We start from the raw sequence: 115,343 nt of genomic DNA on the forward strand, positions 1-115,343 counted from the left end.
GGCACGCCCCCCCCGCCCCGCCCCCGCACCGGCGGGGCGCCCGCCCCGGCCGTGCCCCACCTCCGCCCGCGCCAGCCGGTCCGGGTCCACCCGACCGAGCTGCACCACGTCCAGGTGCGTGCCCATCCGCGCCGTCAGCGCACTCGCGACCTCGTCCACCGGCGCACCGGGGTGCACCCCGACCACCGACACCACCGTCGGCCGCTCGGGCGGCGGGGCCGACGGCGGCGCGGCCGTCCGCAGCCGCTCGGCGACCTGCCCGAGCAGGAACCGCGATGCCTGAGCATCCGACTCCAGCACACCCTCGAGCGCCTCACGCGGCAGCTCGAGCACGGTCGCGTCGCGACGCGCACGCACCGTCGCCGAGCGCGGCTCCCCGGTGAGCAGCGCCAGCTCACCGAGCACCGCTCCCGGCCCGAGCTCGCGGATCCGCCGCCCGCCGACGAACACCTCGAGCCGCCCGCGCCGGACCACGAACGCCGAACCCCCGGGGTCCCCCTCGCGCACGAGGTCCTGCCCGGCCGGCACCTCGACCAGCCGACTGGCGCTCTCCACCCGGCGCCGAGCGGCCTCCGGCAACGCCGCGACCAGCGGCACGTCACCCAGGTCCGTCGAGAGCGCCGACACCGCGGGTGTGACCGCCCACTCCGGCGGCGGGTCCGGGGCGAAGACCTTCGGTGGCCGTTCGTCCTCGACGGCCTCGGCGTCCGGCGCGGACCGGATCCGGCCGAGCGGGATCGCGACCAGCGCCACCACGAGGAACGCGACGATCGACAGCACCCACCCGCTGCGGAACGCCGCGACCGCGGTCTCCGCCGTCGGGTTGCCGAGCACCACCACGAGGATCGCGATGCCGAGCACCCCGCCGAGCTGCCGGGCGCTGGAGTTCACCGCCGAGGCCGTCGCGTACCGACCGCCGGGCACAGCGGCGAGCGACGCGCTCCCGAGCAACGGCAGGGTCGCGCCGACCCCGATGCCGCTGAGCACCTGACCCGGCATCCACGCCGACCAGAACGCCGGCTCGAGGCCGACCCGCTGGTGGTACCAGAGGTACGCCCCGGCCCAGATGATCGCGCCCGGTACGACGAACCATCGGTAGCCGAACCGCTCGGCGAGCGGCCCGAGCCGCGACGCGACGATCGCCGCCACCACCGCCCCGGGCACGAGCGCGAGCCCCGCACGCAGCACGTCGTAGCCCCACACGTACTGCAGCCACAGGATGTTCGTCAGCAGGTAGGCGTAGAAGCCGAAGCCCGCGACCACGGTCGCCGCCGAGCCGATGTCGAACGACCGCAGGCGTAGCAGCGTCGGGTCGACCAGCGGCGACCGGTGCCGGCGAGAGCTCAGCACGAACCCGGCGAACAGCACCACCGCGCCGGCGAGACTGGCGAGCGTCGCGGTGCCCGTCCACCCCCAGTCCGTGCCCTTGACGATGCCGAGGTTGAGCAGTGCGAGCGACGCGGCGAGGGTCGCCGCACCGGCGAGGTCGGGCAGGGTCCGGCGGCCCGGCGCCCGGCTCTCGACGAGCTGGCGGCGAGCGGACCACAGCGCAGCGAGCCCGAACGGCAGGTTGACCAGGAACGCCCAGCGCCAGCCGCCGACCTGGGTCAGCGCACCGCCGATCGGCGGCCCGAGGCCCGCCGCCACGGCCGCGGACGCACCCCACAGGCCGATCGCGTGCGCCCGCCGCTCACCCGGGAAGGCCGCGATCACCAACGCGAGCGACGCAGGCACCAGCGCCGCCGCGCCGAGCGCCTGGACCACGCGGAACACGACGAGCATCTCCACCGTCGGCGCCGCCCCGCAGAGCACCGAGCCCAGCGTGAACACCGCGACCCCGCCGATGAACGAGCGCCGGCGCCCGATCAGGTCGGTGAGCCGCCCGAACACGATGAGGAACGCCGCGAACACGATGTTGTAGGCGTTGAGCACCCACGAGAGCCCACCGATCGACACGGTCGGGAACGACTCGCGGATCGACGGGAAGGCCACGTTGACGACCGTGGCGTCGAGGAACGCCAGGAACGCCCCGAAGCACGCGACGAGGAGCACCCGGCCCGGGGGGATCCGCGCGGACGCGCTGCTCGTCGCCTGACTTCCTTGTCGCGGCACGTCTCGGACCGTAGCCGCCAGCGGGCGAACCCGCGCGGGCAGACGACCGCGTCCAGAACCTGGACGGCGCCCCGCGGGGCTGCGAACCTACCCCCATGCGCCCGCCGGGCACCCCGCGCGAGGATCGGCCGGAGCGGCCGGTCGGCCCGAGGCTGGTCACGCTCGCCGCCGTGGGCGCGGCCCTCGCCGGCGGGGTCATCGTCTGGGCGGCGCTCGATCGAGCCCGCCGCGATGCGCCGCTGGACGACGTGTTCGTCGCCTGGGCAGGTCTGGCGCTCGTGCTGGTGACCGCGGCCGTCGTGTCGGCCGAGGTCGGTCGGCGCGAGGCCGACCACGTCGAGAGCGTGCGCCCGGCCGACTGGCGAGCAGCGAACCGGCGCACGGCGATCGCCGCCGTCGGGGTCGTCGTCGTGGCCCTGCTGCCACTCGTGCGAGACTCGGGCGCCGGAACCCTCCGGGGGCTCGTTCTGACCCTCACCGCCGGAGCCGGCGCGATCCCGGTGGTCCGGGCCTGTTTCGGGCTGACCACCGCGGTCCGGGCGGGGCCCGGGGATGCCGACATCGGCCGACAGGTCGCCGACAGCCTTCTGTTCCGGGAGGTCGCCATGGGCCTGCTGCGCCCGTTGGGCGCGCTCGTCGCTATCGCCACCCTCGCCCTCGCGACCACCAGGCTCGACGTGACCACCGGCCCCCACCCGGCCGCCGGGACGACCGTGCTCCTCTTCGGTCTCACCGGCACCGCGGCGGTCGCCGCCGTCTACAACGGGCCTCGCGCCGCGATCCGCAGCGACGCGCGCCGGCTCCGGGACGTCCTGGCACCGACGGACGGCTCGGACCTCGAGGAGCTCAGGTCCCAGCTCCGCCAACGCGAGGACGTCAACCGGCAGCTGGGCCTCACCGCCACGCTGCTCTCCGACCTCCAGGCCGGTGCGTGGATCACCGGTCCGCTGCTCGCAGCAGCGACGGGGCTGCTGCTGACCACCGGTTGACGCCCGGCCGGGACGGACCGGACCTGACCACCGCGACGACGAACGGGGCACGAGATGAACGACGCGCCGCCGCCCCTCTCCCCACGCGACGACGCCCTGCGCCAGGACCTCAACGCCGAGTACCTCGCGATCGTCAGGGTCGTGAGCGACTTCGACGTCAGGTCGACGACCGTCAAGGGCTGGTCGGTGACCCTGTCCCTCGCGGCGCTCGGGCTCGGGTTCCAGTACGGCCACTACGCGCTCTTCGCGCTCGCGGCCACGACGGCACTCGGCTTCTGGGCGAGCGACGCCCTGCTGAAGAGCTGGCAGCTGCGCTACTACCCGCGGATGCGGGACATCGAGTACGCGGCCTACCACCTCAACCACCGCACCTGCGGGCAGCTGCGGGCAGCTGCGGGACCACTCCGCGCCGCGGCTCGACATGTACTGGTCCTACGACCCGGGCGCCGCGGGGAGCCGGCGGGCGATGGACGCCCGCGCACGCCTGGCCGCCGAGAGCGACCTCGGCGAGCCGGCCGCAGAGCTCGTCGTCCCCGGCGACTGGCGCCTCGGACATCCCCTGGCGGCGCACCCCGGAGGAGATCCACGCGATGCTCCGCCGAGTGTTCTGGATGTCCGGCGTGATCCTGCCGCACGCCCTGGCGGTCGTGCTCGGCGTCGCGCTGTTCGCCGCTGCGCTGTCGGACGCGCCGGGCTTCGCGGAGATGACTCCGTAGGGCCGGGCGTCCCAGGTCGGAGTCGCGGCCGTCCGAGGGCCCCGAGGCTGCCCGGCCCGCAGACCTCGCCTCCGACGCGATCCGGGCGGCCGAGATCGCCGGGGCACGACGCCTGACCGCCTCGTCCGATCGACCAAGGTCGGCATCGAGACCACCGGGCAGACAGCGCGAGCGGGCTCCCGCTGTCGTGGAACATCCGCGCCGACCCCGCCGTTCCCCGAGCAGCGACCGGGGAGGCAAGGTGGCACGACGCGTAGCGGGGCTGCTGCCCTACGACGCCGCGATCGAGGCGCTCGGCTCGGCGGGCACGATGGGACGCTACGACGACGAGATCCCGCTGAGCGCCGTCGTCGGCTCGGTGGCCAGGTCGACGGACTTCGACGATCGCTTCCGCCCGCTCCGCCCGCGCTCCGATCGCTGGCGGCGGGTCCGCGGGATGTTCCGTGACGGTGGCTTCCCGCCGCCGATCGAGGTCGTCCGGCTCGGCGAGGTGTACTTCGTGGTGGACGGGCACCACCGGGTCGCCGCGGCGCGCGAGCTCGGCTGGACCACCCTCCCCGCGCACGTGCGGCGGGTGTGCACGGTCGCGTTCGCGTGCGCGTGCCTGCGAGCCGAGTCCCTGCCCACGAAGGCCGCGGAACGCCGGTTCCTCGAACGGTTCCCCCTGCCGGACGACGTGCTGACCACGCTCGACCTCGACCGGCCCGCCGACTGGGCGCGCGTCGCCGACGCCGCGATGGCCTGGGGCTTCCAGCAGCAGAGCGCCGGAACGGCCTACTGCTGCGCGCACGACCTCGCGGCGGCGTGGTGGCGCACCGAGGTCGCACCACGCGTCGCGCGGCTGCGCGCCGACGGCGTCGGCGCCGGGCTCGGGGACCTCGCTCTCTACGTGCTCGCGCTCGCCGAGCGCGACGGCCTCGGCCTCCTGGACTGGGCGGACGACCCTGTCCTGCACGAGGGGGCGTGCGGCTGCGAACCGTGGCCGGATCACGACGCCCCTGCGTCGTGATCGTTCGCCCGCTCACTGCCGGGCGGCGGACACCCCTGTCCCGTCGGGCCACACCGATCCGACGCGCCAGAGGCATGCGACGCCACGATGGTGGCGGCTGCCACACTCGAGACGAACGGTCGGCGATCGTCCGACACCAACCGCGGCCGGACCTGACGCCGGGGCCGGCCCACTGCCGAGAGGCCGTCCAGTGAACGAGCAGGCCACGCCTCGCCGCGACGTCGAACCCGACCTGACGGGGCGAGTCGCGCTGGTCACGGGCGCAGGGCGCGGGATCGGCCGTGCGATCGCCCTCGGGCTCGCCGCACACGGCGCCGAGGTGGCGCTGGTGGCGCGTGGCAGCGCGGGGATCAGCGCCGTGCGGGATGCCATCGAGGCCGAGGGCGGCCGTGCCCTCGCGATCCCCGCCGACGTCAGCGTGCCTGCCGAGGTCGAACGTGTCGCCGATCGCCTCAGCCCGAAGGAGCCGCACATCCTGGTGAACGCCGCGGGCACCTTCGGCCCGATGGCCCCGCTGGTCGACACCGACCCCGAGGAGTGGATGCAGACCGTCCGAGTGAACGCGTTCGGCGCGTACCTCACCGCGCGACGGTTCGCCCCGGCGATGGTTCGCGCCGGCTGGGGACGGATCCTCAACGTGAGCTCCGCCGCTGCGCTGCACACCCCCGGACCGCTCAACAGCGCGTACGGCACGAGCAAGGTCGCGCTCAACCAGCTCACCCGCCACCTCGCGGCCGAGCTCGACGGCACCGGTGTGACGGCCAACGTCCTCCATCCCGGCGATGTGCAGACGGACATGTTCGAGGCGATCAGCGCGCAGACGACCCGGCTCGGCGACGCTGCCGACGGCAACTACGGGCCGTGGGTCGAGTGGATGCGCAGGACGGGCGGCGACGACCCCGCCAAGGCCGTCGATCTCGTGCTCCGTGTCGTGTCCGACTCACGCGGCACGCCCAACGGAGAGTTCCTCTGGATCGACGACCCCCTCCAACCCGCGGTGCCCTCGTGGGACGTCGCGACCCGCCCGGACCCCACCTGGGTCGAGCACTAGCGCGGCGCCCATCCCCGGACCGCGTCGGCCCCGAGAGGAGCACGCCGACCGGGTCGGTCACTCCGCGGCCCCCGACTCGCTGGCGGGCTGGGGTTCCCGCGCGCGCCCCACCCCGCCCGGCTGTACCGTCACGCCATTCCCGCAACGGCGCGGGCGGCACTCGTGAACGGACACGTGAATGTCGGCACCAGCGCAGCAACCCCCCACCCCCACCACCTGCAACACCGCGGACATGCTCGTCGTGCACAGGGTGTTCCGGCACCTCTACGCCGACGCCCCGGACCTGGTGCGCTCCGTGCCGCCCGGGGACCTCCAGCGGACCGCCGTCGTCGCGGCGCACATCCGGGGCATCACGCTCACCCTGCACAACCACCACCACACCGAGGACCTCCTGCTCTGGGACACCCTCGAGCAGCGTTCCCCGGCGTGCGCGCTGCACGTCTCGCTGATGAGGTCCCAGCACGCCGAGGTCGCGCGACTCATCGACGAGGCGGACGCCGCGCTCCCCGCCTGGGAGGGCCTCGCGGGCGAGCGCGACCGGGACGCCGTGGCCGAGATCGTGGCCGAGATCCGCTCGAAGCTCGAGCAGCACCTCGGCCAGGAGGAGGAGCGCATCCTGCCCGTCGCCGCGACGAGCATGACCCAGGCGGAGTGGGATCGTCTCGGCGAGCACGGTCGCGCGAGCGTGCCCAAGGACCAGCAGCTCATCCAGCTCGGCTGGATCCTCGACGCACTCGGCCCCGAGGACGGCGCGACGTTCGCCCGCGAGGTGCTCCCGGCGCCCGTCCGCGCACTGTGGGCCGTGCTCGGCAAGCGGAAGTTCGCGGCGCACAAGCGGGCCCTCTACGGGCACGCCTGACCCGCCACGAACTCGGCCCGACGCCGGAGCCACCGCCGTACGATCGGAGTAACGGGTCCGTCGTTCGCCCCGGCGTCGTGGACCACCGGTGACCGACGACGCGCACCCGGTGTCGGACGACGAAGGAGCGGGTCGCGATGCCCGGTACCGGAAGGCAGGAGCTCACAGCCGACGTTCGCGAAGGGCTGCCCGGCAGCTTCGTGGAGCTCTCGGCAGGTGTCACGCACTACGAGCTGCGCGGTGATCCCGTCGTCGGTGACGTCGTCCTCGTCCACGGCAACGCCGCGCCGTACGCCACGTGGGACAACACGATCGGGCCGCTGTGCGACGCGGGGTTCCGGGTGCTCCGGTACGACGTGTTCGGCCACGGCTTCTCCGACCGGCCGAAGCTGCGCACCTACGACCGCGACTTCTACAACACCCAGCTCGACGAGCTGCTGCGCAGGCTCGGGATCCCGACCCCGGTCCGGCTGGTCGGGACGTCGCAGGGCGGGAGCATCGCCACGTGCTTCGCGGCCGCGCACCCGGGTGCGGTCAGCAGGCTCGCCCTGCTCGCGCCGTTCTTCGACGAGCTGCCCGGCTCGGACAGCCTGGCCTACCGGCTGGTCACGAAGCCCGTCCTCGGCGAGGTCCTGATGACCCTGATGGGCGGCCGCAACCTCACCGACCTGTCGGACGCGGTCGTGTCCGTCGACGCGGTTCCCGACCTGCGACGTCAGGTCACCGACCAGCTCCGCTACTCGGGCAAGCGGCGGGCCGTCCTGGCCAACCTGCGAGGGGACGCACTCACGGATGCGACCGACTGCTACCGACGCGTCGGTGAGCAGCACCTCCCGATGCTGCTCACCCGCGGGACCGCGGACGCGAAGATCCCGGAGGCGTCGCTCACCCGGCTGCGCGCGCTGCCGCCGGACATCGAGTACCAGGAGATCGAGGGTGGTGCGCACCTGGCCCACTACGAGGTCCCGGACCGGATGAACCCGGTCCTCATCCGGTTCCTGGCGGGCTGACAGCGCGCCGGCGCTCGCCGCCGTTCGCGCCCGCAGCCCTACGAGGGCGCCCGCACCGGCCTCGGCGTGAGCCGGTAGAACCGGCCGACCGCCCGCACGTGACGCCGGGCGAGCCAGTACATCAGCCCGCCGGGGAACGGGTGCTGGCGGAACGTCGCACGGATGACCGCATCCCGCTCCGATCCCGGCGGCAGCAGCTCGGCGGCGAACTGCCGCCGACGCCCGTCCCGGAGCTCGAGCTCACCGCCGCCGGCCGCGTCCATGTTGAGCGTCCAGGCGCAGTGGACGTCCGGGTGCCCGAGGTAGACCTGGTCGCCGACCCGCAGCACCCCGACGAACACCGGGCGCGGCTGCCCGGTGCGGCGTCCGGGGAACACCGCCCGCACCACGTTGCCGAGGCCGACGCGCCGCCAGGTCCACTCGATCACCGGGTCGAGGAGCGCGAGCAGGCGGTAGATCCGCGGCCAGAACCTGCTCCACCGGATCGTCACCCGATTCACGCTAGCCCGGCCTCACCGATCGGCACCCCGGGGCGTCGTCGGCGCGCCTGGGACCTTGTGCTCCCGGTCCAACGTCCCCCATTTCTGTCCGTTCCGGTCCATATAGTTTCGCGCCAAGACAACCCGACAGGGACGGTGCCACGTGAAGTATTTGATGAATGGCGTCGACGGCCAGCTCGGCAGCGTCGCCGCGCAGGAGCTGCTGACCTTGGTGGACCCGGAGGACGTCATCCTCTGCGCACCCTCGCTCGACAAGATCGCCCCGGAGAACCGGGCGTCGTGGACCGACGCGGGCGTCGAGCTCCGCGAGGCGAGCTACGACGACTACGACCAGTGCGTCACGGCGTACAAGGGCGCCGACCGGATGCTGCTGATCTCGACCTGGGCCATCGGCGAGACCCGGCGCATTCAGCACCGCAACGCGATCAACGCGGCCAAGGCGGCCGGCGTCGGGTACATCGCCTACACGTCGTTCAACGGCGCCGAGATCGCCGACGACACACCGCTGATCGCCTCGGACCACCGGGTCACCGAGCAGGACATCCTCGAGTCGGGGCTGGAGTACAACTTCCAGCGCAACATGCTCTACTACGACAACCTGATCTTGATGTTCTACCCGCTCGCCGTGCTGAAGAACAACGCCGAGTGGATGAGCAACATCCACGGCAAGAAGTGCGGGTACGTGCTGCGCGAGGACTGCTCGCGGGTGGCCGCCGCACTGCTCGCCGGCAAGGGCGAGCCGAACACCGCGTACACGATCACCGGGCCCGAGCTGTTCTCCGAGGCCGAGCTGTTCGCCGAGATCGACAAGCAGACCGGCTTCACCGTGACCTACGGCGACTGCAGCACCGAGGAGCTGTACGAGTACTGGATGGGCAAGGGCGTCCCGAAGACGGTCCAGGGCGACTTCTCCGCGTCGATCTTCCCGCCCGGGGTCTGCGCCGACGACATCGTCGGGAACAACGCGAGCCTCGCCAGCGGGCACTTCGAGCGCGTCACCACGGCCGTCGAGGACCTGACCGGCCGCAAGCCGGTCGCGGTGCGCGACGGGCTCAAGAAGTACCTCGACCTCATCCCCCGCAAGGCCTGACGGCCGCAGGTCGGCGCCGGGCTCGACCGGCGCCGACCGCCCCCCGAGACCAGCACGCAAGGAGAGACGCATGGCCACGCCGGCAGAAGTGATGGAGACCTACTACGAGACGTACGGAACCGGCGACTACGCCACCGTGCCGTTCTCGGAGGACGTCGTGTTCGAGTCCGTCCTCGGCAAGGAGGAGGGACGGGAGAATGTCGTCAACCACCTGACCGTCGCCCACGGCGGGGGCGCCGTGAAGGAGAAGCTCATCCCGCAGAACATGGTGTTCGACGGGGACCGGGTTGCCGTCGAGGTCGTGGCGGAGCTCAGCTTCGAGGTGGACATCCCCGACTTCCCGTTCGGCGACGCGAAGGCGGGCGAGACCATCGCGGTGCGCTTCGGCGCGTTCTACGAGATCAAGGACGACGCGATCGCCCGGGTCTCGGTCTACCGCTTCTAGACGGACCAGACAGCGAGACGCTTGCCCGCGGCCGCCGGTCACCCTGGCGTCCGCGGGCGGGCGGGCCGCGCGACCGAACCGATCAGCGCGCGGCGGCTGCCCTCACCGGGCGGAACCCCAGGACGACCAGCCAGAAGGCCATGACCATCTCCTGCACCGCGAGCGGCGCGTACAGGACGCTCGAGATCGTCGAGTTGGGGTCGTGGGTGAACGGCAGCGTCGCGCCGGAGACCAGGAACAGCGGTGCGGCGATCAGGCCCCACAGGGCCAGCCAGGCCGGGATCCGGCCGGAGACGTACAGCAGCCGGTACAGCAGCAGGGCGCCGACGCCGAAGACCGTCTGCCCGATCACGGCCGAGTACTCGTTGACCGCCTGGAGCGCGGTCCCGACAGCCCCCGCGTCTCCGGCCGAGGCGGCGTCCTCGCCGAGCGTGAGCATCGCCAGCACGACGACCACACCGACCAGGAACAGCGTGCCCTCCGCGATCCGGGAGGCCAGGTACCCGGTCGCCATCCCCCGACGCAGCGTCGAGGTCGCGTCGCGGGACAGCACCGGGTAGAGCATCACGGCGACCCCGATCACCGAGCACGCCATGACGGTCACGGCGAGCGCGCTGCCGAGGACCGCACCCCGATCGGCGGCCATCGCCGTCGGCTCGGTCGGCGCCCCGATGGACGCCGCGACCAGTCCCGCGACCGTGGCCACGATGTACAGCAGCCCGACCGCCACCGCGGCGGTCCGCTCCTCCCGGTTCGCCGATCGCCCCTCACTGACGACGACTCGCTGGTCCTGGCTCGTGGACGCACGGCTCTGCATGACTGCTCCCGGTGGACGGCGTTGTCCCACGGCCCCCGGCCGAGCGCACCCGGCCACAGGCCGTTCCGACCAGTCCAGACCGCGCGGTCCGCGAGTTCAAGGGACGTAGGTCGACCGGCCTCGTCCCCGTGCCCTCGCGATGCGTCGCCGGCCCGAGGCACCTGCCCGGCCGAGGCTCGACACCCCGCCGGCGGCGTGGTGGCATGGGTGCGGAGGTGACCGCATGACCGTGCCCACGGTGCCGCCCGGCGCGCGGCGCCTGCCGTTCAGCGTGCTGGCCAAGCCGACGGGCGCGGCGTGCAACCTGGACTGCACGTACTGCTTCTTCCTGTCCAAGGAGCTGCTGTACGACCACGACTCCCAGCGGATGAGCGAGGAGGGCCTGGAGACCTACCTCGCGAACCTGCTCGACTCCTCCCCGGACGGGGTGGTCGAGGTCGCCTGGCAGGGCGGGGAGCCCACGCTGCGCGGGCTGGCGGAGCGCCTGCGCCGGCCCGGCCAGCAGCTGCACCACGCGATCCAGACCAACGGCACCCTGCTGGACGACGACTGGGGCGCGTTCCTGGCCGAGCACCACTTCCTGGTCGGGCTGTCGATGGACGGCCCGGCGCACCTGCACGACGCCTACCGGGTGAACAAGGCCGGCCGCGGCACGCACGACCAGGTGCTGCGCGGGTGGCAGGTCCTGAGCAAGCACGGCGTGGACACGAACATCCTGTGCACGGTGCACCACGCTAACCAGGACCATCCCCTGGAGGTGTACCGCTACTTCCGGGACGTGCTCGGGGCGCGGTACCTGCAGTTCATCCCGATCGTCGAGCGCGTCCCGGCCGACCAGCTCGAGCTCGCCGAGCAGGGGTGGCGGCCGGGTGCGCACGGGCGGCGGACGCTGCTCTACCAGCAGCGCGGCGACGCGGTGACGTCGCGGTCGGTCGACCCGGCCGCGTACGGCGAGTTCCTGGTCGCGATCTTCGACGAGTGGCTCTCGCGCGACGTCGGTGAGGTCTTCGTCCAGGACGTCGACGTGGCCCTGGGCAACCTGTTCGGCCGGTACTCGCTGTGCGTCCACTCCCCGCAGTGCGGCAACGCGCTCGCCGTCGAGCACAACGGGGACGTCTACTCGTGCGACCACTACGTCGAGCCCGACTACAAGATCGGCAACGTCGCCGACGCGCCGATCCAGGCGATGCTCCAGTCCGACGCCCAGCGCGAGTTCGGGCGCTCGAAGCTGACCACCCTGCCGGCCCAGTGCCAGAGCTGCCCTGTGCGGTGGGCCTGTCACGGCGGGTGCCCCAAGGACCGGATCGCGGTCACCGCCGACGGCGAGCCCGGGCTGAACTACCTGTGCGCGGGCTACTACCGCTTCTACACGCACACCCAGCCGACGCTGGAGCGGATCGCCGGGCTCCTGCGCACCGGCCGCACGGCCGCCGACATCATGGGTCCCGACGCGGCTACGCCGAGGTGACCAGACGCTCGAACGCGAGCGCGAAGGCCTCGGCCATGTCGATGCTCGGGTCGTACATCCACTGCGTCTGCAGCCCGTCCATGACCGCGATCGCGACGACCGCCAGCTGCTCGGTGTCCGCGTCGGCCGCGAGCCGTCCGGACCGCTTGAGGTCGTCGAGCCCGTCGGTCCACACCCGGCGCAGCGCCTCGTAGCGCTCGCGGAAGTAGTCGTGCGCGGGGTGGCCCGGCTCGGCGGCCTCGCTGCAGAACCGGGCGTACAGCTGCACCAGGCCGGGCACCTCGGCGTTGTGCCGGATGAACGTCGCCAGCACCTCGCCGTCCAGGTCCGCCCCCGCCGGCCGGAACGTGACCTCGTCCTCCACGTCGCGGCGCCGCAGCACCTCGGTGAACAGGGCGTCCTTGGACCCGAAGTAGCGCAGCAGGCCGTTCGGGCTCAGCCCCACCGCATCGGCGAGCTGCTTGACCGTCGCGCCGCTGTAGCCGCTCTCGGCGATCGTCGTCAGAGCGGTCCGGAGGATCTCCTCCCGCTTGACGATGCCCTTCTGGTACGGCCCGCGCGTCGCCACGGCGCGCCAGTCTAGGCGCGCACGCCCGGCCGGGCCGGGGCGCCGGCCCGGGGCGTCGCCAGGCCCACCGCGCTCGCCGGCCGGTTCACCGCGCAGTCCTCGTGACCGCAGAACGGGTCGGACGGCGAGACGCCGGTGAACGGGCTGCGCCCCATGAGCTTGTCGAAGACCGCGTCGAGGGTGACCTCGTTGTTCGTGTACGCGTTGACGTAGACGTGCGCCATCGGGATGTCGAGCAGGTGGTACGGGTTCGCGGTGCTCACCACCACGAGCGGCATCTCGCCCGCGTACCAGGGGATGTCGTTGCCGAGCCCGAACATCACCTTCCAGTCGACGCGCACCACGGTGGCGTTCGAGACCGTCTCCATGTTCAGCACGATCATCGTCATGTCGTACTTCGAGACGAAGGCGCCGGTGGTCGCGGTGATCTCGCGGATCACCCGGATCACCGTCGGGCTCGGGATGCCGCGCAGCACCTGCTCGGGGTTGAAGTCGAGCTTGCGCTTGCGGAGGGTCACCTCGAAGCCCTCGAGCTCCAGGCGGCGCTTGATGTCCCGCGCGAACGGCGAGCCGTTCTGCGCGTAGTTCTCGATCACGTTGAGGTACACGCGGCGGCGCTTCGCCGGGTTGAGCGGCAGGATGTCGCCGCGGTCCTTGACCAGGGTGACCGCACGGTCGGCGCACTGCACGGCCCATTCGTGGGCTCCCGCGGTGCCGACCGACGCGAGCGCGTCGGCGCCCGGCACCAGCGTGCCGGCGGCCTGCTTCTCCGGCAGGCGCAGCGCGGCCTTGAGGGCGAGGACGCGGGTCACCGCGTCGTCCAGGCGCTCGGCGGACAGCAGCCCGGTGCGGACGCCGTCGAGCACGTAGCCGTAGTCCTCGTCGATGTTCCGGTTGAACAGGATCATGTCGCAGCCGCGCTCGATCGCCAGGGGCAGGGCCTCGCGCCGCGGCATGGTCTGCATGAAGCCCACCATGAGCGTCGAGTCCGTGACGACCAGGCCGTTGAACCCGAGCTTGTCCCGCAGCAGCCCGCTGACCAGGGTCTTCGAGAGCGAGCCGGGCAGCAGCGCGTCGTCGTCGCTGATCGTGGGGTCGACCTGCCGGGCCACGGCCGGCTGGGCGATGTGCCCGACCATCACCGACATCGCGCCGTCGTCGATCAGGCGGCGGTAGACGGCACCGGAGGTGGCCCACCACCGGTCGGCGCTGAGCGTGTTCACCGAGACCAGCAGGTGCTGGTCTCGCTCGTCGACGCCGTCCCCGGGGAAGTGCTTGATCGTGGCGGCCACGCCCTCCTCGCGCGAGGCGAGCAGGTAGCCCTGCGCCATCCGGGTCACCAGGTCCGGGTCGCTGCCGAAGCTGCGCACGTTCGTGATCGGGTTGCGGTGGTTGAGGTCGACGTCGACGATCGGCGCGAACGCCCAGTTGATGCCGACCGCCGCGCCCTCGCGGCAGGAGATCTTCCCGAGCCGGTAGCCGGCCTCGGGGTCGGCCGTGGCGGCCACACCGCCGGGCATCGCGTAGGACGTCCCGTCCGACGCCGCGCCGTTGCCACCGGACTCGAGGTTCGCCGCCAGCAGGAGCGGCACGTCGCTCGCCGCCTGGAGCTTGCGGGCGTTCTTCTGCACCTTCGCGCCCGGCATCGGCCGGAACATCCAGCCGCCGACCTTGAGGTCACCGGTCAGGTGCTTGATGGTCCGCGCGGAGAACGTGAAGGCGCTGACGCAGAAGATCTGGCCGACCTTCTCCTCGAGGGTCATGGCCTCACGCGTGCGACGGACCCAGTCGGCCTGGGTGGGGTCGAGCGAGAAGGGGGCTGCGGTGACGTCGACGGTCATGTCTTTCTTTCATCTCTCCGTTGAGGCGCCGGGCTGTCCCGACGTGAAAAGAGTATGCCATGCACTTTTTGGGCCGGCAAGGGACGGTCGGGCCGGCTCAGGGGCGGCCGGCGATGACCGCGGCGGCGACCACGCCGACAGCGATCACCGCGATGCCGGTCGCCACCGTCGCGACGACGGCGGGCAGCCGCCCGTCGGGCAGCGCGCCCGCGCCGGCGACGAGGCGGCCCGTGGTGCGGCGGGACCGCACGTGCGCCAGGAGCCCGAGCCCCGCCCCGGCGACGACCACGAAGACCGCCAGGACCAGGCCGACCGCGCCGACCAGCGCGGGCAGCACGCGCAACGCGACCAGCCCGCCCACGACGATCGACAGCGCGGTCCGGTTCCAGGCCAGCGCGGTCCGCTCGGGCTGAAGACCCGGGTCGAACCTCATCCGCCGGCCCGGAGCACGACCCCGGCCACGACCAGGACGGCGACCAGCAGCACCCCGACGGCGAGCGGCGGGGCGAGCCTCGGCGAGGGCAGCGGCAGACCGAGTCGCATCGCCCGCTCGACGCGGGCCCAGTGCCGCCACGCCGCGAGGGGAACGAGCAGCCCGAGGCCGGTGAGCACCAGCGACGCCGCGAGGCGCGCGCCCGGGTGCAGCGGGACCTCCAGCGCCGCGAGCGCGACCCCGCCGGCGATCAGTGCGAGCGCGGTGCGGACCCATGCCAGGAACGTGCGCTCGTTCGCCAGCGTCAGCCGCGGGTCCGGTTCCTCGCCGTGGTCGAACACACTGCGCGGGAAGCGCGACGGGGCCGGCTCAGGGGCGGCCACGAACCGGCGGCCCGGCCAGCTCTGCACCTCGGCCACGGTCATCCTCCTCATGTGTCATGGGGTCCGGCGCGCGCCCGGGCACCTGCGGACCCGGGCGCTCGGCACCGGCCCGTTCCACGCCGGACCGGCGCGCACGCCCCGTACCGGTCCCTTCTGCGGTAGGGGGCGTGTGCGGACCGTGCTACGCGGCCGGCTCGGTCCCGGCCGAGCGCTGCAGGATCGCGTCGCGACGAGCGTCGAGCTCGCTCTGCAGGCGGGCCCGGTCACGGGCGTACGGACGGTAGAGCGCCGTCAGGAAGACCCCGTTGACCAGCATCAGGCCGACCGCGAGCCAGAGCATGACCTGCTGGAGCCCGAACGCGTCGGCCAGGAAGCCGCCGAGCAGCGCATACGCGGCGAAGCCGATGGACTCGGCGATCGACACGAAGATCGCGAACGCGGCGCCGCGCAGCTCCGGAGGCACCACGGCCATCACGAGCGGGCGGTTCACCCCCGGGTTCAGGCCCTGGGTCAGGCCCACCAGGCCGAACAGCGCCAGGTACGGCGCGATCGACCCGTAGCTGAACTGCGTGGCGAAGAACGCGACCACGGCGAACAGGATCTGCGCGACCTGCAGGAAGCCGACCCGGCCGTAGTTGATGCTCCACCGGTTCAGGGCGTCACCGGCCCAGCCGCCGACCAGCGTGCCGGCCAGGAAGCCGACGCCGAACGGCGCCATGATCGTCGCGGCCAGCGCGGTGTCGAAGCCGAACTCCTGCACCAGCAGCACGACGCCGAACGCCGCGAGCAGCAGGTGGCTCGAGAGCAGCCGGCTGACCAGCATGATCGCGTAGGACCGGATCCGCAGCAGGCTCGCGGCCTTGGCGAACGTCACGGACTGCTCGGTGGCGTCGCGCTGCTCCTGGGTGAAGGAGCCGAGCTGCGCCTCGGCACTGCCCTCCCCCGGGTCCTGGTAGAAGAGCACGATCAGCAGGCCGAACAGCATGTTCACCGCGCCGAAGATGAAGAAGCCGTACCGCCAGCCGTTCTCGATGTTGGCGAGCTGACCGATCAACGGCGCGAGGACGCTCGCGGCGAGCCCGACGAAGCCGTACAGCATGCCGACCACGCGTCCGCGTGCCTTGTCGGTGAACGAGTCCGAGATCACCGTCGGGACGATCGCGTGCGAGGCAGCGGTGCCCGCGGCCATGATCGTGTAGAGGATCACCAGCTGGACGAAGCTCTGCGAGAAGCCCGCGGCGATGCCCCACAGACCCCAGAAGCCCGTGGCGACGGCGAGCACACCCTTGCGGCCGAACTTGCGCGCCAACGCGACCCAGGTGGGCCCGGCCACGGCACCGACCAGCCGGGCCGACGCCGCGAGGATGCCGAGGGCGCTCGTCGCGAGGCCGAGGGACGCCTGGATGACGGGGAACAGCGTGTTCGCGAGGCTGCCCTCACCGCCGTCGACGACCATCGACCCGCCGACCACGACGAGGTTGCGCTTGGGGTGGGGCACCGACGCCGCGGCGCCGGGAGCCGGTTCTGCGACCGTCGTAGCCATCGGCGCCTCCGCCTGGGCCAGGTCCTCGGTCATGGGTGTACTCCTTCGTACGGATTATCGATCGTGCTGGGGGCTTGAGGGGGCGGGTCAGACCGTCGCGTGCTCGCGGTCGGCCGCCGCCGAGAGCTGCTCGGCGAGAGCCGCGAGCAGCGGGCGTGGCAGCAGGCCGACGGCCACGGCCGCGATCTGCAGGAGGGTGAGCCCCTGCAGGTAGGTCGCGATCGGTCCGCCGGCGAGCATCGGCGCCATCCGACCCAGGACCTGCTGCGCGGCCGGGTCGGCGAGCAGCTCGGCCACCGGCACGTCGAGCACGCGGCCTGCCGGACCGAAGTCGTCGGCCGTGGCGGCCGGCTGCAGCGAGGACTGCAGCTGCGGCCACTGCGCCCGGACCAGCAGGTGCTCGGCACCGAGCGGACCGTCGGCGGGCAGGCCGAGCCGCTCGAACTGGCTCGGCGGCGCGTCGTGCGCCACGAGCTCGTCGCGCAGCGCGGTCGCCAGGGTCAGCTCGAGGTCCTCGTCGTCGAGCGGGCGGAGCTGGCCGGGGTCGGTCTCGAGGTCGAACAGCTGGGACCCGAACATGTACGGGGTGACGAACGAGCGGGCCGGCGTCCGCAGCACCGGCATGCCCTTGGTGAACGGCATCGGCTCGACCAGCTCCGCGGCGCCGAGCTCGCCCGGCGCGAAGAACCCGTTCATCCGGGTCGGCATCAGGGTGTGCTCGAACAGCGGCGAGTTCTGCGGCTGGGCGGAGGCCCGCATGTACACGTAGCGACCGTCGGTGAGGCAGACGTGTCCGCCGAAGATGCCGAACAGCGCGTAGTCGACCGGCGCCTCGTGGTCCTCGGCGAGGACGGGCAGCAGCGAGCAGCCCTGCATGTCGGGCGTGCGGCCCACCCCGAACCAGTCCAGCAGGGTCGGCCCGACGTCGATCGTGCGGACCAGCTGGTCACGGCGCTGCCCGGACGCGTTCACCGCGCCGGGGCTCCAGATGAACAGCGGGGTGTGGATCGTCTCGTCGTACCAGGGCTGGACGTTCTTCCCCCACCAGCCGTGCTCGCCGAGCATGAAGCCGTGGTCGGTGTTGACGATCAGCAGCGTGTCGTCCCACATCTCGTGCTCGTCCATGAAGGCGAGCACCCGGCCCAGTGAGGCGTCGCACATGCTGACCAGCGCGGCGTACTGCGCGCGGGCGTGGTCGACCGCGGCCGGGTCCTCGGTGACCTTGGCGTAGTCCGGCCAGTCGAAGTGCGGACCGTCGTAGTCGGTGGGGTACAGCCGCTGGTACTGCTCGTAGCTGAAGAACGGCTCGTGCGGGTCGAACGTCTCGATCTGGAGGAACCAGCCGTCCTCGCGAACGTTGGTCTCGAGGAACTCGAGGCCCGCGTCGAAGGTGCGGGTCTGCGGGTGGTCGCGCTCGGCCCGCAGGTACCCGCGGTTGACCCAGTCCTGGCGCCAGAGCCGGGGCTTGACCTGTGCGGCCATGCCGAGCGACTCGGGGACCTCGGGGTCGGCGACCTGGCCCTTCCAGGGGTCGCCCTCCTGGCCGCGGAACAGCTCGAAGGTCGTGTAGCGCGTGTGGTAGGTCGCGCCGCCGTCCTCCCAGTAGTGCTGGTGGTCGGTGCTGAGATGGGTGTGCACGCCCGCGGCGCCGAGCATGGCGACCACCGAGTCGTCGAACGGCTCCAGCGGGCCCCAGGACCGGTGCAGGAAGTTGTGCCGCGCGGTGTGCAGCTCACGCCGTGCCGGCATGCACGGCATGCTCCCGCCGTAGGCCGTGTCGAACGTGACGGCCCTGCGGGCGAGGCGCTCGAAGTTCGGGGCATGGATCCCGGTCGCGCCGTAGGTCGGCAGCATGTGCCGGTTCAGGCTGTCGAACATGACCATGATCGCCCGCATGAGCGCTCTCCTCGATTCGTCTCGCCGCCGGGCGGCACTCGCCGCTCCGGGGCCCGCCTCAGCCCCGAAGCGGCGAGTGGGCGTGGTGCGTCTCCGTCGACGCAGGCACTAACCTACCGTGTACTCGGTTAGTTAGCAAGACCCTCCACCCGCCCCCAGGCCACGCCGCGACCCGGCGCGCAGATAGGCTGATCCGCCATGAGCGACCCGGAGCGTCGGACGCGCCCCCACGGCGACGAGCGCCGACGCCGCATCCTCGAGGTCGCGACGCGGCTGTTCTCCGAGCGCGGCTGGAACGCCGTGAGCATCGCCGAGGTCGCCCAGGAGGCGGGCCTGTCCCAGGCCGGGTTGCTCTACCACTTCCCGTCGAAGCGCGACCTGCTGCTCGCGATCCTCCAGGAACGGGAACGGACCGAGGCGGCGATGCCGACCGGGCTGGACTTCTTCACCGGCTTCGCGCGGAACCTGGAGCTCAGCGAGCGCAACCCGGCGATGGTCCAGCTGTTCGCGGTGCTCTCCTCGGAGGCCGTGAACGCCGACCACCCCGCCCACGACTGGTTCGTCACCCGCTACACGGACCTCGTCGCGCTCGCCACCCGCGAGATCGACGCCATGGTCGACCCGGACCGGCTGCCCGACGGTGTCGACTCCCGGATGATCGCGCAGTGGGTCATCGGGCTCGCCGACGGCCTGCGCACCCAGGTGATGCTCAACCCGGGGTCGGTCGACCGGCACCGGTCCGTCGAACGCTTCCTGGACCTCCTGCGGCCGTACCTGCGCGACGCCGGCTGACCCTGCCGCCTCCTCGGCGCCCCGGGGTCCCGCGCGCCCCGCCGATCGCGACCCCGAGCGGCGCTCCCACGCGGCGCGAGCGGCGTAGCGTGAGTCGGAGTCGGCCGCGTGGCTTCGTCCCACGTCCGGAACGACTCCCGCGTGGCCACAGTCCCGGAAGGAGACGGGCATGGGGCTGGTGGCAGGCAAGGTCGCGCTCGTCACGGGCGCCGCCGCTGGGATCGGGCGGGCTTCCGCCGTGGCGTTCGCGCGCGAGGGCGCCCGCGTCGTCGTGGTGGACGACGACGTCGAGGGCGGTGAGAAGACCGTCGCGATGGTCGAGGAGATCGGCGGGACCGCCGTGTTCGTCGAGTGCGACGTCTCGGACGCCGCCGACGTCGAGGCGGCGATGGCGAAGACCATGAGCGCGTTCGGCAGGCTCGACTGCGCGCACAACAACGCGGGCATCGAGGGCCCGATGGCCCTCACGGCCGAGTACGAGGAAGAGGACTGGGACCGGTTGATCGACGTCAACCTCAAGGGCGCGTGGCTGTGCATGAAGCACGAGATCCCGCGCATGCTCTTCCGGGGTGGCGGGGCGATCGTCAACACGGCGTCGTTCGCCGGGATCGTCGGCGTCGAGGGCCTGTCCTCCTACAGCGCGTCGAAGTTCGGCGTCACCGGCATCACGAAGGTCGCGGCCCTCGAGTACGCCTCGATGGGCATCCGCGTGAACGCGGTGTGCCCGGGCCCCATCCAGACCGCGATGATCGACCGGCTCGTCGAGACGCACCCCGACGCGGTCGCCGAGCTGCTCGCGAGCGCCCCGATGGGCCGGCTGGGCCGGCCGGAGGAGATCGCCGAGGCGGCCGTCTGGCTGTGCTCGGACCGCGCCTCGTTCGTCAACGGGCACGCCATGGTGGTCGACGGCGCGTTCACCGCGCGGTAGGTGGCCACCGTGCGACGGACGCTCGTCATCGTCGGATGCCTGGCCGCAGTCGCCGGCGCGGTCGCGTGGGCAGCGCGTTCGAGCCGGTTCGAGCAGGCCCGGGAGGCGATGTCCCGGGGTGCGGCCCCGGGTCGGCTCGGCAGCCGGCTGAACTCGCTCGGCGACCGGCCGATGTACCGGGCGTTCGCCGACGCGCTCGACGCCGGCCCGGGGGACGACGTGCTCGACGTCGCATGCGGCTGGGGCGAGTTCCTGGTCAACCACGCGGCGGACGCGGGTCACGTCGCCGGCATCGACCTGACGCCCGAGAAGGTCGCGCTGGCCCGCGAGCGCCTGGCCGACCGGCTCGAGGCCGGCACGGCCGAGGTCGTCGTCGGGGACGCGGCCACGCTGCCCTGGCCGGACGGTCACTTCACCGCCGTGACCTGCATGGACGCCATCATGTTCTTCCCCGACCAGCCGGCCGCGCTGGCCGAGTTCCACCGGGTCCTTCAGCCCGGCGGCCGGGCGCTGATCAGCTTCGCCGCGGAGCAGCTGCCGGAGGGCGTCGAGTCCCGCACCGCCCGCGGCGTCGCGGGTACCTACACGGCGATCAGCGCGACCGCCGCCCGGCAGATGCTCGAGCAGGCGGGGTTCGACCCGGTGGACGTGACGTGGGTGCCGATCGCCGGCGAGCACCAGCGGATCGGCGGCGTGCTGCGTGCGCTCGGCGGCGACCAGCTGGACGTCGTGATCGGGCGGAAGCCGGCGGCCGCCTGACGGATCCTGCCGGTTCGCCGCGGCCGCCGAGCACCGGGGGCGGGGCCGCCGCCGCGGTCAGCCGACCGCGATCGCGATCGAGCCGACGTGCTGCTTGGCGAGGAACGTCCGCTGGGCGGCCGGGAGCTCCCGCAGCGGGTAGGTCGCGGCCACGACCGGCCGGAACCGGCCTTCGGCGACGTAGCCGAGGACGGCCGGGAGCACGGCGTCCGGCTGGAACGTCGCACCGATCAGGGTGAGGTCCCGCAGGTAGAGATCGCGCACGTCGAGCTCCACGACCGGGCCTGCGATCGCCCCGGAGGCGACGTACCGACCGCCCACCCGTAGACCGGCCAGCACGTCGGCCCAGCGCGGCCCGGCCACCAGGTCGACGACGACGTCGAACGCCGCCGGCTCGACCGCGTCGTCGCGGCCGATCGTCTCCGCCGCGCCGGCGGCCCGCAGCGCCGTGGCCTTCGCCGGGCTGGTCATCGCGGTGACGTGCGCACCCCGCAGCGCGGCGAGCTGGACGGCCGCGAGCCCGACACCGCCGGACGCCCCGGTGACGAGCACGCGCTCGGCGCCGAGGCCGACCCGCTGCAGCATGTTCTCGGCCGTGCTCGACGAGCACCCGAGCGCGCCCCACTCCGCGTCGGTGAGGCCCGTGCCGTCGGGCACGGCGAGCGCGTGCCGGGACGGGACCGCCGTGAACTGGGCGAACCCGCCGTCGAGCTCCGACCCGAGCGTGCGGCAGGCCCACGACCCGAGGTCCGGCGCGGACTGCATCGTCCGCACCACCACGCGCTCCCCGACCCGGGCGTCCGGGACCTCCGCGCCGGTCGCGACGACCTCGCCGAAGCAGTCCGCACCCTGGATCCGCGGGAAGCGCAGATCGCCACCCGACCACCCGCCGTCGCCCAGGTCCCCGTAGCCGGACACGGCACCCGCATCGGTGCCGGACCGCACGCTCGGCGAGTACCAGCCGGTGCGGGTGTTGACGTCGGTGTTGTTCACCGAGGACGCCACCACCCGGACGAGCACGTCGCCGGGGCCTGGGGCGGGGACCGGGAGGTCCTCGTGCCACACCAGACGGTCGAGTCCGCCGTGGCCGGTGAGCTCGTAGCCGTGCATCGTGCGGGGCAGGTCCATCGTCCGACCCTCGCACACCGTGCCGGCACCGCGCTGCCGGAGGGGCCGGTCAACCGGCGAGGGCGACCTCGTCGAACACCACGACCCCACTGGAGTCCGCCCCGCAATACCGCCCGAGCTCGCCGAAGTAGCCGCCATCCGAGTCGCCCCACCCGGGCAGGCTCGTCGCGTCCGTCACAAGACCAGTGCCCTGGATCTTGTCGCCGTCGACGAGTGGCCGGCCGTCCAGCACGACCTGAGATCCGTCATCTGCTGCACCGGCCTGAGACGCGGCCGGCCACACCACCCAGCGAGGCTCGCCGCTTCCGAGCTCGATGTCGACACACCCGTTCGCGTCGATGCGCACTGTTCCGCTGATGCTCTCTCGGTCTCCCGGCACAGCGCTCGCCGAGGGTTGTCTGGGAACCCCGAAACCCGACTCCGACTGAGAGCACCCGGCCAGAGCGCCTGCGGCCAGAGCCAGGGCCTGGCCGATGATCAGGATCCTTGCTGCTTTCACGCTCACATGTCCTCCCGGCTGACTAGGCGGACTCGACCAGGGGCGGGTCACTCGCGTCACCCGCGTCGACCCCGACCGCGAGGCGCCGACGGCCGGAGATCAGAAGGAACGCGCCGAACGCCGCCCCGCACACGCCGAGTCCGGCCCCGCCCATCAGAACGGGATCCAGGTACCACGTGGAGATCCTGGGCTCCGCACCGACCAGAGCCCAGCCGACCGGGGCATCCATCGAGGACGCCGCCGCTCGACCGCGCGCGGCCCTCCTGGCATAGGCTGCGCGGAAGTTCGAGATCCTCTGGGAGTTCCCGAACTCGACCTTCGCGGGCTGGTTGAGCGAGACGACGACGTCACCGTCGATCGCGAAGAGCTCTCCCGACCCGCCATCCTCGACCACGACCCGGTATCCGGTCTGCTCGAGGATGAGGCCGAGCTCCACGTTGTCGTCGTACGCCGCCATCTCCGCCGGCCCACCGGCCGGCTTCCACACGCGGAACGTGCCGATGACCTCGTCGCCGTCCTTCAGGGCCGCGATCCACTCGCCATCAGGCTCTGTCGGCGCGGCCCCGGCCTCGCCTCGACCGAAGCCTTCCGAGAATGCGTGCACGGCGTGAATCACGCCGACGCTCGAAGCCGCCGCGGTCGCGTCGCGTTCACCCACCGCTTCAGAGGTCCTCACCACGCGCTCCGCGCTCACTTCCGCGAGATCGACGAGCGCCTGGCTCTCGTAGTATGCCGCGACGTCCGCGGGAATCGGCGGATCATTCTCGGCAGCCGATGCCGAACCCGATCCGGCAACGACAAGGACCACCGCCGCCGCGCAGCCCGTCAAGACGCGCATCATCGTCGTTTGAATCATCCCTTCGGGCCCTTCAGTCGTGGATCGAGTATCGAGTGTGCGTCCAGGTGTGATTCGATCCGTCGAGCATCCACGAATATGAAGCCCAGGTGTGGTAGCCGTCGGCGGGGTTGATGTATGCGATCCGCGTGCCGTCCGTGTTGTAGCCGTAGATGGTCAGCTGGTGGCCAACGGTCTGGCCATCCCATGCCCACCTCATCAGCAGCACCCGGTTGACGTCGATCTCACTGCGCACGGACGCGAACGACAGCGGACCGGTGACATACCCGATGTTGCTGACCCCAGCCTTGGCGAGTAGGCGCGACACATCCGTCGTGAAGGACCCCGGCTCATTGCCGGCGCAGCTGGACACGCCCTTTCCCCACTTGTACAGCTGGCACTGGCTCGAGTTGGTCGCGCCGACCCACGAGATGACCGTCTTGCTCGAAGCGACCCAGCACCAGTTCGTCTTCTCCTGCACGTACGCAGTCGCGTAGTTGGTGCGATAGGTAGCTTGGGCGACGGTTGTTCCTGCGCCACCGAGCATCAAGGCGATCGATAGCGCCGCACCGAACCGGTACCTGTTCCTTCGCGCGAAGACTCGCACGGGGCCCCCTTTGACGTGATGTCCTGCCCAACGCGAACGAGAGTCTTTCAGCGACCTACGCGGCGAGGAAGGCCTCCCTTCGATAACGGTCACGCACCGCTGTGACACGCGTCACAGTTGAAGCTGATCCAAGACCTTCGGCCCGGGTGGCCGCGGCGCACGCGTCCACCCGTCCGCCCAGGGGGCACGGTCGACGTCGAGATGCGGGCAGGCCGACGTCCCGAGCTCGGAACGACTCCGGCCGCCGCATCGGTGCACGGATCCTGGTCGAGCTCGCGGCCGGCCGCGGCTGAGCGGCGCCTCCGGACACCCGAAGGTCGAGCGTCGAGCGTCGAGCGTCGAGCGTCGAGCGTCGAGCTCAGGCGACCGCGGAAGCCGATCCGGGCTGCCCGGCAGTCAGCCGGCCGGCCACTGCTCGGGCAGCGTGCCGTCGTCGGCAGGCGGGACGACCCCCTGGTAGGGCGTGATCGTGCGCCACGCCGCCGCGTCGGCGTCCCAGTGGAGGACGAGGATCAGCGGACCCGCGGCGTCCAGCGGGTCACCGTCGGGGTAGGGGCCCTCGCCCGTGCAGGTCTCGGGCGCTGAGACGACCTCGAGCGAGTCTCCGGCCGTCACCTCGGAACCCTTGAGCACGTCGACGACGTCGACGGAGTGGACCTCTGCGGCGACGCCGAAGAGCGCGACGGTCCCGGTCGACGCGGCGGGCCCCGTGGTGCGCACCACCAGTCCGGCATCCGCCTCGGCGTCAGCGGGACTCTCGTACATGACCCAGTCGACGCACGTCGCGCCCTGCGTCCCCAGTGCGGCGCAGCCCGCTGTCGCGGCGACGACCAGGGTGACGGGAAGCGCGACGAGCCCCACGACCCGGATCCGTCTCACCATCGGTCTCTTCTCACCATTGGTCGGTTCGCACCGCCGGCACCTGCTCACCCTCCGACCGCGGTGCCCTCAGCATGGGCGTCCCCGGACGCCGGTTCCCACCGCACTCGAGGCTCCCGGCTCTCTCGTGTCGGCAACCGTCGGAACCTTGCACACCGCGAGCTCCGAACCCCCGCCCGGGCACCCGGCCCGCGAGTACGTTGGCAAAGGTCGAAAGGGGCACGCGATGAGACTCGTGCGCGACCAGCAAGCCCCGGCCAGGAGGCGACGGAGCCTCACCCGGCGGGGAACGACACTCTCGGCGATCGGCCTGATGCTCGGGGCCCTCGCGCTCGGCCTCGCGGGCCCGGCCGGCGCCGCACCCGCCCCGCCCGCGGCCGCGGCCACGTCGGCCTTCCCGACCACGACGGCGGACTGCCGGCACGGCGGCTGGGCGGAGTACACCGGCATCGACTTCCGCAACCAGGGCCAGTGCATCTCCTGGGTGCAGCACACGATCGTGCACGAGGACTGCCTGCCCGGCGCGCTCGCCGACTTCGCGGAGACCGGCCCCACGTACGCCGCGCAGCTCGGCATCCCGCTCGGCGAGTTCCTCGCCGCGGTGTGCCACGGTCAGGACTTCCCGGTCAGCAACGCCTGGTACGTCGTGGACGACCCGGCCGGGACGGACCTGCTGAGCCTCGCCTCGGGCAACACGACGGCGTTCGTCACGCAGCCGGACCACATCTACTGGATCCAGGTGCAGGGCGCCTGGTTCAACGGCACGGTGCGCCAGGCCGACGCGAGCTACATCTCCGACGACGGCTGGACGACCTGGGCCGACGGCCCCGCGTTCAACTCGCTGAACCTCGAGACCCAGGTCGACGACCAGTTCGTCGACTGGGGCCCGTACACCGCGACGCACCACTACAGCTACTGGATCATGGGCGACGGCACCCCGATCAACCTGCGCGTCTTCGACGGCGAACCGACCACCGGCACCCCGAACCCCACCTGGTACGAGGACAACGGCGGTCCGGTCGCGGGCCACGCGATGCCGGCGATCGTCTTCGAGTACGCGCTGCCGTAGTCACACCCGAACCACGGAAGGGAACGGAATGTCCACCATCGCGATCATCGGTGCAGGCCCGGGTCTCGGAGCGGCGGTCGCCCGCCGGTTCGGAGCCGAGGGCTTCTCGATCGCGCTGATCTCCCGGGACCAGGCGAAGCTCGACGGCCTCGCGGCGCAGCTCCAGGACGGCGGCGTGACCGCCCGGGGCTTCGCGGCCGACGTGCGCGACCCTGCCTCGCTCGAGGCCGCGCTCGCACGCGCGGCGGACGAGCTCGGCCCGATCACGGCGCTGCAGTACAGCCCGCTGCCGTCGCGTGACTACCTCAAGCCCGTGCTCGACCTCACGCCCGAGCTGGCGCTCGAGGCCCTGCGCTTCTCGGCCCTGGGGCTGATCCACGCGGTGCGGACGGTGCTCCCCGCGATGCGGGCCGCCGGCGACGGCTCGATCATCCTGATCAACGGCGGCACGTCGGTGAAGGCCCGGCACGGCTTCGCGGGCACGTCGGTCGCCTTCCCCGCCGAGAGCGCGTACGGCGAGATGTTGCACGACACCCTCGCCGACGAGGGCGTCCGGGTGGTCCAGCTGGTGATCCCGGGCGGCATCCCCAAGCTCCAGCTCGAGAACGGCATCGATGACGTCGCGCAGCGCATCTGGGAGATCCAGTCAGCGCCCGGCCCGTTCCGCACGATGCTGATCCCCCTGGAGGAGGGGCGCGAGTAGCGCCCGGCTGCCGAGGGACGCGCGGAGGCGGCGCCGAGCCGGGCGCGAGCGGGCCGGCTACCCGGCCTGCTCGACCTGCCGTGGTTCGGGACCGATCCTGACGGCGGCCAGCACCGCGCCGGCCGCCGCCAGGACGGCCGCGAGCACCATCGCGGTGCCGAACCCCGCCGCGAGGGCCACCGGGTCCTCCAGGCCGTCGCCACCCAGCCCGGCCGCCCCGGGCAGCGCCGCGACCACGAGCAGCGAGGCGAGGCGCGCGGTCGCGTTGTTGATCCCGGACGCCACGCCCGAGTGGCGCTCCGACACCGACGCCAGCGCCGTCGACGTCACCGGCGTGACGGTGACGCCGAGCCCGAGCCCGAACACCAGGACGCCCGGGAGGACGCCGCCGGCCGGCGAGCTCTGCGGCGTCAGCCGGGACAGCAGCAGCGTGCCGGCCGCGACCAGTGACGGGCCGACCACCAACGGCAGGCGCGGGCCCCACCGCTCGGAGACCGTGCCCATCGTCGGCGAGAGCACCAGCACGGCGAGCGTGACCGGCACCGTCAGCGCCCCGGCCACGAGCGCCGAGCAGCCGAGCACGACCTGCAGGTAGACGACGAGCAGGAACATCACGCCGCCGAGCGCGCCGTAGACCGCGAACGTGATGAGGTTCGCGGCGGTGAACCGCCGCACCCGGAACAACGCCATCGGCAGCATCGGGCTGGCCGCGCGGTGCTCGCGGACCACGAAGGCGCCGAGCGCGACCACCGCCGCCGCGCCCGCGGCGAGGGCGACCGCGGTCTGCCCGGCGCCCGCCGCGATCACCGCGTAGGTCAGCCCGCCGAGTCCGACGACGGTGAGCAGCGCGCCCGGCACGTCCAGCCCGGACGCCGCGTCGGGATCACGTGACTCCGGCACGTGCCGGGCCGCGACCAGCAGGACCGCGGCTCCGATCGGCACGTTGAGCGCGAACACCCAGCGCCAGGACCCCGCGTCGACCAGCACGCCACCCACGAGGGGCCCGGCCGCCGCACCGACACCGGACAACCCGGCCCACGCCCCGATCGCCCGCGAGCGGTCGCTGCGCCGGAACGAGGACTCGATGATCGCCAGGCTGCCCGGGGTGACCAGCGCCGCCCCGACCCCCTGCAGGAGCCGGGCCGCGACCAGCACCGGCACCGTCGGCGCGAGCGCGCACCCGACCGACGCGAGCGTGAACCACGCGGTCCCGATCATGAACACCCGTCGGCGGCCGAACCGGTCCGCGTAGGCGCCGCCGACCAGGATGAACGACGACAGGGTCAGCAGGTAGCCGGTGAGCACCCACTGCAGGCCGGCGGTCCGCGCGCCGAGGTCCTCCCCGATCGCCGGCAGCGCGACGTTGACCACGGTCGCGTCCAGGAAGCCCAGCGCAGACCCCAGCACGGTGACGGCGATCACCCACCGCCCCGCGCTCGACCGGTAGACGAGCTCGCTCACGGCCATCCCAGCCTTGTGACGTAGATCACACGGAGCGTACCGTGACAAAACCGGCCGGGCGATGGCCGTCCGGCCGCAGAGGAGGCAGTGATGCTCGCGGATCACGACGCCATGGCAACTCTGGCGGTCAAGGACCTGGATGCGGCACGCAAGTACTACGAGGACGTCCTGGGGTTCAAGCCGGTCGGTGACTCGCCCGGCGGCGTCCTCTACACCGCCGGCAGCACGAGCTTCCTGGTGTACGCGTCCGAGTTCGCCGGGACCAGCCGCTCCACCGCGATCTCGTTCGAGATCCCCGACGCCGCCTTCGACTCCGAGGCCGCCGACCTGCGCTCGCGCGGGGTGAGCTTCGACGAGTTCGAGATGGAAGGGATCGAGTGGAACGACGGCGTCGCGAGCATGGGCGACGGGCGTGCCGCCTGGTTCACCGACCCGGACGGGAACATCCTCAACATCCAGGCGTCGGTCGGCCGGCCCGCCTGAGGCCGCGGCGCCGTCCCTGCGTAGTCGCTACCGGTATTCCGGCCCCGCCCTCGACGGTCCGCTCACCGGAGCGCGAGAGTACGGCCCATGACCATCTCCGCCCCCACGGAGTCGTCGGCGGTCCTCCTCGCGCTGCGCGTCGCCGTCGATCGACGCGGCGCGTGGTCGGAGCGCGACCGGGCGCTCGCCGCGCTGGACGTCCTGGTGCTCGACGACCCCGTCGCACCGGCCGTCGAGCACCTCGGCGCGGTCGCCGAGGTCTTCGGCCTCGGGCAGCTCGACGAGCGGGTCCTGCTCACGGCCCTGCTCGCCGAGCTGCACCCGGCAGCCCACCTGTTGTGCGGGCTGTTGTCCGGCGACTCCGTGCCGGCGCGCCCCACCGTGGCCCTGGCCCTCGAGCTGGCCGGCGCGTCGGTGGTCGACGCCGCCGCGCGGGACCGCGTCGGACCGGACGGGCCGCTGGCCCGCCTGGGGCTGATCGCGCTCGACGGCGACGACGTGCTCCTGGCCCGGCGGCTGCGGCTGCCGGACCGGGTGGTCGCCCGGCTCCTGGGCTCGCCCCGGCTCGCGCCCGAGGTCGCGAGCGTCCTGGTCGATGCGAACCCGGTCGACCTCGACGGCTATCGGGACGTCGCCGCGGCGCTGACCGCGGGAGAGCCTCTGGTCTGGGTGCACTCCCCGGTCGGCGCGGCCGGCACCGCGCTCGCGGTCGCGGCCTGCCGCGACGTGGACGTCACCTGCCTGGTGGCGGACCTCGAACGCCTGCCGGCGGCCGGCGGCCCCGCGCCCGACCCGGCGCAGGTCCACCGCACCGTGCGCGCGCTCGTGCTCGAGGCCGGGCTCGGCGGGAGCGTGCTCGTCCTCGCGGGCGCGCACCTGGCCGCTGACCAGCTGGGCGAGCTCGACTCGGCCGTACCGGTGGTCGCGGTCGGCCGGACCGGCTGGGACCCGCGATGGTCGGCACAGCTGCCCCCCGAGGTCACCGCCGCCCGGCTCAGCCAGGACGAGCGCGCCGCCGAGTGGCACCGCGTGGTGGGCCGCGACGCGACGACCCGCGACGTGCTCACCCTGCGGATGACACCGGAGGAGATCACCGCGGTCGGGCGACGGGCCGAGGCCGACGCCGTCCGGGCCGGCCGCGCGGCCACCTCCGACGACGTGCGCCTGGCCGCACGGCGCCTCAGCAGCACTCGCGACCCTCGGCTGCGCACCTCCGGCAGCCAGGCGACCCTCGACGACCTCGTCCTGCCCACCCACACGCGTCGCGAGGTGGAGCGCCTGATCGGGTGGGCCCGGGACCGGGACGAGGTGATGGCCCTCGGCGACCTGCAGGGCAAGGGCGGCAAGGGCACCGGCATCACCGCCCTGTTCTCCGGCAGCCCCGGCACCGGCAAGACGCTCGCGGCCCACGTGGTGGCCGACTCGCTCGGACTGGACCTGTTCCGGGTGGACCTGTCGAGCGTCGTCGACAAGTACATCGGGGAGACCGAGAAGAACCTCGAACGGGTCTTCACGCAGGCCGAGGCGCTCAACGCGGTGCTGTTCTTCGACGAGGCGGACGCACTGTTCGGCAGCCGCTCGTCGGTGAGCGACGCGCGGGACCGCTACGCGAACCAGGAGGTGTCCTACCTGCTGCAACGCATGGAGGCGTCGGAGGGCATCACGGTGCTCGCGACCAACCTGCGCGGCAACCTCGACCCGGCCTTCGCCCGGCGCCTGCACTTCATGGTGCACTTCCCGGACCCGGACGAGCCCACCCGCCGGCTGCTGTGGCAGCACCACCTCGCCCAGCTGCCCGGCACCGACCCGGACGACCCGGTCGACGTGCCGTTCCTCGCCGGGACGCTGGACGTGGCCGGCGGTGACATCCGGAACATCGTGCTCGCGGCCGCGTACGACGCGGTGGCCGAGCACCGGCAGGTCGGGATGCGCGACCTGCGCGCGGCGACCGTGCGCGAGCTGACCAAGCTCGGGCGGCGCGCAGGCGACGCCCGCTGGTCGGGCGACCAACCTGGGTAGCGGCTACCGATGCTCACCCGCCCGGCTCCCGACACCCTGGTCGGGTGGCGGGCAGCACGCCCGGCCCTGCCCTGACGCACGGAGGTCGTCGTGAGCCGTCACCGCACGAGGGTGCCCGTCCCTGCGCTCGCGCAGCACGAGACGGCGCCCGAGTCCGGCGAACCCGCGCCGACCGACGCCGGCCCGGCCTCGCCGGTCCCGATCGCCGGGCTCACCGTCGGTCACGCCGACGACCCCGCCGAGCACGCAGCAGACCGGATGGCGGACCAGGCCCTCGCGCGACTGCGCCGCACGCACGACCGCGGGCACGGGGACACGACCGCGGAGGGGCGCACCCACGCGCACGACGACGCGTCCATCGGTGACCTGCGCCGCTCGACCGCGCCGACGCCTGAGGCGACCATCGGCCCGGAGGGCGGCGAGCTCGACGCGGACGGTGCGCGCCGGATCGAGGCGGCCCGCGGCGGCGGAGCACCGCTGCCCGGTGCCGTCCGGCGCCGCATGGAGACCGGGTTCGGCGCGAACCTCGGGCACGTGCGCGTGCACGACGGTCCGGCCGCCGGACGACTCAGCGCATCGATGGGCGCCGAGGCGTTCACCACGGGTCGCGACATCTTCTTCGGCGCGGGCAGGTACGAGCCGGGGACGCCGGGCGGCGACCAGGTCCTCGCGCACGAGATCGCGCACGTGCTCGCCGAGCCGGGCAGCATCCGTCGGCTGACCCGGCCGTTCAAGAAGAAGACCCCCCAGGAACAGGCAGCGAACGCCGCCAAGGCCGCGCAGAAGCAGCAGGCGAAGGACGCCAAGACCGCGCAGAAGCAGCAGAAGAAGGACGCGAAGGCAGCCGAGAAGCAGCAGAAGAAGGCTGCCAAGGCCGCGCAGAAGCAGCAGGAGAAGCAGAAGGCCGCCCGGGTCAAGCAGAGCAAGACGACCGAGAAGGCTGAGCTCAAGGGCCTCAAGGAGTCCCGCAAGGCGGGCGAGGCCGGCCGGGCCGCGCTCACCGCGGACGTGTACGACACGGCCAACGACGCCCAGCAGGTCGTGGCCGGCAAGGTCAACGCCGCCGGCCACGTGCCGATGGCGCAGTCGGGCCCCCAGCAGCGCGCCGCCTCGCTGAACTCGGAGTTCGAGCAGGCGCTCCAGCGCGAGCGGGCCGTCTTCGACGACATGACGGCCAACAACGTCGGCAGCAGCGACACAGAACGCGCCGAGCTCGCCTACCACCAGGTCTGGTACACCGAGTTCCCCCAGCTCACCCCCGTCCGCCCGCCGCGCGAGACCGCGGCCGAGCGGCTGGTGATCCAGGTCCGCCACGCGCGCGCCGAGGCCGACGCCGACGCCTCGGCGAAGGAGGTCGACGAGGCCACCCTCAAGGTGAGGATGCTGCCGTCCGCGGTCGAGCAGGCCTACGAGCGGATGGTCACCCACCGCAACGACCTGATGGAGAAGGACCCCACCGGCTCGGAGGCGCTCGCCCAGGACGACGCGTGGGAGGCGGTCCGCCAGGGCATGTCGCCCAAGGAGCTGGCCGGCTTCCCACCACGCGACAGCCCGCTGGACATGGCCGCCTGGAAGCAGGCCGAGGACCGCGTCGAGGCCCGCGACAAGCAGAAGGCTCGGGACGCCGCGACGATCGAGGCGAACCTGGCGCTGCTGCCCGAGACGCAGCGGATCGGCCCCCAGCTCCCCGGGCGCGGTACCGGCACCACCGAGAAGGCCGAGAAGGTCGAGGACGTGGGCAAGAAGCTCGATCTCGGCAAGACCGGGGTCAACGCCGTGGGCGGCGGGATCGCCGGCTTCGTCGGGAAGGGTCAGGACAAGGACCTCAGGGACGCCCAGGGCGTCACCAAGGAGAAGGAGTTCACCACCTACCTGCCGGGGGCCGTCGACCAGGGGATCGGCGAGGCCGTCCGCCAGGGCAAGCGCGCGGACAAGCAGATCGCGACGGGGCAGCGGGAGTACGTCCCGCAGACCCTGCCCACGTCCGACGCCACCAAGGCGAAGGAGGGCATCGGCCAGGTCACCGGCATCCTCTCCAGCCTCATGTCCGCGGTGACGTCCGGCTTCCAGATGGTCGACGCGATCGAGAAGTCCTGGGACTCCAAGGACCCGTACGAGGCGCTCCGGGCGACCAAGGCCGGCGCGACCGGCCTCAACGGCCTCGTCGGTGCGGCGAAGGAGTCGGCGAACCTCGCCAAGCTCATCGACAGCAGCGTCGCCGACGGCGTGAAGGCGGTGGTCCCCGGGCTCGACATCGCGTCCTCGGCGCTCGGGATGGTCAGCGGCATCACCGAGGTGGCCGCCGCAGGCATGCGCCAGCGCGAGACCGACCTGACCATGTTCGAGGCCCGTGCCGGGTCGACCGACAAGGTCAACGTCATGGTCTACCCGCTGATGAAGGTCTCGCAGGTCTACACCAAGCACCTCGAGCAGAAGTGCTGGTCGCTGGGCGTGACGATCCTCAACTTCAGCGCCTCGGTCGCCCAGGTCGCCTCCGCGGGCGGGTTCGGGATCCCGGCGGCGATCAAGGCCGCCACGGCCGTGATCGACAACCTGCACAAGATCGCGCACTACATCGCGAGCAAGGTGCTCAACGCCATGGCCAAGACGGCGGAGAAGGAGTCGGCGGTGATGCACCTCGAGGGCGGCGCCGAGGACGAGCTGCGCCGGCACCCGAAGATGGCCGTCGACGGCATCATCCTGAAGGCGGCCGCGGGCGACCCGACGGCCCTGCTGTTCCTGTCGAGCTACCGGATCGACGGCAAGCCGATCACCGCCGACTACGTGAAGCGGATCAAGCCGAAGCCCGTGAAGCCCTTCGACCCGACGGCGAAGAAGACCACCGACACCGAACCCGAGCAGACCAGCGACGACGCCCTCCTGCTGAAGATCCGCGACGTGGTGCTCAAGGGCATGGACACCAACGCGGACCCGCAGTCGGTGTTCGAGGACCTGAAGAAGAAGGCAGGACCGGTCACCGACAAGCTGAGCGACGCCAAGGGCGCCTGGAAGGAGTCCGGCGAGCTCGCCACGGCGCGCAACACCCAGGCCGCGAACGGGAAGCTCGGCGACAACACCAAGACCAACCGGGGCCTGGGCTGGCGGATCAGGATGATCTTCGCGACCGAGAAGCGCGGCAAGCTCACGGAGCGGACCGCCGCGCACGCCTCCGGCGAGGCGCTCCCGGCCGGCGTCGCCTGTGCGGTCGGCGACCTCCAGCTCCCCGACCAGGCCGACCCGCCGGCGATCGCGCGGTTCGTCGAGTCCCTGACCGTCGAGGCCCTCGAGGCCGAGCTCAAGCGGACCCCGCGGCGCAACTCCCCCGAGTGGATCGACTTCCTGCGCGAGGCGCTGCGGGAGAAGATCATGGCTGCGGCACTCGCCGCGAACAACGCCAACCTGGCGAACGCCGGTGGGGCGGGCGGCCCATGATGTTCCTCGACGAGGTCGCCGAGGCGTTGGTGCAGGCGGGCCGCAGCCTCGAGATCGACCCGGACCTGTCCACGATCGACGTGTCGTCGGCGTCCGCCGGCCAGGTGCTCGCCGTCGTCCGGCCGGTCGCCCGGGCGGTGACGTTCTACGCGGTGCACCCGGTGCTCGTGCCCGCCGAGTCGCTGGCTGCGGTCAGCGAGCTCGTGGTGCGCGGGACGGCCGACCTGCTGGACGCCGCCCTGGAGGTCGACCTGGCGACCGCAGCCGTGGCGGCCCGGTTCGCGGTGGTCCTCGACGAGCTCGAGCTGGACCCGGACCAGCTCGCCGCACTGCTCGACGCCGCGCTCGACGCGGTCGAGGCGGCCGCGGACCAGTACCGGGACGCGATCGACGACGTGCTCGCGGGCGCAGACCCACGGACGGCCGCCGCGGCCGCACGCCGCGCACCGGTCGAGGCGCTCTCGGCCGAGCTGGACGGCTGACCGCCGCACCTCGCCGTCGAACCCGGGCCGTCGGCCCGCGCCTCGCCCGTGACCGTCGCGCGTGCGCCGGCCCCGCCGGCCTGCCCGGCCGACAGATCTCCGTGCACCGCACGGATGTCTCGGGCGGCGTCGCTCGCGAGGCTCGTCACCGAGGCCGGGCCCTCCGCCGCGGGTCCCGCGGCGGCCCGGTCCGCGACGAGGAGGATGCATGAGCACGAAGGCAGTGGTCTCGCTGACCACGGGCATGGAGGACACCGAGAAGGTCACGGTGGCCCTGCTGGTCGCGGTCGGCGCGGCCGAGACCGGGCGCGAGACCTTGATGTTCCTCACCAAGGAGGCCGTGCGGCTCGCCGTGCCGGGCGTGGCGATCGGCACCGCGTGCGAGGGCTGCCCCACGATCCCGGAGCTGCTGGAGCGATACCACGCGGCCGGCGGCACGATGCTGGCCTGCCCGATCTGCGTGAGCGCGCGCGGACTCGCCGGGCAGCAGCTGATCGACGGGGTCGAGCTCGGCGGCACGATCCCGATGTGGCAGTGGATCGGGGACGAGGGCGCGACGGCCTTCAGCTACTGACCCGGGCCTGGTACCGACGAGGCCCGCCGCACCCCTCGGGCGTGGCGGGCCTCGTCCGTTCGGGCCCGCGGGCGTCGTCGGGTCAGGACCGCGAGCGGCGCAGGGATCAGGACCGCGAGCGCCGCAGGAACGGGTGGTCGAGCGCCTGCTTCAGAGCGCGCGGTGCGAGCGGCTCGAGCTCCGGGTCGGGCAGCGCACCGAGGGCGTCGTTGACGCTGGCGAACGCGAGCCGCAACGCCGCGAACACCGTGATCGCGAACACCTGGCCGTCGGTCCAGCCGGCCGTGCGCAGCGCGTCGACGTCCGCTGCGGTCGTCGCCGCGGGGCGGGACGCGACACTTCGGGCCCACCGCACCAGCGCGACCTCGGCCTCGTCCAGGCCCCGCGGGCGGTCGTCGCCGCGGACCACCGCGGCCGCGGTGGCCGGCGGCAGCTCGTCGGGCAGCTTCGTGACCCACGCCAGCGAGCAGTAGGCGCTGTCCCGGGCCGCCGACGTCGCCAGCACGACGAGCATGCGGTGCCGGATGCTCAGACCGGCGTCACGCGCCACCCGCCTCGCGACGCCGAAGATCTGCTCGAGAGCCCGGGCGTCGTACGCCCACAGCCGCGAGACGTTCATCACGAACCCGCGTTCGTCCAGGTCCTCGGCGAACAGCGCCTCGGCCGCGTCGTCGGGCTCGGCGGGGGCGAGGAAGCCGGCACCGTCGGTCATCGCGCTCCTTCCGTCCGGGCGAGGAACCCGGTGACCTCGATCTCCGCGCGCAGCGGCAGCCCGGCGCGCCGGTGCTCGACGGCCGTGCGCTCGGCCTCCGCGAGGAACCGCTCCTCGCCGACCTGCTGGATCGCAACGTACGCCGGCCCGGTCGAGGCGAGCGTCCGCGCGTACGTCGCGGGGTCGGGGAACTCCCAGGCGAAGGGCACGCGGATGCGCCGGACGTCGGTGAAGCCGGCCCGGGCGAGCACCTGCTCGCCGACCCCGGGCCGGCCGAGGCTGACCATCGCCGCCTGGTTGCGGACCTGCGGGTCGGCGGCGAGCCGGAACGGCGCGAGCGCCCACGCACCCGGCGAGGCCTTGATGTGGCCCCAGACGGTCAGTCCGAGCCGCCCGCCCGGGACCAGCACCCGGCGGGTCTCGTCCAGCGCGCCGGGTGTGGTCCCCCACACGCCGCGGAAGCTCGACACCACGGAGAACGTCGCGTCGCCCCACGGCAACGCATGCATGTCGCCGACGCGCAGGTCCGCGTCGGGGCTGCGCAGCTGCGCGACCTCGACCAGGCGCGCGGATGCGTCGATCCCGGCACAGCTCGCGCCGCGCAGCGCGGCGAGCTCGAGCGCGAGCCCGGCACCGCAGGCGACGTCGAGCAACCGGTCACCGGCCCGGACGTCGAGTGCGTGGTGCAGCGCGACGTACTCGCGGCAGTTGGCGGGCTCGGACAGGGTCGCGAACTCGGCGGAGCGGCGGCCCCAGCCCTCGTCGACCATGCGCCAGTCGTGCGGAAGAGTGCCCTCGGGCAACGTCGTCTCGGTCATGGATCCGATCAGACCGTGTCGCGCTCGGGCAGACATCCGTGCGACACACGGAAGTCGGGTCACGCACCCTCCGGCGCGACCTCGAGCTCGAGCCCGGCGGGGACCAGGCCCGCGTACGTCGCCCGCCCGAGCGAGCGCCCCGCACCGCCCAGCACGGCCGCCGCCTCGTCCCGCCGGCCGTCCTCCCAGAGCAACGTGGCGAGCGCGGCCACCGCCGACCGGTGGCACTGGTCGTCACCGCTCGCCTCACCGACCGAGGTCGCCTCCCGGAGCAGCCCCTCCGCCTGGTCCGGGCGCAGCGGGGCGAGCGCGACCAGGCTCCGGCTCAAGCACCGCAGGTCCCCCGCCCGCCGGAAGCGCCGCTCGGCCTCGAGCAGGTCGTCCTCGCGTCCGATCAGCACCGACTGCGCCCGCACCAGCAGGGCGTGGCCGATCTCCACCTCGTTGCCACGCTCCTGGCCGTAGGCGAGGGCCTGGGCGGCCCAGGCCGCACCGCGTCGGCGCAGGTCCTCGTCCGCGGACCCGGCTGCGGCCCCGGCCATCATGTAGCGCACGTTCGCGACGTGCATCGCGTCACCCGCTGCCGCGTAGGCGCGCCGGGCCTCGTCGAAGACCTCCACCGCCCGCTCGACGGCGGTCGGGTCCGCGCGGAGCAGGGCCGCGCCGGTGAGCTGGAGCACCGCGGCCCGCTCCCAGTCGTCTCCGAGCGCGGCGGCGAGCCGCGCCGCCTCCTCGAGCAGCGGCAGGGCCTCGGCGGGCCGGTGGCGGTAGGTGAGGTAGCGGGCGGTGAGCTCGGTCGCGGCGAGCCGGTCGGCGTCGGGGTCGGGGTCGGCGTCGGCGTCGGCGTCGGCGTCGGGCAGGTTCGCGGCCTCAGGGGGCACCAGCGACCGGGTCTGGTCGGCGAGCTGCCCGACCAGCGACAGGTCCGTGAACACCAGCGCGCGCCCGACCACCGCGAGCACCCTCGGCGACCACGTGGCGCGCAGCCGCTCGTCGGACGCGGCCTCGGCGAGCGCTCGGGTCATCGCCGGCTCGGGGCCGTACTGCTCGATCCCGACGCCGACCGCCTCGGCCATCTCGGAGGCGGTCGGATCGCCGGAGCGGACCGCCCAGGTCAGCGCCGCGGCGATCTCGGGGCACAGGGTGCGCACCCGGGCGCGTGACGCCGGACCGTCGTCGGTGCGCGCGGTCCGCGCGATCGCGGCGGCCTCGGCCGCGTGGTGGTGGGCGTGCCTGGCCGCGACCGTCCCGGCGAGCCCGTCGGGCGCGTGGCCTGCGACGAACTCGCGCAGCGCAGCAGGCACGCGGTAGCGCGCCGGAGCGTCCGGACTGGCAGCCCCGTCGGGGCCGGACGCACGCACGAGCAGGGAGCGGTCGAGGAGCTCGCTGACCTCGTGGTCGACCGGCCGGCCCAGGGCCGCAGCCGCCAGGTCGTGATCGAAGGTCCGCGGCAGCGCGGCCAGGTGCACCAGCACGTGACGCAGGTCCGGGGTCAGCAGGTCCCACGTCCAGGCGAACGCCGCGCCGAGGGCTGCGTGGCGCTCGCCACCGTCCACCGCGGTGCCGAGGGAGGCGAGCCCGTCGGCCAGCCGGGCGTCGAGCTCGGCGAGCGAGAGGTGCCTGGTGCGGGCGGCTGCGAGCTCGATCGCCAACGGGTTGCCGTCGAGCCGACGGCACACCGCGGCGGCCCGGTCGCGGTCGGCCAGGTCGACCGTGCGGGACGCCGCGCGGGCCCGTTCGACGAACAGCCGCACGGCCGGGTCCTCGGGCCGCTCCGCCGACAACCCGTCGAGCTCGACGATCACCTCGCCGGGGCCCCTCAGCGCGGCACGGGACGTGACGAGCACCCGCAGCCGGTCGACCCGGGCGAGCAGCTGCCGCACCACGCCGGTCGCCTCGGTGGCGACCCGGTCGGCGTCGTCCAGCACCAGCAGCAGGTCCGCCGCGGAGAGCGCCACGGCGCAGGTGCTCAGCAGCCTGGCGGGCACCGCGCGGTCCACCGCGAGCGCCGCCGCGAGCGCGGGCAGCACCCCGTCCGGCTCGGCGTGCTCGAGCGGCACCACGACGCTCGGCCGGTGGCGCGCCAGCTCGAGGGCGACCCGGGTCTTGCCGATCCCCGCGGGCCCCGTGACGGTCACCCACCGCGCCTCGGCCAGCAGATCGCCCGTCGTCGCCAGCACGCCGGCGCGCCCGACGAACGAGTCGACGGCGGCCGGCACGGGCCGGCCGAGGTAGCCCTGCGCGGCGTCGATCAGCTCACGGCGGCTCTCCACGAGGAGCTTGCGCCGCAGCGACGCGATGTGCGACTCCACGGTGCGGACCGAGACGCCGAGCTCGTCGGCGATCTCGGTGTTGGTCAGGCGCCGCGACACGGCATGCAGGGTCTCCTGCTCGCGGCGGGTCAGGTGGACGCCCCGCACGCGTCGGAGTGTAGGTCGGCGTCAGCGTGCAGGGAACGGGCGCGCGTTGGGACCACGGCCCGCGGTCGCCCGGCGCCTCGCGCGCCGTGGTCACCCCTCCGGGTGCTTGGCCCGGTACTCCTCGGACTCCTTGATGCCCTTGACGATGGCCTCGTGCGCCTTGTCGTCGAGCCGCTTGTCGGGCTTGGCCTGGACCATCTCGAGCCAGTGGTCCCACTCCTCGACCCGTCCGGTCCGGCCGAGCAGGTCCTGGTAGAGCGTGCGCACGACGAACCGGTTGGACTCGGTCGAGGCGTCGACCGAGTCGACCTCCGTCGCGAGCTGGGCGCGCGGGTCTTCGGCCGCGACGACCCGCCGCAGCCGCGGGTAGAGCTCCTCCTCGGTCGCGTCCCGCCCGCACTCCTGGCGGTAGGTGATCTGGAGCATCTCCTTCGCGTCGATCATCTCGTCGTCCTCCTCGTGCGGGACAGGTGGGCGGGCCGTCGGCTTCTCAGCGGTCGGCGCCGCGCGCGCCTCGCCGATCTCACGCACCGGCCCGGCCCCGGCGAGCGCACGACCGAGGTCGATCCCGCGCTGCCGGAGGAACACGTCCGGCGCGGTCGCCCCCGCGGACGACCAGCCCGTGCCGTTCTGCATCCACCGGACGTTCGGGGCGAAGGCCTCCATGTGCAGGTGGATGCCCGACCCGGTGCCGGTGTGACCCATCCGGCCGACCTGGGTGCCGGCCCGCACCCGTCGGCCCGGGGTGACGAGCCGGACGGCGAGGTGCTGGTAGGTCGTGTGCGAGCCGTCGTCGTGACGCACCACCACCCACAGGCCGCGGAATGTGTTGTTGCCCACGGCGGCGACCACGCCCGGCCCGACCGAGCAGATCGGGACCGGCTTCCCGCCGGCACCGATGTCGACGCCCCGGTGCCAGGTCGTCGCACCGGGGATCGACGTGCGTCGAGGGCCGAACGGGCTGGTCACGTACCCGCGCCCCGGCGATGTCCAGGTCACCACGCTCCGGTCCCTCCGGTCACTGCGGCACCTGCGCGACCTCCGCTCGCAGGGTGCTCGGTAGGTCTGCACGAGACAGGCCCTGCCGAGCGCCGTCTCGCGGGCAACGTCTCGACCATATTCCTGGCCGCGATCTAGGTAAATACTTCTCGGCGCCCTGCCGCCGACCGGCCGGCGTCGGTAGGCTCCGGCACAGGGCGACGCCGCCCTTCACGCCCCGAACCGTTGTGGTGGAGGAGACCGTGAGCTACCTGGATCGCGTGACCGCACCCGGCCCCAAGAAGCTGCTGGCGCTGAACGGCGGGGGCATCCGAGGCGTCCTCAGCCTCGAGGTCCTGGCCAGGCTCGAGGTGATGCTGCGGCGCGAGCTCGGCGCGGGCGACGACTTCGTCCTCGCGGACTACTTCGACTACGTCGCCGGAACGAGCACCGGTGCGATCATCGCGGCCGGGGTCGCTCGCGGGATGCGGGTCGACGCGCTGCGCGAGCTCTACGCCCTGCACGGCGAGGAGATGTTCGACCGGGCCTCGCTGCTGCGTCAGTTCCGCTACAAGTACGACAGCACGCGCCTTCAGGGCATGCTCCAGGACACGCTCGGGGCCGACGTCACGCTCGGCGACGAGCGCCTGCGCACGCTGCTGATGATGGTGCTGCGCAACGCGACCACCGACTCCCCGTGGCCCCTGAGCAACACGCCGGGCGCCCCGTACAACGACCCCGGCCGGCCCGACTGCAACCTGAACCTGCCGCTGTGGCAGCTCGTCCGCGCGTCGGCCGCCGCACCCGTGTTCTTCCCGCCCGAGGTGGTCCCGGTCGGCGAGCACGCGTTCGTCTTCGTCGACGGCGGGCTGACGATGTACAACAACCCGGCGTTCCAGCTGTTCCTCCAGGCCACCCTGCCCGCCTACGGGCTCGGCTGGCCCACGGGTGAGGAGAACCTCCTGGTCGTCTCGGTCGGCACCGGGTACGCCCCCAAGGCCGACGACCGCCTGCGCCCGGACCAGATGAACCTGCTGTACAACGCGGCGTCAGCGCCGGCGGCCCTGATGGCTGCCGCGCTGCACGAGCAGGACCTGCTGTGCCGCGTCTTCGGCCGCTGCCGGCACGGCGACCCGCTCGACCGGGAGGTCGGGGCCCTGATCGGCACACCGGGTGTGCTGGAGCCCCGGCTCTTCACCTACGTCTCGTACGACGCCGAGCTCACCGAGTCCGGGCTCGCGGCCCTCGGGCTGCCGGACATCGACCCCGCGGACGTGCAGCGGCTGGACTCCGTGGCGCACATCGGCGACCTGCAGCGGGTCGGCATGAAGCTCGCCGAGCGCGCGGTGGACCGCGCACACTTCGACGGGTTCCTGACCGCGGCCTGAGCCCCACATGGCCGGCGAGATCCGCCGGGTCGGACCCCACGAGCAACCGTGACGGCGATCGAGGTGCGACGAGCGGCACACTCCGATGTGCGCGGTCACGCCGAAGAGCGCAACCCTGTCCACGAGTTCGCTGGCTGTGGCCGAGTTCGCTGACCACACCCAGCGAACTCGGCTCCGACCAGCGAACTCGGCCACCGGACCCGCGCGGTCATGCCGCAGGGTGCGCGCTGAGCCCGCGGTCCGGAGGCGCCCACCTGACGAGAGCGTCAAGCCTCTCGAGCACCCCTAGGAGCTCGAAGGGCGCCGGTGGACGGGTGCCCGACCCGTGCGCATCGTCGACGATCGTGCGGTCCTCCCGGGTCTGCGCGCCAGAACGGCATGCCCACCCAGCCCCCACCCCCCATCGCGTCCGAGGTACCCACCCGCGACCCGACCGCCGTCAGGCCGCGGTGCGGATCCGCTCGTCCAGCACGCCGAAGGAACGACGCAGGCCGACGCTGAAGGCCTCGAGGTCGTCCGGGTCGTACCCGACGACCTCCCGCTCGCCGAGGAGTCGCCGCAGCTCGACCGCGGCCGGTGCGGGATCGGCAGCGATCGCCGCCAGCCGGTCACGCCGGCCGACGAGCATCACCCAGGCGCGCGCCCGCAGCATCGATGAGACCTCCCACACGAGGTTCTCGGTCGGGAACGACATGTCGACGATCACCGCGTCGCTGGTCGCGGCGAGTCGCAGCACGACCAGCTGCCACAACCGGTCGGCGACCCGGGCGATCGTGATGCGCGGTGCGAGCACCCGCCGCACCCGCCGCCGCAGACGGCGGCACGTGGGCTCGACCTGCGACTCGCGGGTGATCGCGATCGCCTTGGACCGCTCGGCCTGGCGGGCCGAACGCCCGACCGCGGTGAGCGCCAGGCCGCCGGCGGCCGGCACGGCGATCAGGAGCCCGAAGAACACCACGACGAGTCCCACCATCAGGGCCCCGATGGCCGCCGCGAACGCCCCGGCGAAGATCCCCTGGATCGCCGCGCCGAACTCGCTCTCGCCCTCGGCCCGGGCCTGCTCCACCGCGGCGTCGGCGGCCTCCCCCGCGACGTCGCCCATCGGATCGCTCTGCAGCCACTGCACGGCCTGGAAGACGAGGTAGACGGCCAGCGCCACCAGGGCGAGCCTCAGCAGGCGCACCACCCAGCGCCGGCCACTCGCGACCCCGAGCGGTGCCGCGTCGTTGTCGTCCAGGGTCACCAGGCGCCACCGCGCACCGAGGCCGGACGCGATCGCGGAGCTCATCGCCGCCGACGCACCGGTGAACCCGAACTTGCGCAGGTACAGCACGAGGTGACGCTGACCGCGGATCAGCCGCACGCCCAGTCGCCACATCACGAAGCCCAGCAGCGCCGAGACCGCGATCGTGGCGACGAGGCCGGCGTCGAGCGTCGCATCGTCCAGGGACAGGTCACCGGTGCCGAGCATGATCGCCGGGACCGTGACGAGCGCGATCAGGACGATCCACGCCGCGAACGCGACGACGAGGCAGACCAGCCCGAGCGCGGTCAGCAGGTAGCGCCCCGCGTGGCCCCTGGTCTCACCGCTGAGCGACTCCACGATCCGGTACATGTCGGAACAGCCACCGTGCGCAGGCCGCGCGACCGTCGGTGGCGCCTCCTGCCCGCCCACGCTAGCCGCCGTCCCGGGGCCCGCCCAGACCCCGTCTCGCGGGGGACCGGCTGCGATACTGGCCACGGCACCCGCGCCGAGGGCTCCAGCCCCGGCGAGGAGCGGCCCGGAGGAGGCCCGATGATCCTCGTGTACGGCGGCGTCCAGGTGGACGCCGCAGAGACCTCGCCCGCCCGCTTCCCGGAGACCGCTGTCGCGGACGTGGCCGAGCGGTGCCGGCGTCTGCTCTCCCGCGTCCGGCCACGGATGGTGCTCGGCGCGGCGGCGTCGGGAGCCGACCTGCTGATCGCGCGCGCCGCCCGGCTCGAGAAGGTCCCGGTGCGCCTCGTGCTCCCGCACGACCGCGCGACGTTCCGCCGCACCAGCGTCGAGTCCCGAGGCGCGGCCTGGACCGACCGCTACGACCGGCTGCTCCTGGACCTCGCCGACCCGGCCGTCGAGGAGCACGACGACGCCGAGGGCACGGCGGACGTCTACCGACGGCACAACCGCCGGATGCTCGACCGCGCAGCTGCGCTCGCCGAGCCCGACGAGCAGGTGTGGTGCCTGGTCGTCCGGCCCGCTGCGTCCGAGCCGGCGTCGGTGAGCGACGACCTCGCCGCCGCCGCCGAGGAACGCGGGGTCCTGACCCTCGACCTCGACCCGACGGCCACCCCCGAGGGGCGGCCCACCGCCTTCGTCGCGATGCCGTACGGCCGGAAGTTCGACCCCGACACCCGACGCTTCGTCGACTGCGACGCGACGTTCGACCGGGTCTACGTCCCGGTGCTCGAGGACCTCGACCTGGAGTGGCAGCGCGCCGACCTCGAGGCCGACAGCGGGATCATCCACATCGGCATGATCGATGCGCTCGCGTCGTCCGACCTCGTGGTCGCCGACCTGCTCACCGGCAACGCCAACGTCGCCTACGAGCTGGGCATCCGCCACGCCCTCGCCCGGCGCGCGACGGTGGTGACCCGCCCGCGCGTCGCCGGGGTCAGCACCGTGCAGAGCGTTCCGTTCGACCTCAGGCCGAACCGTCACGTGACGTTCGCCGTGGACCGGGACGGCGTCACCGACGACGAGGCCACCGCGGCGGTCACCGAGCTGCGCCGCGTGCTCCAAGGAGTCCTGGCGAGCGCCACGATCGACAGCCCGGTGCTGGCCCTCTTCGAACGCGACGAGGCCGGGAGGCTGCGGCGCCGCAGCGACCTCGACGACGACCTGTCGACCGAGTCCGCCCTGCGCGCCGAGGTGCGCGCCGCGATCAGCTCCTCGTCGGTCGACCGGCTGCGCGCGGCTGCCGCCCGGCTCGACGCCGAGACCCTGCCCGAGCACGCGCTGCTCGGTCTGCGGCTCCAGCTCGCGGTCGCGCTGAGCGACGAGGGCGCCCTGGACGAGGCGGAGGAGCTCTTCCACCGGGCCGAGCCCGGCGCGACGGACGCGCTACGACTGACCTGGCTGCAGCAGCGCGCGCTGCTGCTCGGCAGGTCGGGGCAGGCGCTCGCCGAGGCGGGCGGGGCCGCAGGGGACCCGGTCGAGCGGTGGTCGACTGCCGAGCAGCTCCTCAACGAGGCCCGGACGAGCTTCGGGGACTCCGAGGAGACGTGCGGGATCGCAGCCGGGGTCGCCAAGCGCCAGTTCGGCTGGGCCCTCGAGCACGACGACCCGGTCGACGCCGAGGCGGCGCTGCAGCGCATGGCGTCGCTGTACCGGGCCGGCTTCCTCGCCGAGCCGAGCTACTACGACGGCGTCAACCTGGTCGCCGCGCTGCGCCTGGACCTGCAGCACTTCGGCCACGACGCGGCGCACGCGGACGAGATCCGGCAGACGCTGCCCGTGGCGTTGTTCTTCGCCGTGCGCGAGGCCCGGGCGGACCCGCGGGCGTTCTGGCCGGCGGTCACCGTCGCCGAGCTCGCACTGCACGACGCGCTGCTCGGCGACCGACCCGACCTCGGCGAGCCGGAGCGGCTCTACGCCGCGGCGTCGGCGATCGTGGCGCCCCGCGCGTGGCGCAAGGCCGCCGCCGACCAGCTGCGCCTGTTCGCCCGGTGCGGGGACGACCCGGGCGCGATCGATCGGCTGCTCCGGGTCCTCGACCGGTAACGACCTCCGGCGCGGCGCCGACGCCGCGGGGTGTGCGCCTGTGCCGGAGCGACCGAAACTCGAACCGCCACGTCTCGCATTTGGTACGCTCCCGGCATGGCACGAGCCGAGCCCGCCCGGCGAGGACCCAAGCGGAACGAGACGTCACGCCGCGCGATCCTCACCGCGGCGTTCGAGATCACCCGGGTCGACGGCGTCCGGAACCTGACCGTCGAGGGGATCGCAGCGCGTGCCGGTGTCGGCAAGCAGACCATCTACCGGTGGTGGCCGAGCAAGACGGACGTGCTCCTCGAGGCGCTCGCGGTCACGGCCGACCTCCGGGTGTCGGTGGCCGACCGCGGCTCGTACCGGGCCGAGCTCACCGAGTTCCTGCGCGACTCCTTCGCCCTCCTGGCCGCGCCGGGGGTCGGCGAGGCCCTGCGGGGCCTGATGGCCGAGGCGCAGCTCGACCCCGACTTCGGAGCCCGCTTCCGCGTCGACTTCCTCGAGCGCCGGCGTGCAGCGCTGGCCGAGGTCCTCGACCGCGCGCGGGCCCGCGGAGAGGCCCCGGCCCGACTGCCCGACGACCTGATCGCAGACCTGGTGTTCGGCACGATCTGGTACCGGACGCTGGCCACCGACCGCACACCCGGCGAGGACGACGCGGCCGCCCTGCTCGACCTCCTCGCCCCCGCGGTAGCCCGTGCCGGCACACCAGCCGAAGGAGAGAACCATGGCCCGGTGGAGTGAACGCGTCGTCGTCCTGACCGGCGCCACCGACGGGCTCGGCCGAGCCCTCGCGGGCCGACTGGCCACCGACCCGCAGATCCGCCTGGTCCTGCACGGCCGCGACCCGGACCGCCTCGCCGGGCTGCGCCGCGAGCTCGCCGACCGACCCGCCCGGGTCGACACCGTGCGTGCCGATCTGGCCGACCTCACGCAGGTGCGCCGCCTGGCCGACGACGTCGCCGCGATCACCGACCGGATCGACGTGCTGGTCAACAACGCCGGGGTGGGAGCGGGCGAGCCCGACGGCACCACCCGCCGGCTCACCGTCGACGGCAACGAGCTCCGGTTCGCCGTGAACTACCTCGCGCCGTTCGCCCTCACCCAGAGGCTCCTGCCCCTGCTCGGTGCGAACGGCCCGGCCCGGATCGTCAACGTCGCGTCGATCGGTCAGGCGCCGATCGCCTTCGACGACCTCACGCTCGCCCGCGACTACAGCGGCGTACGCGCCTACGGGCAGTCCAAGCTCGCCCTGATCACCTACGGCTTCAGCCTGGCCGCGCGGCTCGACCCTGCCCGGGTGACGGTCAACAGCCTCCACCCGGCGACGTTCATGCCCACCAAGATGGTGCTCGACTCGGTCGGGTACAGCATCGACAGCCTCGAGACCGGCCTGGACGCCACCGATCGTCTGGTCCGCGGCCCCGCCCTGGACGGCATCACGGGCAGGTTCTACGACCGCACCGCCGAGGCCCGCGCGCTGCCCGACGCCTACGACCCCGAGATCCGGGAGCGACTCTGGCGCATCAGCGAGCAGCTCACCTGACCCGGCGCCCCGCCCGCGGCCAGGGCTCACGCCCTGGTCTCAGTCGACCGGCGCGACCCGGATGAGGTTCCCGTCCGGGTCGGCGACCACGAAGGTGCGCCCGAACACGTCGTCGTGCGGCTCCTCGACCACGGCAGCTCCCTTCGCGACCCACTCGGTGAAGAGCTCGTCGACCGCACCCGGAGCTCGCGGCACCATGAGGCCGACCTCACCGGTCCGCGGGGTGTCCGGCGCGACCGCCTCGCCACGTCCGCTCCAGAGCGCGAAGACGACGCCGGGCGCGATCTCGAAGGGGACGTAGCGCGGGGTGGTCATGATCGGCTCGATGTCGAAGAGCTCGCGGTAGAAGCGAGCCGCTCGCTCGACATCGGTGACGTAGACCAGGAACAGGTTCGGGACAGGCACGGCGTCTCCTCGAGGCTCGGTTTGTCGCGCCGCCACGGTCGCACCCGGGTCAGACAGGCAGTCGCCTCACGCGTCCGGGCGCACCGTGTGCGCGAGGTCGAGCGGCCGGCTGCGGCGCGGGCGCAGCACGAGGTGCTCGCCGACCAGCGCGCCGGCGACGAGCACCACGAGCACCAGCATCGCGGCGAGGTCCTGCCGCACCGAGTCGACGACGAGCACCACGAGCGACACCGCGCAGCCGAGCACCCCGGCACCGGCGACCACCTTGGCGCCGCGCGCGTCCTCGGTGACGAGCTCGGCCGCGTTCACCCCGGCGAACACCGCGAGGAAGATCGCCGACGCCATCGCGGAGATGCTCGCGACCGGCATCGACACCGCGAGCGCGACCGCCAGGACCGCGGTGATGTGCAGGCCCACGGGCTGGTTCCAGGTCAGCGTGTCCAGCGCTCGCGGCAGCTCGCCCTCCGACGCGATCGTGAAGCTCAGCCGGGCCGTGCCGTAGAGCGTCGCGTTGATCGCGGACAGCGTCGCCAGCACCGCGGAGACCGCCACGAGCGTGAACCCGAACTGCCCGAGCGAGCTCGACGCGGCCTCGGCGAGCGCGTAGTCGGCGGCCTTCGCGATCTCGGCCGGGGACAGCGACCCCACGGTGACGACCGCGATCACCACGTAGAGCACCGTCACGAGACCGACCGACGCGGCGAGCGCCCGGGGCAGCGTCCTCGCCGGCCGGACGGCGTCGGCGGACGCGTTGGCGATCAGCTCGAAACCCTCGTAGGCGACGAAGATCAGCATCCCGGCGGCGAGCACGGACAGCGCCGACACCCCGGTCCCCGGCTGGAACCGGTCCGCCGAGACCGAGGGCAGCCCGGCCGCGATGACGATCATCAGCATCGCGAGCTTGATCGCCACGACGGCGCTCTCCGACCGGGCCACCAGGCGCGCGTCGGCGAGGTTGATCAGCCACGGGACCATCACCCCCGCGGCGATCAGCAGCCGGAGCAGCGCGGCGCTCGGCTGGGTGCCCCCGGGGACGAGCGCCGCCGCGTAGCTGCCGAACGCCGAGGCGTAGAGGGCGGTCGTCACGACGTACCCGATCCACAGCAGGATGTTCAGGCTCCCGGTCACCTCGCTGACCCCGAAGGCCCGGTCGACGAACGTGACGGTGCCGCCGCTGCTCTGGAACCGCACCGAGAGCCGCGCGTAGGAGAACGCCGTGAGCCCGGCGACGACGCCCGCGACCACGAACGCGATCGGCGTCGCGCTCCCGGCCCGCGTCGCCGCGACGCCGAGCACCGCGAAGATCCCGCCGCCGACCATGCCGCCGATCCCGATGGCCGTCGCGCCGACGACCCCGATCGAACGCTCGCGAGGCCCCGACGACGCCATCTCTCGACTCTAGGTGCGGGCCCCGCGGGAGTCGCGCCCGCCGGTCCGTGCCGGGGCCCCCGGGCCGGCCGGCCCCCGAGCCTCGACCACGAACCGGTCGACGAGCAGGTCGTCCACCCAGGACGACGGCCCGACGGCGATCGCGAAGCCGCCCGGCTCCACCACCCGCCGCCCTTCGGCGTCCACGAGCGAGCAGTCGTGCACCTCGACCGCGAGCTCGACCACGCGCTCCTCGCCGGGTGCCAGCGGGACCTGACGGAACGCCTTGAGCTCACGTCCGGCCCAGGTGACCGAGGTCACCAGGTCGGTCACGTACACCTGGACCGTCTCCAGCGCGGGCCGGCGGCCGGCGTTGCGCAGGGTCACGCGGGCACGTACGGCGTCGTTCGGGCCGACGACCGGGGTGAGCACCTCGAGGCCGGCGTACTCGACCGCCGTGTAGCTCATCCCCTCGCCGAAGCAGAAGGCCGGGCGCTGCGTGAGGTCGGCGTAGCGGGAGCCGTGCTGACCACGCACCTGGTTGTAGTAGGTGGGCTGCTGCCCGACGTGGCGGGGCACCGACACCGGCATGCGTCCGGTCGGTTCCACGAGCCCGAGGAGCAGCTCGGCCACGGCACGGCCGCCCTGCATGCCCGGGTTCGCCGCCCACACGAGGGCCGCGGCGCGGTCCACCGACGGTGGCAGGACGAGCGGCTTGGAGGCCACCACCACGACCACGACCGGGACGCCCGTCCCGACGACGGCGTCGAGCAGGGCGGTCTGCGCGCCGACCAGCTCCAGGGTCGCCGTGGACCGGCCCTCCCCGACGAGCTCGATCCGATCGCCGACCACCGCGACGACCAGGTCGGACGCCGTCGCCGCCTCGACCGCCTCGGCGAGGAGCCCGGGATCCGGTTCGGCCGGGTGCACGACGGGCGGGCGAGGCTGACCGTCGGGGAAGGTGGGCCCCTCGGGGTCCGGCCCGATGGTGAGGATCTCGGCACCTCGCGCGTGCACGACGTCCCAGCTGTCCGGCACCAGCGCTCGCAGACCGTCGACCACGGTGGTGGTCATCCGCCGCGGGTGGCCGTGCGGCATCCAGTCCACCTGCCCGGAGCTGCCCGCCCAGTCGCCGAGCTGCGTCGCCGCATCGTCGGCGTTCGGCCCGACGACGGCGATGCGGCGCGGCACCGTCGGGTCGCCCACGGCACGCCCGCCGGCGCCCCGGCCACCTCGGTCGACGAGCGGGAGGGTGCCGTCGTTGCGGAGCAGCACGAGGGACCGTCGGGCCACCTCGAGGCCGAGGGCCCGGTGCTCCGCCGAGCCGATCACCGCGCGCTGGCGCGCGAGGTCGGGGCGCCGGGGGTCCTCGAAGAGCCCGAGCCGGATCTTGAGGGCGAGGATCCGGGCGACGGCCCGGTCGATCGCGGACTCGTCGAGCAGGCCGCGGGCCACGGCCTCCTGCGCGGCGCGGAAGAACGCGGGCGTGTTCATCACGACGTCGTTCCCGGCGCGCACGGCCGCCGCGGCGGCCGTCACGTCGTCGGCGAAGACCTGCTGCTCCCAGACCATCCGGCCGACGTTGTCCCAGTCGGTCACGAGCGCACCGCGGTATCCCCACTCGCCGCGGAGGACCCCGTCGAGCAGCCAGCCGTTGACCGTGACCGGCACACCGTCGATCGCCTGGTAGCCGAGCATCACGGCACCGCAGCCCTCGCGGGCGACGCGCTCGAACGGCGGCAGGAACCAGGACCGCAGCTTGCGCGGTGTCAGGTCGGCCTCGCTGGCGTCGCGACCGCCCTGGGTCTCGGAGTAGCCGGCGAAGTGCTTCGCGGTCGCGAGGACCGCGGACGGGTCCCACAGACCCTCGCCCTGGTAGCCACGGACCATCGCCGATCCGAGCTCCCCGACGAGGAAGGGGTCCTCGCCGAAGGTCTCGTCGACGCGCCCCCAGCGCAGGTCCCGGGCGACGTCGAGGACCGGGGAGAACGTCCAGTGCACACCGGTCGCCGCGACCTCCACGGCCGTCGCGCGGGCGGCGCGCTCGAGGAGGTCCGGGTCCCAGGTCGCGGCCATGCCGAGCTGGGTCGGGAAGATCGTCGCGCCCTCCCAGAAGGAGTGCCCGTGGATGCAGTCCTCGGCGATCAGCAGCGGGATCGCGAGCCTCGTCCGGGCGGCGAGGTCGTGCGCCTCCAGCACGGAGGCGGGTGAGGTGTGCAGGAGGGACCCGGCGCACAGCTCGACCACCGGCTCGCGGACCCCGCCGCGGGCGTCGAGCTGGAGCATCTGCCCGACCTTCTCCGCCAGGGTCATCCGGGCAAGGAGGTCCGCGACCCGTTCCTCGACGGACCGCCGAGGGTCGCGGTAGGCCGCATCCGCCGGGGGCCGCGCTCGGTCGACGGCCGCCGAGGCGCCCGGCAGCCCGGGGGCGGCACTCACGCGCGCTCCTCGACCGAGAGCGCCGCGATCGTCAGGTCGCCTCCGACGGCGCTCACCCGCACGGTGACGCGCCCGGCACGCGACGCCAGGTGCTCACCGGACCATCGGCGACCCTCGGTCGCGCCCCCGTCGGCGCCGATCTCGATCGGCCGGCCGTCCACCTCCACGCCGGGGCGCCCGCGGTCGGCCACGACGACGACCCGCCAGGGCCTGGCGCCGAGCTCGACGCTGAAGGCGAGCCAGTCGCCCGCGGCGAGGTCGGCGACGATCACCTCCTCGGGGGACCGGTCGGGGAGGTACTCGAACCGCGGCACGAGCGAGCCGTCCCGCGTGCGCAGCTCGACGGCGTCGCCGGGCCGGATCGCCGGGTCGGCCGTCGCGCCGGAGGTCCGGTACGAGCGTCCCGCGCCGAGGAACGTGAAGCCGTAGGCGGGCAGGGTCACCGGGGCGCGGCGGAAGAGCGCCGCGGTGATCTCCGGGCGAGGCGTGCAGCGCTCGACCGCCAGGTTCGCGAGCAGGTCGTCCAGGATCCGCTCGGCCTCGGCCGGGCTCGGAGGCGCACCGCGCCCGGCGGCGTGGTCCACCACCCGGTCCCACCCGTCCGGCGGGTCGACGGAGAGCGGTGAGGTGCGGGTGTCGATCTTCTTCCAGGTCCAGAAGTTCCAGCCGATCGCGCAGTCCTCGTACAGCTGGTGGGCCGCGGCCAGCCACTCCGGCGAGTTCTCCCCACCCTCGCCCATGTACACCGGGAGGCCGAGCCGGCGCCCGACCTCGAGGTAGCCCTCGACGGACGCCCGGCTCGGCGCCGACCAGTACTTGTGGAACTGCAGCGCCGAGTTCGGGTCCCAGACCTCGGTGAAGATCTCCCAGCCGGTCGCCCAGTGCGTGCCCTCGTACATCACCAGGTGGTTGCCGTCGACCTCGCGGATCGCAGCCGTGATGCGCCGGTAGACCTCGACGAGCTGGTCCGGGAACCGGTGCTGCCACTCGTTGGGCAGCGGCTCGTTGAGCAGGTCGTAGCCGAGCACCGTGGGCTCGTCCCGGTAGCGCCGCGCGATCTCGCGCCACAGCGCGACGGTCAGCTCGACGTTCCGGGCGTCCATGAAGAGCTCCGGCCGCCCTGCGGAGTCGTCGATGTTGGTTCCGGTCTGGCCGCCCGGTGCACCGTGCAGGTCGAAGAGGGCGAGGAGGCCCGCGTCGCGGCACCAGCCGACGAGCCGGTCGATCAACGCGAAGCCGTCCTCGAGCCAGTCCCCGTCGGACGTGACCAGCACCCGCCAGTTGATCGGCACGCGCACGTGGTCGAAGCCGCTCGCGGCGATCAGCTCGACGTCCTGGCGCGTGATGAAGGCGTCGCGGAACTCACGCCAGAACGCTCGGGCGCGCTCCTGCCCGACGAGGTCGACGACGAGCGCCTCGATCTGCCGGGGCGAGGCTGCCGCGTCGCCGAAGCCCCACATGTACCCCTCGGGGAGCAGCCACGTCCCCAGGCCGACCCCGCGAAGGTGCAGCGGCGTCCCGTCGGGGCCCACGATCAGGCCGTCGGCCGCCCGCACGAAGCCGTGCGGCGTGACGCGGTCGGGCATGCGGGCAGGCTCCATCACCGGGTGGTCCTCTCGAGCTCGTCGGGCGTCCTGACGCTCACCGGGGCGACCGGTGCTCACTTCAGGCCCGACATGGTGAAGCCCTGCACGATGTGCTTCTGGAAGATGACGAACACCACGATGATCGGCACGACCATCAGGGACGCACCGGCCATCTGCAGGGTCGGGTTGACGGTGATCTGCTGGTTCAGGAGCGAGAGCCCGACCGACAGCGTGTACTTGTCCTGCTCGGTCGCGATGATCAGCGGCCACAGGAAGCTGTTCCAGCCGGCGATGAACGTCAGCACGGCCTGCACGGCGATGATCGGCCGGGACAGCGGCAGGACGATCTGCAGGAAGATCCGCATCTCCCCTGCCCCGTCCAACCGGGCCGCCTCCAGCAGCTCGTCCGGGATGGTCGCCATGAACTGGCGGAACAGGAAGATCCCGAACGCGCTCACCAGGGTCGGCGCAGCGATCCCCACGAGCGTGTTGGTCAGGTGGACCTCGTTGAGGATCAGGTAGGTCGGGATCATCGTGACCTGGACCGGGATCATCAGCGTCATCAGCACCAGGAGGAACAGCGTGCCGCTGCCGCGGAACCGGTACTTCGCGAACCCGTAGCCGGCCATCGCCATGAAGAACAGCCCGACACCGCCGAGCAGCGTCACCACGATCGTGTTCACGAGGTAGCGGCTGAAGTCCAGCTCGGTGAACAGCCGGACGTAGGCGGCGAGCGTCGGCTCGCTCGGCCAGAACCTGGGCGGTACCGAGACCGCCTCGGTCGCCGGTTTGAGCGAGCTGGTGACCATCCAGACGAACGGGAACGAGGTGATGAGCGCTCCCGCCGCGAGCAGGGCGCCGGTCACCACGAGGACGGGGCGGCGGTGCTCAAGCATCGTCGGACCTGCGCATCCGGAGCTGGACCGCGGTGACCGCGGCGATGATCACGAACAGCACGATCGAACCGGCGCTCGCGTAGCCGAACTGGTTGAGGCTGAAGCCGTTCTTGAAGATGAACAGCGACACGGAGGTCGTCGCGCCGACGGGACCACCCTTGGTGAGCACGTACGGCTCGTCGAAGAACTGCAGCCAGCCGATCAGCGTCGTCACGGTGACGAAGAACAGCGCGAACCGCAGCAGCGGGAACGTGACGCGCCAGAACGTGGTCCACCGGCCCGCCCCGTCCAGCGCCGCCGCCTCGAGGTACTCGCGCGGGACCGACTGGAGGGCGGCGAGGAAGATGATGATGTTCAGACCCGTCGCACGCCAGACGGCGACCAGCGCGACGGAGAGCCGGGCCGTCGTCGGCTCCGACAACCACCCCACCGGTCCGACGCCGACCTGAGCCAGCAGCTGGTTGAGCAGGCCGAACTGGCTGTTGTACAGGTACCCCCAGATCAGCGAGATCGCGACGATCGCGGTGATCGCGGGGAGGAAGTAGAACGCCCGCAGGGCGCGGAAGAACCTGGACCGCGACATGTTGAGCGCGACCGCGACGGCGAGCGACACCACGATGATCGTCGGCACACCGATCACGACGAAGAAGGCCGTCGTTCCGAGGGCGTGCCAGAAGTCGGGGTCGGCGAACAGCCGCTGGTAGTTGCCGAGGCCGATGAACCGGATCGTCTCGGGGTGCCCGAGACCCCCGATGTCGAGGTCGGTGAGACTGACCCCGGCCGCGACCAGGATCGGCAGCAGGCCGAACGCCGCCAGGAGCAGCAGCGCCGGGGCCACGAACCCGTACGGGGCCAGCGCCGCGCGCCACCCGCCGAGCCGTCGGCGGCGGGCCGGCGTGGCCGCCCGCACACCTCGTGCCGCCGCGACGGCGGTGCCGCCGGGTGCCGCCGTGGCGGCACCGCCGTTCGCAGTCATCGGGCGGTTTGAGGCGCGAGAGTCGCGCGGGGGTGGGCCAGGGCCTGGTCCTCGTCGGCCCCGGTGAGGGCGATCGCGTTCAGGGTGTCGAGGATGGCCTGGTTCGCCTCCGCCCACGCCGTGCTCACCGGCAACGGCTTCGAGTCCTGCAGCTGCGCGGCGTAGACGGCGACCAGCGGGTCGTCCGCCAGTGCCGGGTCGTCGAACGCCGCGGTGACGGCCGGGAGCTCGCCGTAGCTCTGGTACCACGCGACCTGCGTCGCCGGCTCGGTGAGGAAGTCCAGCAGCTGCAGAGCCGCGTCGAGGTTCTCCGTGCCCTTCCAGACACCGAGGTTCGAGCCCGCGAACAGCGAGGTCGACGTGACGTCGGCCGGCACCGTCGTGACATCCCACTTCCCGTCCAGCTCGGGCGCCTGCTCCTTGATCGCATTTGCCAGGTAGGGGCCCGAGACGAGCATCGGAGCGGTCCCCGAGATGAATCCGGTGGTCTGGTCGAAGTCGCCCGCGGTGGGCACCGAGCCGTCCTGGTAGAAGCCGAGGTAGTGGTCCACTGCGGCACGGAAGCCGTCGGTGTCGACGTCGATGCTGCCGTCGGCGGCGATCAGGTCGGTGCCGGTCTGCCAGGTGTACGCGACCGGCAGCGGCGCGTCCCACTGCGGGATGTAGTAGCCGTACTGACCGTCGCCCCGCGCGGCGAGCGTCGTCGCGTCGGCGCGCAGCTCGTCCCAGGTCGACGGGGGCGCGCTGATCCCGGCCTCGTCCAGGATGTCCGACCGGTAGAACAGCACGCGGGTGTCGCTCACCCACGGCACCGAGTACATGCCGCCGTCGGGGTTGAGGTTCTCGGCCGAGACCGCGGACGGGAAGTTCGCGGGGTCGAGGTTCGGGTGGTCGGCGAGCTCGCCGCTCAGGTCCTCGAGCACGCCGGCGTCCAGGAACGACGCCAGCTGCGACAGACCGATCTGGGTGATGTCGGGCCCTTCGCCGGACGCGACCGCCGTGGTCAGCCGGTCGTTGACGTTGTCCCACGGGATCGCCTCGACGTCGACCTCGATCCCGGTGTCCTGCACGAACGGCTCGACCGCGGCCTCGAGGTTCGCACCCGAGTCGCCCATGACCCAGACCGTGAGGCTGGCCGGGACGGCGGGCGCCGACGACGAGTCGCCGGTGGCCTCCGACCCGGAGGCGGAGCTGCCGCACGCGGCCAGGCTGACGGCGGCGGCCACCGCCATCAGGCTCAGGCCGCCGCTGGATCGGTTGCTGATCATCGGATCTCCTTTGACACTGCGATGGGCATGGCGGGGCCGCCCGTGCGAGGCCCGCACGGGTGGGGGGTGTGGGCGAGGGCGGTCAGGCTCTGGACGACACTGCGACCACCGGCGTCTCGATGAGCTTCTCGAGGGGCAGCAGCGCGGCGCCGAGCGCGACCGAGTCCCCCTCGAACTGGCAGAGCTCGAGCTCGAACTGGCTGCCCGGGCGCTGCAGCGACGCCTCCCGGATCCGGGCTTCGAGCTCGTCGCGCCGGGATCGCATCAACCTGAGGCCGACCCAGCCGCCGATCACGACCTTCTGCGGGTTGGTCAGGTTCACGAGGTTGGCGAGCGACAACGCCAGGGTCCCGAGGGCTTCGTCGACGACGGCGACGGCCGCGGCGTCGCCTCGATCGGCCGCCGCCACGAGCGCGTCGAGCGCCCGCCACCCGGACCCGTCCGGCTCACCACCGCGCTCGCGCCACGCGGCGATCAGCGCGTCGCTCCCGACGTGGGCCTCGAGGCACCCGCGGCCACCGCAGCGGCACACCCGGCCGTCGGCGGCGATCTTCGTGTGGCCCCACTCGCCGGCACTGCTGCGTGCTCCCCGCAGCAGTCGGCCCGACGAGACCAGCCCCAGACCGACGCCTCGCCCGAGCAGCGCGACGACGGCGTCGTCGACCCCCCGCACCGAGCCGAACCAGATCTCGGCCGCGGCGAGCGCCTTGGCTCCGTTGTCCGCGAGCACCTGCAGCCCGGGGACGTCGACGAGCTCGTCCAGGTGCACCGCCGGCCAGCCGAGGCTCTGCGCGTAGAGCACGACCCCGTGGCCCGCGTGCGAACCGCCCGCGTCCTCGACGATGCCGGGCAGTCCGAGCCCGAGGCCGACGACGCGATCCCGGATCGCGGTGTTGCGACCCAGGATCGCGTCGACCGCGGCCTGCAGGGCGGTCGCGATCTCGGCCGGGTTCGCACCACGGGTCGCCGCGTCGCGGAACTCCCGGTCGACCCGGGTCATCGCCAGGTCGAACAGCTCGACCGCGACACCCTTCTCTCCGACGTCCGCGCCGAGGACGTACGCGCCGCCGGCCCTGATCCCGACCTTGACGATGGGGCGACCCCCGTCGGAGGGGACGGAGCCGCGGTCCTCGACGAGACCTTCGGCCTCGAGGTCCGCGAGGACGTTCGTGATCGTCGCGGGTGACAACGCCAGGGCAAGGGCCAGGCCGGCGCGGGTCGACTCCTGGCTCAGCACCAGCTCCCGCAGGACGCGGGAGCGGTTGCGCGCTCGGAGCTCGCGCGTGGTGAGCTGTTCCGGCATCGGACCCCCTTCGGTCGACACTTACTTTAAGTCATAGGGAAAGGATCCGCAACACCGCCACGCCTGCGGTCGACACCCGCCCGCGGGGGCGCCCCGCTCAGTCGCCCAGCACGGCCCGCACCACGGCGAGCGTGCGCCGCGTCACCTCGTCCAGCGATCGACCGGACTCGACGGCGCGCACGGCGCCCTGCACCGTGCCGAGCAGCAGTGCCGCGGTGAGCTCCGGGTCGGGCACCGGGAGCTCGGCGAGCGCAGCCCGCAACGGCGCCTCCTGGTCGCGGTGCAGCTCGGCCACTCGCGCGGCGCACTCCGGCGGGAGCGACGCGGTTCCGAGCGCGGCCAACGCGCGGTGCGTCGGGTCGGTCGCGGTCCGCAGCGCTGCCGCCACGAACGCCTCGACCTGGGCGCGTGGGTCGCCGGCCCGTGCGGTCACGACCGCGAGCTCGTGACCCGACCTCGGCATGAGGTCCTCGACCATGGCCGCGATCAGCGCGGGCGTCGAGTCGAAGTACTGGTACACGCTCGACCGCGCGAGCCCCGTGGCGCGGCCGGCCGCGGCGAGCGTGAGCGCGTCCAGACCGCCGTCCGCGACGATCTCCGCCGCGGCATGGAGCAGGGCCGCACGCCGGCGAGCGTGGTGCTCGACCACGGTCGGCGCGTCGATCTTCGGCACGGGCCCTCCTCTCCGTCGTGGGCGCCAGGGTACGGCCTCGAGTTGTTCCCGACGTCTATGTCGATATGATGCCGACATGACCGTCGACAACACCAGCCCGACCAGCCCGGGCACCCCGCACCGTTGGTGGGCGCTCGCCGCCGTCGCACTCGGTGTCTCCCTCATCATCATGGACGCGACCGTCGTCAACGTCGCGCTGCCGGTGGTGATCGAGGACCTGGGGCTCAGCGCCACGCAGGCCGAGTGGATGAACGCCGTCTACTCGCTGATGCTCGCCGCCCTGCTGCTCACCGTCGGACGGGTCGGCGACCTCTACGGGCGCCGCCGGATCTTCGCGATCGGCATGACGGTCTTCGTGCTCGCGAGCGTGGCCGCCGGCGCGGCCGGCTCCGGCGCGGTACTGATCGCCGCGCGCCTGGTGCAGGGCGCCGGCGCGGCCATGATCCTGCCCGCGACCCTGTCCACCCTCAACGCGGTGTTCACCGGACGCGAGCGCGGCATCGCGTTCGCGGTGTGGGGGTCCACGATCGGCGGCATGGCGGCCGTCGGTCCGCTGGTCGGCGGGTGGCTCACCACCGACGTCTCCTGGCGGTGGGCGTTCTGGCTGAGCGTGCCGGTGGGCCTCGCGGTGCTCGCCGGGATCGCCACCGTCGTCCCGGAGACCAAGGACGAGACCACCGCACCGGGCCTGGACTGGGCGGGTGTCCTGCTGTCGACGTTCGGCATGGGCGCGATCGTCTTCGCGCTGATCGAGAGCCGCACCTACGGCTGGTGGCTCCAGGACTCCGGCTCCCTGTCGCCGATCCCGGTGGCGCTGGCCGCCGGCGTGGCCCTGATGGTCGGGTTCGTCGCCGTCCAGCGCACCCGCCGCCGGGCCGGGCGCGTCGTGCTCGTGGACCTGTCCCTGCTCGGCGTGCGGTCGTTCCGGTACGGCTCGATCGCCGCGCTGATCGTCGCGCTCGGCGAGTTCGGGCTGATCTTCACCCTCCCCCTCCTGCTGCAGAACGCGCTCGGCTACACCGCGCTGCAGACCGGATGGCTGATCGTGAGCCTCGCGATCGGCACCTTCCTGATCTCCGGCGCCACGCCCCAGCTCACGGCACGCCTCGGGGGGCGCACGGTGGTGCGGCTCGGTCTCGCGCTGGAGGCCGTGGCCGTCGCCGGCCTGGCCATCACGCTGACCCAGAGCCTGGGCAGCTGGGGGATCGCCGGCTGGCTCTTCCTCTACGGCACCGGCGTCGGGATGGCGACCGCTCAGCTGACCAGCGTGATCCTCGCCGAGATCCCGGTCGCCGAGTCCGGCCAGGCGTCCGGGCTGCAGAGCACCTTCCGGCAGCTCGGCTCGGCCCTCGGCGTGGCCGTGCTCGGCACCGTGCTGCTGACCACGCTCGGCACGTCGACCGACACCCACCTGGCCGACGCCGGCGTCCCCGACCCGCCGCGCGGACAGCTCGTCGAGGCCGTGACGAGCTCGGCCGGCTCGGTCATCCCCTCGCTGCAGGCCGACCCGTCGACGGCGGTTGCCGGCGACGCCGGAGCGGCGGCACTGGTCCACGCCAGCAAGATCACCACCGGCGCGGCGGCGGCCGTCATCACGGTCGGTCTCGCCGCGACCTGGGCGCTGCCCTACGTGCCGCCCGCACCGCACGACCCGGGCCCGCGCGACACGGCCGCCGAGGAGCCCCGCAGGCGCGGGGGACGACGTCGGTCCACCGCCTCAGCGGCGTAGCCCCGGAGCCCCGCTCGGGAGCCGTCGCGGACCCGGGCGACCGACCCCCGGACCCGGGTCGACGTGGCTCTACAGTCGCGTCATGGGATGGGGTGTTCGCGCACGGCTGGCCCGAGCGATCGCGGGAGGTCCCGGCTTCCCGGTCGCGGTCCGCGCGCAGGGCGTCGGACTCGACGACGACGCCGTGCGCAGCGTGATCGACCTGTGCCTGCGGACCGGCGAGGCGATGCTCTCGCTCGGAGCGTCGGCAGGGGACGTGACCGGCGCGATCCGGCGCGTCGCCGCGGCATTCGGCCTGGACGGCTTCCAGGTGGACCTGACCTTCACCTCGATCACCGTTTCGTACGACCCCGGGGCACCCGGCCACCCGACGACCCTGATGCGGGTGGCACCCACCCGCACCACCGACTACGACCGCCTCGCCCGGGTCACCGACCTGGTGCGGGACGTCACGGCGACGCACGTCCCCCTCGAGCGGGCACAGCCGTTCCTCGAGGACGCGCACCGACGCCTCGACGCGGTCATCGCGACCCCCCGGCCCTACCGCCCCTCGGTCGTGACGCTGCTGCTGTCCGTGATGGCCGCTGCCGTCGCCGTCCAGCTCGGCGGCGGGTGGGCGGTCGCGGCGATCGCGGGTGCGACGACCGCCGTGATCACCCTGGTGGTGCGGTGGCTGGGCCGCCGCGGGCTCCCCCCGTTCTTCCTGCAGGCGGGCGGCGCCGCGGTCGCGACGGCCGTCGCCGTGCTCCTGCTGGTCGCGGTCCCGCGGCTGCCGATCGCGCTCGAGACGCTGCCTCCGTCCCTCGTCGTCGCCTCCGGGATCGTGGTCCTGCTCGCCGGGCTGTCGCTGGTCGGGGCCGCCGACGATGCGCTCAGCGGGTTCCCGGTGACCGCGAGCGGGCGGGTCTTCGAGGTCGTCCTGCTCACGCTCGGCATCGTGGTGGGGATCGGCGCGGTCCTGGACGCCGGCAGCCGGCTCGGGGTGCAGCTGGTCGTCGTCGACGAGCTGACCGGCACGGCGAACGCGCTGCTCCAGGTCGCCGCATCAGCGGTGATGGCGGCGGCGTGGGCGATGGCGTCCTACGCCCGCCTGAGGGCGGCGGCCGTGGCCGGCGCGGCCGGCGGCGCGGCCTGGCTGATCTACCTCGGGCTACGGGACGCGAACGTCGGCGCGGCGGTCGCCTCCGCCGGCGCCGCCCTGATCGTCGGCTTCGCCGCGGAGTGGTTCGCGCCGCGGCTCCGGGTGCCGGCGATCGTCACGTCGGCCTGCGCGATCATCCCGCTGCTTCCCGGTCTCGCGATCTACCGCGGCCTGTTCCTGGTGGTCGAGGCCGACTCGCTCTCGGACGGCGTGACCGTGCTGCTCGGTGCCGCGACCGTGGGCCTCGGCCTGGCCGCGGGCGTCACGCTCGGTGAGCTCATCGCGTCGTCCGTCCGGCACGGTGGCACCCGCGCCAGACGCGTGTGGTCACGCACCGTGCTGCCGGGCGGGCAGGACGCGCCCTCCTGACCTCGGGGACGCGAGCGACCTAGCCGCCCAGCCCGTCGGTCCACTCGGGTCGCCAGAACGCCAGGACGAGCACCACCACGTCGATCGCGATCCCGGCCAGCAGCTGCGCGTTCCAGTAGACGGCCAGGGTCGCGAGCGACGCGATCGAGCCCACCACCGCCAGGCCCGGCCAGATGACCCGCAGCCCCGGGAACCCCGTCACCGCGAGCCCCAGCAGGACGAACGCCACGACGGTGACCGCGACCAGTGCGACCGCCACCGGGCGCCGCGCCGGCTCGGGCACCAGCCAGGACCTCTCGACGGTGAACGGCCAGGTCGGGTCGTCCGGCTTGGGCACGAAGTACAGCAGGTGCACCAGGCCGTGTGCGGCGAGCAGGATGCCCACCACGACCTTGAGGAAGACCACCACGTCACCTCACCTCGTTCTCCTTCGCTGTGCCCCCTCGCCGCAGCTCGAAGGCGTCCATCAGCAGGCGCACGGCCTCGGTGCAGGTCTCCTCGCGCCACGCACCGGCCTGATCGGCGAGCCCGGCCGGCAGCCCACGGGCGTCGCTCGCGGCGTACCCGGAGCGGAACATCGCGAACCCGGTGACCAGTGCCGTGAGCGACTGCCAGAGCCGGACCGCGTCGCGCGGGGCGAACCCGACGCGGGTCAGGTACTCGAGGCCGCTGACCTCCTCGCCCGGCGTGCGCCGGCCCGCCAGCGGCACCAGGTTCGGATGTCGCGCGAGGACCCTCAGGTACTCGGTGTAGATCGCGCCGAGCATCTCCCGCCAGTCGTCGGGCGGCGCCTCCGGCAGGCGCATCTCCGCCCGCACGAGCCGCACCGCACCGTCGAGCAGGTCGTCGCGGCCGGACACGTGGTTGTACAGCGACGCCGCCTTCACGCCGAGGTCCGCCGCGAGCCGTCGCATGGTCAGCGCGTCGAGCCCGTCCCGGTCGACGATCGCGAGCGCGCGCTCGACGAGCAGCGCCCTGGTCAGCGGTGCACGCTGCACGGTTCTCACCCCCGCTCGCCCCTGACAGACTAACACTGTTAGTAGACAGGGTCCTCACCAGCGCCGACGTCGTTCGCCGGAGGCGTCGTCGCGCGGGCGAGGCCGTCCCGGCGGCGCCCGAGCACGAAGATCGTTTCCGCAGGCCGGTCCCAGCCCGAACGGCGTCAGGATCTGGGACCCTTCATGGCGTGAGTCGCGGTGCCGATGGGTGGTTCGTGAGACGGGGGCGATCAGCGGGCGCCGGAGACGCGATGCCATCGCGTCCTGCCGGGCTGCCCGTGCCACCCCCCGCCATCGCGCGCGCCGCGGCCGCGGCACGTGCCGCACGGCGCAGTGCCGGAACGGCTACCGCCGACCCCGCCGCCGGCGCGCGAGAGCCCCTCGGCAACGGGCCGTCCGGCGAGCACCCGACCCCCGCGGCGCTCGTCGACGCGCTGCTCCGACCAGGGGCGATCGGCATGGCGTTGCAGCCGATGGTCCGCCTGGTCGACGGCGCCGTGGTCGCCTACGAGGCTCTGGCCCGCACCGACGTCACGACCGGCAGCCCAGAGGAGTGGCTCGAGGTCGCGGCGTCAGCCGGCCGGCGCAACGACGTCGAGCTCGCCTGTCTCGAGGCCGCCGCCAAGCTCGGCACACCGCCGGAGGGCGCCCCGATCGCGGTGAACATCAGCCCGTCGGTGGTTCTCGACCCTCGGCTCCCGGACGTCCTGGCCGGTCTGCCCCGGCACGCGCTGGAGATCACCGAGCACCAGGCCGTCGAGGACTACGACACGCTGCGCGGGACCCTCGACCGGCTTCGCTCGACCGGCACCCTCGTCGCGGTCGACGACGTCGGAGCCGGGTACGCCTCGATGGCGCACGTGCTGGCGCTCGCCCCGACGTTCGTGAAGATCGACCGGTCGCTGGTGGACGGCATCCACGCCGACCCCGGGCGACGCGCGGTCGTCCAGGCGCTGCACGCGTTCACCTCGGCGATCGGCGGCCTCAGCGTCGCCGAGGGCGTGGAGGACATCGCCGACCTACGGGCGCTGCGCGCCCTGGGCGTCGACCTCGTGCAGGGTTTCGGCGTGGCCCGGCCGGAGGGTCCCTGGCCGACCCTCGACCCGGCGGCCCGACGCGTCCTGCGGCCGGGCGCGGACGACCTGCTGCCGGCCGGCACCGAGCACTCCGCCACGCTCGAGATCGCGCTCGCGACGGCCACCAGCCAGGCGCAGGCGTGCGAGGCGGTCGCCGCGCACATCGCCACGGTGGGCGGGCTGCTGCCGACCGTGTACCTGGAACGCGGTGGCGTGCTGCGCTGCCAGGCGCGCCGCGGCCAGTGGCTCGCGCTCGACGGCCTGCACCCGGGCGTCGGCATCACCGGGCTGGCCTACGCCGAGGAGCGCGAGGTCGTGGTCGACGACGTGACCACCGAACCCCGCTACCGCGCCGCCGTGCCCGGCATCCGCGCCGAGATCGCCGTGCCGATCCGGAGCGACGGGCGCGTGGTCGGCGTCTGCAACGTCGACACGGTGGTCCCGCTCAGCAGCACCGCCCGCGCCCTCGTGCGCCGGTGCGTGGCCCAGCTCGAGGACCGCCTCGACCAGCTGACCATCGGGCCCGAGACGTCGGGCGCGCTGCACGCGCTGAGCCGGTTCACCCCCGCCGTGATGGCGGCGGGCACGATCGACAGCGTCGCGAGCACCGCGCTCGCCGGTGTCCGAGACCTGGTCGACTTCACCTCCGGTTGCCTGTGGCGGATGTCCGACTCCACCGTGACAGCCGCCGTCGGCCCGCAGGGACGCGCGCTCGCGATGCTGCCGCCGGCTCGGGTGTCTGAGCTCGCCGCGCTGCTCACCGGGGTGTCGTCCTGCGTCGCCGGCGGCTCGGGCACGAGCCTCGCGTTCGCCGCGACCGACTCGCTGCGGGACCTCGGCGTGCGCGGCGTGCTGCTCATCCCGGTCCGCGACGGGCGACAGCTCACGGACCTGCTGGTGGTCATCTCGCCGACCCGTTCCGCCGTGGGGCCCGACCTCGTGGTCGCCGCCGAGCAGCTGTGCCTGCTGGCCGGGTCGCGCCTGGCCGCGCTGCGCGACCACACCCGGACGATGCACCGCCGGACCCGACCCGGCACCGTCGCCGTCCCGGAGCGCACGGCCGCCGCGCCGGTGCCGACCGCCGGCACCGCCTCCGGAGAGGTCCACGACACGGCCCCCCGACCCCGCGACGACGCCGACGGCGGACCCGAGGTCCCCGGGCCGCGCACCGAGCCGCCGGCACCCGTCGCCCCGCGGTCGAGCACGCCCCTGCCCGTCGCGCGGCGCGCGCGCACCGTCGCCGGTCACCCGGCCCGCACGCCCGGCGCGGGGCCGACCGAGCACTCCAACACCTACCAGCAGCACCACGAGGTGCCCACCGTCGCGGCACTGCCCGCGGTGCTCTCGGCGCTCGAGGCGTCCTGCACCGAGCTGACCGTCCTGCCCGACCGCGGGGCGCTCGACGCGCTCTCGGTCGAGGTGATCGTCGACGTCCTGCGAGGTCACCCGGCGCGTGGCGTCGACCGCGCCCGCGCGCTGCGGCCGGTCGTCGAGGCCGTCGGCGACCAGGTCACCGCACGGCGACTGCGCCGCACGGAGGCGATGGGCCTGCTCGAGCTCGGCCGGTTCGCCGAGGCACTCGAGGTCGCCCAGGCCCTCGCGTTCGACGTGATCGGAGCGAGCCGGGCGTGGCGCAGCACCGCGCTCGCGCTGGTCGCCGAGGCGTCCTCGTTGCTGGGCGCGACGACCGAGTCGATCGACGCCCTGTCCGAGGCCGACTGGCTGCTCCGCCAGGTTCGCCCCGGCTCGGCCGGGCACCTGTCCGCGGCACTCGGCGTGGTGCGTGCGGCGCGGGCGGCCCACCTCTACGAACGCGCCGACGCGGTGCTCCGCAGCATCGGACGGATCCCCACGCCGGACGTCGAGCTGGTGGTGGCGCACGAGCGCGCGCTCCTGGCCATGCAGTGGATGACGATGCTGCAGCTCGTGGACCGGCAGGACGAGGCGGCCCGCCTCGCGCCCCGGGTCGTGACGCACGCCCTGCAGGTCCAGGCCATCGCGCAGCGGCTGGGCGACGGGCAGTCCCGCGCCCGCGGCCAGGTGCTCGAGGCCGCCGGCTGGCACGCACAAGGCGAGGTCGAGCTCGCCGGCGGGGTCGCACGCACGGCGGCCGCCACGTACGAGCGACGTCCCGAGCTCGTCGAGACGGGCGTCCTCGAGCTGGTGCTCGGCGCGGCGGCACGGCACCACGGCAGCGCCGACGACGCCGCAGGACACCTCGCCGAGGCGGTCCGGGTGTCCGGGACCTCCGGACGCGCGGTCTGGGCCACCGCGGCGCGGACGGCGCTCGCCGACCTCGAGTCCACCCGGGACGTGGCGAACGCTGCCGCGCTGTGGCGCGCGGTGGCCGCATCGTCGATGGCGCTGGCGTGGGCCGAGCGCGACGCCCGCTTCGCGGCGATCGGCGGCCACGACTCGATCCGGGTGCTCAACGCCAACGTCGAACGGCACGGCCGGGCCAGCGAGGAGGACCCGCTCACCGGGCTCGGGAACCGGCGTCTGCTGCGACGGGTCGCACAGGGCATGGCGCCCGAGGCCGTGGTGTTCGTCGACATCGACCGCTTCAAGTCGGTCAACGACCGCTACTCGCACGCGGTCGGCGACCACGTCCTGCAGGTGCTGAGCCGGATCCTGCGGGCCACGTCACGCGTGGGCGACCTGCTGGTGCGCTACGGCGGCGACGAGTTCGTGGTCGTGCCGCACGGCGGAGCGGACGCCGCACGCCGGCTCGCGCACCGGGTCCGTGCGGCCGTCGAGGGGTTCGACTGGGGAACGCTCGCCCCGGGTCTCGAGCTCACCGTCTCGGTGGGCCTGGGGACCGGCGGCGCCGACTCCGACGGCGTCCTCGCCGCCGACGAGGCGATGCTCCGCGCCAAGCGCGCCGGCCGGAACCAGGTGGTCGAGGCGGGCGCACCCGCTCGGAGCGCCGACGAGCCTGCCTGAGCCGCGCCCGACCCGGACGGTCAGTACGTCGCGAAGTTCTGCGTGAGGTACCAGCCGTGCGCGGGGTCGTGCGCGACGCCGATCCCGACCGTGGTGTAGGCACCGAGGATGTTGGCCCGGTGGCCGTCGGACGCCATCCAGGCATCGTGCATCCGCTGCGCGACCTCGGCGGCCGAGAGGGTTCCGTTGTCGTTGATCCAGGCCACGTTCTCCCCCGCCGAGCTCCACCCGGACGGGATCTGCGACGCGTAGTCCGGGTTGTGGGCAAGGGCCAGCCCGCCGTCCGCGAGGTGCGTGGACCACGCCCGGGCGACCGAGTCGACGGCGCCCTTGCGCGCGAGCGCGCCGAGACCTGCGTCCGCGCGCGCCTGGTTGAGCAGGTCGAAGAGCCTCGCCTCGACGGTGGCGGTGTCGGCGGGATCGGCCGGTGCCGTGGTCACCGGCGGTGCGGACGTGGCCGGCGGCGCCGCGACCGGGGGTGGTGCCGTGGTCACCGCCGCCGACGTGGGCGGAGCGCTCGTGGCCGGCGCGGAGCCGTCCGCGCCGGGAGACCGCGTCCCGGACGGGGACGCCGTCGCGGGGACCGAGGGCTCTGCCGTCGGCGACGGGCCGCCAGGGGTCGAGGACGGTTCGGCGGACGGTGACGCGGCGGGATCCGGCGAGTAGGTCCACGCCGCGGGCGACGTGACCGCCGGGCGCGCCGACGGGGCGGCCGCGACGTCGGTCCCGGCACCGCCCACCGAGCGGCCGGCGAGCACCGCGGCGAGCACGGCGGCCACCACGGCCGCGGACGGCACCGCGACGGTCGCGACCCGCCCGGTGCGGCGCTCGGCGCAGTGCCGGCGCGAGGCCCCGGCATCGCGGCCGGGCAGGTCGGTACGACGGACATCCCGCGTTCGGATCGCGATCACTCCCCCAGGTGATGACGGCCGGACAGGCGCCCCACCCTAGCCCGGCACCGAGCGCGACGGCCCGGGACCCGTGCGCCGGTCAGCTCTTGTTGTAGTACTCCTCGCTGGCGACGATCGAGCCGATGATCTCCTCGAGCCGCGAGCCCCGCTGGATCGCCGTGACCCAGGTCTGCCTGCCGGCCGGGTCGATGTGCCGCCCCAGGAGGTCGACGTAGTAGCCGTCGACCACACCGGTCAGGTACTCCGACGAGAGGACGAACCCGCGGGCCACCGAGGCGCGGCCCAGGGACGGGATCCGCGCGGTCCAGTACTGGACCTCGCTGGACGACGCGGACCGACCCAGGACGTGCCGGTAGAGCCGCTGGACCCAGGTCGCGTCGGTGCCGCCCGCCTGCGCGTAGTACTCGGCCGACGCCAGGAACCCGACCTCGAGATCGGTCGTGGTTCGGCCCTGGCGCATCTGCTCGAGCCAGTACTCCAGGCCCGCCGGCTCCGCCGAGCGACCGAGGTACTTCCAGTAGATCCCTCTGATCAGGCGGCTCCGGTACTCGGTCGAGCCGGTGATCGAGTTGGCGACGGCGACCCGCGGGGTGCCGGACTGGAGTGCCGTGGTCCACGTCGCCAGGCCGCCCGCGTCCGGGTACCGGTGGAACAGGTCCCGGTACACATGGACGATGTACCGCTGCGTGGCGGAGAGATCCGCTGCCGTGGTGAAGGACCACGACCCGCCGGACACCGCGGCACCGCCGGCGGTGACCGCCGCGGAGTAGGTCGACCCGTACGCCAACGCGGACGCCGGGGTGAACGTCACGCGCCGCGCGGCCGCGTCCCACACGCTCGACCCGACGACCACACCGGACGGCCCGGTCAGCGCCAGCTCCGGCGTCCCGGCGACGGCACCCGCCGACAGCACCGCCGACACGGTCGACGACACCGCCACGGCCGGCGCACCCGACGCCGGCGTCGTCGACACCACCGCAGCGGGCTGCGTGACCGTCGTGAACGACCACGACCCGCCGGACACCATCCCGCCTGCGGCCGTGACCACGGCGGAGTAGGTCGACCCGTACGCCAACGCGGACGCCGGCGTGAACGTCACGCGCCGCGCGGCCGCGTCCCACACGCTCGACCCGACGACCGCACCCGACGGCCCGGTCAGCGCCAGCTCCGGCGTCCCGGCGACGACACCCGCCGACAGCACCGCCGACACCGTCCCGCCGACCGCCGCGTCGGTGGCGGCGGCCGCCGGCACGGTCGAGGCGACCGCGGCCGGCAGCTCTCCGGTGGTACCGAGCAGCCAGTGCTGAGCGACCTGCCCGGCCGTCAGCGGCGCCGGGTAGATCGCGACGTCGTCGACCGTCCCGGCGAGGAAGTCGCTCGCCGGCCGGTTCGGCCAGTTCGTCATCCGGTCGCCGCCGACGTGCCACCAGCCCCACAGCTGGCGGATCATCTCGATGTCGCTGCGCGACGCGACGAGCTCGCCGTCGAGGTAGAGGGACGCCTCGCCGTCGGCGTAGGTGCCCACGGCGTGGTGCCACTCGCCGTCGTTCACCACGGTCGGGCTGCGGAGCGTGTAGAAGCTCAGAGCGGTGATCCCGAAGCTCAGCCGGCCGCCGGCGTCCACGTACAGGTGCCGGTTGACGGTGTTCGACGCGGCGTTCTGCCGGTTGCCCCAGCCGACGATCATGCCGCCGTCGGCCGACGACGTCTGGAACCACGCCTCGACGGCGAACGACGACCGGCCGTTGTCCCCGACGCTGCCGACCGCGAAGCCGTCGCTCGTGCCGTCGAAGGTCGCCGCGGCATCAGCGTCGCCGTCGATCGCACCCGAGGAGCCCAGCGAGACACCCGAGGACGCCGTGAGGTCGTCCCACCCGATCGAGGCGGCCAGGGTGGACCCGGACGAGTCGCCCAGGCGCCAGAACGCGACCGGTTCGTCCGCCCGGACCTGGGCCAGGTAGCCCCCGGTGCTGCCCGAACCCGCCACGGTCACGGTCACCCAGTCGGACATCGCGACGTTGCCGAACGCGTCGGTCGCGGTGACCCGGTAGCGCTCGCTCGCGCCCGGGGTCAGCCCGGTGTCGGTGTAGCCCATCACGGGAAGGGCCCAGAACTCCGCCGTGACCGTGCGCTCCACGAGCGGGGTCGACGAGGTCGACGAGCGGTAGAGCCGGTAGGTCAGCGTCTCGTTGTCCCGGTCCCAGTTCGCGGTCCAGGTCAGGTGGACCTCGCCCGTGGCGCTCGTCGTGGCGCGCAGCAGGAACGTCGACGAGGTGAGCCGCGGTCCGTCCTCGTTGGGCGCGAGGCCGCTGCGGGCGAACCGCACCAGACCCTGCTGGCCCACACCGTTGACCTCGGTGAACTCACCGCCGTACAGCACGTAGTCCGCGTTGCCGGTCACCGTCCACGGACCCTGGCCGACCCCGGTGTAGGTCCCCGGGGTCCACCGCGGCCACCAGGCGAGGATCGCCGGCGACGGGGTACCCGGGTGGTCCGGGTACCCGAGGTAGTCGCTCGTGTTGACGCCCATCGCCGCGTTGGTCATCGCCGTCGCGTGGTGGTACGTCCACGGCGTGGTCTGCGGGAAGCTCCCGGAGTTGCCGCAGTAGTGCTTGTGGCTGGCCGCGTAGACGACGTCACCGACCGGGTAGGCCGAGTAGGTGTCGCCGTGACAGTCCTCGAGCCAGGTCAGCTCCCCGGTGGCCCAGCTCGCCGCGAACACGCCCTCGCTGTTGCCCGCCCGGGCGAAGTGGTACCCCGTCCCGTAGAACGAGGTGTCGTCGGCCTCCAGGCTCAGGACCGCGGAGTTGTCCCCCGCGTCCCGGATCACCGAGTCCACCGGCAGCGCCAGGTTCGCTCCGGTGGTCAGGTCCAGCCGGGCCAGGCCGTAGCCCGGGTCGCTCGAGCCGTTGACCGAGGTGAAGTTCCCGGCGATCACCACCGACGCCTCGTCGGGAGCGATGGCCAGCCCGAGCACCGCGTGGTCGTCGGCCGAGGCCGCGAACGGGAGCGGCGCACCCGTCGCCGTGTCCACCGCCGCGACGCCGACGTGGGTCTCGCTGCCCACCGCGGTGAAGATGCCGCCGATCACGACGGTGGTGGCCGTGGCGTCGATCGCGTTGACCCGCGAGTTGACGACCGGCCGCCACGAGGTGAGCGCTCCGGTCGCGACGTCGAACGCGGCGGCCCGGTACCGGCTCTGGCCGTCGATCGAGGTGAACGAGCCGGCGATGTAGAGCGTCGTCCCGTCGGGCGACAGCGCGAGGTCCTTGACCTGGGCGTCGACCACCGGCGCGAAGGAGGTGATGAGCTCACCGGTCGTGAGGTCGTAGGCGAGCAGGTTGGACCGCGGCACCTCGTCGGTCCCGGCCGCCGCCCCGGCCGGCCGGGCCGAGGTGAACTCGCCACCGACGTAGACCGTGTTGCCGACGATCAGCTGGTTCCACACCACGCCGTCGATCTGGACGGTGGGCAACGGGTCGCTCGACACGGTCGCCGGCAGGCTCGGGTCGACCGGTGCGGTGTCGGCGAGCGCAGGCGGGACGACCACCCCGCTCAGGACCAGAGCACCGACACCGACTGACAGCGCACGCGCCGACCATCGAGATCGCACCGCCGCCTCCTTCCGCCGAAGCACACCGCCGGGGTCGCGACGGCGACCACCTTCTGGCGGCCAGCGTACGGGCCCAAAACGGACGCCGTGCCCACTTTCCATCGAAAGGGTGAACACTTCGTAAAAGGGACGTTTCGGGCGCCGCCGCGGCGCCGACGAGCACGGGTGGAGCCGGCCCGCGACGGCACCAAGACCGCGTCGCGGAGGGGTTCCCGCGCCACGGACCGCGGCGTACTGTCGCTCGTACACGACCGGTGACGAGACGTCCGGCCCCGCCCGGTGTCGTGCTCAGGACCTCGAGGGAGCCATGCGTTCGATCCTCAGGCTGGCTGCGGTCGCGTTGGCGGGTTCGCTCGTGCTGGCGAGCCCGGGGATGGCCGCTGCGGACGAGACGGGCGCGGGCGAGGAGACGGCTGCCGCCGAGGGCAGCGACCCCACCGCGACCGGGGACGAGAGCGGCGACGGTTCGACCGACGGCAGCGGCGCCACGGACGGGACCACGGACGGCGACGCCACCGAACCGGGCGATCCGGCCGACGCCGGCGGGGACGACACCGCCTGCGATCCGGCCGACGACACCGATCCGCCGACGGACGGCTCGGGCGACGCCACCGCCACCGACGGCGCGACCGAGGACCCGGCGACGGCCGAGCCGGACCCCGACGGCGCGCCCTCCGACTCAAGCTCCGACAGCTCCGAGTGCCCCGCCGGGGACGGGTCGACGGGTGACGCGACCGAGGACCCGGGCGACGGCTCCACCGACCCGACCGAGGACCCGGCGACCGACGGCAGCACCGACCCGGACGTGGCCGACCCGCCGTCCGACGGCTCCACCGGCGAGCCCGGCACCCCGGCCGAGGACCCCGCTTCCGAGACACCCGGCGAGCCCACCGACGGGCTGTCCGAGGACCCCGCTGACACCACCGACGGCCTCTCCGAGGAACCGGCGCAGGACGCCGAGCCGGCTGCCGGGCCGATCACGACGGTGAAGCCGCCCGCCGTGGTGCCGGCCCGACCGGTCTCGTCGACCGCGCCCCTGACCGTGCCGCCCGCCGTGACCACGACCACCACGCCGCTGCGGACCACGCCGCTGCCGGTGCTCACCTCCGTCCCGAAGGGGCCGGCGCCGCTGTCGGTCGCGGCGGTCGGCGTGGACACCTACCCGGCCTACGACCCGCAGGTCTTCTGCGACCCGGCCCCCAAGCCGGGCACCGTCTACCTCGCCCAGCTCGCGATCTCGTACTTCGGCCAGGGGCACCTGTCCGGGATCAGCCGGGACTGCTCGATCGGTACGACGAGCGAGCACAAGGAAGGTCGCGCCTTCGACTGGGCCCTGAGCGTGAACGTGCCCGAGGAGAAGGCCGCGGGAGATGCCTTCGTGCAGTGGCTCACGGCGATCGGGCCGGACGGCAAGGTGGGCTACAACGCACGCCGACTCGGCGTGATGTACATCATCTGGAACAAGCAGATCTGGATGAACACCAGCGCGGACGCCGCGTGGCACGACTACTACGGCCCCAAGCCGCACACCGACCACGTGCACGTGTCGCTGACCTGGGCGGGCGCCTACGAGCGGACCTCGTGGTGGATGGCGGGGACGCCGGCGGGCCAGGACTCGATGGTCCGGTACGCGAAGCAGGTCTGGGCCGACCTGCTGTCGCGTGAGCTGGGCACCGACTGGCTGGACGCGTGGATCATCCGGTCCGACGGGACGCAGGCGGCGACCGCGGTCAGCGCGGCCCGCTCGCACGCCTACACCGTCGGCGTCCTCACCGACCTCTACCGATGGCTGATGGACCGGCTGGTGGAGGCGACGAGCCCGCAGTTCTGGCCGGTTCGCACCGGCGGCACGATGCGGGTCTTCTAGGCGGGCCGAGGCGAGCTCTCTCGCCCGGTGGTCCCGACCCGGTCAGAGGTCGCGGACGCCGCGCAGCTCCCGGCGGCTGCGCACGCCGAGCTTCGCGAACACCCGGGACAGGTGGCTGTCCACGGTCCGCACCGACACCGTGAGGCGCTCCGCGATCGCGCGGCTGCTCAGCCCGCCCGCCGCGAGGCCGGCGATCTCGCGCTCGCGCGGGGTCAGGCGGGTCGCCACGGCCACCGACGGGAGCCAGAGCCCCAGCTCGCACAGCGTCTGCGCCCCGACGCTGGCCAGCTCGACGTCGTGCTCGACGAGCGCGTCCGCGTGCGCGGCGAGCGCTGCGGCGCGCGGCCCCTGCACGACCCGCGCGAGGTCGCGCACCCGGGCCAGCACCGCACGGTCCGTCGGGTCCGCGGCGCCGGCGAGGTAGCCCCCGACCAGCATCCGGTGCAGCGCCTCGAGCTCGATGCGGTGCAGCCCGCGCTCGGCGCTCCAGTGGGCGAGGCCGAGCGCCTCGGCGCGCAGCGACGGGTCGGACAGCCACAGCCGTGCGTCCAGCACCTGGAGCCGGAGCTCCGGCTCGATCATGGACGACGCCCGGCTCGGCGCGAGCTGTGACGCCTCGATCAGCCGGTGCGCCTCGACCGTGTCCCCGAGCGCGGCCGCGGCCACCGCCTGGGCCGCCCGCGCGTACGCGGCGATGCCGTAGGGGTCGACCAGGCGCAGGCCGACCCCCGCGACGTGCTGGGCCTGGAACGCGTCGCTCCACCGGCCACGCGCCGCGGCCAGCAGCCCCTGCGCGATGTCGTCCGCACCGTACTGACGCGTGCTGGCCCGGTCGGCGTGGCCGAGCAGCGACGCCGAGTCCTCGGCGGCCTCGACCTCGCCGGACCAGAGCTGCGCCAGCACGACGGTCGAGCGGATGTCGGCGACGACCCACGGGTAGCGGCCCTCGTGGACCTCGGCGGCCCGGAGGCTGCGGATGCCGAGCTCGACGGCGTCGTCGAGCCGGCCGGCGCCGGCCAGGCCGACGATGGTCGGCGCCGCCAGCTGGAGCACCTCGGACGACCGGTGGCCGGCGGAGGTGAGGAGCTCGACCGACGGCCCGACGCTCTCGGCGAACCGGCCCGCCGTACCGAGCCGGGTCAGCCGGCATGCCTGGAGCGCGGTCCGCAGCTCGGGGTCGTCATCGAGGTCGCCCAGGAACGCGTCGATCAGGGCGAACGTCTCGTCCAGCTCGTCGCCGCGGTACTGGTACAGGTCGGCCGTCTGCCGCGCGAAGCGGATCTGCCGCATCCGGTGCTCGGGGCCGGTGTCGTCCGCCGCCAGCCGGCCGGCGACCTCGAGCAGGTCGGCAGCGGCCCGACCCGGCTCGCCGACCAGCCACCAGGCCTGCGCACGCAGCAGCAGCGCGTCGGCCCGCAGACCGACCGCACCGAGGTTCTGCCGCAGCGCGGCACTCGTGATCTGGACCGTCACCTCGGGCCGGCGCAGCGTGGTCGCGGCGCGGGCCGCCCGGAGCAGTCGCTCGCCCGTCTGGTGGATGTCGCACTCGAGCGCCCACAGCACCGAGCGCACCAGGCCTGCTGCCGAGAGGTGCGGCGCCGGGAAGCCCGGCCGCTCGGCGCGCAGCATGGCGAACAGCCGCCGGCGCCGGGCCAGCGGCACGAGGGCGCGGACCGCCTCGGCGTAGGCGGGCGGCTCGAGGGTCGCGACCGGCGCGAGCGGCTGGTCCAGGGACGCGTGCGTGCCGGAGCCGCCGCCCGGGCCGCTCCGGCCGATCGTGACCACACCCCGGCGGACGAGCTCGTCGAGGGCGGTGTCGTCGACCACGCCGTCGAGCACCGAGACCGGCACGGGCCCGGCGAGCGCGACCAGCTCGAGGGCATCCCGCAGGGCGCCGCCGAGGCGGCCGAGGTCGTGCACCACCGCGTCGAGCAGGGCCGGGCTCGGGTCGGCGTCGGCAGGACCGACCCACACGCCGTCGTGCGGCGCGAGGGTGCCGCTGTCGACCTCGTGCCGGATCAGCTCGCGCAGGTACCGCGGGTTGCCCTGGGTGCGTTGCCAGATCCTGCGGGACGTGTCCCCGGTGAGCGGGCCGCCGAGCGCGGCGGCGACGAGCTCCGCGGTCTGCGGGGCGTCGAGCGGGCGCAGGTCGACCCGGTCGGCGAACCCGTCGCGCCACAGCTCGAGCCACGGAGACTCCTGGGCCCCCTCCGGCCGGAGCGTGGCGACCACCTGCGCCTCGCCGCGCCGCACCAGGACCGCGAGCGCCGTGGCCACCGCGTGGTCCAGCAGGTGGGCCGAGTCGATGTGCAGCAGGGGCGGCGCGTCGGCGCCGTCGCACGGTCCGGCGGGAGCGGCCGCGCCCGCAGGCTCGGGCGCGGCGTCGGTGGGCCGCGGGTCGTAGAGCTCGAGCGCGGCGCCCGGCCCGGCCGCCCGCACCTCGTCGAGGTACGGCGAGACCACCCGGAGGCCGGCCGGCAGGGCGGCCAGCACGGATCCGACCAGGTGCGTCTTGCCGACGCCGGCTCCGCCGACCACGAGGACGCTGCGCGCGGTCTGCAGCGCTGCGGTGACCGCGGCGCGTGCGCCGGGACGGTCGAGGGTCGGCCACTGACGGGTGGGCGGGCGCTCGTGCGTCGCGGAGGTCGCCCGCATCGTCGCAGGAGGCCTCGGGGCGAGGTCGGTCATCCGTCCTCCGTCCGTCCGGTCCATGACCGCCGCAGCGGGCGGCAGCACGGCTCTGACCGGGCATCGGCACAACGCCGTTGGGACTTTAGTCCCGTTTGGGACCAATGCGACAACGGAACGCGCCAGGCGGCCGCAACGGCCCGAGGTCCCGAGATCGGTAGGTATTACCGATGTCGCCCGAGCGCCCCGCTCCTACGTTCGCCATGTCAGCGCCCACGGCACCGCCCTCGTCACGAGGTAGCGGCGCGTCACCAGGGAGGGCTCGTGCCCACGTACACCGCGCCCGGCGTCTACGTCGAAGAAGTTCCCTCGTCCCAGAAGGTCCTCGCGTCGGCACCGACCGCCGTCGCCGCCTTCGTCGGATTCACCGAGCGTGCCCCGCTCGACGATCCGAACGACCCGGACGGTCTCGCCCCACGGCTGGTGACCAGCTGGTCGCAGTTCGAGCAGCTCTACGGGAGCTTCGTCGACGGCGCGATCCTGCCGCTGTCGGTGTTCGGCTTCTTCCAGAACGGCGGGACGCTCGCCTACATCGTGCGGATCCCGCACTCGACGCCCGCGGGCGAGCCGTCGACGCTCGCGCTGCCGGCCGCGGATCGTTCGCTCGGCCACCCGCTGGAGATCACCAGCGTCGAGCCGGACGCCGACGTCACCGTGACGGTCGAGTCGGTCGACCAGGCCCCGGAGGACGACGGCCCCGCCGCGTTCACGATCAACGTCGTGGTCGGCGGGAAGACCGTCGAGGAGTTCCCCGACCTGACGTTCGGCGGCCCGCGGGATGCCGCGACCGTCATCAACAAGACCTCCACCCAGATCAAGGTCGAGGTCAAGCTCGCCGAGGACGTCGACCTCGCGACCCAGCTCGAGCTCCTCAAGCCCGGCCAGTACGCGCTGAAGAAGGCCGCCCCGGTGCCCGCCCCGGTCAACGGGCGCAAGTTCGCCGGGTCCGAGGCCGCCCGCACGGGCATCAACGGCCTCGCGATCGCCGAGGACGTGACCATGGTCATCGTCCCCGACCTGATCACGGCCGCGACCAAGGAGGACGGCAGCATCGACCTCGCCCTCTGGAAGGCCGTGCAGACCTCGCTGATCGCACACTGCGAGCTGCACTCCAACCGGATGGCCGTGCTCGACGCCCCGCCCGGGATGGGCCCGCAGCAGATCAAGGAGTGGCGCAGCGACACGGCGATGTACGACTCGGCGTTCGCCGCGCTCTACTACCCGTGGATCAAGGTCGAGAACCCGGTCGGCTCGAACGGCAACGCCGAGGTCTTCATCCCGCCGTCGGGCCACGTGGCCGGCGTCTGGGCGCGCACCGACGACACCCGCGGCGTCTGGAAGGCCCCCGCGAACGACACGATCCGCGGTGTGCTCGACGTCGAGCGCGCGATCACCCAGAACGAGCAGTCGCTGCTCAACCCGATCGGGATCAACTGCATCCGCCCGTTCGGCACCCGCGGCATCCGGATCTGGGGCGCCCGCACGCTCACCTCGGACACCGACTGGCAGTACATCAACGTGCGCCGGCTGTTCAACATGGTCGAGTCGACCATCATGACCGGCACGCAGTGGGCGGTGTTCGAGCCGAACGACGTGACCCTGTGGGAGGGCGTGACCCGCACCCTGACCGGCTACCTGCACGGCCTGTGGCAGTCCGGCGCCCTGTTCGGCGCCTCCGCCGACCAGGCCTACTTCGTCCGGTGCGACGCGACCACCAACCCGCCCGAGTCGATCGACGCCGGCAAGCTCGTCGTCGAGGTCGGCCTGGCGCCGGTGAAGCCCGCCGAGTTCGTGATCTTCCGCATCAGCCAGAACAAGCAGTCGGCGTCCTGAGCCGCCCGCCGGATCCCACACTCTGATCTGAGGAGCACCCGTGTCTGAAGGACTGTTCACCGTCGATCCGATGATCGCCCAGAACTTCTTCCTCGAGATCGACGGCGAGGTCATGACCGCGCTGATGTCGGTCTCCGGCCTCGACGTCGAGGTCTCCGTCGCGACCATCCAGCAGGTCGGCAAGGACGGCAAGCAGCAGCTCATCAAGACCCTGGGCCAGACCACCCAGGCCGGCGACCTGACCCTCACCCGGGTCGCGCCGAACACCATGGGCGACGACAAGCTGTGGAAGTGGTTCAACGACGTGCGCAACAAGGGCATGACCGCGGCCGACCGCGCGAGCGCCCGCAAGAACGGGTCGATCGTGGTCTACGACGCCGCCCACACGGAGGTCGCACGGTTCAACTTCTTCAACGCGTGGCCGAGCAAGATCTCCACCGACCAGCTCAGCGTCGACAGCTCCGACGCCATCAAGGAGTCGATCACGCTGGTGCTCGAGCGCCTCGAGCGGGTCAAGTGAGTCTGCAGACGCGCTACGACTTCACGCTCCCGCGTGGGTACGTCGACGGCCAGGGCGTCGTGCACCGGACCGGCACGATGCGGCTGGCGACGGCCCGCGACGAGCTGGAGCCGTTGCGCGACCCCACGATCGACGGGGCGGACGACCCTCGGCTGACCGTGGTCGTGCTGGCTCGCGTGGTCGAACGGCTCGGCACCCTCGATCTCGTCACGACGCACGAGATCGAGGGGCTGTTCGCCGCCGACCTGGCGTTCCTGCAGGACTTCTACGGGGTGATCAACTTCGGCACGCAGGCGGAGTACGAGGAGCTCGTCGCCGCCCAGCGCGAAGCCGAGGCACCGGTGACCTCGTCGGTGTCCGCTCCGGCGTCCCCGCCTGCCCCGACGGTGTCGGCCGACGCCGTCGGGTCGGACACCGGGGCAGCGCCCGACCCGACGCGGGACCTCGCGGGCGCCCTCCCGCGTCCGGGGCGTTCGGCGATCGAGGAGATCCCCCGCGACGGCAGGTGACCGATGCTCCGTTACCCGGCCGAGGCGCTCTGGCAGGAGATCGCCTACCTCGCCTACCACCTGCACTGGTCGATGTCCGACCTGCTCGACCTGGAACACCTCGACCGGGTCCGCATGGTGCGGGCCGTCTCGGCCCTGAACGAACGAGCGTGGGAGGCGGTGCGGGACAGTGGCAGCAGCTGACCGGGAGCCGCTCGGTGACGACCCCACGACGAGCGGCTGGTTCATCTTCGAGGTCGACGGCGTCGAGATCGGCACCTTCAGGTCCGTGAAGGGGCTCGAGCTCACCGTGGACGTCCACGAGTACGCCGAGGGCGGTCAGGGCCAGTACGTGCACAAGCTGCCGGGCACGTTGCACTGGCCGAACCTGGTCTTCAGCCGCGGCATGGTCGAGAGCGACGCCCTGTTCACCTGGGTGTCGAACTCGGCCGGCGAGAACTTCGCGGCCAACGGCAACAAGGTCAAGCGCAGCACCGGCGCGGTCACCGCGGTGAGCTACACCGGCGAGCGGCTCCGTGCCTGGGAGTTCACGGACGTCTTCGCGGTGCGCTGGACCGGGCCCGAGTTCAACGTCGACAGCGCCGAGCTGCTGGTCGAGGAGCTCGAGGTCGCGCACAACGGGTTCCGGGCGAAGACGTCGTGAGCGAACCCGACGCCCCGCACGGGCGGACGCCGGAGGCGGCCCCGACGCCGCTCGCGACCGCGATCCGGGCACGCTTCACGCGCCCCGGTCCCGTTGCCGCGCACGTGCGGCGGCCGCTGATCGGCCAGGTCGCGGCCCGGTCGGCCCGGTTCGGTGCGGCGGCCGGCCGCCCGCTGGCCGTGCGACGGTCCATCGGTGTGCCGGCCAGTGTCAGCGGCAGCCCGGCCGGCCTCGCGACCGTCCGCTCGCCGCGCTGGTGGCGGCCCGCGCACGACGCCGCCGACGGCGCGACCGCACCGTCCGGCAGCGCCCCGGACCGGGACCTCGTGGGGCGCTCCACGTCGAGCGGATCGACGTCGCCGCACACCGCCCTGCCGGCCCGCGGGCTCAGGCGTGCCGCACGTGGCGTACCCACCGAGTCGAACCACCGCCCCGGCAGTCTCTCCGTGACGACCGCCCCGAAGACCGTCCCGATGCGACTGCCGAAGGACGTCGCGGCCGCCGGGGCGATGATCACGCCGAACGATCGACATCGCCGGACGAGCTCACCGCGGCCCGACAGCCGGGAGGGTTCGCCGGGGATGCCCACGGGGACCGGCACCACGCCCGGCGTGCCGCCACGCGGCACGCCGGCCGCGTCCCCGCACCTGGGCGACCGGCAGTCCGGCTCCGAGCCCGCCCGGGCACCGTCAGGTCGGGTCGGCGCTCCGGCCTCACCCCCGCCCGCGCCGCAGGTCAGCCGCTACCTGCGGCGCCGGGCCGCGGCGACTCGCGCGGCGCTCGGGGCCCAACCGGCCGTCCGGCGCAGCCCGGCACCGACCGCCGCCACGGCACCTGCGCCGGGTCGCGGTGCCGGTGTCACCGGCGCGGCATCCCCCGACGCCCCGGTGACACCGGCGCGGGCCGCCACCACCGGCACCGACCTGCCCGCTACGCCGAACGCGGCCCTTGCGAGCCCTGACGGTGCCGGTGACGAGTCGACCCCCCTGCACGGAGCCGATCGCGTCACCGGTCCGGCCGGCAGCGCGGAATCGGCCGGCCCGACCCCGGGCGGTTCCGTCGGTGCCGCTGAGACCCCCACCGTCCGCCGACTGCCCGCCGCACTCGACGCATCCCCCCGGGCGGTGACGGAGACCGGCCCGGCCGCCGCCACCGCTGCACCGCTGCACCGCACGCTGCGCCGGGCGGCGGGCGCGCCCGTGCGGATCCGGGTCGCCGGTGCGGAGCCCGCGACCGCACCCCGCCTGTGGCGCAGCGCGAGCCCGGCGGCGGCACAGAGCTCCACCGACGCCCCCGCGGCACGCACCGCACCGGCTCCTGCCCCACCCGCGCCGACGGCACCCGCCGCGCCCACGGCAGCCCGCCGCACGGCGCCGACTCTCGGGTCGCGACCGGGACCGGGCGCACCGTCCAGCCCCTCGTCACCGGGTCCCGCGTCGTCCGCAGCCGCCGCCGGCGGAGCCACCGCTCCGCGACCCACGACCGGCCCTGGGGCCCAGGCCCCCGGAGCCAGCGCCCCCGGGGCCAGCGTTCCCGGAGCCGGCGCCCCCGGAACCACCGCTGCCGGACCCGCTGCTCCCGGACCCGCTGCTCCCGGACCGGCTTCCGAAGCCGTCCCACCGTCCGCGCCCGCGCCCGCCCCAGCTCGCGGCGCCGACGCGTCGCCGCAGGCCCCCGCCCCGACGGCTGCCGCGGCACGGGCTCCCGCCACGTCCCGGGTCCGGCGGTACACCGGCCTGCCGGTGGCCGCCGACCGGCTCACCGTGCGGCGATCCGCCGACGGCCTGCTCAGAACGGCTGCTGCGAGCGCCGGGCGGGCCGTCCGACCGGTGGCGGCCCGAGGCGAACGCACCGAACCCGCGCCCACAACCCGACCACGCACGGCACCGACACCGACCAGACCCACGCCCGCCGTCGACGCCCGTCCCCCGAGCGCCCCGTCCACCAGCGGCCCACTGGGGCCTCCGGCATCGCCGGACCGGTCCGCTCCTCCACCTCCGGTGAGCCGCACGGCGGCCACGCCCGTGCCGGCAGCCGCCGGACAGGTCGCCGATGCGACCACGGCCGCGCGCGCCGTCACGTCCGCGGCCACGCCGTCCCGCGCGCCACTGGCCGGGGAGGCCGCACCCATCCGGCGCGCGACGCGGCCCGCGGCCGACGTCCACGCCGGCTTCTGGTCGCTGGGCATCGTCGCCCCGCCCGGCGCCGCGCCACGGCCACTGGTCGGCACCCACCGCCGTGACGCCTCGCGCGGGCCGGGCGCGGGACGGGCCGCAGCGGCACCGAGCCCCACGCCGAACCGTGGTGGGCGCTCGCCGGGCGCACCCGGGGGCTCGACCCCTCCGGTCCGGCCGACCGTGCGCCGCACGACACCCGTGTCCCCTCCCGTATCGCCCGCGACCCCCGCTGCCTCGTCCCGCACGCCGTCCCGCACCGCTGCGCCCACCCGCCGGACGGGTGCGGCTCTGCGGCGATCGGCGACCGCGCCTCTGGAGCTGACCGGGGTGCAGCGCACGGCCGACCGCGCTGTCCTCCCGCCCCGTTCCGCGCCGCGCACCGTCGAGGCGCGCCCCGTCGAACCGCCGCACCCCGCCGACGCACCGACCATCCGCCGTTCCACGCCCGCCTCGGCCTCGGCGCCCCGCACCACCGCACCACCTGCCGGCGCCTCCGCGACCTTGCGCGCCCTGGTCGCCGCCGAGGCCGCCGGTGCCTTCACCGGCACCACGGGACAGCCGAACCCTCCGACGATCCGCCGCAACCGCGAGGGAGCCGACATGGCCGTGCCCACATCGAGCGAGTACGAGCCGGACGGCGACTCCCCCGACCTGGTCACGGCGGTCGCGGCCAGGCTCGTCCAGAGCGAGGAGCTGGTGGACCGGATCGTCCTGCGGGTCGAGGACCGGCTGGCCGAAGAGCTCGAGCGTCGCGGACGCACCCGCTTCCCGGGGGTCTTCTGATGGCCGACGTCGAGAAGGCATTCCTGGAGACCGAGAGCGGCGACCGGCTGCCCTGCCTGTTCAACCCCGCCCAGCTCGCGATCAGCCGCAGCAACAGCTGGCGCGGCGACTCCATGCCGGGACGAGGCGTGCCCCGGCTGCGCTACGCCGGCGCGCAGTCCGGGACCATGGCCGTCGAGCTCTTCTTCGACACCACGAGCGACGGCAGCGACGTCTCGACGTACACCGGGAAGATCCTCGACCTGATGGAGGTCGACTACACGCTGCCCGGCGCAGACGAGGCGTCCGGTGAAGGCCGCCCGCCGTACGTGACGTTCCACTGGGGCGACCTGCACTCGTTCAAGGCAGTGATCCACCAGCTCGACCTGACGTTCACGTACTTCTCGTCGACCGGCACCCCGCTGCGCGCCACGATGAACCTCGTCCTGCGGCAGTACGAGAAGTCCAACGCCTTCGGCCGGCAGAACCCGACGTCCGGCACCCCTGACCCGCATCGGGTGCACCGCGTGCAGCCCGGCGAGACCCTCGACCGGATCGCAGCCAAGTACTACGGCGACTCGACCCGGTGGCGGGCGCTCGCGGTCGCGAACGGCATCGAGGACCCCCTGGCCCTGCGCCCCGGTGCGCTCCTGTCGATCCCCCGGTCGGAGGTGTGACGTGGCCCGAGCACCGGAGATGTCAAGCTCCGTCATCATCCCGACGATCAAGATCGACGGCGCCGAGATCTCCGACGCCCTGCTCGACACCCTCATCGAGATGCGGGTGCGGCGTGCCGTGCGGACCATCGGCCGATGCCTGCTGCGCTTCATCGACCACGAGTTCGAGCTGATCGACTCCGACCGGTTCAAGGTCGGCACGTCGATCCGGGTGGGCGTCATGGCCGCCGGCGACACGTACGGCGGCACACCTATCTTCGAGGGCACGGTCACCTCGATCGGCCAGCGTGCGGGCGACCAGGGCGGAGAGCTCGAGGTCATCGCCGAGGACGTCGCGTTCACGCTGAGCCGCCGAGCCGGAGCTGCGACGTACCTGAACACCAAGGCGTCGGACATCATCAGCCAGGTCGTCTCCCGCGCGGGCGCCACGCCGGACATCGAGGCGACAACGACGACGTACGCCTACACGCTGCAGACCGACACCGACCTCGCCTTCATCGACGAGCTCTGCCGTCGCAGCTCGCTCGACTGGCTGGCCGACGGAACGACCTTCCGCGCCTTCACGCCCGATCTCAACGCCAGCGCCGACCTCCTGCTCACCTATGGCGTCGATCTCCTGGAGTTCACCGCCAAGGCCTACAGCGATGCCCCCAGCACCGTCACGGTGCGCAGCTGGGACCACCTCAACAAGACCGAGGTCGTCGAGAAGGCAACGCTCCAGCGCACCCAGCTGGACAAGACCGGTCTGGGCCACCTGATCCCGGGGGACTCGGAGGAGGCGACCGTCCTCAGCACGAGATCCATGCCGGTGGACCAGTCGGAGGCGGGAGCACTGGCGGCGATCGCGGCCGCCGCCACCGGTGGGGTGACGGTCCGGGGACGCTGCTACAACGCGCCCACGCTCGCACCCGGCACGATGGTGGAGATCGCCGGCGTCGGCAAGACCGCCGGCGACTACTACGTCCGGGAGGTCGAGTACACCTTCCGTGGCGGCCGGGACCTGGAGGTCTCGTTCGTCGGCGGCGACCGGGAGGTGCCGAGCCTGGCCGGTGGCGAGGCCCCACGATCGAGCTTCGTCCACGACGGGCTCGTCGTCGGCGTCGTCTCCGCGATCGAGAACGACCCGGACAACGCCGGCCGCGTCAAGGTCTCGCTCCCGGGGCTCGAGTCGACCGTCGAGTCCCACTGGGCACGACTCGCCGTGCTCGGCGGCGGCGCGTCCCGCGGCATGGTGTTCGTCCCCGAGGTGAACGACGAGGTCCTGGTCGGCTTCGAGGGCGGCGACGTCCGCCGGCCCGTGGTGCTCGGCGGCCTGTTCGGCACCAAGGACACGATCCCGGCGAACCTGGTCGGGAACGGCAAGGTCGAGAGCCGCCGGATCACCTCCCGGCTCGGGCACGTCGTCGAGCTCTCCGACGGTGCCGGCGCCAACACCCAGCACATCAAGCTGGCGTTGGCGGGTGAGGCGATCAGCCTCCGCCTCGGCAAGGACCGTTCCGACCTCAAGCTGCCCACGAACGTCCCGCTGAAGATCACCGTCGGCAGCTCGTCGATCGAGCTCGACGGGAACGGAGCGATCACGGTGTCCGCCGCCACCGATCTCACGCTCAAGGCCGCCAACAACGTCTCGATCGAAGGCACGAACGTCACGCTCAAGGCCACCGCGAAGGTCTCCGCGTCCGGCACCCAGGCCGAGCTGAAGGGCGACGCCACGACCACCGTGCAGGCCTCGGGCATCACCGCCGTCAAGGGAGGGATGGTGCAGATCAACTGATGGACGCCTACCACCCGCAACCGTCGGCCCGCGCGACGGGCGCCGACCCGAGCTTCATCGGGCGCGGCTTCAGCTGGCCGCTCGAGGTCGACCACCGCGGCGCCATCCGGCTCACCGAGGGCAGCGAGGAGCTCGACCGCGCGATCCGGGTGATCCTGCTCACCGCACCCGGCGAGCGCCTGATGCGCCCGCAGTTCGGCTGCCGGATCTGGGACCTGCTGTTCGAACCCGTCACCCCGAACCTGCTCGGCCTGATCTCCCAGGCGGTCCGCGACGCCCTCGCCCAGTGGGAGCCGCGCGTCGAGGTCGAGGACGTCCGGCCCGTGCAGGACAACGACGACAGCGCCCTGGTCCGGATCGCGATCCGCTACCGGGTCAAGACGACCAACGACCGCCGCAACCTCGTCTACCCGTTCTACGTGATCCCCCGCGAGGAGACCTGATGCCGATCCCTCCTCCGAACCTGGACGACCGGTCCTTCCAGGACATCGTCGACGAGACCAAGCGCCTCATCCCGCGGTTCACGCCCGAGTGGACCAACCACAACGTCTCCGACCCCGGCGTCGCGCTGATCGAGCTCTTCGCCTGGATGAGCGAGATGGTGCTGTTCCGGGTGAACCAGGTGCCCGAGCGGCTCTACGTGCACTTCCTCAACCTCGCCGGGATCGAGCCGTTCCCGCCGTCGGTCGCGCACACCGACGTGACGTTCTGGCTCTCGGCTCCCCCGGAGCGACCCGTGGTGATCCCGCTGGGCACCGAGGTGACCACGTCGACGAGCGCGACCGACGCGGTCGTCTTCTCCACCGTGCGGGAGGCCGTGGCAGCCACGCCCCGGCTGACCGCCGCGCACTCCAGCCGCGCCCGTGACGAGCAGACCGTCGACGGCCGGGAGGACCTCGCCTATCCCGGGAGCGCCTTCACCTGCTTCGGCTCGACCCCGGTGCAGCCCGGCGACGCGGCGTACCTCGGGTTCGACGGCTCCCTCGCCGGCATGGCCCTGCAGCTGAGCGTCGAGGCGACCGCGCAGGGGATCGGTGTCGACCCGTTGAATCCTCCGCTCGCCTGGGAGGTCTGGACGGGTGAGGCCTGGACCGCGGTCCGCGTGCAGTCCGACACGACTGGCGGCCTCAACCGGAACGGCGAGATCGTGCTGCTGGTGCCCGACTCGCACGCGTCGCTCATGCTCGCCGGCACGGTCGCGTACTGGCTGCGCGTGCGCCTGCTCCGACCGGCGCCCGGGCAGCCCACCTACCAGGCCTCGCCCCGGCTCGAGAGCATCCGCCCGGCCGTGGTCGGCCTGACCGTTCCGGCCGAGCACGCGCGACGGCTCGGGGCGGAGAACCTCGGCCGGTCGACCGGTGTCCCCGCGCAGGAGTTCAAGGTCGGGTCGGTGCCGGTCGCGGCCCGGCGCGACGGCGAGGTCGTGCGCACCGTGACCCCGACCGGGTCGACCGAGTGGACCGAGGTCGAGGACTTCTCCGCCTCGGGCCCCGGCGACCACCACGTGGTGTGGGAGTCGGCCACCGGCGTCGTGCGGTTCGGGCCGCGCGTGCGCTACCCGGACGGCACGGTTCGCCAGCACGGCGCGATCCCGCCCGACGGCGCGGTGGTGCAGGTCAGCGGCTACCGCTCCGGTGGCGGGGCGGCAGGCAACGTGGGCGCCCGGACGCTGACCGCGCTGCGCTCGACGCTGCCGTTCGTCGCGAGCGTCGTCAACGAGCTGCCCGCGTCGGGTGGCGTGGACGCCGAGACGGTCGCGGAGGCCAAGGTCCGCGGTCCGCTCTCGTTGCGCACCGGCGAGCGCGCCGTGACGCCCGGGGACTTCGAGCGGCTCACCCGCGAGGCCTCCGTCGAGGTGGCCCGGGCCCGCTGCCTGCCCGGGACCGAGACGTCCAACGGTGCCGTCCGGGTGCTCGTGGTCCCGCACGTCCGGACCGGGCCCGAGGCCCACACGATCGACGACTACGCACTGTCCGCTCCGCTGATGCGGACCATCCGCGACGTGCTCGAGGAGCGGCGCTGCGTGGGTGTGGGGGTCGAGGTCGGGACGCCGTTCTACCAGGGCGTGAGCGCAGCCGTCCTGGTGCGCGCACTGCCCGGCCGCCCGGCTGCACTCGTCCGGCAGCGCGTGATGAGCGAGGTCGACCGCTATGTGAACCCGCTGACCGGCGGTCCGGCCGGCACCGGCTGGCCGTTCGACACCGACCTGACCGCGGCCGAGCTGGCCCAGCTGATCGAAGCCGTCGAGGGCGTCGAGCGGGTCGAGGAGGTCCAGCTGTTCGCGTACGACCTGCGCAACCGGCGTCGGCTGGGCAGCGGGCAGGACTTCCTGCACCCCGAGCCGCACACGCTGTTCCTGTCGGCCGAGCACCGGGTGGTCGTCCGATGAGGACCCGGTCTCGTCGCGCGCCCGGACGGCCCCGGACAGGGGGTCGGCGATGAGCCGCGACCAGTGGCTGCTCAACCAGCTCCCGGTCGGGATGCTGGGCGACGACTTCTTCACGCGGTTCGTGTCGATCTTCCAGGCCGAGGCAGGCACGCTCACCGCGCATGCCGACAACCTCCCGCACCTGGCGGACCCGACGCTCACGCCGCCGGCGATGCTGCGCTGGCTCGCGACCTGGATCGGGACCACGAGCATCGATCCCGACCTGCCCGAGGAGACCCAGCGACGCCTGGTCACGACCGCGTCGCGAACCCTCGCCCGGCGCGGCACGCTGGGGTCGCTGGAGGTCGTCCTCGGACTGTTCTCCGGCGGGCCGGCGTTCGTCGAGGACGGCGGCGGCGTCTGGGGCGAGGGCGAGGCCCCGCCCGACCACGCGTGGGTCGTCATGCGGGTCGAGTCCACCGGGACCCTGTCGGACGCGGACTTCGTGACGCTGGTCGCGGACCACATCCCGGCCCACGTCCGGGCCGAGCTGTGGGTGGGCGACCGGCAGATCTGGCCGCAGCCCACCGTGGGGGTCCGCCATGACTGAGACCGACCCCTGGTCGAGCGGCCCGGTCGGACCTGGACCCGCCGCTCCGGTTCCCCGGCACAGCGCGTTCGCCCCGGAGCGTCCCGCGGCGGCCGACCCGTCGGTGTCGTCGGGGTCGGACGAGACGACGATCGTCTGCCCCGAGTGCGGCACGCCGACGGTGGTGGACCTGTCCCGGCGCGACTCCGACGACTTCTGCCCGCGCTGCGACTACCCGCTGTTCTGGGCCCGTCCACGCGACCGCTCCGAGGCGCCGCCGGAGGACACCGACGGCTACCTGCGCCGGGCCCCCGGAGCGTCCGGGAACACGTTGACCGCGACCATGCCGTGCCCGGAGTGCGGTGAGCTGAACGACCCGACCGCCGACGTCTGCGTGCGGTGCGGGGCCGACATGAACCCGGCCCCGCCGCCCGAGCCGGAGCCGCTCCCGGTGCCCGAGCCGGCGGTCATCGTGCTGCCGGAGCCGATCCGCGAGGCCGACCCGCCGCAGCCGTTCCCGTGGTGGTGGTTCGCGGCGATGGCTGCGCTCGCCGCGACCGCGTGGCTGATCGGCGCACTCTGGTGAAGCCTCCGGCCGTGCGCTGAGCGCCGGCCGACGACCCACCGCCGGCTACGTCCACGGCCGGCACGACGACCCCGGCCACGGGTAGCGGTCAGCCTCCGGCCGCGGTCACGGTCACGGTCACGGCACTGCTCGTCGAGCCGGCGAGCGTGCTCGTCGCCCCGTACTCCGCGGTCAGGCTCACCGTGCCCGCCGACCAGGTCGACGTGGTCGTGCCCGGGACGGTGAGCGTGGCCGTGCCGCCGCTGACCGTCCCCGTGCCCAGGGTCGTCGCACCTGCCCTGAACGTCACGGTGCCGCTGTCGACCGTCCCGGAGGTCCTGGTGACCGTCGCGGTCAGCACGATCGCGGTCGACGTCCCCGCCGTGAACGTCGAGGTGTCCGAGGCGAGCACCGTCGCGGTCGCGAACCGGACGGTGACCGTCACGGCGCTCGAGGTCGAGCCGGCGAACGTCGTCGTCCCGTTGAACGTCGCGGTGAACGACGTCGTGCCCCCCGTCCAGGCCGAGGTGTCCGGCGTGAGCGTCGCGGTCCGGGTGCCACCGGTACCGGTGAGCGTCACGTCGCCCGGGATGGGCGTGCCGTCACGCGAGAAGGTCACCGTGCCGCCGTTGAGGCCCGACGCCCCGCCCGAGCCCGGGCTGACCGTCGCGGTCAGCGTCAGCGCGTCACCGGGCGAGATCGTGGTCGCGCTCGCCGCGAGTGTGGTCGTCGTCCCGACCTTGGACAGGGTGAAGGCGGCGGTCACCTCGGTCACCGAGGCGGTCGAGGTGCTCACCGTCACCGAGCTCGGCGAGGCCTGCCAGCCGGAGACGCTCGGGGTCACCGCGTAGCTGCTCGTCCGGTCGACGTAGACCACCTCGGCGCCGGTGTCGATGCCGGCGGTCCCCGAGTAGACCGTCGTCCCCGAGTCGTTCCCGCTGCTGCGGGTCACGGTGAACGGCATCGACGGCGCGTCCGCCGCACTCGACGTCGCGGTCACCCGGATCCGCATCTCCGAGACCGTGATCGCGGCGGTCGTCGCGGTGTCCGAGACCGCGGCGGTGAACGTGCCGACGTGCCCGGCCGGCCCGGAGGCGCTCGCCGTCCAGGCTCCCGGCGGGACCTGGTTGAACGTCGTCGCGAACGTGGTCTGGCCGGTGCGCACCACCGGTTGCGCCGCCAGGGAGAGCCCGCCGCCGTCCGGCGCGAGGGTCACCAGGGCGCCGGTCAGGTCGAATCCCTGGGCCGAGGTGAGGGTCACCGTGACCTGGCGCGCGACCGTGTAGAGCACGACGTCCGCGGTGAACTGCTGGCCGCCGCTCAGGGTGATCGTGCGACTGCTCGACCCGTAGCCGTCGGCGGTGAACACGATCGTGTACTGCCCGTCCGCGATCCCGGTGAGCGAGAACGCGCCGGAGGTCGTCGTGGTGCTCGCGACCGGGTCGGTGCCGGCGGGGGACGACCACAGCTCCACGGTCGCGCCGTCGAGCGGGACCGCGGCTGCCGCTCCGGCCTGCCCGGACACCGTCCCGCTGACCGTGTTGGACCGCGCCGCGATCGGCAGGGTCAGCAGGGTCGGCTCACCGGCGGCGACCGTGATGTTCACCGTGAGCGGCGCGAACCCGCCGCCCGCGATCGCCAGCGTGTACGTCCCGGGGGCGACCGAGGTGAACACGTACTGGCCGCCGGTGGGCGTGGTGGGGCAGGACGTCGTCACCGCGGTGCAGTCGATCTCCCTCGTGCCGTCCGGGCCGATCAGGGAGACACGCAGCGCGTTCACGGCGGTCGACGTCGCGTCGTCCGGGTCGTACACGGTGATCGTGAGGTTCTGCGGGTCGGCCTTGAGGGTCAGGTTCGTCGTGGACGTCTGCCCCTCGGTGACCGCCACCGACACCGACGACGACCCGTCGAGGAAGCTGTAGCCGGCCGCCACGACCGACACCGCCCAGGTGCCGGCGTTGAGGCCCTGCGTCGTGGTGGTGCCCGTGATGCGGTACGCGCCCGTGGCGTCGGTGGTCGCGCGCAGCGTCACGCTGCCCATGGTCGCCTGGACCGTCACCCCGGAGAGAGTGCTCGTGATGCCGCTGGACCGCTGGACCGACACCGTGCCGGAGATCTCGCCGAGCTTGACCACCGTCACCGGGATGGGGGTGCTCTGACCCGCAGCGACCGTGACCGAGAACGTGTCGAACCGATAGCCCGCCGCCTGGACGCTCACCTGGTAGGTGCCGCTCGCCATCTGGCCGAAGGCGACCCGGTTGGTGCCGGGGACGGCCGCGGTGGTGATGTTCCCGGACGCCGGCCGGATCAGGGTGACCACCGGGTCGGGTACGGGTGTGGCGCCGGCACCCGTGACCACCTCCACGGTGAGGTCGCCGAACCGCGGCAGGTCGAAGGTGACCGCCGGGAGCGCGGCGGGGAGCACCGGGATGGTGAAGGTCAGCACCTGCGAGTCGAAGCCCGCCAGCGACGCACGGACCCGGTAGGTGCCCGGCCGCGCCATCGTCGCCCCGGTGGTCGACGGGTCGGAGGGCTGGGACAGGTCGGTCCAGACGAGCTGTGCGGCGCCACCCCCGGTCGCGACGGCGCTGAGGCCCGCGTTGCTCGCGCCGGGCGGTGCCTGCTCGACCACGAACGTGGTGGACGCGATCTCCGCGGCGGTCGGTGCGGGTGCGCCGGTGTAGGTGATGGTCCCGCTGAACGGGCGCCCGGTGGGCTCGAGCACGAGCGGGGCCGCCAGGTCCGAGATGGGGATGTTGGTCCGCACGAGGGTCCGGTACGGCGCCGTGCCCGCGAAGGGGTACGTCACCGACACCGTAACCTGGTCGGTGACCAGCGGCAGGTAGACCGTGGAGGCGTCCACGACGTCGGCCAGGCTGGCCACCACCTGGAACTCGCCGTTCGCGTTCGTGATCGCCGTCGCCGAGGAGGTCACCGGGACCAGGCCCGAGTAGCCGGTGACACCGGTGAGCTGGACGGCGGCGGACCCCACGGGGGTGAACGCCGTCGCGGTGAGCTGGGTCACGACCGTGCCGCCGAACGCGGCGCGCGCGCGGGTGAGCACCACCTGGGTCGTGAGCTCCTGGTTCGTCCCGACCGTGAGCTCGGCGGACGACGCCGTGAGCTCCACCGCCGGGCTCCCGGTGGTCCAGGAGACGTCGAACCGGTAGGTCCCGGCGGGCAGGTGCGTCACGACCACCTGTCCGGACGCACCGGTCGTCCACGGGGTCGTGGGCGGCGTGAACGCCCCCGGCGAGAGACGCACCGGTGTGACGACGGCGCCGGACGCGGGAAGCAGCGACGACGAACCGTCGTCGGACAGCACGCTCACCGCGACCCTCGCCTGCCGGTCGAGGGTGGCGTCGTAGCGCCGCACGTCCCCGGGGGTCAGCACGATCGCGACCGGCGCGACCGGAAGGTACTCGTCGTCGCCCGGTTGCACGGAGACGTCGAACTGCCCGCTCCCGAGCCGCTCGAGCGCGTAGGAGCCGTCGGTCGCGGTACCGGCGCACTGGGCGGGATCGCCGATCACGCAGGTGGGGTCGCCGGCGGCGTCGGTCCCGACGGTGCACGGCCCGGGCGACCCGGTCGACCCGGTCGGCCAGGCGATCACGCACGTGCCGGCCGGCACGGCACCGACCCGGGTGAGGATCGTGCCGACCACGGAGGGCGACGGGTACAGCGCGACCTGGGCCGCCTCGACGGTCTGGTCCATCGGGACCCGCACCGAGACGGTCCCGGGTTCGTAGCCCGGCACGGAGATCGTCAGGACGTACAGGCCGGGCAGCAGACCCTCGTCGCCCGGTCCGGGGATCACGTACTCGAGGTCGGGAGCCGAGGTCACGCTGATGTTCCGGGTGCTGCCGTCCGCGCCCGGTGCCGTCATGGTCACCGTGATCTCGCAGGTCTCGGTCGGCGCGAGGTTGGTGCAGGTGATCTGGCCGTTGGTCCGCGCGTCGGAGACCCGGCCCCGGATCACCGAGGTCGACAGCAGGCCGGACCCGGGGATCGGAGTCATCTCCAGGTCTGCCGTCGAGACCTTCCCGGCGGTCACGGTGACCGGTGCGTACGCGTCCACGTGGCCGAACAGCTCGCTGGACAGCACGTACGACCCGGGGGCGATCCCGTTGAACCGGAACGTCCCGGACGCGTCGGACGTGCTCATCGTCTTGTAGGTGTTCTCGCCGTCGGTGAGGGTCAGGCCGGCGCCGCCGAGACCCTTGCCCGAAGGGTTCTTGACGGTGCCCTGCACCACACCGGTGGACAGCCCCAGCCGGATGTCGAGGCGGGCCGCAGCCCGGCCGGTGCCGAGCGTGATGGTCGTGGTCTGCGACGCGTAGCCCGCGCCGCTGACCGTGACCGTGTAGGTCGACGGCACCGGCAGGTCGGCGAGCACGAACGCGCCGACCTGCCCGGAGGTGACGCTCGACGCGGTGCGGGTGGTGGTGCCGTCGGTCGCGGTGATGGTCAGGCCGCCGAGCCCGGCGATCGCGCCGAGCGCGTCCGGCCCGGTCACCGTGCCGGCGAGGGACGCGACGCCGTGGGTCAGCGGGAGGTTCACGACGGCCGACCCGCCCGCGTCGAGCGGCACCAGCCGGGACTGCGCGCCGTAGCCCGTCCCCGCCACGGTCACCAGGTACGTGCTCGGCGTCGACAGCCCGTCGACCGACCACGAGCCGACGTCGCCCTCGGTCGCGGTGCTCGTCGTGACGACGTTCGTGCCGTCGGTGATGGTGATGCTCGCCCCGCCGATCGCGCCGCCGGGACCGGTGATCCGCCCGGACATCTGCCCCGCGCCGGCGACCATGGCGATCTTCAGCGGCGTCGCGGCCGCGGCCGCCCCGCTCATCTCGAACCGCTGCGTCTGGAACCCGGGCTTGGAGACCGTGATGAGGTAGTTGGTCTGCGGCGACATCCCCGCGACCGCCCACGTCCCGTCGTCGAGCGAGGACGTGGTGCGCGCCGGGTCGGCGACCGCGGTGCGCTGCAGCGCGAGCGCGGACGCCGACACCTTCCCGGTGGCCGCGCCGCCGCCGCCGTCACCGGTGACCAGTGCCGCGCCCGCGATGCTCGCCGCGTCCCCGACCGTCGCGGACGTCTGCGAGACCAGCTGGCCGGCCGGGACGATCTCGACCTGGAAGCCGGACGGGTCGGCCGCGGTGATCACGCCACCGATCCGCACCTCCTCACCGGTGCCGCCCGCGGTGCTGCCGGAGCCGCCGCCCGAGCCGGACGGACCACCCGAGCCGCCGGCTCCCCCGGCGTCCGAGCCGCCCGAGCCATCGGCCGAGCCGCCCGAACCGTCGCCCGTGCCGGAGCCGGACTGGGTGCCGGCCACCACGTCGGCCTGACCGGCCCGGTGCGAGAGCCACGGCACCACGAACGCGATCGCGGTCGCCCACAGCGCCACCGCGGTGAGCATCGCGAGGGCCTTGAGGATCCCGGAGGAGAGCACGGGCCGCGCCGTCAGCACGCCGTGGAAGCTCGCCGGCGCCCGGTCGCCGTGCGCCAGGACCGAGTACGGGCTCCGGTCGCGCGCACCGACGACGCGCGGGTGGGCCACGGTGATCCGCGCGGGCATCCGGACGGTGGCGTGCGGCGGCACCGTGACGACCTGGGAGGTCAGCTCGACCCGCAGCTCGGAGTTCGCGGTGCTGTCCAGCAGCAGGTCCGCCGGCGTCTCGCCGGCGTTGCTGAGCACGACGGTCACGTCCTTGCCGAAGACCGCGGTCACCTCCGCGGGCTCGACGCCGAGGACCACGGAGCTCGGCGCGTCGACGGTCAGGGACGTGTCGACCACGGTGACCGGCGCGCCGGCGCCGCCCGGCCCCTGGCCCTGCACGGCGAACGCGAAGGCGTAGACCCCCGGCACGGCTCCGCGCGCGATGCTGACCGCGAGCTCGAACGTGACGGTGACGTCCGCCGGGACCGCCTCGGCGCGGCCGTGCTGCGCCGTCCAGGCGCCGTCGAGGCCGATCGCGGCGACGGTGATGTCCTGCGGTCCGTCGGTCAGGTTGCGCACGTGGACCCGCACGAGGGCGTCCCTGCCGGAGGGCGCGTGCGCGCCGGGCTCGACCGCCACGCTGACGGTCGGTCTGCCCGGGGTCGGTGCGCTCATCGGGTGGTCACCTCTCACGGCCCTGGGATCGTGATGTCGAGTGCGAGCTGCTGGCTCGGGTTGAGCGTGGTCGGCGCGGACGTCGCGACGGCGGCCCCGTTCACCGAGAGCTTGACCTCCAGCAGGTAGAACTCCGGCGCGTCCACGTCGGCGAACGAGTAGCGCCCGGAGGTGTTGGTCACCGCCGTCGCGACCGGCGGGGCCTCGGTGCCGTACTCCGACGCGAGGTACAGCGAGACCACGGCGCCGACGGTGGGGACCCCCGCCTGGTCCACCACGCCGCCGATCGACGCGGGTGAGACGAGCACCGGGTTGATGGTGCGGACCTGGCCGGCCACGAGCCGGACGATCATCGACGTCGGCCGGGTCCCCTTGCGGCTGAACGTCACGGTGTAGGTCCCCGGCGGGAGCCCCTGGATCGTGAAGGCCCCGACCGAGCCCGCGGGGGTGGACGCCGAGGTCATGGTGAACTGCGCCTGCCCCGAGCTCGCGGAGATCGTCACGTTGCCGGCCGGGGTCGCGGTGCCGCCGCCCGCCGGGCTCTGGGTCACGGTGCCCACGATCTGCGCGGTCGCGCGCCGCATCGTCACGTCCACCGAGGACGCGTCCGCAGCGCCGGCGGTGACCTGACCGAACCCGTCGATGCTGACCGACAGCACCTGCGACTGCAGGTCGCCGCGGGAGAACGTCACGGTGTAGGTGCTCGGGATCCGCAACCCGGACACCGCCCACGACCCGACCGGCGACCGGCTCTGGGTCACGGTCTGCCGGGTGTCGGCGCCGTCGGTGATGGTGACGGTCACACCCCCTGTGCCGTCCGGCGTGGTCACCGTGCCGGAGAGCGTCCCGGCGGCCGCGCCGAGCGTGACGGCGACCCCGGTGAGCTCCTGGGCGGGACCGAGGTTGAGGCTGAGCGTCGCCGGGGCGTACCCGTCGGCACCGATCACCACGGTGAACGTGCCCGGCGTGGGCAGGCCACGCAGCGTGAACGCGCCCGGCGTGTCCTCGGTGAGCGTGACGGTCCGCACCGACACCTGACCGAAGGTCGCGACCACGGTCGCGCCGGTGATCGGCCCGGACGCGCCGGTCACCGTGCCGGAGATCACGCCGTCGCCCTCGAGGAGCGGCACCTCGATGTCGGAGCGGTTCTCCCCGGCGGCGACGTCGATGCGTTGCACCTGGGTGCTGTAGCCGGACTTCGTCGTCACGAGGTCGTACACCGCGGGCGACGGCACCTGGGTGAGGTCGAACGAGCCGTCCGCGCCGACCGGGACGGTGCGCACGACGGCGCCGGAGGTGGGCGCCGGGGCCTCACCGGGCACCGGGCTGACCGTCCCGGCGAGGGGCGGCACGTCGAGCGGCAGCTCGAGGCGCACGACCGCACCCGAGGGGTCGGTGCCGGTGACCGTGCCCGAGACCGTCGCCGGGACCCCGCCGACGAACACGTTCAGGTCGCTGACCGCCTGACCGGCCGCGAGGGTGACGAGCTCGGCGTCCGCCTCGGTCGGCGACGACGGGTACCAGACCTCGGCGAACCCGGCGGCCCGGAACCGCAGCTTGTACGACCCCGCCGGCAGCGAGCCCACCGAGAACGCGCCGCTGTCGTCGGTCGCCGTGGTCGCCACGGGCGCCGTGGTGTCCGACTCGTCGAACGCGTCGACCGAGACGCCCACGACCCCCTCGCCGGTGGACAGCAGGCGGACCTGCCCGCCGACCGACGAGGTCCCTGTGGTCGTCGACTGCTCGCGGGCCTGGACCACCTGGATCGCGAGGTCGCGGTCGGCGGCGGAGCGCTGCACGACGCCGCTCAGCGCGAGCGTGATGACGATCGCGAAGATGGTCACCGCGAGGAGCAGGCCGAGCAGCGCGAGCAGCCCGCGGCCGAGCACGGGCTTCTGGACGAAGGCCCCCATCGCCGCGGGCGGTCCGTCCTGCGGGGACACGGCGGGCTCCGCGGTGCCGCCCGGGGCGACCAGCGTGCTCCAGTTCGCGGGAGCCTGCGGCGGTCGCTCCTCGACCCGCAGCTCGAACGGTCTCGGCTCGGGCGACCCGGTGAACCTGCGCTTGGCGGACGTGGTCAGCTCGAGGTACGTCTGCTCGCCCGGGCTCAGGTGCAGCTCGGGCGGCTCGAAGACGAACGTGATCGCCCGCTCCGCGTCGCTGCCGACCAGCGCGCCGTCGAGCGTCGTGTTGCCGCTGTTGACGACGGTCGCCCCGAAGACCGCCCGCTTGCCGCCGGTCACGATGGACGGCTCGAGGCGGACCTCGACGCTCGGAGCGCCCGGGATGTCGACGACCAGCTCCTCGACGGTGGTGCGGCGCTCGCCGGTCAGCTCGCGGACCTGCACGGCGATCCGCCGCTCGCCGGCCGGGACGTCGGCCGGGAGGTCCAGCGTCACCTGCACCGACGTGGTCTCACCGGGGAAGAGGGTCGGCTCGGGGTCGTCCACCCGGACCCAGGCCGGGTCGACGCCGAGGCAGCGCACCGCGTAGCCGCTGATCAGGTCCTCGGTGTTGGTGATCGTCACCGAGACGGTGGTCGGGCCGCCGACGACGGCGGCCACGTGGCGCGGGGCGAGGTCGAGGCGCATCTCAGCCTCCCGCCGGCAGGGTGAGGTCCTGCGTGACGGTCGACCCGGCGGTCACGGTCACGACGGCCGTCGCGACGACCCGCCCGCCGGAGGACAGCGTCACGGAGTACGAGCCGGGCGGCAGCTGGGCGAACGAGTAGAAGCCGCTCGGGCTGCCGGCGACGGCGGTCGACGTGGTGGTCCAGATCTTCTGGCCGTCGGTGGCCTGCACCTGCACGCCGGCGGTCCCGGTCGGCGGGCTCCCGGTGCGGACGACGCCCTGCACGGTGCCCCAGGAGGGACGCAGCGTCACCGTCACCGCGGACGCGATCCCGCTGCTGAGGTCGACGGCGACGCTCTGGTCGGTGTACCCGGGCAGCGACACCATCAGCGTGTACAGGCCCGGCTGCAGACCGGCGAGGGTGAAGGACCCGACCGTGCCGGTGGTCAGCGAGGTGCCGGTGACCGGGCTCGCACCGCCGGTCGCCGTCACGGTCACGCCACCGAGACCTGCGCCGTCCGGTCCGACGATCCGGCCGGTCACGGTGCCGGCCCCACCGGTCATCGTGACCGCGACGTCGGTCTTCGACTCCCCGGCGGCGAGGTCGACCACCGCCGTCGCGGGCGTGAAGCCGTCGGCGGTGAACGTCACGACGTACGTGCCCGGCGTCGGCAGCCCCGGGATGACGAACGTGCCGACCGAGCCGAGCGTCGGCGTCCCCACCACGATCGGCGTGCCGTCGACGGTCGTGCTGACCACGACGCCGCCGAGCGGCCGGCTGCCGTCGGTCACGAGCCCGGAGATCTGCCCTGCCCCGGACGCGAGCGTCACGGTGGGCGCGAACCGGGTCTGCCCGCCCGTGACCGTCTCGGTGACCGTGGTCGGCTGGTAGCCGGGCGCGGTGAAGCTGAGCTCGTAGGTACCGGGGGCGACCACGTCGGTCAGCGTGTAGGTGCCGTCCGGTGCGGCGTCGACCGTGCGGGTGAGCGTGGGGTCGTCCCGCGCCCAGGTCGCCCGCGCCACCACGGTGGTGACGACCGGGGTCGTGACGTCGCCGACGTCGACCGTCCCGTTGATCACGGCCGGGTCGCCCTCGATCGTCAGGTCCACGCCGTCGGTGACGCTCTGCGACGTGGCGTCCACGGTCGTCGCACCGGCGTCACCCGGTGCTGCCGGGTACCAGACGGTCTGGTAGCCGTCCGCCCGCACGCTGACCAGGTACGGGCCGGGGAACAGCCCGGCGATCGCGTAGCTGCCGTCCTCCTGGGTCGCCGCCGAGCCGACCAGCACGAGCCCCGAGGTCGTCCGGCGCCAGGCCTCGACCGTGATCCGGCCGACACCCTGCGCGTCGCTGGCCGCGGTGACCGTGCCGGCGAGGGTGCCGCCGACACCGGCCGGCAGGGCCCCGTCCCTCGGGACCGCCCCCGCCGGGGCCGCGGCCGCGGCGCCGCCCGCTGCGGTACCCGTGCCGGCGCCGGTCCCCGCACCGGCCCCGGTGCCCGTCACGACCGTGGCGGCGAAGTAGGACGGCGGGGCGATCTTGGTGTACGGGTCGGCGCCGAGCACCGTTCGGACGCCGAGCAGGAAGATCGCCGCCCAGACGGCGAGGATCGTGGCCAGCACCAGGGCGGTGAGCAACCCGGGGCTGAGCGCGGGCCGCTGGCGCAGCACGAGCGCCACCGTCTCGGTCTGCTCCAGCGCGGTCGCCTCGACCTGCAGCGGGCGCTCCCGCTCCGAGCCGACCAGGTGCCTGGGGCCCTGGACCTGCACGGCGACCGATGCCACGGCACCCGGCTGCAGGCTCACCGTGGACGGCGACAGGGCGACCTGGAGGCTGCGGTCGGCGTCGTTGGCGCGCAGTGCGACGTCGAGCGGGACGTTCCCACGGTTGCTGACCTGGACCGGGAACGTCGCGCGCCGTCGGGCACGGACCGTGCTCGGCGACGCGGCGAGCGCGAGCGCGGGCCGTGCCCCGACCACCACGTCGACGTCGTGGTGCACCGCCTCCGTCGCCCCGGACCGGCCGCTCAGCTGCACGGTGATCGGGTGCGTCCCGGCCGGGAAGCTGCTCGGCAGGTCGAGCCGGACCACGAGCTGCCCGGTGGCGTCCGGGAAGAGCGTGAGCACCGGCGGGCGGGAGGTGGCGTGCTCGATGGGAAGACCGACGACGTGCGCGCTGATCGCGTCGATCACCGCGCCGGTGTTCACCACGTCCAGCGAGATCTCGCCGGTCCCTCCTGGTGCGACCTCGAGCGTGTCGACGCCGCTGATCACGCGCATCGTGGCTACGCCCCGTCGTGGGACATGGGCGAGGCGCTCCCGGCCACCTCGGTGACGGCGGGCGGGGCGACCTCCCACGGGTAGGCGTCGGCGGCGACCGTGACCAGCAGCCGGAAGGACGCCTTGAGGCTGCCGCCGAGCGCCGTCCACAGGTCGCGCGGCCGGTTCGTGTCGTCCGGGGCGAGGGCGATCTGCACGCTCGACGCGAGCGAGGCCCCGACGTGCTCGGGCGGCAGCGACTGCTGCGTCAGCAGACGGACGAGGACGTCGCCCAGCAGCTGGTGCTCGTCGCGCACGCTCCCGGCCCACGCACTGACCAGGTAGGACAGCTGCACCATCGGCAGCGGCACACGCCGTTCGACCTTGCCGTCCGCGCCGACCCGCGTGGCGGCGGGCCGCGGTGGCATCGGGCTGCGCGACACGTCGTACAGGTAGCAGCTCACCGTGATCCGGTTGACCTGCGCGGCCCAGGTGGACGACGGCGCCTCGAAGGAGACGTCACCGACCTCGGGAGGCAGCGGCAGCGTCGCCCGCAGGTAGCTCTCCAGCGCGTCCTCGACGGCAGGGATCAGGATGGTCCGCTCCCTTCTCGTCGCGCGTACGCCGCCCGTGACGGGCGCCGACCAGGCAACCGACCAGGCGACCGACCAGACCCTGAGGGCGTCGTCGATGCTATGGACGGGCTCGGATCGGCATCATCGGTAATCACTACCGATGTTCGCCGCCGCCCCTCGACCGCACGTCTCGCGCCGGGTCAGACTCGGTCCGGACGAGCCCTCGGGCCGTTCGTGGCCACAGCGAGGGAGGCCCGGGTGCGCGAGCGGCTGGTCGGCCTGGTCAAGGCGGTGCAGGTGGGGGCGGAGCGCCGGCAGGGCGCCGACCCGATCACGCGCGCCCGCCTCGACGCCGTGCTCGGCGTCCTGGCCGAGGAGCACGTCGGGCACGACCCCGCGGCGCAGGACCGGATGGCCGGGCTGGCGGACGTGTTCGACCTCGACCCGCAGGCCGTGGACCTGCTGACGGTCGCCGCGGCACCCGACCTCGACCCGAACATCGCCCTGGCCTTCGGGCTGCTGCGCGGTGGCACCGCACCCGCCCGGGCCTCGGTCGGGCTCGCGCTCGAGCTGGTCGGGCTGCCGACCGCGTCCGGAGCCGGGCACGAGCACCTCGGCGCCGGGGCGCCGTTGCGCCGGCACGGGCTCGCCGAGCTGGCCCCCGGGCCGTGGCTCGCCAGGGACCTGTGGGTGCCCGACCGGGTGCTCGCCCACCTGGTCGGCGTGGACCGGATCGACCCGGCACTCGCGCCGGTCGTCGTCGACCCGGTGCCGCTGCCGGAGCTGGACCCGGACGGCTTCGTGGCGGCGGCCGTCGAAGCGGGGGCGCCACTGGTCTGGATCCGCTCACCGCTCGGCGCGGGTGGCCTCTCGCTCGCCGCGGGCGCGCTGGCTGCCGCCGGGGTCGGCTGCCTCGCGATCGACCTGGCCCGGGTGCCGCCCGGAACGCCGCCCGGGCCGCTCGTGGCCCAGGCGCTGCTCGAGGCGGCGCTGCGCGGCGCAGGCGTCGTGGTGGTGCACGCCGAACGCGTCGCCGAGGGCGATCCGGCCGTGCTGTTCACGGCGCTCGCCGAGTCCGTCGTCCCGGTGCTGGCCGTGGGCGAGAAGCCCTGGCAGCCCGCCTGGCTGCCGTTCCACCCGCTCGTGGTCGAGGCACCGGCCGTCACGACGGCCCACCGCAGGGCGGTCTGGGACGACCTGCTCGGCGCCGAGGTGGCCGACCACGACCTGTCGACGCTCCGGCTCGCACCGGAGTCGATCGCCGATGCTGCGCGGTACGCGACCACCCAGGCCCTCGTCGCCGGCACGGAGGTCTCGTCGGAGGCGGCGCGGGCCGCGGCGCGCCGGGTCGCCGGGTCCATGACCTCCGGCCCGGCGCAGGCACCGCGGCGCGCGCCGTCGTTCGACGACCTGGTCCTGCCCGACCACGCCGCAGCGACCCTGCGGCGCCTGGTGTCCTGGGCGAGCCACCGTGAGGAGGTGCTCGCCGACGGCCGCCTCGTGGACGTCGGCGGCAAGGGGACCGGCCTCGCGGCGCTGTTCAGCGGGAGCCCCGGCACCGGCAAGACCCTCGCCGCGCACGTCGTCGCCGCCGAGCTGGGGCTGGACCTGTTCCGGGTGGACCTCGCCTCGATCGTGGACAAGTACATCGGGGAGACCGAGAAGAACCTCGAGCGCGTGTTCCACGAGGCCGAGAGCCTGCACGTGCTGCTCTTCTTCGACGAGGCGGACGCCCTGTTCGGCAAGCGGTCCGACGTCAAGGACGCCCACGACCGCTACGCGAACCAGGAGGTCGCCTACCTCCTGCAGCGGATGGAGAGCTTCGACGGGATCACCGTCCTGGCGACCAACCTGCACGGCAACCTCGACCCGGCCTTCAGCCGGCGGATGAGCTTCATCGTCCACTTCCCCGACCCGGACGAGGCGACCCGTCGACAGCTCTGGCAGGCCCACCTGGACCGGGTCGGGACCGACCCGGCCGACCCCGTGGACGTGGCGCACCTGGCCCGCCAGGTCGAGCTCGCCGGCGGCGACATCCGCAACATCGTGCTGGCCGCCGCGTACGACGCGATCGCGGCCGGCGAGGTCGTCGGCATGCGCCACGTCCTGGCCGCGCTGGTCGCGGAGTTCCAGAAGCTCGGGCGACGCGTCCCGGTGGACGGCTTCGCACCGAGCGGCACCCCTTCGGAGAGGAAGTCCGACGATGGCAGCTGACAGCGAACGCCGCAGGGCCCCGCGCACGGCGCCGACTCCGGCGGCCCCGCAGGTCGCGCCCGCGGTGCCGCACCAGGACGCTCCCGGCGAGCTCGCCGTCGCGGTGCCCGGCGTCGCGGTCGACCTGCGGCGTCGATCGTCGGTGTCCGACCCGCTCGGCGGCACGGCTGCGTCGGCCGACGTGAGCGCGGCCCTCGAGCGGCGCCGGGGACGCGGGCGCCCGATCGAGCCCGCCGTCGCCGAGTCGATGGGCAGCGCGATGGACGCGGACTTCAGCGGCGTGCGCGTGCACGACGACGCCGAGGCCGACCGGATCGCCCGGTCGGTCCAGGCCACCGCGTTCACCGCCGGCTCGGACATCTACTTCACCCGCGGCACGTACGCTCCGGGCACGCCGAAGGGTGACCACCTCCTCGGTCACGAGCTCGCGCACACCACCCAGCAGCACGCGCCCTCGGCGGGCTCCGGCCCGGTCATCGGTCGCGCCGACGACCCTGCCGAGGCCGCGGCCGACGCGATGGCGAGCCGGGCGGTCGCGCGGCTGCAGCGCCAGGCCGCCCGGGTCGGCGGCCCCACGGACGAGGTCACGAACGAGGCGGGCGCCGAGCCGGCCGCCGCGAGCGCCTCCGGGCGGCCCACACCCCGCGCTGCCGAGGGCGCCGCGGCCGGTCCCGACGCGCTACGACGGCAGACGGCACTGATGGGCACGACCACGATCCGCCGCTGGAACCCGTTCAAGAAGGTCTTCGGCCGCAAGAAGAAGAAGTCCAAGGGGAAGGGGACGCCGGTCCCGGTCGGCGTCGCACCGGTCAGCGTCGGCTCGGTCGCCGCCGCACCGACGACCCCGGCCCCCACCCCGCCCCCGGCGTGGACGTCCGCCTCGACGTCCACCAACCCGACCGCTGCGTCGTCCGGCCCCAAGGTCGGCGCCAACCGTACGACGCCGCCGCAGGCCCCCGACGCGAACCTCCCGGCGCCGACCGTGGCCCCGGTGCAGCAGCCGACCGACCCCGTGCAGCAGCCGACCGGTCCGGTGCAGCAGCCGACCGACCCCGTGCAGCAGCCGACCGGTCCGGCGCCCGAGTCGAGTGACTCCGGGACGGGATCCGCGACGTCCACGAACGCGCCACAGGCGCAGGCGAGCGGGCCCCAGGCGCAGACCGACGCGCAGACCGACGTGCCGACCGAAGAGGTGGCGCAGGAGGCGGCCGAGGACGCGACGAAGTCCCCGAAGCAGCTCCTCGAGGAAGCGTTCGACCCGCAGACCGCGCCTTCGAGCAACACCGAGGCGAAGGCGCGGATGGACGCGCTGCGTCCGCTGATCAGCACGTTCGACGGTGCCACCAAGAAGACCATCGCCGCCGATGCGGACCTCATGGCGAAGGGTCGCGCGCACCTCGGCGACCTCTACTACATGTCGCTGCTGGCCGCGGTCGACATGTACCGCCAGCGCACCACCACCCAGGGGCAGAAGGTCAACCACCACCTGAGCGGCGCCGAGGCGGACCAGTTCATCACGACCAACGTCAACGACTACCCGCACATCAAGCCCTTCATCACCGAGGCGAGCGCCGCGGGGAAGAAGGGCGAGGGGTACGTGGCGACGGTCTCGCCCGAGGACTGGGCGATCGTCTATGCGGCGCAGAACCCGGACGCGACCGCGTCGAGCGAGGCGAGGGTCAACGCGTTCATCGGGAACAAGAACGAGGACCGTCCCGCGATGCTGCACGCCGACCGCGGCACACCGAGCACCGCGATCCACGAGAGCATGCACCGCTACTCCGTGCTCAACGTGCTGCGCACGTTCGGCTCGGGGCTCAACGAGGGCATCACGGAGTTCTTCACCCGGATGCTCACCACGAAGAACGCGACGCCCACCAAGGACGGCGGCCCGGAGCGGGACAACTACCAGAAGAACGTCACGTTCGTCCGGGCCATGCTCCGGGTGCTCGGCGCGGACCAGGAGTCGCAGGAGACGGTGCTCGCCGAGATCTACTTCAAGGGCGAGGTGGCCAAGCTCGAGCAGAAGTTCAAGGACTCGTGGAAGGCTGCTGACGCGACGCTCGAGCAGGCGGAGCTCGACTCGAAGTGGTCGGACCTCAAGGCCGCCCTGTCGGCCCAGGACTGGCCGACCGCCACCGGCCTGCTGCCCCCGGCATGACGACGTGCAAGGAGACCCGATGACCGGCATGGACGCTCACCGCGACCGCATCCTCGCGCTGCTCGGGCTGGCCGACGACCCCGAGCTCCGCGTGGCCGACGCCGTGCCCGCGGCCGAGGACGTCGACGCCGTCGACGCGATCGGGTTCGACTGGCCCGGTGAGCAGGCGCACATCACCGTGTACGCGTTCGACGACTACTTCCAGGCGTCCGACGCGCAGGAGCGTCTGCTCGGCTACGCCCGCCTGACGGACCTCGACGTGCAGACCACCGTGAACGGCGACCTGCTGCTCTGGGCGGTAGCCCCGAACGCGGACGAGCGGGCTCGCCGGCGCATCGCCGACCTCGCGAGCGAGTTCGCCGGCGAGGAGTGATCCGGCGCGAAGCGATCCGGCCGCTCCGCGCCGCCGGACCCGACGGCGCTCAGGTCTCCAGGGTCTTCACGCTGCCCGCGTTCAGGATCTGGATGACGCCCCCGTACGCGCACGTGCACGTGGCGCCCTGGGTCAGCGCCGGCTGGCCCCCGACCAACGTGGTGGTGGCGCCGCCGACCCACGGCGTCGTCGCCGGGATGCACGCCATCGGCGTCAGGACGCCGAGCGCCGCCGTGGTCGCGGCGAGCACCTGAGGGTTCGCCAGGCTCGTGCACATCCCGAACGACGGGAGGTTCACCAGCGGCGCCGAGTCGGTGATCACCGCGGCGGGCTTGCCCTCGATGAGCACGCGGGCGACCGGGAGCACGTTCAGCGTGGCGGGGGCGAGGCCGAAGCTGCACTGCAGCATCGCCGTCGCGGCCGCGGCCGGTCTGCCCATCTGTCGGTCCTTCCGTCGCGGTGCCGGGCCGCTACAGCCCTGAGCCCTTGACCGAGCTGGTGCGCTGCTCGCCCGTGGTGGTGATGAAGCACGTCACGTCGCGGTCGCCGCCGGCCTGCCAGCCTCGCGCGGACGGCAGCAGGTAGGTGAAGAACAGCGACGAGTCCCGGTAGTCCGCGCCGACGTACCCGGCGAACGCCTCGAGGCACGCACCGTCGGCGAACGCCTTGAGCGCCGCCTCGCCCGGGTAGGGCGTCTCGGTGGTCCCAGCGGTCTGCGTGGCGGTCTGCGCCGCAGCCTGGTCCGGGTACGGGACCAGCGCGTAGACCTCCTGCTCGTGCGGCTCGGTGCACGGCACGACGGTGACGTTGGTGACCTCGGCGGTGATCTCGGTCGGGGCGCGCAGGCAGTCGCCGGGCACCGCGTCGAGCACCGAGACGACCTGGGTGTCGCCCCGGTTGAACAGCGAGCACCCCGCGAGGGACAGCACCGCGAGCGTGGCCGCGGCCGCGCGCGCCACCGGTGACCTGCCGACCACGCGTGCGCGCATGCACCTCTCCGACCTCGTCCGCGGCGGCCACCCGGCTGCCGCGATCGACGCTAGCCGCCGTCCGGCGTGGCGCCCTCCGTAGTCATTGCGGATCTTCTCGACGGGGCCGCCGCCCGCAGGCCGCACTCCGGGCCGTGCCCCCACGGCGGGAAGCCGGCAGCTCCGCACCGGATTCCCGCCCGGCCCGGGCCGGAAGGTGGTCGAATGGAATTCTTCCGATGTCGGAGGCGTGACATGTCCCGCAAGAAGGTTCTCGTCCTCGGAAGCAACTTCGCCGGCCTCACCGCCGCGATCGCCGTCAAGCACGAGCTGCACGGCGACGTCGACGTCTCGGTGCTCTCGGCGAGCCGCCGCTTCCTGTTCAACCCCTCACTGATCTGGCTCCCGTTCGGCAAACGCCGCGCGAGCGAGATCACGTTCCCGGTGGAGCCGACGTTCGAGCGGTACGGGATCGACTTCACCGAGTCCGCGGCCACCCAGATCGACCCGGTGGCGAAGAAGGTGACTGCCGCGAACGGTGACGTCCGGGACTACGACTACCTGGTGGTCGCGACCGGCTACCGCAACCGGATGGACGTCGTCCCCGGCCTGACCCCGGAGAACAAGGCGTACACGATCACCACGCTCGAGGACGCCGGCCTCGCCGGGCGCGGCTGGCGGGAGTTCCTCGACGACCCCGGGCCGATCGTCGTGGGCGCCACCCAGAGCGCCGGCTGCTTCGGCGCGGCGTACGAGTACCTGTTCAACATCGCCTACCAGGTCAAGAAGGCCGGCCTGCGCGACCGGGTCAAGATCTCGTTCGTCACGTCCGAGCCGTTCCTCGGCCACTTCGGGATCGGCGGGCTGCCCGCGGGCGAGCAGCTGCTCACGATGTTCCTCAAGAAGAGCGGCATCGAGGCGTACCACAACCGGTCGGTCGAGAGCATCGAGCACGAGCGGCTGACCCTCACCGACGGCACCCGGCTCGACTTCAAGTACGCCATGATCGTGCCGCCGTTCCTCGGCCAGGAGGTCAACAAGACCGCTCCCGGGCTGGCCAACGACGCGGGCTACGTCGAGGTGCGAGACACCTACCAGTCCAAGACGTACGACGACGTGTACGGCATCGGCATCGCCGCGCACGTCAACGCACCGTGGGTGACGCCCACACCGGTCGGCGTGCCGAAGACCGGCTTCCCCACCGAGCAGATGGCGCACACCGCGGCCCGCAACATCTCGAGCCAGGTGCTGGGCCTGGACCCGACCGAGCTCAGCCCGTTCGCCGAGATGCCGGCGTTCTGCGTGATGGACGCCGGCAACAACGGCGTGATGATCCTCGGCAACAAGATGCTGGGGCCGGACAAGGGTCTGATGATCCCCGGTCCGCAGTCCCACGCGCTCAAGCTGGCGTTCGAGCGGTACTTCCTGTGGAAGGCGAGGCGCGGGTACGTCCAGCTGCCGTAGCAGTGGTGGGCGTCCGGAGAGGAGTCCTGATGCGACGTCTGCTGATCGTGGCAACCCTCGGTGGTGTCGCCGCGCTCGCGGCATGCAGCAGCGGAGGCGACGGCTCGGGGTCCGGCACGCTGGACCTCACCGGAACCTGGACGCTGCAGTCCGGCAGCACGTCCGCCGGCGAGATCGCGGTGACGCCCGACGCACCGGTGACCATGGACGTCGCCGACGACGGCACCGTGAGCGGCACGTCGGCCTGCAACCAGTACACGACCGCGGTGGAGGTCGACGGGACCGACGTCAGCTTCGGGCCCGCCGGCGTCACGATGATGGCGTGCCCCGACGCCGTCATGGCCGTCGAGACCGCCTACCTCGGCGCACTCGCGGACGTCAGCTCGGGCGAGCGCGACGGCGACTCCCTGGTCCTCACCGGGGGCGGCGCCGAGCTCGTCTTCGCCCCGACGTCGTGAAGGTCCAGCTGCTGTACTTCGACGGGTGCCCGGGGTGGCAGGTCGCCGAGGCCCGACTGCGCGAGGCGCTCGCCACGGTGGGGAGCGCCGCCGCGGTCGAGCGCGTACGCGTGGAGACGCCCGAGGCCGCCGAGGCCCTGCGCTTCCACGGCTCGCCCTCGGTGCTGATCGACGGCGAGGACCCGTTCGCGCCGGTCGGCGCGACGGTGGGCCTGGCCTGCCGGCTCTACCGGACCCCGGACGGCGCGGACAGCGCCCCGACGGTGGCTCAGCTGGTCGAGGCGCTGGCCGGCCGCGACCTCAGCTCGCCAGCGCGGTGAGGGCCGCGCCGATCCGGGCGCCCGCGTCGTCCGCGTAGGTGCTGAGCCCCGCGACGTCCGTGACCGCCGGGATCAGGTCGGGGTCGAAGATGTGCACCTGGCAGCGGCTCGGGCCGGTCGCCCGGACCACGACGCTGCACGGCAGCAGGACCCCGATCCGCGGGTCGGTCGTCAGGGCGCCTTCGGCCAGTGCGGGGTTGCAGGCACCGAGGATCACGTAGGGACCGACGTCCACCTGACGCTTCGCCAGCAGGGTGGCCTGCATGTCGATCTCGGTGAGGATCCCGAAGCCCTGGGCCGCCAGTGCCTCGCGGGTGCGCTGCACCGCCGCGTCGAAGGGCAGGTCCACGTCCGCCGTGCGCTCGAACTGCATCACGACCTCCTTGTTCGCTCGTCCGGCCGGTCCGGCGCGACCACGTCGACCGCGCACCCGGCTCCTCTCGTGTCTAGCACCGCCGGGTGGCGTTCGTGCGCCGGACGACGTGTCGTCGAAGATCGGCAGGCGGCCCCGTCCAGCAGTAGCCTGGTGCGGGCCGCCACGGGCCCGCCTGCTTCTACGGAAGGAACGCGCGACGTGAGCAACTTCTGGGACTGGTTCTGGACCGTCTTCCTGATCTTCGCCTTCACCGCCTACCTGTTCGCGATCTTCACGATCGTGATCGACCTGTTCCGCGACAAGACCGCCTCCGGCTGGGCCAAGGCGATCTGGATGATCTTCCTCATCTTCCTGCCCATGATCACCGCGATCGTCTACCTCATCGCCCGCGGCGGCGGCATGGCCGAGCGCTCGATGGCCGAGGCCCAGACGGTCAAGGCCGCGCAGGACGACTACATCCGCTCGGTCGCCACGACGAGCCCGGCCGAGCAGGTCGCCAAGGCCAAGGAGCTGCTCGACGCCGGCACGATCACCCAGGCCGAGTTCGACGCCCTCAAGGCCAAGGCACTCGCCTGAGCACCGGGCGTCGGTGACCCGACGCGCTCGCACGACGCAACGCCGGTCCGACGAGACCCAGCGCAGGACGCTGGAGCCGCCGGGCCGGCGTTCGTGTCGTGCCAGGCCCTGAACCGGCTCGCCGGGCGGGTCCGACAGGTCCACCACTGAGTGTCGTCCGCCCCGACCGTGCTACTCGGCGTCGGTCACGTCCGCGACGGTCGCGCCCAGCGCGGCCACGAGGTCGGCTCCGTCGACCAGCGCGGCGACGCCGTGCGCACCCGCTCCGATCGAGACCGCGCGGCCGAGCACCCGCTCGTCGGCGACCACCGGCCAGGCGACGAGCGAGCCGAACGGGGTGATCGTGCCCCGCACGTACCCGGTCGCGTCCCGGGCGGCCGCGGCGTCGGGCATCGAGAGCCGGCTCACGCCGAGCAGGGACCGTAACCGGGGCCACGCGATCGTGCGCCCACCGGGCACGAGCACGAAGACGTGGTCGTCCTCGCCGCGCCGCACCACGATGCTCTTGATCACCTGTGCGGGCTCGAGGCCCCGGACCGCGGCCGCTTCCTCGAGCGAGGACACCGGGCCGTGCCGGCTGATCGTGTAGGCGATGCCGGACGCGTCGAGCGCCGCACGGGCGCGCGTCTCACCGTCGTCGTGTGCCATGGCTCCAGGGTGGCCCTAGGGCCCGACCTCGACGACCTGGGCGGGCGTGAAGACCACCCGCACCTCGACCTGGGCGCCGAGCTCGGGCGCGAGCGCTGCCCTGAGGTCGGCCACGTCCGGCAGCACGCCGGGACCGCTCGCGTGGACCTCGACCTGACGGCCGTCGACGCTCACGCTGGTCGCGATCACCTCCGTGTCCGCGAGCCACTCGGCCACCGCGGCGTCGGCCGCGACCTGACGGTCGTTCGCGACGAGGAGCCCCTCGGAGGTGAACAGCAACGGCACGGTGACGATCAGCGCGAGGGCGACGAACGGCAGGAGCGTCCGGCGGAGCCGACGGCCGCGGTCGAGAAGCGCGTCGGGCTCCACGAACCCGGTGAGCAGGAACACCAGCACGGCGGAGAGCACGATCGCCACGAAGTTGGTCACGAAGAGCAGCGCCGCGCCCGCAGCCGCCGACGGGTGCCCGCTGGTGAGGCAGATGCCGACCACCGACAGCGGCGGGACCAGCGCGACCGCGATCGCGACCCCGGCGATCGACGAGCTGACCCGCGTCGCCACCGTCGCGTAGGCGCCTGCGGCGCCGGCCGCGACCGCGATGAGCAGGTCGAGCAGGTTCGGGCTCACGCGCGAGGTGATCTGGGAGTTCGAGTCGAAGGCGATCACCGACGGGAGCCACGACGAGAGCGCAACGGCGATCACGACCGCGGCGAGCGCGCCGGCCACGACCAGGAGCAGCGAGCGTGCGCCGCGCCCGCTCCAGCCGTTCACGAGCGCGCCGGCGAGCCCGAGGATCGGTGTCATCAGCGGGGCGACGAGCATCGCGCCGATCACCACGGCGGTGGAGTCCTGGAGCACGGCGAGGGTGGCGATCGCGACGCTCAGCCCGAGCATCACCCAGAAGGCCACGATCTTGCCCGCCCGGCCCGGCGGCTCCATGTAGAGCTGCTCGCTGATCTCCTCGCGGCGCTCCGGGCCGAGGTCGGCGTCGCGCACCCAGGCGAGGACGATCTCGACCACGGTGGTCAGCGAGCGGTCGAAGTCCGGGGTGTCGGTGCGCGCCGCGCGCGCGCCGTACAGGAGCATCAGCGCGCCGATGATCACCGCGAGCATGCCGCCGATGAACACCAGCCCGCCGGCGAGCGCCCGCGGCGAGAGCACGGCGAGCGCGCCGAGGCCGAGCGACATCAGCGCGGCGACGAACCGGGGACCACGGTTGGTGCGCAGCAGCGCGGCCGAGACGAGCTGGACCATGCCGCGGAACAGCAGGTAGAGGCCCAGCAGGAAGATCAGGGACAGCGCCACCCAGTCGGCGCCGATCAGGAGCACGGCCGCCATGGCGAGCGACCCCAGGCCGCGCAGGCCGAGCAGCAGCCGCGACCACACGCGTCGGTCGGACCCGCGCCGGAACGTGGTGCGCAGGTCACGGGCACCGGCGACGCCGAGCACGACGCCGAGGCCGAACCGGGCGACGGTCGTCCCGATGCTCGGGATGAGCAGCGCAACGAGGCCGAGCACGACGGCGGTGGCACCGGTCGTCGTCGCCCGGTTGGTCCACCTGCCGAGGCGCCCGCGCCACACCGTCCAGTGGCCCGGGCCCCGATCCTGGGCCGGACCCGGGTCCGGCCCGGGGTCCTGACCGGGGGCGGTCGAGGTCACCATGCACCCCGAGTACTCGCCGCGCGAGACCGTCCAGCTGCCACGGTGGTTCCTCCTTCAGAAGGCCCCTCGGCCGGCTCCTCGCAGGTCCGATCGGCCAGACGGTACCGCACGGTGACCAGGGGCATCCTGGTCACCACTCCGCACCGCCGTGGGCGTCGAGGAAGCGCTCGACCTCGGCCAGCTCCTGCGCCGTGAGCCCGGGTGTGGTGCCGGGTCGCAGCAGTGCGGCCGGTAGCCCGGGGTGCCGGGCCCGCAGCTCGTCCGCCACCTCGGGGACGAGGTCGTCGTCGGTGAACACGTACGGGCGCGGCTCGTCGTCCAGCCATCGCGAGATCGCCTCGGTCTTCCACCACGGGGCCGACGTCCAGCCCGGCAGCGGTGAGCACACCAGGTCGTCGGGGTACGGCGTGACCGGCCAGTCCGGGAGCCCGAGAGCCGGCGCGAGGTTGTCGCGCGCGTCGTCGCCCCAGGTGGTGCACCAGACGATCTCGGCGAGACCGGAGCGGTGCACCGCCCACAGCCCGGCGAGCAGCTCCGCGGCGACGGTGACCGCGTAGACGCGGCCCGCGGCCGGGACCTCGACCGACCGGTACGTCCAGGCCGTCCCGGCGACCGGCGGCGGGAAGGCGTTGATCACCCCGTCGACGTCGAGGAACCACCAGGGTGCTCCCATACCGGGACCCTAGTAGCCGCTTCGACCGGACCGGCCGCTCGGGCCGGCGGACCGGTCGGGCCCGGGCCGGCCGCTCGGGCCCGGGTCGGAGGTCCCTCCCCACTCTACGGTTCATACGGCAAACTGAGTTTGTGCGATGAACCTTGATGGAGGTGGCGACATGCGCACTCCCGAGACGCGTCTGTTCCAGTCGTCGTGGGCGGACGGTTCGCTGGACCTCGTCGCCGGGACCGCCGTCGTCATGATCGGGGTCGGCTTCTGGCTCGACCTCGTCTGGACGACGGCGGTCGCCCCGCCGCTCGCGCTCACCGGCTGGTACGTCCTGCACGGCCGCGTGGTCGCGCCCCGCGCAGGACGCGCCGTGCTCCGCCGCGATCGGCGGGAACGCTCGCGGCGCGAGCTCGGCTGGTCGGTCGGCCTCGGAACCCTCGTCCTGGTCCTCACCGTCGTCGCGGCCGTCCTGCACCCGGACCGGGCTTCGGACGCCGTCGACGGCCTCCCGGCCGTCCTGGTCGCGCTGCTCAGCGGGGTCTCGGCGGTGCTCACCCGATCTTCCCGGTTCGCCTGGTACGCCGCGGTGCTGGCCGTCGCGGGCGTCCTGACCGTGCTGGTCGGCGCCGGGCCTGGCGCTCCGCTCGTCCTCGGCGGCGCGGTCGCCGCCACGACCGGCGCCATCCTGCTCGGCCGGTTCCTCGCCGACACCCGTGAGACCGAGGAGTAGCCGATGCGCAGGAACACGACGCTCCCCACCCTCGACCCGCTGGTGCACGAGCCGGCGCGGCTGCGGGTCCTCGCCGTCCTGGCCATGGTCGAGTCCGCCGACTTCATGTTCCTGCTCCGCCAGGCGGAGCTGAGCCGCGGGAACCTGTCCGTGCAGATGACCCGACTCGAGGAGGCGAACCTCGTGGTCGCCACCAAGAACGTCGTGGCGGGCCGGGTCCGGACCAGCTACCGACTCACCGACGCAGGCCTCGCCGCACTGCGCACCTACCGGTCCGCGATGCGCGAGATCCTCGCCGCGATCCCCTGAGCACGCTCGCGGCGGCGACAACCGGCCGCGAGCGACCTACCCTGGACGCAGACCCGAGGAGGCCGCCATGACCAGCACCCGCCACGACGTGCGCGCGCAGATCCCGCAGGACGTGCGCGACCACCTGGACGCCGCCCGCTCCGAGCTCCGCAAGGGCCTCGAGACGTTCCTGCCGCCGGAGTTCTTCACCCACCGCGACGCGGCCCGGCGCGAGATGCTGCTCGCCTGGCGCGCGGGTCTCGACGCCGCCATCACGCGGATGGACGAGAAGGGCGCCAAGCCGGCCCCCGCGCCGAAGGATGCGCCCACCGCCGACTGAGGCGCGCCGCCCGATCTTCAGGTACCCCCTCCTGCCACGGGGTGGCGCCGACGTAGCATCCGGAGATGCCCCTCCTGGAGCGTGAGGCACCCCTCGCGGCGCTCCGGGCCCACCTCGACGACGCCGCGGCGGGCCACGGACGCCTCGTCGTCGTGGCCGGCGAGGCCGGCGCGGGCAAGTCGACGTTCGTCGAGGCCGCGCTCCGGGCCGCGGACGGGTCCGCACGAACCGCGGTCGGCTACTGCGACGGCTCCTCCACACCGGCCCCGCTGGCGCCGCTCGCCGAGATGCTGCCGTCCCTGCCGGCCGACGTGTGGCCCGAGGGCGCCCCTCGCCAGGAGGTCTTCGCGCGACTGCGCACCGCACTCGCCGCCGACGGACCGCCCTTCCTGCTGGTGGTCGAGGACGCGCACTGGGCCGACGAGGCCACTCTCGACCTGCTCCGCCACCTCGCCCGGCGCGCGCACCTGCTCCGCGCGGTCGTGGTGGTCACGTACCGCAGCGAGGAGGTCGGGCGCGGGCATCCCTTGCAGGCCGTGCTCGGCGACCTGGCGACCGCCGCAGGCCTGCGCCGGATCGACCTCGCTCCTTTGACCCCGGCCGCTGTGGCACAGCTCGTCGCCGAGAGCGGCGCACGCGACGTGGACGCCGTCGAGCTGCACCGGCTGACCGGTGGCAACGCGTTCTTCGTCACCGAGGCGCTGGCCGCGGGCGAGGGGCTGCCGACGTCGGTCCGGGACGCCGTGCTGGCCCGCACCGCGCGGCTGACCGAGCCGGCCCGGGCAGCCCTCGACGTGGTCGCCCTGGTCGGCCCGCGGGCCGAGCCGGAGCTGCTCGCCGCGCTGCTGCCCGCCGGCCTCGCCGTGCTGGACGAGCCGCTCGAGCGGCAGGTCCTGCAGCTCGTCGGCGACGATGTCGCGTTCCGGCACGACCTGGCCCGGCTCGCCGTGGCCGAGCAGGTGCCGGCCTTCCGCCGGGTGGCCCTGCACGAACGCATCCTGGACGTCCTCGAGACGAGGTCCCGGGAGAGCGGCGCCGCGGTGGACGAGGCGCGGATGGCCCACCACGCCGAGGCCGCAGGTCGAACCGACTCGGTGCTCCGCCACGCACCGAGGGCAGCGGCCGAGGCGGCGGCGCTCGGCGCGCACCGGGAGGCAGCCGAGCAGTATCGGCGTGCACTGCGCCACGCGGCCGACCTGCCACCGCAGGACCGCGCAGCGCTGCTCGCCGCGCTGTCCTACGAGTGCTACCTCACCGACGAGATCACGGCGTCCCTCGAGGCACGCCGGGCCGCGCTGGAGATCTGGGACGAGGCCGGTGACCGGGAGCGGGTCGGCGACAGCCACCGCTGGCTCTCCCGCCTGTCCTGGTTCGCCGGTCTGCAGGAACCGTGCCGAGAGCACGCCCGGCTCGCGGTCGAGACGCTCGCGGGCACCGACTCGGTCCCGCTCGCCATGGCGCACAGCAACCTCGCCCAGATCGCGATGCTCGCCGGTGACCTCGCGGGCACCAGACGTTGGGGAGCCTCGACGCTCGCCGTGCTCGACCGACTGCCGGCCACGCCGGGCGCCGACGAGGTGCGGATCCACGTGCACAACAACATGGGTTCGGCGGAGATCACCAACGGCGACGCCGAGCGCGGGCGCGCCCTGCTTCGGGACAGCCTCTCCCGGGCCCTCGCGGGCGGCCTCGACGAGCACGCGGCCCGCGCCTACTGCAACCTCGCCTGGGCCGCGGTGACCCAGCACCGTGGCGCCGAGGCGCACGACCTCCTCGACGAGGGGCTCGAGTTCTGCCGCGAGCGCGACCTCGACTCGTGGGCCCTGTACCTGCAGGGCTTGCTCTCCCAGCTGCTGCTCGACGAGGGCGACCCGAGGGCGGCGCTGCGGGAGGCCGACGACGTGCTGCGGCACACCGGGGTCTCGGCGATCAACCGCATCCAGCCGCTCACCGTCGCCGCGCGAGCGCGCGCAGGTCTCGGCCGCGCCGACTGGCAGACGCCGCTCACCGAGGCGGCCGAGCTCGCCGCGCGCACCGGCGAGCTGCAACGGATCGGTCCCGCGGCCGTCGCCGCAGCCGAGATCGCCTGGCTCACCGGCGACCCGGAGGCCGCGCGGGCAGCCGTCGCGCAGGCCTGGGACATGGTCGACGCCGCGGACAACCCGTGGCAGCGGGGCGCGATCGCCGTGTGGCTCGACGCAGCGCTCCAGGGACGGCCGGGCGATCCCGGTCCCCCGCTGCCCGCCCCCCATGCCGAGGCGGTCGAAGGTCGCTGGCGCGAGTCGGCCGAGGAGTGGTCCGCGCTGGGCCGCCCGCACGAGCAGGCGCTCGCCCTCGCGCGGTCCGGCGACCGTGACGACCTGGCACGCGCGGCGGAGCTCTTCGACGACCTGGGCCTGCCGGCAGGTGCGGCACGCGCGCGCTCGCTGGCCCGGGCCCGCGGCTGGGTGCTGCCGCGCGGCGCCCAGCGGTCCACCCGCGAGCACCCGGCGGGCCTGACCGCGCGCGAGGCCGAGGTGGCGGCGCTCCTGGCCGACGGCCTGACGAACGCCGCGATCGCCGACGCGCTGGTGATCTCACCGCGCACGGTCGAGCACCACGTCGCCTCGATCCTCACCAAGCTGGGCGTGACGTCCCGGCACGAGGTCCGCGCGCCCGCCACGGACGCACCGCGCTGACCGACACCCCCACACGGTCAGGCAAGAGATGGGTACCCGGTGCCGCCGGGATGGGTACCGGGCACCCATGCCCGGGTCGTCGGCGCGTCGGTAGACCTGAGGGCGTCGGCACGAGCCGGCATCCCCCGGCGCTCGAGGGAGCGCCACCCGATCAAGGAGCATCACCATGCCGCTGTTCATGGACGTCCACACCCTCGACGGCTCGGTCACGATGGACGACGTCGCCACCGCGCACCAGGCCGACCTC

95 protein-coding genes (1 of these 95 running past the window's edge) are annotated in these 115,343 nt (G+C 73.5%); 51 read left to right on the plus strand and 44 right to left on the minus strand.

Annotated features, from left to right (window positions below; all coding sequences use genetic code 11):
* On the minus strand, positions 1 to 2,112 hold a 2,112-nt coding region (locus OEB99_RS12590; protein ID WP_263577625.1), incomplete at its 3' end, for an MDR family MFS transporter.
* Positions 2,113 to 2,207: 95 nt separating this feature from the next.
* On the opposite strand from OEB99_RS12590, the gene OEB99_RS12595 reads away from it, so the two are divergent.
* From OEB99_RS12595 to OEB99_RS12620, 6 genes are all read left to right on the plus strand, one after another.
* Positions 2,208 to 3,101: a hypothetical protein gene (locus OEB99_RS12595; protein ID WP_263577626.1), complete on the plus strand. Its 894-nt coding sequence runs from the start codon at positions 2,208 to 2,210 to the stop codon at positions 3,099 to 3,101.
* Positions 3,102 to 3,691: 590 nt separating this feature from the next.
* Complete coding sequence (locus OEB99_RS12600) at positions 3,692 to 3,817, plus strand: hypothetical protein (protein WP_263577627.1); 126 nt, start codon at positions 3,692 to 3,694, stop codon at positions 3,815 to 3,817.
* Between the two features lie 241 nt (positions 3,818 to 4,058).
* Positions 4,059 to 4,826, plus strand: coding sequence for a ParB/RepB/Spo0J family partition protein (locus tag OEB99_RS12605; RefSeq protein ID WP_263577628.1), 768 nt, complete (start codon positions 4,059 to 4,061; stop codon positions 4,824 to 4,826).
* Between the two features lie 190 nt (positions 4,827 to 5,016).
* Complete coding sequence (locus OEB99_RS12610) at positions 5,017 to 5,877, plus strand: SDR family NAD(P)-dependent oxidoreductase (RefSeq protein WP_263577629.1); 861 nt, start codon at positions 5,017 to 5,019, stop codon at positions 5,875 to 5,877.
* Positions 5,878 to 6,055: 178 nt separating this feature from the next.
* Entirely contained in the window at positions 6,056 to 6,736 is a 681-nt protein-coding gene (locus OEB99_RS12615; protein ID WP_263577630.1) for a hemerythrin domain-containing protein, read from the plus strand.
* 137 nt (positions 6,737 to 6,873) lie between these two features.
* The gene (locus OEB99_RS12620) at positions 6,874 to 7,746 is read left to right on the plus strand and encodes an alpha/beta fold hydrolase (RefSeq protein ID WP_263577631.1); all 873 of its coding nucleotides are present in this window, start codon (positions 6,874 to 6,876) and stop codon (positions 7,744 to 7,746) included.
* Between the two features lie 38 nt (positions 7,747 to 7,784).
* Here the strand turns inward: OEB99_RS12620 and OEB99_RS12625 are convergent, their stop codons facing one another.
* Positions 7,785 to 8,237 (minus strand): PNPOx family protein, encoded by a 453-nt coding sequence (locus OEB99_RS12625; RefSeq protein ID WP_263577632.1) that lies wholly within the window; start codon positions 8,235 to 8,237, stop codon positions 7,785 to 7,787.
* 163 nt (positions 8,238 to 8,400) lie between these two features.
* Between OEB99_RS12625 and OEB99_RS12630 the strand changes: the two genes are divergently transcribed.
* Positions 8,401 to 9,336 carry an NmrA family NAD(P)-binding protein gene (locus tag OEB99_RS12630; protein WP_263577633.1) on the plus strand — a complete coding sequence of 312 codons (936 nt, stop codon included), beginning with the start codon at positions 8,401 to 8,403 and terminating at the stop codon, positions 9,334 to 9,336.
* Positions 9,337 to 9,406: 70 nt separating this feature from the next.
* Positions 9,407 to 9,781 carry a nuclear transport factor 2 family protein gene (locus tag OEB99_RS12635; RefSeq protein WP_263577634.1) on the plus strand — a complete coding sequence of 125 codons (375 nt, stop codon included), beginning with the start codon at positions 9,407 to 9,409 and terminating at the stop codon, positions 9,779 to 9,781.
* Between the two features lie 82 nt (positions 9,782 to 9,863).
* Here OEB99_RS12635 and OEB99_RS12640 read toward each other — a convergent pair whose 3' ends face one another.
* A complete protein-coding gene (locus OEB99_RS12640) occupies positions 9,864 to 10,598 on the minus strand; it encodes a DUF4386 domain-containing protein (RefSeq protein WP_263577635.1) in 735 nt (244 codons plus the stop codon).
* Positions 10,599 to 10,821: 223 nt separating this feature from the next.
* Between OEB99_RS12640 and OEB99_RS12645 the strand changes: the two genes are divergently transcribed.
* Positions 10,822 to 12,066, plus strand: coding sequence for an anaerobic sulfatase maturase (locus OEB99_RS12645; RefSeq protein ID WP_263577636.1), 1,245 nt, complete (start codon positions 10,822 to 10,824; stop codon positions 12,064 to 12,066).
* On the opposite strand, the gene OEB99_RS12650 is transcribed toward OEB99_RS12645, so the two are convergent.
* The 6 genes from OEB99_RS12650 to OEB99_RS12675 all read right to left on the minus strand — a co-directional run bounded on the left by OEB99_RS12650 (position 12,053) and on the right by OEB99_RS12675 (position 18,730).
* On the minus strand, positions 12,053 to 12,634 hold the full coding sequence (locus OEB99_RS12650; protein ID WP_263577637.1) for a TetR/AcrR family transcriptional regulator: 582 nt from the start codon (positions 12,632 to 12,634) through the stop codon (positions 12,053 to 12,055). The two genes, OEB99_RS12645 and OEB99_RS12650, sit on opposite strands and share 14 nt — an antisense overlap.
* Positions 12,635 to 12,645: 11 nt before the next feature.
* Positions 12,646 to 14,475 carry a glycoside hydrolase family 3 protein gene (locus tag OEB99_RS12655; RefSeq protein ID WP_263577638.1) on the minus strand — a complete coding sequence of 610 codons (1,830 nt, stop codon included), beginning with the start codon at positions 14,473 to 14,475 and terminating at the stop codon, positions 12,646 to 12,648.
* Positions 14,476 to 14,572: 97 nt separating this feature from the next.
* Entirely contained in the window at positions 14,573 to 14,908 is a 336-nt protein-coding gene (locus tag OEB99_RS12660) for a DUF202 domain-containing protein (protein ID WP_263577639.1), read from the minus strand.
* Positions 14,905 to 15,318 (minus strand): YidH family protein, encoded by a 414-nt coding sequence (locus tag OEB99_RS12665; RefSeq protein WP_263577879.1) that lies wholly within the window; start codon positions 15,316 to 15,318, stop codon positions 14,905 to 14,907. The genes OEB99_RS12660 and OEB99_RS12665 overlap by 4 nt, the downstream gene beginning before the upstream one ends.
* Positions 15,319 to 15,472: 154 nt before the next feature.
* Positions 15,473 to 16,867 (minus strand): MFS transporter, encoded by a 1,395-nt coding sequence (locus OEB99_RS12670; RefSeq protein ID WP_263577640.1) that lies wholly within the window; start codon positions 16,865 to 16,867, stop codon positions 15,473 to 15,475.
* 54 nt (positions 16,868 to 16,921) lie between these two features.
* Positions 16,922 to 18,730, minus strand: a complete 1,809-nt coding sequence (locus tag OEB99_RS12675; protein ID WP_263577641.1) for a sulfatase family protein — start codon at positions 18,728 to 18,730, stop codon at positions 16,922 to 16,924.
* Positions 18,731 to 18,928: 198 nt separating this feature from the next.
* On the opposite strand from OEB99_RS12675, the gene OEB99_RS12680 reads away from it, so the two are divergent.
* The 3 genes from OEB99_RS12680 (at position 18,929) to OEB99_RS12690 (ending at position 21,209) form a co-directional block, all read left to right on the plus strand.
* Positions 18,929 to 19,522 carry a TetR/AcrR family transcriptional regulator gene (locus OEB99_RS12680; protein ID WP_263577642.1) on the plus strand — a complete coding sequence of 198 codons (594 nt, stop codon included), beginning with the start codon at positions 18,929 to 18,931 and terminating at the stop codon, positions 19,520 to 19,522.
* A gap of 169 nt (positions 19,523 to 19,691) precedes the next feature.
* Complete coding sequence (locus OEB99_RS12685; RefSeq protein WP_263577643.1) at positions 19,692 to 20,450, plus strand: SDR family oxidoreductase; 759 nt, start codon at positions 19,692 to 19,694, stop codon at positions 20,448 to 20,450.
* A gap of 9 nt (positions 20,451 to 20,459) precedes the next feature.
* Positions 20,460 to 21,209, plus strand: coding sequence for a class I SAM-dependent methyltransferase (locus OEB99_RS12690; protein ID WP_263577644.1), 750 nt, complete (start codon positions 20,460 to 20,462; stop codon positions 21,207 to 21,209).
* A gap of 57 nt (positions 21,210 to 21,266) precedes the next feature.
* On the opposite strand, the gene OEB99_RS12695 is transcribed toward OEB99_RS12690, so the two are convergent.
* The 5 genes from OEB99_RS12695 to OEB99_RS12715 form a co-directional block, all read right to left on the minus strand.
* The gene (locus OEB99_RS12695) at positions 21,267 to 22,337 is read right to left on the minus strand and encodes an alcohol dehydrogenase catalytic domain-containing protein (RefSeq protein ID WP_263577645.1); all 1,071 of its coding nucleotides are present in this window, start codon (positions 22,335 to 22,337) and stop codon (positions 21,267 to 21,269) included.
* A gap of 49 nt (positions 22,338 to 22,386) precedes the next feature.
* Entirely contained in the window at positions 22,387 to 22,683 is a 297-nt protein-coding gene (locus tag OEB99_RS12700; RefSeq protein ID WP_263577646.1) for a hypothetical protein, read from the minus strand.
* Between the two features lie 175 nt (positions 22,684 to 22,858).
* Complete coding sequence (locus OEB99_RS12705; protein ID WP_263577647.1) at positions 22,859 to 23,677, minus strand: hypothetical protein; 819 nt, start codon at positions 23,675 to 23,677, stop codon at positions 22,859 to 22,861.
* Between the two features lie 28 nt (positions 23,678 to 23,705).
* Positions 23,706 to 24,278, minus strand: coding sequence for a papain-like cysteine protease family protein (locus OEB99_RS12710; RefSeq protein WP_263577648.1), 573 nt, complete (start codon positions 24,276 to 24,278; stop codon positions 23,706 to 23,708).
* 396 nt (positions 24,279 to 24,674) lie between these two features.
* On the minus strand, positions 24,675 to 25,160 hold the full coding sequence (locus OEB99_RS12715) for a hypothetical protein (protein WP_263577649.1): 486 nt from the start codon (positions 25,158 to 25,160) through the stop codon (positions 24,675 to 24,677).
* 223 nt (positions 25,161 to 25,383) lie between these two features.
* Between OEB99_RS12715 and OEB99_RS12720 the strand changes: the two genes are divergently transcribed.
* Both OEB99_RS12720 and OEB99_RS12725 read left to right on the plus strand, forming a co-directional pair.
* Positions 25,384 to 26,226: a hypothetical protein gene (locus tag OEB99_RS12720; RefSeq protein WP_263577650.1), complete on the plus strand. Its 843-nt coding sequence runs from the start codon at positions 25,384 to 25,386 to the stop codon at positions 26,224 to 26,226.
* A gap of 28 nt (positions 26,227 to 26,254) precedes the next feature.
* The gene (locus OEB99_RS12725; RefSeq protein WP_263577651.1) at positions 26,255 to 26,929 is read left to right on the plus strand and encodes an SDR family NAD(P)-dependent oxidoreductase; all 675 of its coding nucleotides are present in this window, start codon (positions 26,255 to 26,257) and stop codon (positions 26,927 to 26,929) included.
* Positions 26,930 to 26,986: 57 nt separating this feature from the next.
* On the opposite strand, the gene OEB99_RS12730 is transcribed toward OEB99_RS12725, so the two are convergent.
* On the minus strand, positions 26,987 to 28,396 hold the full coding sequence (locus OEB99_RS12730) for an MFS transporter (protein ID WP_263577652.1): 1,410 nt from the start codon (positions 28,394 to 28,396) through the stop codon (positions 26,987 to 26,989).
* A gap of 105 nt (positions 28,397 to 28,501) precedes the next feature.
* On the opposite strand from OEB99_RS12730, the gene OEB99_RS12735 reads away from it, so the two are divergent.
* The 5 genes from OEB99_RS12735 (at position 28,502) to OEB99_RS12755 (ending at position 35,380) form a co-directional block, all read left to right on the plus strand.
* Positions 28,502 to 28,873 (plus strand): VOC family protein, encoded by a 372-nt coding sequence (locus OEB99_RS12735; protein WP_263577653.1) that lies wholly within the window; start codon positions 28,502 to 28,504, stop codon positions 28,871 to 28,873.
* Between the two features lie 87 nt (positions 28,874 to 28,960).
* Positions 28,961 to 30,892 (plus strand): AAA family ATPase, encoded by a 1,932-nt coding sequence (locus tag OEB99_RS12740; protein WP_263577654.1) that lies wholly within the window; start codon positions 28,961 to 28,963, stop codon positions 30,890 to 30,892.
* A 90-nt stretch (positions 30,893 to 30,982) separates the two neighbouring features.
* Positions 30,983 to 34,324 (plus strand): eCIS core domain-containing protein, encoded by a 3,342-nt coding sequence (locus OEB99_RS12745; RefSeq protein ID WP_263577655.1) that lies wholly within the window; start codon positions 30,983 to 30,985, stop codon positions 34,322 to 34,324.
* Positions 34,321 to 34,806, plus strand: coding sequence for a hypothetical protein (locus tag OEB99_RS12750; RefSeq protein WP_263577656.1), 486 nt, complete (start codon positions 34,321 to 34,323; stop codon positions 34,804 to 34,806). Before OEB99_RS12745 ends, OEB99_RS12750 begins: the two co-directional genes overlap by 4 nt.
* 208 nt (positions 34,807 to 35,014) lie before the next feature.
* On the plus strand, positions 35,015 to 35,380 hold the full coding sequence (locus OEB99_RS12755) for a DsrE family protein (RefSeq protein ID WP_263577657.1): 366 nt from the start codon (positions 35,015 to 35,017) through the stop codon (positions 35,378 to 35,380).
* A 106-nt stretch (positions 35,381 to 35,486) separates the two neighbouring features.
* Here the strand turns inward: OEB99_RS12755 and OEB99_RS12760 are convergent, their stop codons facing one another.
* The 4 genes from OEB99_RS12760 to OEB99_RS12775 form a co-directional block, all read right to left on the minus strand.
* On the minus strand, positions 35,487 to 36,092 hold the full coding sequence (locus OEB99_RS12760) for a carboxymuconolactone decarboxylase family protein (protein WP_263577658.1): 606 nt from the start codon (positions 36,090 to 36,092) through the stop codon (positions 35,487 to 35,489).
* Positions 36,089 to 36,910 carry a class I SAM-dependent methyltransferase gene (locus OEB99_RS12765; RefSeq protein WP_263577659.1) on the minus strand — a complete coding sequence of 274 codons (822 nt, stop codon included), beginning with the start codon at positions 36,908 to 36,910 and terminating at the stop codon, positions 36,089 to 36,091. The genes OEB99_RS12760 and OEB99_RS12765 overlap by 4 nt, the downstream gene beginning before the upstream one ends.
* Positions 36,911 to 36,969: 59 nt before the next feature.
* Complete coding sequence (locus OEB99_RS12770; RefSeq protein ID WP_263577660.1) at positions 36,970 to 39,330, minus strand: ATP-binding protein; 2,361 nt, start codon at positions 39,328 to 39,330, stop codon at positions 36,970 to 36,972.
* A gap of 90 nt (positions 39,331 to 39,420) precedes the next feature.
* Positions 39,421 to 40,332 carry a M23 family metallopeptidase gene (locus OEB99_RS12775; protein ID WP_263577661.1) on the minus strand — a complete coding sequence of 304 codons (912 nt, stop codon included), beginning with the start codon at positions 40,330 to 40,332 and terminating at the stop codon, positions 39,421 to 39,423.
* A 239-nt stretch (positions 40,333 to 40,571) separates the two neighbouring features.
* Between OEB99_RS12775 and OEB99_RS12780 the strand changes: the two genes are divergently transcribed.
* The gene (locus OEB99_RS12780) at positions 40,572 to 41,696 is read left to right on the plus strand and encodes a patatin-like phospholipase family protein (RefSeq protein ID WP_263577662.1); all 1,125 of its coding nucleotides are present in this window, start codon (positions 40,572 to 40,574) and stop codon (positions 41,694 to 41,696) included.
* Positions 41,697 to 42,135: 439 nt separating this feature from the next.
* On the opposite strand, the gene OEB99_RS12785 is transcribed toward OEB99_RS12780, so the two are convergent.
* Positions 42,136 to 43,311, minus strand: a complete 1,176-nt coding sequence (locus OEB99_RS12785) for a hypothetical protein (protein ID WP_263577663.1) — start codon at positions 43,309 to 43,311, stop codon at positions 42,136 to 42,138.
* 180 nt (positions 43,312 to 43,491) lie between these two features.
* Here OEB99_RS12785 and OEB99_RS12790 point away from each other — a divergent pair, with 180 nt between their 5' ends.
* The 3 genes from OEB99_RS12790 (at position 43,492) to OEB99_RS12800 (ending at position 46,987) form a co-directional block, all read left to right on the plus strand.
* Complete coding sequence (locus OEB99_RS12790) at positions 43,492 to 45,456, plus strand: tetratricopeptide repeat-containing protein (protein ID WP_263577664.1); 1,965 nt, start codon at positions 43,492 to 43,494, stop codon at positions 45,454 to 45,456.
* Between the two features lie 96 nt (positions 45,457 to 45,552).
* Positions 45,553 to 46,185 (plus strand): TetR/AcrR family transcriptional regulator, encoded by a 633-nt coding sequence (locus tag OEB99_RS12795; protein ID WP_263577665.1) that lies wholly within the window; start codon positions 45,553 to 45,555, stop codon positions 46,183 to 46,185.
* Entirely contained in the window at positions 46,169 to 46,987 is an 819-nt protein-coding gene (locus OEB99_RS12800; protein WP_263577666.1) for an SDR family NAD(P)-dependent oxidoreductase, read from the plus strand. The genes OEB99_RS12795 and OEB99_RS12800 overlap by 17 nt, the downstream gene beginning before the upstream one ends.
* A gap of 39 nt (positions 46,988 to 47,026) precedes the next feature.
* Here OEB99_RS12800 and OEB99_RS12805 read toward each other — a convergent pair whose 3' ends face one another.
* From OEB99_RS12805 to OEB99_RS12845, 9 genes are all read right to left on the minus strand, one after another.
* On the minus strand, positions 47,027 to 47,392 hold the full coding sequence (locus OEB99_RS12805; protein WP_263577667.1) for a VOC family protein: 366 nt from the start codon (positions 47,390 to 47,392) through the stop codon (positions 47,027 to 47,029).
* A 66-nt stretch (positions 47,393 to 47,458) separates the two neighbouring features.
* On the minus strand, positions 47,459 to 48,781 hold the full coding sequence (locus tag OEB99_RS12810) for an APC family permease (RefSeq protein WP_263577668.1): 1,323 nt from the start codon (positions 48,779 to 48,781) through the stop codon (positions 47,459 to 47,461).
* A 9-nt stretch (positions 48,782 to 48,790) separates the two neighbouring features.
* Positions 48,791 to 51,181 carry an exo-beta-d-1,3/1,6-glucosidase gene (locus OEB99_RS12815; RefSeq protein WP_411910694.1) on the minus strand — a complete coding sequence of 797 codons (2,391 nt, stop codon included), beginning with the start codon at positions 51,179 to 51,181 and terminating at the stop codon, positions 48,791 to 48,793.
* Between the two features lie 14 nt (positions 51,182 to 51,195).
* The gene (locus OEB99_RS12820) at positions 51,196 to 52,785 is read right to left on the minus strand and encodes a glycoside hydrolase family 5 protein (protein ID WP_263577670.1); all 1,590 of its coding nucleotides are present in this window, start codon (positions 52,783 to 52,785) and stop codon (positions 51,196 to 51,198) included.
* Positions 52,786 to 52,859: 74 nt separating this feature from the next.
* Complete coding sequence (locus OEB99_RS12825; protein WP_263577671.1) at positions 52,860 to 53,681, minus strand: carbohydrate ABC transporter permease; 822 nt, start codon at positions 53,679 to 53,681, stop codon at positions 52,860 to 52,862.
* The gene (locus tag OEB99_RS12830) at positions 53,674 to 54,657 is read right to left on the minus strand and encodes a carbohydrate ABC transporter permease (protein ID WP_263577672.1); all 984 of its coding nucleotides are present in this window, start codon (positions 54,655 to 54,657) and stop codon (positions 53,674 to 53,676) included. Before OEB99_RS12830 ends, OEB99_RS12825 begins: the two co-directional genes overlap by 8 nt.
* The gene (locus OEB99_RS12835; protein ID WP_263577673.1) at positions 54,654 to 55,925 is read right to left on the minus strand and encodes an extracellular solute-binding protein; all 1,272 of its coding nucleotides are present in this window, start codon (positions 55,923 to 55,925) and stop codon (positions 54,654 to 54,656) included. The genes OEB99_RS12830 and OEB99_RS12835 overlap by 4 nt, the downstream gene beginning before the upstream one ends.
* An 82-nt stretch (positions 55,926 to 56,007) precedes the next feature.
* Positions 56,008 to 57,228, minus strand: a complete 1,221-nt coding sequence (locus OEB99_RS12840; RefSeq protein ID WP_263577674.1) for an ROK family protein — start codon at positions 57,226 to 57,228, stop codon at positions 56,008 to 56,010.
* A 97-nt stretch (positions 57,229 to 57,325) separates the two neighbouring features.
* Positions 57,326 to 57,901, minus strand: a complete 576-nt coding sequence (locus OEB99_RS12845; protein ID WP_263577675.1) for a TetR/AcrR family transcriptional regulator — start codon at positions 57,899 to 57,901, stop codon at positions 57,326 to 57,328.
* Positions 57,902 to 57,977: 76 nt separating this feature from the next.
* Here OEB99_RS12845 and OEB99_RS12850 point away from each other — a divergent pair, with 76 nt between their 5' ends.
* Together OEB99_RS12850 and OEB99_RS12855 are read left to right on the plus strand one after the other, a co-directional pair.
* A complete protein-coding gene (locus OEB99_RS12850) occupies positions 57,978 to 59,630 on the plus strand; it encodes an MFS transporter (RefSeq protein WP_263577676.1) in 1,653 nt (550 codons plus the stop codon).
* Between the two features lie 82 nt (positions 59,631 to 59,712).
* Positions 59,713 to 61,140, plus strand: a complete 1,428-nt coding sequence (locus OEB99_RS12855; RefSeq protein WP_263577677.1) for a threonine/serine exporter family protein — start codon at positions 59,713 to 59,715, stop codon at positions 61,138 to 61,140.
* A gap of 19 nt (positions 61,141 to 61,159) precedes the next feature.
* Here OEB99_RS12855 and OEB99_RS12860 read toward each other — a convergent pair whose 3' ends face one another.
* Together OEB99_RS12860 and OEB99_RS12865 are read right to left on the minus strand one after the other, a co-directional pair.
* Positions 61,160 to 61,549 (minus strand): hypothetical protein, encoded by a 390-nt coding sequence (locus OEB99_RS12860; RefSeq protein ID WP_263577678.1) that lies wholly within the window; start codon positions 61,547 to 61,549, stop codon positions 61,160 to 61,162.
* Position 61,550: 1 nt separating this feature from the next.
* Positions 61,551 to 62,138 (minus strand): TetR/AcrR family transcriptional regulator, encoded by a 588-nt coding sequence (locus tag OEB99_RS12865; protein ID WP_263577679.1) that lies wholly within the window; start codon positions 62,136 to 62,138, stop codon positions 61,551 to 61,553.
* Between the two features lie 251 nt (positions 62,139 to 62,389).
* On the opposite strand from OEB99_RS12865, the gene OEB99_RS12870 reads away from it, so the two are divergent.
* Positions 62,390 to 66,157, plus strand: coding sequence for an EAL domain-containing protein (locus tag OEB99_RS12870; RefSeq protein ID WP_263577680.1), 3,768 nt, complete (start codon positions 62,390 to 62,392; stop codon positions 66,155 to 66,157).
* A gap of 20 nt (positions 66,158 to 66,177) precedes the next feature.
* Here the strand turns inward: OEB99_RS12870 and OEB99_RS12875 are convergent, their stop codons facing one another.
* The gene (locus OEB99_RS12875) at positions 66,178 to 67,068 is read right to left on the minus strand and encodes a CAP domain-containing protein (protein ID WP_263577681.1); all 891 of its coding nucleotides are present in this window, start codon (positions 67,066 to 67,068) and stop codon (positions 66,178 to 66,180) included.
* Between the two features lie 79 nt (positions 67,069 to 67,147).
* The gene (locus tag OEB99_RS12880) at positions 67,148 to 70,681 is read right to left on the minus strand and encodes a DUF4214 domain-containing protein (protein WP_263577682.1); all 3,534 of its coding nucleotides are present in this window, start codon (positions 70,679 to 70,681) and stop codon (positions 67,148 to 67,150) included.
* Positions 70,682 to 70,988: 307 nt separating this feature from the next.
* On the opposite strand from OEB99_RS12880, the gene OEB99_RS12885 reads away from it, so the two are divergent.
* Entirely contained in the window at positions 70,989 to 72,548 is a 1,560-nt protein-coding gene (locus tag OEB99_RS12885) for a VldE C-terminal domain-containing protein (RefSeq protein WP_263577683.1), read from the plus strand.
* Positions 72,549 to 72,590: 42 nt separating this feature from the next.
* Here OEB99_RS12885 and OEB99_RS12890 read toward each other — a convergent pair whose 3' ends face one another.
* Entirely contained in the window at positions 72,591 to 75,236 is a 2,646-nt protein-coding gene (locus OEB99_RS12890; protein ID WP_263577684.1) for a helix-turn-helix transcriptional regulator, read from the minus strand.
* Between the two features lie 264 nt (positions 75,237 to 75,500).
* Between OEB99_RS12890 and OEB99_RS12895 the strand changes: the two genes are divergently transcribed.
* From OEB99_RS12895 to OEB99_RS12950, 12 genes are all read left to right on the plus strand, one after another.
* The gene (locus OEB99_RS12895) at positions 75,501 to 77,069 is read left to right on the plus strand and encodes a phage tail sheath family protein (protein WP_263577685.1); all 1,569 of its coding nucleotides are present in this window, start codon (positions 75,501 to 75,503) and stop codon (positions 77,067 to 77,069) included.
* Positions 77,070 to 77,109: 40 nt separating this feature from the next.
* Positions 77,110 to 77,589 carry a phage tail protein gene (locus OEB99_RS12900; RefSeq protein WP_263577686.1) on the plus strand — a complete coding sequence of 160 codons (480 nt, stop codon included), beginning with the start codon at positions 77,110 to 77,112 and terminating at the stop codon, positions 77,587 to 77,589.
* A complete protein-coding gene (locus OEB99_RS12905) occupies positions 77,586 to 78,098 on the plus strand; it encodes a hypothetical protein (RefSeq protein ID WP_263577687.1) in 513 nt (170 codons plus the stop codon). The genes OEB99_RS12900 and OEB99_RS12905 overlap by 4 nt, the downstream gene beginning before the upstream one ends.
* Positions 78,099 to 78,101: 3 nt before the next feature.
* Positions 78,102 to 78,281 carry a DUF6760 family protein gene (locus tag OEB99_RS12910; RefSeq protein ID WP_263577688.1) on the plus strand — a complete coding sequence of 60 codons (180 nt, stop codon included), beginning with the start codon at positions 78,102 to 78,104 and terminating at the stop codon, positions 78,279 to 78,281.
* On the plus strand, positions 78,268 to 78,741 hold the full coding sequence (locus OEB99_RS12915) for a phage tail protein (protein WP_263577689.1): 474 nt from the start codon (positions 78,268 to 78,270) through the stop codon (positions 78,739 to 78,741). Before OEB99_RS12910 ends, OEB99_RS12915 begins: the two co-directional genes overlap by 14 nt.
* A gap of 2,777 nt (positions 78,742 to 81,518) precedes the next feature.
* Entirely contained in the window at positions 81,519 to 81,701 is a 183-nt protein-coding gene (locus OEB99_RS12920; protein ID WP_263577690.1) for a hypothetical protein, read from the plus strand.
* Positions 81,701 to 82,357: a LysM peptidoglycan-binding domain-containing protein gene (locus OEB99_RS12925; RefSeq protein WP_263577691.1), complete on the plus strand. Its 657-nt coding sequence runs from the start codon at positions 81,701 to 81,703 to the stop codon at positions 82,355 to 82,357. Before OEB99_RS12920 ends, OEB99_RS12925 begins: the two co-directional genes overlap by 1 nt.
* Before the next feature lie 19 nt (positions 82,358 to 82,376).
* Positions 82,377 to 84,131: a phage baseplate assembly protein V gene (locus OEB99_RS12930; RefSeq protein WP_263577692.1), complete on the plus strand. Its 1,755-nt coding sequence runs from the start codon at positions 82,377 to 82,379 to the stop codon at positions 84,129 to 84,131.
* Positions 84,131 to 84,574 (plus strand): GPW/gp25 family protein, encoded by a 444-nt coding sequence (locus OEB99_RS12935; RefSeq protein WP_263577693.1) that lies wholly within the window; start codon positions 84,131 to 84,133, stop codon positions 84,572 to 84,574. The genes OEB99_RS12930 and OEB99_RS12935 overlap by 1 nt, the downstream gene beginning before the upstream one ends.
* Complete coding sequence (locus tag OEB99_RS12940; RefSeq protein ID WP_263577694.1) at positions 84,574 to 86,520, plus strand: putative baseplate assembly protein; 1,947 nt, start codon at positions 84,574 to 84,576, stop codon at positions 86,518 to 86,520. Before OEB99_RS12935 ends, OEB99_RS12940 begins: the two co-directional genes overlap by 1 nt.
* 49 nt (positions 86,521 to 86,569) lie before the next feature.
* The gene (locus OEB99_RS12945; protein ID WP_263577695.1) at positions 86,570 to 87,109 is read left to right on the plus strand and encodes a phage tail protein; all 540 of its coding nucleotides are present in this window, start codon (positions 86,570 to 86,572) and stop codon (positions 87,107 to 87,109) included.
* Entirely contained in the window at positions 87,102 to 87,674 is a 573-nt protein-coding gene (locus OEB99_RS12950; RefSeq protein WP_263577696.1) for a hypothetical protein, read from the plus strand. Before OEB99_RS12945 ends, OEB99_RS12950 begins: the two co-directional genes overlap by 8 nt.
* An 88-nt stretch (positions 87,675 to 87,762) precedes the next feature.
* On the opposite strand, the gene OEB99_RS12955 is transcribed toward OEB99_RS12950, so the two are convergent.
* Genes OEB99_RS12955 through OEB99_RS12970 form a run of 4 tightly spaced genes read right to left on the minus strand, consistent with a single transcriptional unit; the run spans position 87,763 to position 99,293 of the window.
* On the minus strand, positions 87,763 to 93,771 hold the full coding sequence (locus OEB99_RS12955; RefSeq protein ID WP_263577697.1) for a carboxypeptidase regulatory-like domain-containing protein: 6,009 nt from the start codon (positions 93,769 to 93,771) through the stop codon (positions 87,763 to 87,765).
* Between the two features lie 14 nt (positions 93,772 to 93,785).
* Entirely contained in the window at positions 93,786 to 96,362 is a 2,577-nt protein-coding gene (locus tag OEB99_RS12960; RefSeq protein WP_263577698.1) for a carboxypeptidase regulatory-like domain-containing protein, read from the minus strand.
* Between the two features lies 1 nt (position 96,363).
* Positions 96,364 to 98,622 carry a carboxypeptidase regulatory-like domain-containing protein gene (locus tag OEB99_RS12965; protein WP_263577699.1) on the minus strand — a complete coding sequence of 753 codons (2,259 nt, stop codon included), beginning with the start codon at positions 98,620 to 98,622 and terminating at the stop codon, positions 96,364 to 96,366.
* A 5-nt stretch (positions 98,623 to 98,627) separates the two neighbouring features.
* A complete protein-coding gene (locus OEB99_RS12970) occupies positions 98,628 to 99,293 on the minus strand; it encodes a Pvc16 family protein (RefSeq protein ID WP_318011419.1) in 666 nt (221 codons plus the stop codon).
* A gap of 141 nt (positions 99,294 to 99,434) precedes the next feature.
* Here OEB99_RS12970 and OEB99_RS12975 point away from each other — a divergent pair, with 141 nt between their 5' ends.
* From OEB99_RS12975 to OEB99_RS12985, 3 genes are read left to right on the plus strand one after another with little or no spacing between them, the layout of a single operon-like run.
* Complete coding sequence (locus tag OEB99_RS12975; protein ID WP_263577700.1) at positions 99,435 to 101,390, plus strand: ATP-binding protein; 1,956 nt, start codon at positions 99,435 to 99,437, stop codon at positions 101,388 to 101,390.
* On the plus strand, positions 101,380 to 103,551 hold the full coding sequence (locus OEB99_RS12980) for an eCIS core domain-containing protein (RefSeq protein WP_263577701.1): 2,172 nt from the start codon (positions 101,380 to 101,382) through the stop codon (positions 103,549 to 103,551). Before OEB99_RS12975 ends, OEB99_RS12980 begins: the two co-directional genes overlap by 11 nt.
* 19 nt (positions 103,552 to 103,570) lie before the next feature.
* Positions 103,571 to 103,924 (plus strand): hypothetical protein, encoded by a 354-nt coding sequence (locus OEB99_RS12985; RefSeq protein ID WP_263577702.1) that lies wholly within the window; start codon positions 103,571 to 103,573, stop codon positions 103,922 to 103,924.
* Between the two features lie 49 nt (positions 103,925 to 103,973).
* On the opposite strand, the gene OEB99_RS12990 is transcribed toward OEB99_RS12985, so the two are convergent.
* Positions 103,974 to 104,363, minus strand: coding sequence for a DUF4280 domain-containing protein (locus OEB99_RS12990; RefSeq protein WP_263577703.1), 390 nt, complete (start codon positions 104,361 to 104,363; stop codon positions 103,974 to 103,976).
* Positions 104,364 to 104,394: 31 nt separating this feature from the next.
* A complete protein-coding gene (locus OEB99_RS12995) occupies positions 104,395 to 104,913 on the minus strand; it encodes a septum formation family protein (RefSeq protein ID WP_263577704.1) in 519 nt (172 codons plus the stop codon).
* Between the two features lie 234 nt (positions 104,914 to 105,147).
* Between OEB99_RS12995 and OEB99_RS13000 the strand changes: the two genes are divergently transcribed.
* From OEB99_RS13000 to OEB99_RS13010, 3 genes are read left to right on the plus strand one after another with little or no spacing between them, the layout of a single operon-like run.
* Entirely contained in the window at positions 105,148 to 106,356 is a 1,209-nt protein-coding gene (locus OEB99_RS13000) for an NAD(P)/FAD-dependent oxidoreductase (RefSeq protein ID WP_263577705.1), read from the plus strand.
* A 29-nt stretch (positions 106,357 to 106,385) separates the two neighbouring features.
* The gene (locus OEB99_RS13005) at positions 106,386 to 106,814 is read left to right on the plus strand and encodes an META domain-containing protein (protein WP_263577706.1); all 429 of its coding nucleotides are present in this window, start codon (positions 106,386 to 106,388) and stop codon (positions 106,812 to 106,814) included.
* On the plus strand, positions 106,811 to 107,134 hold the full coding sequence (locus tag OEB99_RS13010; protein ID WP_263577707.1) for a DF family (seleno)protein: 324 nt from the start codon (positions 106,811 to 106,813) through the stop codon (positions 107,132 to 107,134). Before OEB99_RS13005 ends, OEB99_RS13010 begins: the two co-directional genes overlap by 4 nt.
* Here the strand turns inward: OEB99_RS13010 and OEB99_RS13015 are convergent.
* Positions 107,115 to 107,507 (minus strand): DUF302 domain-containing protein, encoded by a 393-nt coding sequence (locus OEB99_RS13015; RefSeq protein ID WP_263577708.1) that lies wholly within the window; start codon positions 107,505 to 107,507, stop codon positions 107,115 to 107,117. The two genes, OEB99_RS13010 and OEB99_RS13015, sit on opposite strands and share 20 nt — an antisense overlap.
* A 201-nt stretch (positions 107,508 to 107,708) precedes the next feature.
* Between OEB99_RS13015 and OEB99_RS13020 the strand changes: the two genes are divergently transcribed.
* Positions 107,709 to 108,086 (plus strand): SHOCT domain-containing protein, encoded by a 378-nt coding sequence (locus OEB99_RS13020; protein WP_263577709.1) that lies wholly within the window; start codon positions 107,709 to 107,711, stop codon positions 108,084 to 108,086.
* A gap of 171 nt (positions 108,087 to 108,257) precedes the next feature.
* Here the strand turns inward: OEB99_RS13020 and OEB99_RS13025 are convergent, their stop codons facing one another.
* The 3 genes from OEB99_RS13025 to OEB99_RS13035 form a co-directional block, all read right to left on the minus strand.
* Positions 108,258 to 108,734: an aminoacyl-tRNA deacylase gene (locus OEB99_RS13025; RefSeq protein ID WP_263577710.1), complete on the minus strand. Its 477-nt coding sequence runs from the start codon at positions 108,732 to 108,734 to the stop codon at positions 108,258 to 108,260.
* Positions 108,735 to 108,749: 15 nt separating this feature from the next.
* Positions 108,750 to 110,393 carry a DUF389 domain-containing protein gene (locus OEB99_RS13030; protein ID WP_263577711.1) on the minus strand — a complete coding sequence of 548 codons (1,644 nt, stop codon included), beginning with the start codon at positions 110,391 to 110,393 and terminating at the stop codon, positions 108,750 to 108,752.
* A gap of 133 nt (positions 110,394 to 110,526) precedes the next feature.
* Positions 110,527 to 111,069: an HAD domain-containing protein gene (locus OEB99_RS13035; protein ID WP_263577712.1), complete on the minus strand. Its 543-nt coding sequence runs from the start codon at positions 111,067 to 111,069 to the stop codon at positions 110,527 to 110,529.
* Between the two features lie 160 nt (positions 111,070 to 111,229).
* Here OEB99_RS13035 and OEB99_RS13040 point away from each other — a divergent pair, with 160 nt between their 5' ends.
* The 5 genes from OEB99_RS13040 to OEB99_RS13060 form a co-directional block, all read left to right on the plus strand.
* Entirely contained in the window at positions 111,230 to 111,790 is a 561-nt protein-coding gene (locus tag OEB99_RS13040) for a hypothetical protein (protein WP_263577713.1), read from the plus strand.
* Positions 111,791 to 111,793: 3 nt separating this feature from the next.
* A complete protein-coding gene (locus OEB99_RS13045) occupies positions 111,794 to 112,099 on the plus strand; it encodes a transcriptional regulator (protein WP_263577714.1) in 306 nt (101 codons plus the stop codon).
* 67 nt (positions 112,100 to 112,166) lie between these two features.
* The gene (locus tag OEB99_RS13050; protein WP_263577715.1) at positions 112,167 to 112,418 is read left to right on the plus strand and encodes a hypothetical protein; all 252 of its coding nucleotides are present in this window, start codon (positions 112,167 to 112,169) and stop codon (positions 112,416 to 112,418) included.
* 65 nt (positions 112,419 to 112,483) lie between these two features.
* Positions 112,484 to 115,096 carry a helix-turn-helix transcriptional regulator gene (locus OEB99_RS13055; protein ID WP_263577716.1) on the plus strand — a complete coding sequence of 871 codons (2,613 nt, stop codon included), beginning with the start codon at positions 112,484 to 112,486 and terminating at the stop codon, positions 115,094 to 115,096.
* 166 nt (positions 115,097 to 115,262) lie between these two features.
* On the plus strand, positions 115,263 to 115,343 hold the start of the coding sequence (locus tag OEB99_RS13060; RefSeq protein WP_263577717.1) for a DUF4242 domain-containing protein. Its footprint extends 171 nt past the window's final position; the window shows 81 of its 252 coding nt (coding positions 1-81); the start codon lies at positions 115,263 to 115,265; the stop codon falls past the right edge of the window.

Source organism: Actinotalea endophytica (genome assembly GCF_025717005.1).
In the GTDB taxonomy this organism is placed as follows: domain Bacteria; phylum Actinomycetota; class Actinomycetes; order Actinomycetales; family Cellulomonadaceae; genus Actinotalea.

Bases quoted from the DNA above. Each gene is read 5' to 3' on its own strand.
- OEB99_RS12595 (WP_263577626.1), top strand. From the start codon at position 2,208: ATGCGCCCGCCGGGCACCCCGCGCGAGGATCGGCCGGAGCGGCCGGTC.
- OEB99_RS12600 (WP_263577627.1), top strand. From the start codon at position 3,692: ATGCTCCGCCGAGTGTTCTGGATGTCCGGCGTGATCCTGCCGCACGCC.
- OEB99_RS12615 (WP_263577630.1), top strand. From the start codon at position 6,056: ATGTCGGCACCAGCGCAGCAACCCCCCACCCCCACCACCTGCAACACC.
- OEB99_RS12620 (WP_263577631.1), top strand. From the start codon at position 6,874: ATGCCCGGTACCGGAAGGCAGGAGCTCACAGCCGACGTTCGCGAAGGG.
- OEB99_RS12630 (WP_263577633.1), top strand. From the start codon at position 8,401: ATGAATGGCGTCGACGGCCAGCTCGGCAGCGTCGCCGCGCAGGAGCTG.
- OEB99_RS12635 (WP_263577634.1), top strand. From the start codon at position 9,407: ATGGCCACGCCGGCAGAAGTGATGGAGACCTACTACGAGACGTACGGA.
- OEB99_RS12640 (WP_263577635.1), bottom strand. From the start codon at position 10,598: ATGCAGAGCCGTGCGTCCACGAGCCAGGACCAGCGAGTCGTCGTCAGT.
- OEB99_RS12645 (WP_263577636.1), top strand. From the start codon at position 10,822: ATGACCGTGCCCACGGTGCCGCCCGGCGCGCGGCGCCTGCCGTTCAGC.
- OEB99_RS12655 (WP_263577638.1), bottom strand. From the start codon at position 14,475: ATGACCGTCGACGTCACCGCAGCCCCCTTCTCGCTCGACCCCACCCAG.
- OEB99_RS12660 (WP_263577639.1), bottom strand. From the start codon at position 14,908: ATGAGGTTCGACCCGGGTCTTCAGCCCGAGCGGACCGCGCTGGCCTGG.
- OEB99_RS12670 (WP_263577640.1), bottom strand. From the start codon at position 16,867: ATGACCGAGGACCTGGCCCAGGCGGAGGCGCCGATGGCTACGACGGTC.
- OEB99_RS12675 (WP_263577641.1), bottom strand. From the start codon at position 18,730: ATGCGGGCGATCATGGTCATGTTCGACAGCCTGAACCGGCACATGCTG.
- OEB99_RS12680 (WP_263577642.1), top strand. From the start codon at position 18,929: ATGAGCGACCCGGAGCGTCGGACGCGCCCCCACGGCGACGAGCGCCGA.
- OEB99_RS12685 (WP_263577643.1), top strand. From the start codon at position 19,692: ATGGGGCTGGTGGCAGGCAAGGTCGCGCTCGTCACGGGCGCCGCCGCT.
- OEB99_RS12695 (WP_263577645.1), bottom strand. From the start codon at position 22,337: ATGGACCTGCCCCGCACGATGCACGGCTACGAGCTCACCGGCCACGGC.
- OEB99_RS12705 (WP_263577647.1), bottom strand. From the start codon at position 23,677: ATGATGCGCGTCTTGACGGGCTGCGCGGCGGCGGTGGTCCTTGTCGTT.
- OEB99_RS12715 (WP_263577649.1), bottom strand. From the start codon at position 25,160: ATGGTGAGACGGATCCGGGTCGTGGGGCTCGTCGCGCTTCCCGTCACC.
- OEB99_RS12720 (WP_263577650.1), top strand. From the start codon at position 25,384: ATGAGACTCGTGCGCGACCAGCAAGCCCCGGCCAGGAGGCGACGGAGC.
- OEB99_RS12725 (WP_263577651.1), top strand. From the start codon at position 26,255: ATGTCCACCATCGCGATCATCGGTGCAGGCCCGGGTCTCGGAGCGGCG.
- OEB99_RS12730 (WP_263577652.1), bottom strand. From the start codon at position 28,396: ATGGCCGTGAGCGAGCTCGTCTACCGGTCGAGCGCGGGGCGGTGGGTG.
- OEB99_RS12735 (WP_263577653.1), top strand. From the start codon at position 28,502: ATGGCAACTCTGGCGGTCAAGGACCTGGATGCGGCACGCAAGTACTAC.
- OEB99_RS12740 (WP_263577654.1), top strand. From the start codon at position 28,961: ATGACCATCTCCGCCCCCACGGAGTCGTCGGCGGTCCTCCTCGCGCTG.
- OEB99_RS12750 (WP_263577656.1), top strand. From the start codon at position 34,321: ATGATGTTCCTCGACGAGGTCGCCGAGGCGTTGGTGCAGGCGGGCCGC.
- OEB99_RS12755 (WP_263577657.1), top strand. From the start codon at position 35,015: ATGAGCACGAAGGCAGTGGTCTCGCTGACCACGGGCATGGAGGACACC.
- OEB99_RS12760 (WP_263577658.1), bottom strand. From the start codon at position 36,092: ATGACCGACGGTGCCGGCTTCCTCGCCCCCGCCGAGCCCGACGACGCG.
- OEB99_RS12765 (WP_263577659.1), bottom strand. From the start codon at position 36,910: ATGACCGAGACGACGTTGCCCGAGGGCACTCTTCCGCACGACTGGCGC.
- OEB99_RS12785 (WP_263577663.1), bottom strand. From the start codon at position 43,311: ATGTACCGGATCGTGGAGTCGCTCAGCGGTGAGACCAGGGGCCACGCG.
- OEB99_RS12790 (WP_263577664.1), top strand. From the start codon at position 43,492: ATGATCCTCGTGTACGGCGGCGTCCAGGTGGACGCCGCAGAGACCTCG.
- OEB99_RS12795 (WP_263577665.1), top strand. From the start codon at position 45,553: ATGGCACGAGCCGAGCCCGCCCGGCGAGGACCCAAGCGGAACGAGACG.
- OEB99_RS12800 (WP_263577666.1), top strand. From the start codon at position 46,169: ATGGCCCGGTGGAGTGAACGCGTCGTCGTCCTGACCGGCGCCACCGAC.
- OEB99_RS12810 (WP_263577668.1), bottom strand. From the start codon at position 48,781: ATGGCGTCGTCGGGGCCTCGCGAGCGTTCGATCGGGGTCGTCGGCGCG.
- OEB99_RS12820 (WP_263577670.1), bottom strand. From the start codon at position 52,785: ATGCCCGACCGCGTCACGCCGCACGGCTTCGTGCGGGCGGCCGACGGC.
- OEB99_RS12825 (WP_263577671.1), bottom strand. From the start codon at position 53,681: ATGCTTGAGCACCGCCGCCCCGTCCTCGTGGTGACCGGCGCCCTGCTC.
- OEB99_RS12830 (WP_263577672.1), bottom strand. From the start codon at position 54,657: ATGACTGCGAACGGCGGTGCCGCCACGGCGGCACCCGGCGGCACCGCC.
- OEB99_RS12835 (WP_263577673.1), bottom strand. From the start codon at position 55,925: ATGATCAGCAACCGATCCAGCGGCGGCCTGAGCCTGATGGCGGTGGCC.
- OEB99_RS12840 (WP_263577674.1), bottom strand. From the start codon at position 57,228: ATGCCGGAACAGCTCACCACGCGCGAGCTCCGAGCGCGCAACCGCTCC.
- OEB99_RS12850 (WP_263577676.1), top strand. From the start codon at position 57,978: ATGACCGTCGACAACACCAGCCCGACCAGCCCGGGCACCCCGCACCGT.
- OEB99_RS12855 (WP_263577677.1), top strand. From the start codon at position 59,713: ATGGGATGGGGTGTTCGCGCACGGCTGGCCCGAGCGATCGCGGGAGGT.
- OEB99_RS12870 (WP_263577680.1), top strand. From the start codon at position 62,390: ATGCCATCGCGTCCTGCCGGGCTGCCCGTGCCACCCCCCGCCATCGCG.
- OEB99_RS12885 (WP_263577683.1), top strand. From the start codon at position 70,989: ATGCGTTCGATCCTCAGGCTGGCTGCGGTCGCGTTGGCGGGTTCGCTC.
- OEB99_RS12890 (WP_263577684.1), bottom strand. From the start codon at position 75,236: ATGACCGACCTCGCCCCGAGGCCTCCTGCGACGATGCGGGCGACCTCC.
- OEB99_RS12910 (WP_263577688.1), top strand. From the start codon at position 78,102: ATGCTCCGTTACCCGGCCGAGGCGCTCTGGCAGGAGATCGCCTACCTC.
- OEB99_RS12920 (WP_263577690.1), top strand. From the start codon at position 81,519: ATGGCCGTGCCCACATCGAGCGAGTACGAGCCGGACGGCGACTCCCCC.
- OEB99_RS12925 (WP_263577691.1), top strand. From the start codon at position 81,701: ATGGCCGACGTCGAGAAGGCATTCCTGGAGACCGAGAGCGGCGACCGG.
- OEB99_RS12930 (WP_263577692.1), top strand. From the start codon at position 82,377: ATGTCAAGCTCCGTCATCATCCCGACGATCAAGATCGACGGCGCCGAG.
- OEB99_RS12935 (WP_263577693.1), top strand. From the start codon at position 84,131: ATGGACGCCTACCACCCGCAACCGTCGGCCCGCGCGACGGGCGCCGAC.
- OEB99_RS12940 (WP_263577694.1), top strand. From the start codon at position 84,574: ATGCCGATCCCTCCTCCGAACCTGGACGACCGGTCCTTCCAGGACATC.
- OEB99_RS12945 (WP_263577695.1), top strand. From the start codon at position 86,570: ATGAGCCGCGACCAGTGGCTGCTCAACCAGCTCCCGGTCGGGATGCTG.
- OEB99_RS12950 (WP_263577696.1), top strand. From the start codon at position 87,102: ATGACTGAGACCGACCCCTGGTCGAGCGGCCCGGTCGGACCTGGACCC.
- OEB99_RS12955 (WP_263577697.1), bottom strand. From the start codon at position 93,771: ATGAGCGCACCGACCCCGGGCAGACCGACCGTCAGCGTGGCGGTCGAG.
- OEB99_RS12960 (WP_263577698.1), bottom strand. From the start codon at position 96,362: ATGCGCCTCGACCTCGCCCCGCGCCACGTGGCCGCCGTCGTCGGCGGC.
- OEB99_RS12965 (WP_263577699.1), bottom strand. From the start codon at position 98,622: ATGCGCGTGATCAGCGGCGTCGACACGCTCGAGGTCGCACCAGGAGGG.
- OEB99_RS12980 (WP_263577701.1), top strand. From the start codon at position 101,380: ATGGCAGCTGACAGCGAACGCCGCAGGGCCCCGCGCACGGCGCCGACT.
- OEB99_RS12985 (WP_263577702.1), top strand. From the start codon at position 103,571: ATGACCGGCATGGACGCTCACCGCGACCGCATCCTCGCGCTGCTCGGG.
- OEB99_RS12990 (WP_263577703.1), bottom strand. From the start codon at position 104,363: ATGGGCAGACCGGCCGCGGCCGCGACGGCGATGCTGCAGTGCAGCTTC.
- OEB99_RS12995 (WP_263577704.1), bottom strand. From the start codon at position 104,913: ATGCGCGCACGCGTGGTCGGCAGGTCACCGGTGGCGCGCGCGGCCGCG.
- OEB99_RS13000 (WP_263577705.1), top strand. From the start codon at position 105,148: ATGTCCCGCAAGAAGGTTCTCGTCCTCGGAAGCAACTTCGCCGGCCTC.
- OEB99_RS13005 (WP_263577706.1), top strand. From the start codon at position 106,386: ATGCGACGTCTGCTGATCGTGGCAACCCTCGGTGGTGTCGCCGCGCTC.
- OEB99_RS13015 (WP_263577708.1), bottom strand. From the start codon at position 107,507: ATGCAGTTCGAGCGCACGGCGGACGTGGACCTGCCCTTCGACGCGGCG.
- OEB99_RS13025 (WP_263577710.1), bottom strand. From the start codon at position 108,734: ATGGCACACGACGACGGTGAGACGCGCGCCCGTGCGGCGCTCGACGCG.
- OEB99_RS13035 (WP_263577712.1), bottom strand. From the start codon at position 111,069: ATGGGAGCACCCTGGTGGTTCCTCGACGTCGACGGGGTGATCAACGCC.
- OEB99_RS13040 (WP_263577713.1), top strand. From the start codon at position 111,230: ATGCGCACTCCCGAGACGCGTCTGTTCCAGTCGTCGTGGGCGGACGGT.
- OEB99_RS13045 (WP_263577714.1), top strand. From the start codon at position 111,794: ATGCGCAGGAACACGACGCTCCCCACCCTCGACCCGCTGGTGCACGAG.
- OEB99_RS13050 (WP_263577715.1), top strand. From the start codon at position 112,167: ATGACCAGCACCCGCCACGACGTGCGCGCGCAGATCCCGCAGGACGTG.
- OEB99_RS13055 (WP_263577716.1), top strand. From the start codon at position 112,484: ATGCCCCTCCTGGAGCGTGAGGCACCCCTCGCGGCGCTCCGGGCCCAC.